This is a genomic window from Halomonas sp. 1513, from assembly GCA_001971685.1.
Taxonomy (GTDB): Bacteria; Pseudomonadota; Gammaproteobacteria; order Pseudomonadales; family Halomonadaceae; genus Franzmannia.
Genome location: CP019326.1, coordinates 627,857 through 741,393 on the forward strand (window position 1 = coordinate 627,857; position 113,537 = coordinate 741,393).

At 65.4% G+C, this 113,537-nt stretch carries 102 protein-coding genes and 7 tRNA genes (1 of these 109 cut by a window edge); 66 read left to right on the plus strand and 43 right to left on the minus strand.

Going from position 1 to position 113,537, the window contains the following annotated elements:
- Window positions 1-314: 314 nt before the first annotated feature.
- A complete protein-coding gene (locus BWR19_02870; protein APX91974.1) occupies window positions 315-866 on the plus strand; it encodes a hypothetical protein in 552 nt (183 codons plus the stop codon).
- A gap of 126 nt (window positions 867-992) precedes the next feature.
- Window positions 993-2,948 (plus strand): acetyl-CoA hydrolase, encoded by a 1,956-nt coding sequence (locus tag BWR19_02875; GenBank protein ID APX91975.1) that lies wholly within the window; start codon window positions 993-995, stop codon window positions 2,946-2,948.
- 107 nt (window positions 2,949-3,055) lie between these two features.
- Here the strand turns inward: BWR19_02875 and BWR19_02880 are convergent, their stop codons facing one another.
- The 4 genes from BWR19_02880 to BWR19_02895 all read right to left on the minus strand — a co-directional run bounded on the left by BWR19_02880 (window position 3,056) and on the right by BWR19_02895 (window position 5,342).
- On the minus strand, window positions 3,056-3,340 hold the full coding sequence (locus BWR19_02880) for a hypothetical protein (GenBank protein ID APX91976.1): 285 nt from the start codon (window positions 3,338-3,340) through the stop codon (window positions 3,056-3,058).
- Between the two features lie 195 nt (window positions 3,341-3,535).
- Window positions 3,536-3,721: a DUF1289 domain-containing protein gene (locus tag BWR19_02885; protein APX91977.1), complete on the minus strand. Its 186-nt coding sequence runs from the start codon at window positions 3,719-3,721 to the stop codon at window positions 3,536-3,538.
- Window positions 3,722-4,087: a hypothetical protein gene (locus tag BWR19_02890; GenBank protein ID APX91978.1), complete on the minus strand. Its 366-nt coding sequence runs from the start codon at window positions 4,085-4,087 to the stop codon at window positions 3,722-3,724. It abuts the gene before it with no gap.
- 256 nt (window positions 4,088-4,343) lie between these two features.
- Window positions 4,344-5,342, minus strand: a complete 999-nt coding sequence (locus tag BWR19_02895; GenBank protein ID APX91979.1) for an NADP-dependent oxidoreductase — start codon at window positions 5,340-5,342, stop codon at window positions 4,344-4,346.
- A 157-nt stretch (window positions 5,343-5,499) separates the two neighbouring features.
- On the opposite strand from BWR19_02895, the gene BWR19_02900 reads away from it, so the two are divergent.
- From BWR19_02900 to BWR19_02930, 7 genes are all read left to right on the plus strand, one after another.
- The gene (locus BWR19_02900; protein ID APX91980.1) at window positions 5,500-5,976 is read left to right on the plus strand and encodes a hypothetical protein; all 477 of its coding nucleotides are present in this window, start codon (window positions 5,500-5,502) and stop codon (window positions 5,974-5,976) included.
- A gap of 101 nt (window positions 5,977-6,077) precedes the next feature.
- Window positions 6,078-7,061 carry a hypothetical protein gene (locus BWR19_02905; GenBank protein APX91981.1) on the plus strand — a complete coding sequence of 328 codons (984 nt, stop codon included), beginning with the start codon at window positions 6,078-6,080 and terminating at the stop codon, window positions 7,059-7,061.
- Window positions 7,058-8,122: a hypothetical protein gene (locus BWR19_02910; GenBank protein ID APX91982.1), complete on the plus strand. Its 1,065-nt coding sequence runs from the start codon at window positions 7,058-7,060 to the stop codon at window positions 8,120-8,122. The genes BWR19_02905 and BWR19_02910 overlap by 4 nt, the downstream gene beginning before the upstream one ends.
- The gene (locus tag BWR19_02915) at window positions 8,119-8,655 is read left to right on the plus strand and encodes a hypothetical protein (GenBank protein ID APX91983.1); all 537 of its coding nucleotides are present in this window, start codon (window positions 8,119-8,121) and stop codon (window positions 8,653-8,655) included. Before BWR19_02910 ends, BWR19_02915 begins: the two co-directional genes overlap by 4 nt.
- Window positions 8,656-8,790: 135 nt before the next feature.
- Window positions 8,791-10,530 (plus strand): sodium:solute symporter, encoded by a 1,740-nt coding sequence (locus tag BWR19_02920; GenBank protein APX91984.1) that lies wholly within the window; start codon window positions 8,791-8,793, stop codon window positions 10,528-10,530.
- A gap of 189 nt (window positions 10,531-10,719) precedes the next feature.
- The gene (locus tag BWR19_02925; GenBank protein ID APX91985.1) at window positions 10,720-10,872 is read left to right on the plus strand and encodes a metallothionein; all 153 of its coding nucleotides are present in this window, start codon (window positions 10,720-10,722) and stop codon (window positions 10,870-10,872) included.
- Window positions 10,873-11,179: 307 nt separating this feature from the next.
- Window positions 11,180-11,566 (plus strand): hypothetical protein, encoded by a 387-nt coding sequence (locus tag BWR19_02930; protein APX91986.1) that lies wholly within the window; start codon window positions 11,180-11,182, stop codon window positions 11,564-11,566.
- A 104-nt stretch (window positions 11,567-11,670) separates the two neighbouring features.
- On the opposite strand, the gene BWR19_02935 is transcribed toward BWR19_02930, so the two are convergent.
- Window positions 11,671-11,877, minus strand: coding sequence for a cold-shock protein (locus tag BWR19_02935; GenBank protein ID APX91987.1), 207 nt, complete (start codon window positions 11,875-11,877; stop codon window positions 11,671-11,673).
- 326 nt (window positions 11,878-12,203) lie between these two features.
- Here BWR19_02935 and BWR19_02940 point away from each other — a divergent pair, with 326 nt between their 5' ends.
- Window positions 12,204-13,937 (plus strand): mechanosensitive ion channel protein MscS, encoded by a 1,734-nt coding sequence (locus BWR19_02940; protein ID APX91988.1) that lies wholly within the window; start codon window positions 12,204-12,206, stop codon window positions 13,935-13,937.
- Window positions 13,938-14,021: 84 nt separating this feature from the next.
- Here the strand turns inward: BWR19_02940 and BWR19_02945 are convergent, their stop codons facing one another.
- Window positions 14,022-14,228 (minus strand): cold-shock protein, encoded by a 207-nt coding sequence (locus BWR19_02945; GenBank protein APX91989.1) that lies wholly within the window; start codon window positions 14,226-14,228, stop codon window positions 14,022-14,024.
- A gap of 315 nt (window positions 14,229-14,543) precedes the next feature.
- On the opposite strand from BWR19_02945, the gene BWR19_02950 reads away from it, so the two are divergent.
- On the plus strand, window positions 14,544-15,419 hold the full coding sequence (locus tag BWR19_02950; GenBank protein APX91990.1) for a glutathione-dependent disulfide-bond oxidoreductase: 876 nt from the start codon (window positions 14,544-14,546) through the stop codon (window positions 15,417-15,419).
- 84 nt (window positions 15,420-15,503) lie between these two features.
- Here BWR19_02950 and BWR19_02955 read toward each other — a convergent pair whose 3' ends face one another.
- From BWR19_02955 to BWR19_02970, 4 genes are all read right to left on the minus strand, one after another.
- Window positions 15,504-15,902: a hypothetical protein gene (locus BWR19_02955; protein ID APX91991.1), complete on the minus strand. Its 399-nt coding sequence runs from the start codon at window positions 15,900-15,902 to the stop codon at window positions 15,504-15,506.
- A gap of 256 nt (window positions 15,903-16,158) precedes the next feature.
- Window positions 16,159-17,082 carry a hypothetical protein gene (locus tag BWR19_02960; protein APX91992.1) on the minus strand — a complete coding sequence of 308 codons (924 nt, stop codon included), beginning with the start codon at window positions 17,080-17,082 and terminating at the stop codon, window positions 16,159-16,161.
- 467 nt (window positions 17,083-17,549) lie between these two features.
- The gene (locus BWR19_02965; GenBank protein ID APX91993.1) at window positions 17,550-17,816 is read right to left on the minus strand and encodes a hypothetical protein; all 267 of its coding nucleotides are present in this window, start codon (window positions 17,814-17,816) and stop codon (window positions 17,550-17,552) included.
- 89 nt (window positions 17,817-17,905) lie between these two features.
- Window positions 17,906-19,696 carry a sensor domain-containing diguanylate cyclase gene (locus tag BWR19_02970; GenBank protein APX91994.1) on the minus strand — a complete coding sequence of 597 codons (1,791 nt, stop codon included), beginning with the start codon at window positions 19,694-19,696 and terminating at the stop codon, window positions 17,906-17,908.
- Window positions 19,697-19,920: 224 nt separating this feature from the next.
- Here BWR19_02970 and BWR19_02975 point away from each other — a divergent pair, with 224 nt between their 5' ends.
- Window positions 19,921-20,574 (plus strand): lysozyme-like domain containing protein, encoded by a 654-nt coding sequence (locus BWR19_02975; GenBank protein APX94870.1) that lies wholly within the window; start codon window positions 19,921-19,923, stop codon window positions 20,572-20,574.
- A gap of 75 nt (window positions 20,575-20,649) precedes the next feature.
- Here the strand turns inward: BWR19_02975 and BWR19_02980 are convergent, their stop codons facing one another.
- The gene (locus BWR19_02980; GenBank protein ID APX91995.1) at window positions 20,650-20,961 is read right to left on the minus strand and encodes a hypothetical protein; all 312 of its coding nucleotides are present in this window, start codon (window positions 20,959-20,961) and stop codon (window positions 20,650-20,652) included.
- A 419-nt stretch (window positions 20,962-21,380) separates the two neighbouring features.
- Here BWR19_02980 and BWR19_02985 point away from each other — a divergent pair, with 419 nt between their 5' ends.
- The 14 genes from BWR19_02985 (at window position 21,381) to BWR19_03050 (ending at window position 34,843) form a co-directional block, all read left to right on the plus strand.
- Window positions 21,381-21,689, plus strand: coding sequence for a hypothetical protein (locus BWR19_02985; GenBank protein ID APX91996.1), 309 nt, complete (start codon window positions 21,381-21,383; stop codon window positions 21,687-21,689).
- 14 nt (window positions 21,690-21,703) lie between these two features.
- Window positions 21,704-22,552 (plus strand): DNA-binding protein, encoded by an 849-nt coding sequence (locus tag BWR19_02990; GenBank protein APX91997.1) that lies wholly within the window; start codon window positions 21,704-21,706, stop codon window positions 22,550-22,552.
- Window positions 22,553-22,763: 211 nt separating this feature from the next.
- Window positions 22,764-23,774, plus strand: coding sequence for a C4-dicarboxylate ABC transporter (locus BWR19_02995; GenBank protein APX91998.1), 1,011 nt, complete (start codon window positions 22,764-22,766; stop codon window positions 23,772-23,774).
- A 10-nt stretch (window positions 23,775-23,784) separates the two neighbouring features.
- The gene (locus BWR19_03000; protein ID APX91999.1) at window positions 23,785-24,297 is read left to right on the plus strand and encodes a C4-dicarboxylate ABC transporter permease; all 513 of its coding nucleotides are present in this window, start codon (window positions 23,785-23,787) and stop codon (window positions 24,295-24,297) included.
- Entirely contained in the window at window positions 24,297-25,583 is a 1,287-nt protein-coding gene (locus BWR19_03005) for a C4-dicarboxylate ABC transporter (protein ID APX92000.1), read from the plus strand. Before BWR19_03000 ends, BWR19_03005 begins: the two co-directional genes overlap by 1 nt.
- Before the next feature lie 18 nt (window positions 25,584-25,601).
- A complete protein-coding gene (locus BWR19_03010; protein APX92001.1) occupies window positions 25,602-26,288 on the plus strand; it encodes a hypothetical protein in 687 nt (228 codons plus the stop codon).
- Window positions 26,289-26,388: 100 nt separating this feature from the next.
- A complete protein-coding gene (locus BWR19_03015) occupies window positions 26,389-27,780 on the plus strand; it encodes an ATP-dependent RNA helicase DbpA (protein ID APX94871.1) in 1,392 nt (463 codons plus the stop codon).
- 19 nt (window positions 27,781-27,799) lie between these two features.
- A complete protein-coding gene (locus BWR19_03020) occupies window positions 27,800-28,660 on the plus strand; it encodes a serine protein kinase RIO (protein APX92002.1) in 861 nt (286 codons plus the stop codon).
- A 349-nt stretch (window positions 28,661-29,009) separates the two neighbouring features.
- The gene (locus BWR19_03025) at window positions 29,010-30,890 is read left to right on the plus strand and encodes a chemotaxis protein (GenBank protein ID APX94872.1); all 1,881 of its coding nucleotides are present in this window, start codon (window positions 29,010-29,012) and stop codon (window positions 30,888-30,890) included.
- A 235-nt stretch (window positions 30,891-31,125) separates the two neighbouring features.
- On the plus strand, window positions 31,126-31,863 hold the full coding sequence (locus BWR19_03030; protein ID APX92003.1) for an amidase: 738 nt from the start codon (window positions 31,126-31,128) through the stop codon (window positions 31,861-31,863).
- A gap of 66 nt (window positions 31,864-31,929) precedes the next feature.
- Entirely contained in the window at window positions 31,930-32,121 is a 192-nt protein-coding gene (locus tag BWR19_03035; GenBank protein APX92004.1) for a 4-oxalocrotonate tautomerase, read from the plus strand.
- Between the two features lie 64 nt (window positions 32,122-32,185).
- Window positions 32,186-32,767: a rhomboid family intramembrane serine protease gene (locus tag BWR19_03040; protein ID APX92005.1), complete on the plus strand. Its 582-nt coding sequence runs from the start codon at window positions 32,186-32,188 to the stop codon at window positions 32,765-32,767.
- The gene (locus tag BWR19_03045) at window positions 32,767-33,606 is read left to right on the plus strand and encodes an alpha/beta hydrolase (protein APX92006.1); all 840 of its coding nucleotides are present in this window, start codon (window positions 32,767-32,769) and stop codon (window positions 33,604-33,606) included. Before BWR19_03040 ends, BWR19_03045 begins: the two co-directional genes overlap by 1 nt.
- Window positions 33,607-33,655: 49 nt before the next feature.
- Entirely contained in the window at window positions 33,656-34,843 is a 1,188-nt protein-coding gene (locus BWR19_03050) for a Xaa-Pro aminopeptidase (GenBank protein ID APX92007.1), read from the plus strand.
- Window positions 34,844-34,855: 12 nt separating this feature from the next.
- On the opposite strand, the gene BWR19_03055 is transcribed toward BWR19_03050, so the two are convergent.
- The 5 genes from BWR19_03055 to BWR19_03075 all read right to left on the minus strand — a co-directional run bounded on the left by BWR19_03055 (window position 34,856) and on the right by BWR19_03075 (window position 41,346).
- Complete coding sequence (locus tag BWR19_03055) at window positions 34,856-35,140, minus strand: hypothetical protein (GenBank protein APX94873.1); 285 nt, start codon at window positions 35,138-35,140, stop codon at window positions 34,856-34,858.
- Between the two features lie 14 nt (window positions 35,141-35,154).
- Window positions 35,155-36,873 carry a hypothetical protein gene (locus BWR19_03060; GenBank protein APX92008.1) on the minus strand — a complete coding sequence of 573 codons (1,719 nt, stop codon included), beginning with the start codon at window positions 36,871-36,873 and terminating at the stop codon, window positions 35,155-35,157.
- Between the two features lie 46 nt (window positions 36,874-36,919).
- Complete coding sequence (locus tag BWR19_03065) at window positions 36,920-39,148, minus strand: hypothetical protein (GenBank protein APX92009.1); 2,229 nt, start codon at window positions 39,146-39,148, stop codon at window positions 36,920-36,922.
- Window positions 39,149-39,399: 251 nt separating this feature from the next.
- Complete coding sequence (locus BWR19_03070) at window positions 39,400-40,344, minus strand: hypothetical protein (protein ID APX92010.1); 945 nt, start codon at window positions 40,342-40,344, stop codon at window positions 39,400-39,402.
- A 276-nt stretch (window positions 40,345-40,620) separates the two neighbouring features.
- The gene (locus BWR19_03075) at window positions 40,621-41,346 is read right to left on the minus strand and encodes a transcriptional regulator (protein APX92011.1); all 726 of its coding nucleotides are present in this window, start codon (window positions 41,344-41,346) and stop codon (window positions 40,621-40,623) included.
- Window positions 41,347-41,522: 176 nt separating this feature from the next.
- On the opposite strand from BWR19_03075, the gene BWR19_03080 reads away from it, so the two are divergent.
- Both BWR19_03080 and BWR19_03085 read left to right on the plus strand, forming a co-directional pair.
- Window positions 41,523-42,395 (plus strand): hypothetical protein, encoded by an 873-nt coding sequence (locus BWR19_03080; GenBank protein ID APX94874.1) that lies wholly within the window; start codon window positions 41,523-41,525, stop codon window positions 42,393-42,395.
- Window positions 42,396-42,508: 113 nt separating this feature from the next.
- The gene (locus BWR19_03085) at window positions 42,509-43,252 is read left to right on the plus strand and encodes a hypothetical protein (protein APX92012.1); all 744 of its coding nucleotides are present in this window, start codon (window positions 42,509-42,511) and stop codon (window positions 43,250-43,252) included.
- Between the two features lie 33 nt (window positions 43,253-43,285).
- On the opposite strand, the gene BWR19_03090 is transcribed toward BWR19_03085, so the two are convergent.
- Entirely contained in the window at window positions 43,286-44,098 is an 813-nt protein-coding gene (locus tag BWR19_03090; protein ID APX92013.1) for an acyl-CoA thioesterase II, read from the minus strand.
- A 96-nt stretch (window positions 44,099-44,194) separates the two neighbouring features.
- Here BWR19_03090 and BWR19_03095 point away from each other — a divergent pair, with 96 nt between their 5' ends.
- Window positions 44,195-44,662, plus strand: coding sequence for a tRNA-specific adenosine deaminase (locus BWR19_03095; GenBank protein APX94875.1), 468 nt, complete (start codon window positions 44,195-44,197; stop codon window positions 44,660-44,662).
- On the opposite strand, the gene BWR19_03100 is transcribed toward BWR19_03095, so the two are convergent.
- Together BWR19_03100 and BWR19_03105 are read right to left on the minus strand one after the other, a co-directional pair.
- Window positions 44,659-46,659: a hypothetical protein gene (locus BWR19_03100; protein APX92014.1), complete on the minus strand. Its 2,001-nt coding sequence runs from the start codon at window positions 46,657-46,659 to the stop codon at window positions 44,659-44,661. The two genes, BWR19_03095 and BWR19_03100, sit on opposite strands and share 4 nt — an antisense overlap.
- A 24-nt stretch (window positions 46,660-46,683) precedes the next feature.
- Window positions 46,684-48,153: a lytic transglycosylase F gene (locus tag BWR19_03105; GenBank protein ID APX94876.1), complete on the minus strand. Its 1,470-nt coding sequence runs from the start codon at window positions 48,151-48,153 to the stop codon at window positions 46,684-46,686.
- Window positions 48,154-48,310: 157 nt separating this feature from the next.
- On the opposite strand from BWR19_03105, the gene BWR19_03110 reads away from it, so the two are divergent.
- The gene (locus BWR19_03110) at window positions 48,311-52,240 is read left to right on the plus strand and encodes a phosphoribosylformylglycinamidine synthase (protein APX94877.1); all 3,930 of its coding nucleotides are present in this window, start codon (window positions 48,311-48,313) and stop codon (window positions 52,238-52,240) included.
- Between the two features lie 16 nt (window positions 52,241-52,256).
- Here the strand turns inward: BWR19_03110 and BWR19_03115 are convergent, their stop codons facing one another.
- On the minus strand, window positions 52,257-52,850 hold the full coding sequence (locus BWR19_03115) for a hypothetical protein (protein ID APX92015.1): 594 nt from the start codon (window positions 52,848-52,850) through the stop codon (window positions 52,257-52,259).
- A 193-nt stretch (window positions 52,851-53,043) separates the two neighbouring features.
- Between BWR19_03115 and BWR19_03120 the strand changes: the two genes are divergently transcribed.
- From BWR19_03120 to BWR19_03145, 6 genes are all read left to right on the plus strand, one after another.
- A complete protein-coding gene (locus tag BWR19_03120) occupies window positions 53,044-54,909 on the plus strand; it encodes an ATP-dependent helicase (GenBank protein ID APX92016.1) in 1,866 nt (621 codons plus the stop codon).
- Window positions 54,910-54,987: 78 nt separating this feature from the next.
- A complete protein-coding gene (locus BWR19_03125; protein APX92017.1) occupies window positions 54,988-55,902 on the plus strand; it encodes a segregation/condensation protein A in 915 nt (304 codons plus the stop codon).
- Window positions 55,899-56,702 (plus strand): SMC-Scp complex subunit ScpB, encoded by an 804-nt coding sequence (locus BWR19_03130; protein APX92018.1) that lies wholly within the window; start codon window positions 55,899-55,901, stop codon window positions 56,700-56,702. Before BWR19_03125 ends, BWR19_03130 begins: the two co-directional genes overlap by 4 nt.
- A complete protein-coding gene (locus BWR19_03135; protein APX92019.1) occupies window positions 56,699-57,556 on the plus strand; it encodes a 23S rRNA pseudouridylate synthase B in 858 nt (285 codons plus the stop codon). The genes BWR19_03130 and BWR19_03135 overlap by 4 nt, the downstream gene beginning before the upstream one ends.
- Before the next feature lie 121 nt (window positions 57,557-57,677).
- Window positions 57,678-57,753, plus strand: a tRNA-Lys gene (locus tag BWR19_03140).
- Window positions 57,754-57,793: 40 nt separating this feature from the next.
- A tRNA-Lys gene (locus BWR19_03145) sits at window positions 57,794-57,869 on the plus strand.
- Window positions 57,870-58,429: 560 nt separating this feature from the next.
- Here BWR19_03145 and BWR19_03150 read toward each other — a convergent pair.
- Window positions 58,430-60,208, minus strand: coding sequence for a hypothetical protein (locus tag BWR19_03150; protein APX92020.1), 1,779 nt, complete (start codon window positions 60,206-60,208; stop codon window positions 58,430-58,432).
- Window positions 60,209-60,440: 232 nt separating this feature from the next.
- On the minus strand, window positions 60,441-60,650 hold the full coding sequence (locus BWR19_03155) for a prenyltransferase (GenBank protein APX92021.1): 210 nt from the start codon (window positions 60,648-60,650) through the stop codon (window positions 60,441-60,443).
- Window positions 60,651-60,810: 160 nt separating this feature from the next.
- Here BWR19_03155 and BWR19_03160 point away from each other — a divergent pair, with 160 nt between their 5' ends.
- The 3 genes from BWR19_03160 (at window position 60,811) to BWR19_03170 (ending at window position 63,643) form a co-directional block, all read left to right on the plus strand.
- On the plus strand, window positions 60,811-61,530 hold the full coding sequence (locus BWR19_03160; protein ID APX92022.1) for a Crp/Fnr family transcriptional regulator: 720 nt from the start codon (window positions 60,811-60,813) through the stop codon (window positions 61,528-61,530).
- Window positions 61,531-61,712: 182 nt separating this feature from the next.
- Entirely contained in the window at window positions 61,713-62,438 is a 726-nt protein-coding gene (locus BWR19_03165; GenBank protein APX94878.1) for a Crp/Fnr family transcriptional regulator, read from the plus strand.
- Between the two features lie 176 nt (window positions 62,439-62,614).
- Window positions 62,615-63,643, plus strand: a complete 1,029-nt coding sequence (locus BWR19_03170) for a quinolinate synthase (protein APX92023.1) — start codon at window positions 62,615-62,617, stop codon at window positions 63,641-63,643.
- Here BWR19_03170 and BWR19_03175 read toward each other — a convergent pair.
- The gene (locus BWR19_03175; protein APX92024.1) at window positions 63,640-65,097 is read right to left on the minus strand and encodes a peptidase M48; all 1,458 of its coding nucleotides are present in this window, start codon (window positions 65,095-65,097) and stop codon (window positions 63,640-63,642) included. The two genes, BWR19_03170 and BWR19_03175, sit on opposite strands and share 4 nt — an antisense overlap.
- A 153-nt stretch (window positions 65,098-65,250) precedes the next feature.
- On the opposite strand from BWR19_03175, the gene BWR19_03180 reads away from it, so the two are divergent.
- Window positions 65,251-65,502 (plus strand): recombinase, encoded by a 252-nt coding sequence (locus BWR19_03180; GenBank protein APX92025.1) that lies wholly within the window; start codon window positions 65,251-65,253, stop codon window positions 65,500-65,502.
- Complete coding sequence (locus BWR19_03185) at window positions 65,499-66,599, plus strand: AI-2E family transporter (GenBank protein ID APX92026.1); 1,101 nt, start codon at window positions 65,499-65,501, stop codon at window positions 66,597-66,599. Before BWR19_03180 ends, BWR19_03185 begins: the two co-directional genes overlap by 4 nt.
- An 18-nt stretch (window positions 66,600-66,617) precedes the next feature.
- On the opposite strand, the gene BWR19_03190 is transcribed toward BWR19_03185, so the two are convergent.
- Window positions 66,618-67,091 carry a peroxiredoxin gene (locus BWR19_03190; GenBank protein APX92027.1) on the minus strand — a complete coding sequence of 158 codons (474 nt, stop codon included), beginning with the start codon at window positions 67,089-67,091 and terminating at the stop codon, window positions 66,618-66,620.
- 215 nt (window positions 67,092-67,306) lie between these two features.
- Here BWR19_03190 and BWR19_03195 point away from each other — a divergent pair, with 215 nt between their 5' ends.
- Genes BWR19_03195 through BWR19_03210 form a run of 4 tightly spaced genes read left to right on the plus strand, consistent with a single transcriptional unit; the run spans window position 67,307 to window position 70,768 of the window.
- Window positions 67,307-68,191: a 4-hydroxy-tetrahydrodipicolinate synthase gene (locus tag BWR19_03195; GenBank protein ID APX92028.1), complete on the plus strand. Its 885-nt coding sequence runs from the start codon at window positions 67,307-67,309 to the stop codon at window positions 68,189-68,191.
- A 46-nt stretch (window positions 68,192-68,237) separates the two neighbouring features.
- On the plus strand, window positions 68,238-69,203 hold the full coding sequence (locus BWR19_03200; protein ID APX92029.1) for a hypothetical protein: 966 nt from the start codon (window positions 68,238-68,240) through the stop codon (window positions 69,201-69,203).
- A complete protein-coding gene (locus BWR19_03205; protein APX92030.1) occupies window positions 69,203-70,009 on the plus strand; it encodes an MBL fold metallo-hydrolase in 807 nt (268 codons plus the stop codon). The genes BWR19_03200 and BWR19_03205 overlap by 1 nt, the downstream gene beginning before the upstream one ends.
- A 45-nt stretch (window positions 70,010-70,054) precedes the next feature.
- Window positions 70,055-70,768 carry a phosphoribosylaminoimidazolesuccinocarboxamide synthase gene (locus BWR19_03210; GenBank protein ID APX92031.1) on the plus strand — a complete coding sequence of 238 codons (714 nt, stop codon included), beginning with the start codon at window positions 70,055-70,057 and terminating at the stop codon, window positions 70,766-70,768.
- Here BWR19_03210 and BWR19_03215 read toward each other — a convergent pair.
- Together BWR19_03215 and BWR19_03220 are read right to left on the minus strand one after the other, a co-directional pair.
- Complete coding sequence (locus BWR19_03215) at window positions 70,765-71,469, minus strand: tRNA (N6-threonylcarbamoyladenosine(37)-N6)-methyltransferase TrmO (GenBank protein ID APX92032.1); 705 nt, start codon at window positions 71,467-71,469, stop codon at window positions 70,765-70,767. The genes BWR19_03210 and BWR19_03215 overlap by 4 nt on opposite strands.
- 1 nt (window position 71,470) lies before the next feature.
- The gene (locus BWR19_03220; protein ID APX92033.1) at window positions 71,471-72,325 is read right to left on the minus strand and encodes a nicotinate-nucleotide diphosphorylase (carboxylating); all 855 of its coding nucleotides are present in this window, start codon (window positions 72,323-72,325) and stop codon (window positions 71,471-71,473) included.
- Window positions 72,326-72,415: 90 nt separating this feature from the next.
- Here BWR19_03220 and BWR19_03225 point away from each other — a divergent pair, with 90 nt between their 5' ends.
- The 6 genes from BWR19_03225 to BWR19_03250 all read left to right on the plus strand — a co-directional run bounded on the left by BWR19_03225 (window position 72,416) and on the right by BWR19_03250 (window position 80,561).
- Window positions 72,416-72,994, plus strand: a complete 579-nt coding sequence (locus BWR19_03225) for an N-acetylmuramoyl-L-alanine amidase (GenBank protein ID APX92034.1) — start codon at window positions 72,416-72,418, stop codon at window positions 72,992-72,994.
- A 305-nt stretch (window positions 72,995-73,299) separates the two neighbouring features.
- On the plus strand, window positions 73,300-75,978 hold the full coding sequence (locus BWR19_03230; protein ID APX92035.1) for a pyruvate dehydrogenase (acetyl-transferring), homodimeric type: 2,679 nt from the start codon (window positions 73,300-73,302) through the stop codon (window positions 75,976-75,978).
- An 83-nt stretch (window positions 75,979-76,061) separates the two neighbouring features.
- Complete coding sequence (locus BWR19_03235; protein APX92036.1) at window positions 76,062-78,068, plus strand: pyruvate dehydrogenase complex dihydrolipoyllysine-residue acetyltransferase; 2,007 nt, start codon at window positions 76,062-76,064, stop codon at window positions 78,066-78,068.
- 259 nt (window positions 78,069-78,327) lie between these two features.
- Entirely contained in the window at window positions 78,328-78,984 is a 657-nt protein-coding gene (locus BWR19_03240) for an adenylate kinase (protein ID APX92037.1), read from the plus strand.
- A gap of 96 nt (window positions 78,985-79,080) precedes the next feature.
- Window positions 79,081-79,785 (plus strand): tRNA (adenosine(37)-N6)-threonylcarbamoyltransferase complex dimerization subunit type 1 TsaB, encoded by a 705-nt coding sequence (locus BWR19_03245; GenBank protein ID APX92038.1) that lies wholly within the window; start codon window positions 79,081-79,083, stop codon window positions 79,783-79,785.
- A 71-nt stretch (window positions 79,786-79,856) separates the two neighbouring features.
- Window positions 79,857-80,561 carry an rRNA methyltransferase gene (locus tag BWR19_03250; protein APX94879.1) on the plus strand — a complete coding sequence of 235 codons (705 nt, stop codon included), beginning with the start codon at window positions 79,857-79,859 and terminating at the stop codon, window positions 80,559-80,561.
- Here the strand turns inward: BWR19_03250 and BWR19_03255 are convergent.
- Entirely contained in the window at window positions 80,540-82,960 is a 2,421-nt protein-coding gene (locus BWR19_03255) for a glycerol-3-phosphate 1-O-acyltransferase (GenBank protein APX92039.1), read from the minus strand. The two genes, BWR19_03250 and BWR19_03255, sit on opposite strands and share 22 nt — an antisense overlap.
- 116 nt (window positions 82,961-83,076) lie before the next feature.
- On the opposite strand from BWR19_03255, the gene BWR19_03260 reads away from it, so the two are divergent.
- Window positions 83,077-84,198: a cardiolipin synthase B gene (locus BWR19_03260; GenBank protein ID APX92040.1), complete on the plus strand. Its 1,122-nt coding sequence runs from the start codon at window positions 83,077-83,079 to the stop codon at window positions 84,196-84,198.
- Here the strand turns inward: BWR19_03260 and BWR19_03265 are convergent.
- Window positions 84,195-84,857 (minus strand): YgfB and YecA protein, encoded by a 663-nt coding sequence (locus BWR19_03265; protein ID APX94880.1) that lies wholly within the window; start codon window positions 84,855-84,857, stop codon window positions 84,195-84,197. The genes BWR19_03260 and BWR19_03265 overlap by 4 nt on opposite strands.
- Before the next feature lie 23 nt (window positions 84,858-84,880).
- Between BWR19_03265 and BWR19_03270 the strand changes: the two genes are divergently transcribed.
- The 3 genes from BWR19_03270 to BWR19_03280 all read left to right on the plus strand — a co-directional run bounded on the left by BWR19_03270 (window position 84,881) and on the right by BWR19_03280 (window position 88,465).
- On the plus strand, window positions 84,881-85,441 hold the full coding sequence (locus BWR19_03270) for a metallopeptidase (protein APX92041.1): 561 nt from the start codon (window positions 84,881-84,883) through the stop codon (window positions 85,439-85,441).
- A gap of 158 nt (window positions 85,442-85,599) precedes the next feature.
- Complete coding sequence (locus tag BWR19_03275; GenBank protein ID APX92042.1) at window positions 85,600-87,549, plus strand: acetate--CoA ligase; 1,950 nt, start codon at window positions 85,600-85,602, stop codon at window positions 87,547-87,549.
- Between the two features lie 253 nt (window positions 87,550-87,802).
- Window positions 87,803-88,465 (plus strand): DNA-binding response regulator, encoded by a 663-nt coding sequence (locus BWR19_03280; GenBank protein APX92043.1) that lies wholly within the window; start codon window positions 87,803-87,805, stop codon window positions 88,463-88,465.
- Between the two features lie 78 nt (window positions 88,466-88,543).
- Here BWR19_03280 and BWR19_03285 read toward each other — a convergent pair whose 3' ends face one another.
- The 4 genes from BWR19_03285 to BWR19_03300 all read right to left on the minus strand — a co-directional run bounded on the left by BWR19_03285 (window position 88,544) and on the right by BWR19_03300 (window position 95,236).
- Window positions 88,544-92,488, minus strand: coding sequence for a hybrid sensor histidine kinase/response regulator (locus BWR19_03285; protein APX92044.1), 3,945 nt, complete (start codon window positions 92,486-92,488; stop codon window positions 88,544-88,546).
- A gap of 72 nt (window positions 92,489-92,560) precedes the next feature.
- Window positions 92,561-93,076, minus strand: coding sequence for a hypothetical protein (locus tag BWR19_03290; GenBank protein ID APX92045.1), 516 nt, complete (start codon window positions 93,074-93,076; stop codon window positions 92,561-92,563).
- A 96-nt stretch (window positions 93,077-93,172) separates the two neighbouring features.
- Entirely contained in the window at window positions 93,173-94,969 is a 1,797-nt protein-coding gene (locus tag BWR19_03295) for a cation acetate symporter (protein APX92046.1), read from the minus strand.
- Between the two features lie 6 nt (window positions 94,970-94,975).
- A complete protein-coding gene (locus tag BWR19_03300; GenBank protein ID APX92047.1) occupies window positions 94,976-95,236 on the minus strand; it encodes a hypothetical protein in 261 nt (86 codons plus the stop codon).
- Between the two features lie 497 nt (window positions 95,237-95,733).
- Between BWR19_03300 and BWR19_03305 the strand changes: the two genes are divergently transcribed.
- The 3 genes from BWR19_03305 to BWR19_03315 are packed head-to-tail and all read left to right on the plus strand — an operon-like array spanning window position 95,734 to window position 99,143.
- Window positions 95,734-97,545, plus strand: coding sequence for a cyclic nucleotide-binding protein (locus BWR19_03305; GenBank protein ID APX92048.1), 1,812 nt, complete (start codon window positions 95,734-95,736; stop codon window positions 97,543-97,545).
- A gap of 44 nt (window positions 97,546-97,589) precedes the next feature.
- Window positions 97,590-98,207: a DNA polymerase III subunit epsilon gene (locus BWR19_03310; GenBank protein ID APX92049.1), complete on the plus strand. Its 618-nt coding sequence runs from the start codon at window positions 97,590-97,592 to the stop codon at window positions 98,205-98,207.
- Window positions 98,208-98,264: 57 nt separating this feature from the next.
- Complete coding sequence (locus tag BWR19_03315; protein APX92050.1) at window positions 98,265-99,143, plus strand: tRNA 2-thiocytidine(32) synthetase TtcA; 879 nt, start codon at window positions 98,265-98,267, stop codon at window positions 99,141-99,143.
- A gap of 80 nt (window positions 99,144-99,223) precedes the next feature.
- Here BWR19_03315 and BWR19_03320 read toward each other — a convergent pair whose 3' ends face one another.
- Both BWR19_03320 and BWR19_03325 read right to left on the minus strand, forming a co-directional pair.
- Window positions 99,224-99,967, minus strand: a complete 744-nt coding sequence (locus tag BWR19_03320; protein ID APX92051.1) for a Crp/Fnr family transcriptional regulator — start codon at window positions 99,965-99,967, stop codon at window positions 99,224-99,226.
- A 77-nt stretch (window positions 99,968-100,044) separates the two neighbouring features.
- Entirely contained in the window at window positions 100,045-101,457 is a 1,413-nt protein-coding gene (locus tag BWR19_03325) for an oxygen-independent coproporphyrinogen III oxidase (protein ID APX92052.1), read from the minus strand.
- 310 nt (window positions 101,458-101,767) lie between these two features.
- Here BWR19_03325 and BWR19_03330 point away from each other — a divergent pair, with 310 nt between their 5' ends.
- Both BWR19_03330 and BWR19_03335 read left to right on the plus strand, forming a co-directional pair.
- Complete coding sequence (locus BWR19_03330; GenBank protein ID APX92053.1) at window positions 101,768-102,304, plus strand: transposase; 537 nt, start codon at window positions 101,768-101,770, stop codon at window positions 102,302-102,304.
- A gap of 20 nt (window positions 102,305-102,324) precedes the next feature.
- Window positions 102,325-103,131 (plus strand): transposase, encoded by an 807-nt coding sequence (locus BWR19_03335; protein APX92054.1) that lies wholly within the window; start codon window positions 102,325-102,327, stop codon window positions 103,129-103,131.
- Window positions 103,132-103,280: 149 nt separating this feature from the next.
- Here BWR19_03335 and BWR19_03340 read toward each other — a convergent pair whose 3' ends face one another.
- From BWR19_03340 to BWR19_03380, 9 genes are all read right to left on the minus strand, one after another.
- On the minus strand, window positions 103,281-103,982 hold the full coding sequence (locus BWR19_03340) for a copper resistance protein (protein ID APX92055.1): 702 nt from the start codon (window positions 103,980-103,982) through the stop codon (window positions 103,281-103,283).
- Window positions 103,982-104,212, minus strand: coding sequence for a cytochrome oxidase maturation protein, cbb3-type (locus tag BWR19_03345; protein ID APX92056.1), 231 nt, complete (start codon window positions 104,210-104,212; stop codon window positions 103,982-103,984). Before BWR19_03345 ends, BWR19_03340 begins: the two co-directional genes overlap by 1 nt.
- Window positions 104,209-106,671, minus strand: a complete 2,463-nt coding sequence (locus tag BWR19_03350; protein ID APX92057.1) for an ATPase P — start codon at window positions 106,669-106,671, stop codon at window positions 104,209-104,211. Before BWR19_03350 ends, BWR19_03345 begins: the two co-directional genes overlap by 4 nt.
- Window positions 106,672-106,678: 7 nt before the next feature.
- Complete coding sequence (locus BWR19_03355) at window positions 106,679-107,188, minus strand: hypothetical protein (protein APX92058.1); 510 nt, start codon at window positions 107,186-107,188, stop codon at window positions 106,679-106,681.
- Window positions 107,189-107,190: 2 nt separating this feature from the next.
- On the minus strand, window positions 107,191-108,543 hold the full coding sequence (locus tag BWR19_03360) for a cytochrome c oxidase accessory protein CcoG (protein APX92059.1): 1,353 nt from the start codon (window positions 108,541-108,543) through the stop codon (window positions 107,191-107,193).
- 243 nt (window positions 108,544-108,786) lie between these two features.
- Window positions 108,787-109,725 carry a cytochrome-c oxidase, cbb3-type subunit III gene (locus tag BWR19_03365; protein ID APX92060.1) on the minus strand — a complete coding sequence of 313 codons (939 nt, stop codon included), beginning with the start codon at window positions 109,723-109,725 and terminating at the stop codon, window positions 108,787-108,789.
- Window positions 109,722-109,949, minus strand: coding sequence for a cytochrome-c oxidase (locus BWR19_03370; GenBank protein ID APX92061.1), 228 nt, complete (start codon window positions 109,947-109,949; stop codon window positions 109,722-109,724). The genes BWR19_03365 and BWR19_03370 overlap by 4 nt, the downstream gene beginning before the upstream one ends.
- 2 nt (window positions 109,950-109,951) lie before the next feature.
- Window positions 109,952-110,560 carry a cytochrome-c oxidase, cbb3-type subunit II gene (locus BWR19_03375; GenBank protein ID APX92062.1) on the minus strand — a complete coding sequence of 203 codons (609 nt, stop codon included), beginning with the start codon at window positions 110,558-110,560 and terminating at the stop codon, window positions 109,952-109,954.
- Between the two features lie 22 nt (window positions 110,561-110,582).
- A complete protein-coding gene (locus BWR19_03380) occupies window positions 110,583-112,007 on the minus strand; it encodes a cytochrome-c oxidase, cbb3-type subunit I (GenBank protein ID APX92063.1) in 1,425 nt (474 codons plus the stop codon).
- Window positions 112,008-112,228: 221 nt separating this feature from the next.
- Here BWR19_03380 and BWR19_03385 point away from each other — a divergent pair, with 221 nt between their 5' ends.
- The 6 genes from BWR19_03385 to BWR19_03410 form a co-directional block, all read left to right on the plus strand.
- Window positions 112,229-112,903 (plus strand): dienelactone hydrolase, encoded by a 675-nt coding sequence (locus tag BWR19_03385; GenBank protein APX94881.1) that lies wholly within the window; start codon window positions 112,229-112,231, stop codon window positions 112,901-112,903.
- Window positions 112,904-113,013: 110 nt separating this feature from the next.
- A tRNA-Val gene (locus tag BWR19_03390) sits at window positions 113,014-113,089 on the plus strand.
- A 53-nt stretch (window positions 113,090-113,142) separates the two neighbouring features.
- Window positions 113,143-113,219: transfer RNA gene (locus BWR19_03395), tRNA-Asp, on the plus strand.
- Between the two features lie 78 nt (window positions 113,220-113,297).
- A tRNA-Asp gene (locus tag BWR19_03400) sits at window positions 113,298-113,374 on the plus strand.
- A gap of 32 nt (window positions 113,375-113,406) precedes the next feature.
- A tRNA-Val gene (locus tag BWR19_03405) sits at window positions 113,407-113,483 on the plus strand.
- Window positions 113,484-113,487: 4 nt separating this feature from the next.
- A tRNA-Asp gene (locus BWR19_03410) sits at window positions 113,488-113,537 on the plus strand; it runs 27 nt beyond the window's last position.

Genomic DNA, 113,537 nt, shown 5'->3' on the forward strand with positions numbered 1-113,537 from the left:
GATAGTTACCGAACGGTAATTTTTGTAGTCTTTAAGACTCGATTTGCAGAATAGGTTACCGAGCGGTAATTCTGCTCGGTAACGCTAGGGCTCGTGTGGCGATGCTGATGGTGTTGTCGATCAGGTCGGCGTACTTGACGGTCTGCGCCTGTTGGGACACCTAAGCCAGCCTGTCGCTGATATGGTGAGCCGTGGGGAGGTCGACTATCGTGAGTGTAGAGGAAGAGAGGCCGTCATCCAGGTCGCAGACCATGATCGCGGGGTTGCCTTGGAGGAGGGCGGCCGCCGGGTGATCAGGGGGCAGAGGCCACACCATGGAGCGTATCCGACACATCCACTCCATCACCAAGCGCCTGATCGTGATGACGACCATCGCGGTCGCCGTGCTGGGCGCCATCTTCGCGCTGACCTTTTTCTTCAATCAGCGGTTTCTGGTGACCTGGGCGGTGCCGTTGTGCGGCATCATCGGGGGCTTCGTCAGCATTCAGCAGCGGTTGAACAATGTTACCGATGAAGAGCTCGCGCTGCTGAATGCCTCGCTGTTTCAGATCCTGCTGGTACCGATCTTCGGCGGTGTCTTTGCCCTGGTGCTCTACCTGGTGTTCCTGTCCGGCATTGTTTCCGGCGATCTATTCCCCGAGTTCTCTTTCCCGGCACATGACGCGAGGACGTCGGGTGACGACTTCATGCTCAGCATCTTTCGGGAAACCTACCCAAGCTCCGGGCCGGACCTGGCCAAGCTGCTGTTCTGGTCATTCGTGGCGGGCTTCTCGGAGCGTTTCGTGCCGCAGCTGATCAACAATGTCACGTCGTCGGCCTCATCGGCACCCGAGAGAAACGACCGGGACGACGCTGCGGATCGCTGAGTGCAACACAGGCTAACCGCGCGCACGGCAATGTGGCTATGCCGCCGGAAACGGCATGGCTGCCCTTGGATGGCGACCCCATGTGCTAGCTTGAAGCGTATCGAAGCCAAGGATGGGGTTCCGTCTATGACCGAGCCGGTGAGTTATCAGGACGCTGAGGCGTGCGTGGATCAGGTCATCGTGCGGGTGGGCAAGCACATTGTGCTGGGGCTGCCACTGGGGCTGGGCAAACCCCTGCGCTTTGTGAACGCCCTCTATGCCCGCGCCCAGCGTGACCCGACGCTCAAACTGCATATCGTCACTGCCCTGTCGCTGCTGGCACCGGCGGGCGGCTCCTCGCTGGAGCGCCGCTTCCTGGGGCCATTCGTCGAGCGGCTGTACGGCGATATCCCCGAGCTGGCCTATGCCCGGGATGCCCAGGCCAACCGCCTGCCAAACAACGTCACGGTGTCCGAGTTCTTCTTCCAGGCCGGTAACCTGAAGAACAACACCGACCAGCAGCGCCACTATATCTGCACCAACTACACCCACGCGCTGCGCGACCTCATGGCCCAGCGCATCAATGTGATCGGTCAACTGGTAGCGCCCGATGAGCGCGGCGAGACGCTGAGCCTGAGCTGCAATCCGGACCTGACCCTGGATCTGTTACCCCAGCTGCGCGCGCAGTCCTATGCCACCGTTTGCGTCGCGGAAACCAATCGCCACCTGCCGTACTTGGGCAATGACGCGGCGGCGGCGCGTAGCGACTTCGACCTGCTATTGGAAAGCCCGGATAGCGACTACCTGCTGTTCAGCGCGCCCCAGACGCCCATCTCGCCGGAAGATCACCTGATCGGCTTCTACGCCAGTTGCTTGCTCAAGGATGCCGGCACGCTGCAAATCGGCATCGGTTCCCTGGGGGCGGCGCTGGTGCACAGTACCCTGCTGCGCCATCAGGACAACGCCCGCTGGCAAGCGCTTTACCAGGACCTGCAGGTCGCCGAGCGGTTTCCGCTGGCCGAGCAGTGGGGCGACACCCAGCCCTTCAGCCGGGGCCTGTATGGCTGCAGCGAGATGATGGTGGATGGCTTTATCTATCTGATGGAAGCCGGCGTGCTCAAGCGCCGGGTCTTTGCCGACGCCGACCTCCAGGAGGCGATCAATCGGGGCGAGATCGACCCCGAGAGCAGCGACCACCCCGACGCGGCCGAGGGCGTGGTGATGCACGGCGGCTTCTATGTGGGGCCGCGGCGCTTCTACGACAAGCTGCGCGAGCTGCCCGACGCCGAGCGCGCGCGCATCAACATGACCAGCGTCAACTACATCAATGATCTCTACGATCACCGCTTCGGGGATCAGCGGCTCAAGGTGGCCCAGCGTCAACACGCGCGGTTTATCAATTCGGCCATGCTGTGCACCCTCGACGGGGCGGTGGTCTCGGATGGCTTGGAGGATGGCCGGGTGATCAGCGGCGTGGGCGGGCAGTACAATTTTGTCGCCATGGCCCACGAGCTGAGCGGGGCGCGCTCGGTCATTACCCTGCGCAGCACCCGCGAGAGCGGCGGCGAAACCCAGTCCAATATTCTGTTCAGCTACGGCCACTGCACCATTCCCCGCCACCTGCGCGATATCGTGGTGACCGAATACGGTATCGCCGATCTGCGCGGTCGGTCCGACGAGCAGGTGTGCCTGGCGTTGATCGCCATTGCCGATGCGCGTTTCCAGTCCGAGCTGCTGGCCCAGGCCAAGGCCGCCGGCAAGGTGGCCGCCGACGTCGAGATTCCCGCCCGCTGGCGGGACAACACCCCGGAGCAACTGGCGCAGGATTTTCAGCAGATGGGGGGCGAGCAGGCCTTCCCCCGGTTCCCGTTTGGCACCGACTTCACCGACGACGAGCTGACCCTGGGCAAGGCCCTCAAGCAGCTCAAGGCGCGCACCGCCACCCGGCGCGGCAAGCTGAAGGCGCTGCTGGGCGCACTGAGCGTAGGCCAAGCCTCTGATGCCGAACGCTCGTTGCTGGCCCGGCTCGAGCTGGATCGGCCCAGCGGCTGGAACGAGCATCTGGAGCGGCGGCTGGTGCTGCAGGCGCTGCGCTCGGGCTAGCTTGCCTGGTCCAAGCACATAAAAACCGCCACTCTCGGATCACTCCGGGTGGCGGTTTTTGCGTTTCTGGCCCTCTGCTAGCGCTTGCCGCTGGAGGGCTGGCCCGTTCAGCCGCGCAGCTTGCGCACGTTCGATTGGGTCTTGGTGGTGTAGGGCTTCAGCGCCGCGGCGGTGATCTTCGCCGGGTCGGCGCCGCTGGCCATGGCGACTGCCGCACGCTCGCTCGCGGTGGCGTAGATCGTGCTTTTCTCCATCATCATGCCCATGGCATCGGGGACGCTCATGGTGCCGCTGGCTATCAGCATGGTGCGACGGGTGATCACCTCAGCGGAAGCAAGCATCATCTGGTTGTAGGAAGAGGCGATCTTCATCCATGCGAACATGATGTTCATCGGGTTATTCGACATTGTGTCTGGTACTCCTGGCTATTTGGGGCTTGGCCCCGGTGCTGGTTCATGGAAATCCGTGCTGTGGATAGCGTGGTACCCACGCCTGAGCCTCGCCATGAAACCATCGGGACGCAGAGTACCACCACGCTACCCTGGCCTGGGGCCTGCGTCAGTGCGCTGACCCACCCTCCTGTTCTGCTATCGGCTTGCCGGGGGCGGGAGCTTCTTCAAGCGCTCCTCGGCGCGTTTCACCGTTTTCATCTTCTCGGGCCGCTTCATGGATTGCCACTGGCGTATCTCCTCAAGCGTGCGGCCGCAGCCGGTGCACAGGCCTCCCGAAAGTTGGCACACCGAGACACACGGGCTTTCGATCTTGTTGGCCATTCAGTGCCTCGCTGGCTTGGTGCGTAGCCGTGCCTGCCAGTTGCCGCCGTGCTCCCGCTGGCACGCCTCTTCGCTGTCGAGGTCGAGGTGCTTGGCGGCGTCGTCGACATCCACGCCGGCCTCAGCCAGAGCCTCGGCGGTCAGGTCATCGATGCAGCGTCGCGCCTCGCCCTTGAGTGCATTCGCCAGGTGGGAGTGGGTATCGAACACCCAGGTGACCACCAGGCTCTCGGGAAAGCGCCGGTAATCGACCTCGTGGGTCAGCCAGCAGAAGCCGGGCAGCAGCGGCTTGGCCTGCTCGCAGGCGTGGGTCAGCGCAGCGCTCAATCGGCGCTCCATCTTGCTGCGTTCGCGCTTGGCGATCATTGCGTCTCCTGTGCGGTTAGCCTGATACGGGACATAGCCCCGCGAAGCCGTTGTGGGTACCAAGGGGGAGCATGATGGGCCGAGAATCGTCGGTAATCAATAATGTTATAACATACCGAGTTGGGCGTAGGGCTAATGGCACGGGATCGCGTTGCTGGCCGTATCAGCCGTTACTGGTGCCGCTGCGCTTGGCAAGCCAGGTCTCCAGGTCGCGGGGCGGCAGCGGCTTGGCGAGCAGATAGCCCTGGCGTCTGGCTCAGAGCTGTACCAGCATCTTGCCGGTGTTGGCGCCCTCGAACAGCGCCAGGAAGGCGTCCGGGGTGCGCTCGAGGCCCTCCTCGATAGTCTCGGCGTAGTCGATCTCGCCATTGGCGACCTGCGGGCCAACCTCCTCGAGGAAGCGCGGATAGTCGTGCCAGTGGTCGAAGATGATGAACCCCTGCATGCGCAGGCGCTTGATCAGCACCATGGCCAGGTTGCTGGGTCCGGGAGCCGGCCCTTCGGCGTTGTAGCGGGCGATCATGCCGCACACGGCGATGCGACCGCCGGTGCGCAGGGTGTTGAGCGCCGCCTCCAGGCACACGCCGCCGACGTTCTCGTAGTAGACATCGAAGCCCTCGGGGCAGGCTTGCTGGAGCGCCTCGGTCAGTTGCTGGGCGTTGCGGCCGCGATAGCTCACCGCCTCGATGCCGTGGGACGCAAGCCACTCGAGCTTCTCGGGCGCCCCGGCGATGCCCACCACGCTGCCGCCGCGGGCCTTGGCCAGCTGCACGGCCAGCGAGCCCACCGCGCCGCTGGCGGCGCTGACCAGCACATTGTCGCCTTGCTGCATCGCGGCGATCTGGTTGAGGCCGGTCCAGGCGGTCATGCCCGGCATGCCGAGCACGCCGAGGTAGGCCTGCTCGGGGACCTCGATGCCCGGCAGCGGCTCGACCTGGTCGCCCGGCAGTTGGGCGATATCGCGCCAGCCGGCCATGTGGCGTACCTTGTCGCCGACGGCCAGGCGCGGATGTCGAGACTCGATGACCTCGCCTACTGCGGCGCCTTCCAGCGGCTCGCCGAGGGTGAAGGGGTCGATGTAGGTCTTCACGCCGCTCATGCGCCCGCGCATATAAGGGTCTACCGACAGCCAGCTGTTGCGGATGCGCACCTCGCCCTCGGCGAGATCCGCCAGCTCGGTTTCGTGCAGTTCGAACAGCTCGCGATCCGGCGTGCCCTGGGGGTAGTCGTTGATGGTGAAGTAGCGTGACTGCATCGTGGTCTTCCTTGATTCAAGAATGAACCTGCCAGTCTAGGGCAGGGGGCGCGACGCGGGCCAATCCTCGGGTCATCGGGTCTGCTTTGGCTTTCCACGCATGGCTAGGCTTTAATGCAGCTGTGGTGCCCAACCGACTCCGCCACGAGGGTGAGCGATGGCTAACGACAACAAGGTAGACCCCAAACTTCCTCAGCTGTTGCACGACGAGCTTCCCAAGGAGCATGAAGACGCGCTGATTCGTAAGCTTCACCTTGTTATTCGCTATGCCATCAAGGTACTGGCCGTGTTGATGGTATTGGTGATCATCTGGGGCGTCCTGGATGTGATCTATGTGCTTTACAGCAAGTTTATCTCTCCACCTGTCCTTCTGTTTGAAGTCAGCGATATCTTCGTGATATTCGGTGCCTTTATGGTGGTGTTGATCGCCGTGGAAATATTCATCAATATTCGGCTCTACTTGGGTACCAATGTGTTACCCATTCGGCTGGTTATTGCCACGGCGCTCATGGCGATCGCCCGTAAGGTGATCATCCTGGATATATCGACCATAACCGCCCAAGAGATGCTGGCGATTGCTGCCATCGTGCTGGCCCTGGGCGTCACCCATTGGCTGGTGGGAAAACAGGAGTAGCACCTCGACATATCGCTGCGAGTACCCGCTGGCATGGTGCAGGTGAGCTTGGTCGATGGGTGGAGATACGCGTCGCAGCGATTCAGACACAGGGAAACGACATGGCTTCTACTCGCCGTGAGCTGGTGGCATTGATCGAGCAGGGGGCAGTACCCCCCGGGCAGCTGGAGCGGGTGGTTGCGCTCTCCGGGCTACATCCGTCGGGGCAGGCCTGGGGCCTGTTCGTGGACCGGCTGCTGCTGTGGCTGGGCACGCTGGCGCTGGTGTTCGCGGTGATGTTCCTGGTCGCCTACAACTGGAGCGAGATGCCCCGCTTTCTGCGCTTCGGGCTGGTGCAAGCGGCGCTGGTGGCGGCGATTGCCGTCTACTGCTGGGCCGAGGGGCGCGGTGTCGTGAAAAACACGGGCTCCCGGGCGGCGCTGACCGCGGCTACGCTGCTGCTGGGCGTGCTGCTGGCGCTGTTCGGCCAGGTCTACCAGACCGGCGCCGACCCCTGGCAGCTGTTCTTCATCTGGGCGCTATTGATGCTGCCCTGGACGCTGGTGGCGCGCTTCGATGCGCTGTGGATCCTGTGGCTCGGCCTGCTCAACCTCTGCGTGGCGCTCTATTTCCGTACCTGGAGCGGCGCCTTCGGCCCCTTCTTCATCAGTGACGCTGCCGCCCTGTGGGGGCTGTTCGTGCTCAATACCTCGGCGCTGGTGGTGTGGGAGCTGGGTGCACGGCGCTGGCGCTGGCTGTCGGCCGGGTGGGCCACCTGCCTGCTGGCGCTGGGCAGCGGCATCCCTGTGACGCTGCTGGTACTCGCCTTCCTCTTCGATGAGCGCGTGGGCTTCTCGGCCGTTGCACTGGTCTATCCCGCCTGGCTGGCGGCGCTCTACGCGGTGTATCGCTACTGGCGAGCCGACCTCTTCATGCTGGCGGGCGGCTGCCTGTCGGTGATCGTGGTGCTGACCGCCTTGATCGGGCGCTATTTCATGCGCCATGGGGACCCGGGTGGCCTGCTGGTGCTGGCGATGGCGGTGCTGGGCATGGGGGCCCTGGCGGTGATCTGGCTCAAGCGGCTGCATCGGGAGATGTCGGCATGACCGAATCGCTCAGAGAGAGGCTCGACCGGGCGGGCATTACGCTGGCCGAAGGCGAGGCTGCGCCAGCCATCGAGCCGCTCTGGTTCGTACGCGCGCTGCAGGCGTTCTCGGGGTGGCTGGCGGCGCTGTTCCTGCTCGGCTTCATTGGCATGGGGATGGTGTTCATACTCGAGAGCAGTATCGCCGCCGCCGCGCTGGGGCTGGTATTGATCGCCGGCGCCTATGCGCTGCTGCGTGGCAACGGCGGCGATTTCGTCGAGCACCTGGGGCTGGCGGGAAGCCTCTGCGGGCAGCTGCTGGTGGCCTGGGCGCTGGCCCATGCCCTGGTCAATCAGACCGCCGGCCTGTGGTGGGCGCTGCTGCTGCTCCAGGGGATACTCGCCCTGGTCATGCCGAGCCTTACCCATCGCGCCCTGTCGGCGTTGGCCGCGAGCCTGGCGCTCTATATGGCCTTGAGCGAGAGCCTCTCGGCGGCGCCCATCGCCGGCGGCCTGGTGCTGCTGGTAGCCGTGGCGCTGTGGCTCAACGAGTTTCGCTGGCCGGCTCGAATGCGCCAGTGCCAGGCGCTGGGCCATGGCCTGCTGCTGGGCCTGCTGGCTATTCAGGTGATGGAGTATTCCGGCCGGTCGCTGCTCATGGAGCTTCATCGGGATGGCTGGGTGCTGACCTGGCTGGCGCCCTGGGTGGGCGATGTGCTGGCCACGCTGGCGCTGTTGCTGCTGCTCCGCCATATCTTCCAGCGCGAGGCGCACGCCATGGCACCGCGCGTGCGGGTGGCGGCCTATGGTGCCGCCATCGTCGTCATGCTGCTCTCGCTGCAGGCCCATGGCCTGAGCCAGGCGGTAGTGGTGATCACGCTGGGGTTTGCCATCGCTCACCGGCTGATCATCGCGCTTGGCGTGCTGTTGCTGCTGCTGGCAACGGCCAACTACTACTACTGGCTGGAGGTCACGCTGCTGACCAAGTCGGCGACGCTGCTGTCGCTGGGCGTGCTGCTGCTGGCGCTGCGCTGGGGGCTGCAGCGCTGGTGGCGACGGGGCAACGGGGAGGTGGCGCGATGATCTCCTCCATCAAGGCGCGCCGGGGCCTGGTGGTGGTTGCCACCTTGGTGGTCCTGGTGCTGGTCAACTGGGCGATCTGGGCCAAGGAGCGCCATCTGGCTGACGGTGAGGTGGTGTATCTCGAGTTGGCGCCGGTGGATCCGCGCTCATTGATGCAGGGCGACTACATGGCGCTGAACTTCGAACTCGCCAACCGCATCAGCGAGGCGCGCGGTGCCCAGCGCTCGGCAGGTGGCGAGCCGCTGGCCGCCGCTGGCCATGTGGTCGTGCAACTGGATGCGCAGCGCGTCGCCGACTTCCAGCGCCTCGATGCCGGCGAACAGGCGCTGGACGACGATGAGATGCGCCTGCGCTATCGGGTGCGTAACGGCCGCGTGCGCTTTACCACCGACGCCTTCTTCTTCCAGGAGGGCCACGCCGAACGCTTTGAGCCCGCCCGCTACGGCCAGTTTCGCGTCAACCAGCGCGGCGAGCCGCTGCTGGTCTCGCTACACGACGCTGAGCTCGAGCGGCTCGGAGAGATGGCGCGCTGAGGGAGAGGAAGAGTGGGATCTCTGCTCGGCGAGCGCGCCGGTCGTGCTGATTTCGGCAGGTGTCGTAATCAAGACAATCACTTATGCCTCGGCGCTTACCATGGCGACAAATTTCAATAACAGGTGGAATTCGTCATGGTTTATACCGTTGCCATCGTGCTCAGTCTCGTCGGCTACTTCATCATCGGTAACCTCGCTGGTCGCCGGGTCAAGAATCTCGACGACTATCTGGTCGCGGGTCGCAATGCCCCCACGCTGATGATCCTCGGCACGCTTGTGGCGAGCTACCTGAGCACCAGTGCCTTTCTCGGCGAGACCGGTTTCGCCTACCAGGGCTACCCGTTTGTGATGCTGATCTTCGCCGCTATCAGCACCGCCGGTTGCCTACTCGGCGCGCTGGTGTTCGGCCGCTACCTGCGCCGCAGCGAGGCAATGACGGTGCCCGAGTTTTTCGGCAAGCGCTTCGCCTCCAGGCGGGTCCAGATGATCGCCGGTCTGACCACTGTCTTCGGGCTGGGTGCCTATCTGCTGGGGGTGATGCAGGGCGCCGGCATCATGTTCGAGGAACTCACCGGGCTCCCCTACTGGACCGGGCTGGTGCTGGTGTGGTTCACCTACACGAGCTTTATTCTCTATTCCGGCTCCCAGGGCGTGGTGCTCACCGACACTATCATGTTCGTGATCTTCTCCATCGCCGCGGTGGGGGGCTCGCTCTATATCATCAGCGACCTCGGCGGCTGGTCAGGAGTGATCGAAGGGCTACTGGCGCAGAGTGACAAGCCCGACATTGCGCTTTGGCACGGGGTAATCGAGGGCGAGGGGGCGGCTTTCTCCTCTCCGGGAGAGGCGCTCATCTGGGGGCTGACGCTGGGGCTGGTGTGGGCGACGGTGCTGGCAGCTAGCCCGTGGCAGTCGAGCCGCTACCTGATGGCGCGCAACGAGCATGTGGTAATGCGCTCGGCGATGCTCACCGCGGTGGTGCTGGCGATCTTCTATGCGCTGATGATGATGACCGGTGCGGCGATCAATCTGTATGACCCGACGCTCGACGGCGAGCGCGCCATGGTGTGGGCAGCGCTCAACGTGCTGCCAGCCTGGCTCGGGGTGGTCATCCTCACCGGGGTGTTCGCCGCCGGTCTCTCCTCTTGCTCGACCTTCTTGTCGATCATCGGCTTCAGCCTGGCCCACGACATACTGCCCGCCTCGCGCGGCGAGCGCAGTGCCATGCGGGCGAGCCGTATCGGCGTGCTGGCGGCTGGGCTGGTGGCGCTTTTGCTGGCGCTCTTCCAGCCGCCGGCGGTGATGGCGGTGGTATGGTTTGCCGCGACACTGTTCGCCTCTTCCTGGGGGCCGGTGGCGCTAATGAGCATCTGGAGTCGCCGGATTACTGCCGCCGGCGCGAGCTGGGGGCTGGGCGTTGGCTTCGTTGGCAACCTGATACTGTCGCTGATGGTGCAGGCTGAGTGGCTGGCATTGCCGGTGTACCTACACCCGGTGGTATTGAGCACCCTGGCGGCTCTGGCGGCGATCGTGATGGCATCCAGGCTGAGTCGCGTCAGCCAGGCGGAGCGCGACTACCTTGCCTTTCTGCACCGCAGCCCGGTGGAAAACGAGCGTAGCTGGGCGACGGTGACCCGTCGGGTGGCAGTCATTACCATGCTGGCCGGCGTGGGAACGGGTCTCTTCCTGTGGTGGCAGTATGCCGATTCGCTGGCGACACTGGCCGCGCGCTTCGGCGTCGCCGAAGGGGCGGTCACCGGCGCCTATTTGCTGGCAGTGGGCTGCGGCACCATGCTGGTCATTGCCGGGGCGGTGGGCTTCTGGCTGGTGAGCGCGCGGCGTACGCAGGCCGGCAGCGCCCAAGCTGTGAAGTAACCCCGCGCAGCCTACTTGACGCGACTCGTTCATCCAACACGTCAGGTGAACGAGTCGCCGAGCTGCTCGGGCTGAGTCGGCGTAACTGAGTCTTGCCACTCAACCCAGCGCATCTTGCCAGTGTAATGACATAACACCGCGGGGCCGGACTATGCTGACGGTGAGCACATACAGGCAAGGAGGTTCACTATGTCTCAGCAAGAGTGTGCATGCCCCAAGTGCAAGTGTGCAGTCGATAGCAGCTCAATTGAGAAGGATGGCAAGCTGTACTGCTCCCAGTCCTGTGCCAGCGGTCATGCCGACGGTTCGAGCGACTGCGGGCATGGCTGCAAGTGCGGGTAAATCCAGGGTTGTTGTGGGTGTTACATCTGGCCTTGCTGCGGCGAGCATGAGAGGCTAACAGCGCATCAGGCCCCGCCGAATGAACTGCACCCCGAAAGTTGGACACCCAATCCAACCTTCGGGGTGTTTCCATGCGCCATCGATACGACGTGAGGTTCAAGCTGCTGGCGGCACGGCAGCGTGTGCACGAAGGCACCCGGATCTCTTGCTGATCGCCGAGCGGCGGGTATCACACCCTTGAATCGGTCCTTATCGCAACATGAGCAGAGAAAGCGTCCATCGCATCCTAATTGCTGTCGAGTTACTGGTGCTGGCGCTGCCTGCGAGCCTGTTCTGTCTCTTCTTCAGCCTGGTCCTGCTAATGACGCTGGGGTTTCCCTGGCGCTTGGAAGAGCTGGCGATCCTGCACTTCCTGCTGCTGGGCTACCTGGGGATCTTCGGCCTGTGGCGGCTGGCGATTACCTACCTCTGGCACTGCGATGAGGGACTGATTGGGGCGCTGTGGTGGTGGCGGGCCGCCTGTTTGGGCGCTGGACTGCTGAGCGTCTCGCTGCTGCTGGTGGGCCTGATCGAGGCAGGCTTGGCGGCGCCGGAGGGTGTGATCATCGTGGCGACGGGCAGCTTTGCCAGCCCGCTGCTGGTGCCGTTTCTGCATCTGGCCTACCTGCGGCGAGCGGCGCTGAACAGGCAGTGAGGCACGGCCGAACTGACCGCTTTCCGACGCCACAACGCATCAGGGCCCGCCGAGGCGGGCCCTGATATCGAACCCGGGGGTTCGAATACTCGTTAACCGTTAGGTTATGCGAGTTGCTTGATATTCGAGGCCTGAAGACCTTTCTGGCCCTGGGTCACGTCAAAAGAGACGGAGCTGCCTTCTTCCAGGGATTTGAAGCCTTCTGCCTGAATGGCGGAGAAGTGGGCAAAGACATCATCGCCACCGTCGCTCGGTGCGATAAAGCCAAAACCTTTTGCGTCGTTAAACCACTTAACTGTGCCAGTTGCCATAATGTCGATCCTTTCGCGCTTAGCGCCTTGCAATATTACTGGTTTTACCCAGATGAACAGCGGGTAGAACGAGATAAAATTACAGACTGCCGAAGAAAATCGTACATTACTGAATTGCTTACCGTTAACTAACCTGCTGCACCCACGGTGTCACGGTTATTGGCTCGGGTCAAAGTCTTTTTGATTATTGGCGTTTAACAGCCCGCCTACGGCTGGACGAAGCGGTCCTCGGTGAGCTGTACTGCTATCAGCCTTGGGGGCGGCGAACCCCGGGCAACGCTGTCTGACGGAAGAGACAGCGGTCGGCTTCAATAAGGATGAATGTCATGACAGGAAACGGCGCACGGCGGCTGTTGGCAGTATGGGGCGCATTGGCATTGGCCCTGCTTCTTGCTGGTCCCGGGGTGGCCCAGATGCCGAAGGAGACGGACGACAATGATGCGGCGAGTGAGAGCGAAGAACGGCAGTGGTTTCTTCTCGATGCTATCAATGCCGGGCTCGATGACGTTCCTGAAGAGCTGCGGCGGGAAACGCCCCGCGAGACAGTCCGCAGCTTTCTGGAGCTTACCGAGGAGGAGGAGTACGCCGCTGCGGCGCACCTGCTCAACCTGAGTGAGCTGGACCAGGCGGAGCAGCGAGAGAGGGGGGCGGAGCTTGCCAGGCAGCTGGCCGAGGTGCTTCAGCGTGGTGAGCAGTTGAATGCCTCTGACCTTTCCGGCCGCCCGGATGCCGCGATCGAGGATCCGTCGGGGCAGCACCCGCAGGTAGGGCAGCCGCGTCGAAACCTCGAGCTGGCATCGCTCGATGCGAAGGGCGATACCTACGATATTCGTCTGGCCCGCTACCGAGTGGAGAACGAGGATCCGGTTTGGCTAATCACTCCCGATAGCGTCGCGTCAATTCCGGTGCTCTACGACGCGTTCGGACCATCGCTGCTGGAGGCGTTCATCCCGGAGCGCTTCAAGGCGACGCTCGGCATGCTGCGGATCTGGGAGTGGATCGCGATCCCGCTATTCCTGCTAGTGATCGGCCTGGTGGGGTGGGGGGTCTACGCTCTGGTTGGCCAGTTGGCGCACTGGTCGCCGAGTGGCGCGCCGAGTATCTTCGCCGGCAGGATCCGCGTCCCCATGGCGCTGCTGGTCATGGCCTTCGTGGCCCAGGCCGTGCTCGACTATGTCGTCTCCTTCACGGCCGTTGCCACCACCTTCATTCGGGTCTTGTTGATCATCCTTATCGCCTGGGGTGTGGGTACGATCGCGCTGCGCCTGGTGGACACCCTTCTGCTCAAAGTGACTAGGCGGATCGTCGGGGAAATCGACGACACCAAGCCCCGCGACGAGCGCAAGCTGCTGACCACGCTCTATGCGCTGCGCCGGGTCATCATCCTGATCACGGTCGTGGCGGTTGCCGTCTATGTGCTGAGCCAGGTCCAGCTCTTCGAGACACTGGGCATGTCGCTATTGGCGTCGGCGAGTGTCGTGACCGTGCTGGTGGGGATCGCGGGCCAGGCGGTGCTGGGTAATATCCTCTCCTCGTTCCAGGTGTCGCTGGCCAAGCCAATACGCATCGGCGATCTGGTGATGTTCGAGGGGCAGTGGTGCTACGTCGAGGGCATTTTCTATACCTTCATACGGCTCAGGGTCTGGGACGAGCGGCGCTTGATCGTGCCGGTGACGTACTTTGTCTCCAGGCCCTTCGAGAATCTATCGATAAAGGGCGCCAAGATGTGCCGCACGCTGGAGTTGGTGCTCCATTTGAGCGCAGACATCCAGGCTATCAGGGATCAGTTTCTGGCGTTCGCCAAGGAGGAGGACAACGTCATCGAACACCACAAACTTTGCTGCTATGTCACCGACCAGAGTGAAAGGACCCAGACAGTCTCCTGCTATCTCATGGCCTCGGATCCCTTCGCCGGCTGGACAGCGGAAATGAATGTCCGCGAAAAGCTGATGGCCTTCATTCGTGACAACCACCCCGAGTGGTGGCCGCGGGAAATAGTCGTGCTCAGTCAGCATGATATCGCCAAGGGCGGGCATGCAGACGCGCGTGAGCCACATTAGCTGCTAGCCACAACGCAGCAGGGCCCGCCGAAGCGGGCCCTGCTGTCGAACCCGGAGGTTCGAAGAACTCGTCAGATCGTTAGATCAGGCAAGTGCTTTGATATTCGACGCCTGAAGGCCTTTCTTGCCCTGGGTCACGTCAAACGAGACGCTTTGACCTTCCTGCAGGGACTTGAAGCCTTCGGACTGAATTTCGGAGAAATGGGCAAAGACGTCATCACCGCCGTCAGACGGAGCGATAAAGCCAAAACCTTTTGAATCGTTAAACCACTTAACTGTGCCAGTTGTCATAATAAAATCCTTTCGCGCTCAGCGCTTTGCAATAGATCCTGGTGTCACCCAGACGATAAGTAGCGGGTAAAACAAGGAATACAATTACAGGCTGCCGAAAGAATTCGAATGCTTCTGGAACTATGCTTGCTTGCTAACCAACTGGCGCCACAGTGTCATGCCTGAGGGTGCGGGTCAAAGGGTTTCGGTTTTATTTTATCGGCCGCCCGGGGCGACATGGTGGCAGCCGCAACGACGTGGAGGCTTCGCGAATGAAACCTTAACAGGCTATCGTTTGTCGCATGACACGATGAGATCATCCGTTGAGGAGTCAGCATGAGCCAGGAAAGCGAGTATGTTCCACCCAGGGTCTGGACCTGGGAAAAAGCCAGCGGCGGCACCTTCGCCAGCATCAATCGCCCGGTCGCCGGCCCCACCCACGACAAGGCGCTGCCGGTGGGCGCGCATCCCCTGCAGCTCTACTCACTTGCCACCCCTAACGGGGTCAAGGTCACGGTACTGCTTGAGGAGCTGTTGGCCCTTGGGCATACGGGCGCCGAATACGACGCCTGGCTGATCGATATTGGCGAGGGAGATCAGTTCGGCAGCGGCTTCGTGGCGATCAACCCCAATTCGAAGATCCCCGCGCTGGTAGATTACAGCACGCCCAAGCCTACCCGGGTGTTCGAGTCGGGTTCGATCCTGCTCTACCTCGCAGAGCGTTTCGGTGACTTCCTGCCCAGGGACCCCGCGACGCGGGTCGAAGCACTGAACTGGTTGTTCTGGCAGATGGGCAGCGCCCCCTACCTGGGCGGCGGCTTCGGCCACTTCTACGCTTATGCGCCGGTGAAGCTCGAGTACCCCATCGATCGCTTCGCGATGGAGGCAAAGCGCCAGCTCGATGTACTCGACCGGCGACTGGCCGAGGTGCCCTATCTTGCCGGGGATGCCTACACCATTGCCGACATGGCCAACTGGGCCTGGTACGGCCAGCTGGCGCTGGGGCGGCTGTATGACGCCGGCGAGTTCCTTCAGGTGCAGGAGTACCAGCACGTGCAGCGCTGGGCCAAGGAGATCGATGCGCGTCCGGCGGTACAGCGCGGGCGGATGGTCAATCGCACCTTCGGCGAGCCTGAGATGCAGCTCCATGAGCGTCATGACGCCAGCGACTTCGAGCGCAAGACCCAGGACAAGCTCTCCTCCGACGCTTGACCCCGCGCACTCAGTCCAACGCAACGCGCCCGCTACCTGGCCAGGTAGCGGGCGCGTTACGTTACTGCGGCGGAAAGCCGCGCGTCAGTTCGGAGTGGCGACCGGAATCACTTCGACTCTCGCCACGCCGCGGTGAAGCATGTCGAGCTTGCGGGCGGCGCGTTTGGAGAGGTCGATGATGCGGCCGTCGACGAAGGGGCCGCGGTCGTTGATCAGGACTTCGACTTCCTTGCCGGTATCCGGGCGGGTGACTACCACGGTGGTGCCCAGCGGCAGCGTGGGGTGGGCGGCGGTCAGCGCCTGTTGGTCGAACGGCTCGCCGCTGGCCGTGGTAGCACCCTGGAAGCGGTCGCTGTAATACGACGCAATGCCCAGCTCGGCATCGGCTGCCTGCTGGTTCTGGGCGTCATCGGCGTACGCGGGGCCAGCGACCAGCAGCGTCGCCAAGCCGCAGGTGAGTAGTAATCGGGATCGGCGTCCCATGATGATACCTCACGGATCTCATGTTGGCCGTGTGTCCATCGGTGCGATGAGGGGGCCAAAGTAACCGGGATAGTAACTGCCCCGGGGTGGCCTGGCAACTAATCGTGAAGATCGGCGATGATGGCTGCAAAATGGCGACAATCAACCTCGTTGGAAAAATGCTGCAGGTGCGAGATAAGCCTTTGATGGTAAGCAAAGAATTGGAGGCGGGGTCCGCGGCCCCGGGCGATGCCGGCCAGGGTCATCCATCGACGCGCTAGCCGCGCACGCGCACCAGAGATGCTGCAATACGCAGCCGCTGGTCGCCTTGCGGTTGCGGCGCGGCGGCACCTGCTCGCCTAGCAGCGGTCGCTGGCACTGCCGGTGTCTGCACGCTTTCGGTTCTGTTGCGGCCATTCTGCTTGGCTGCATAGAGGGCGGTGTCAGCAAGCTGGATCAGGTCATGGCTGTGATCTTGATGCCCCGGTGTCATGCTGGCGACGCCGATGCTGACGGTAACCGCGCAGGCGGCGTCGGCGAAGTGCGCTGCTCGAGATGCAAGACCATCGTGAACGCGTTGCGCCACCTCGAGCCCACCGCTGGGCTGGGTATTGGGCAGCAGGATGGCAAACTCTTCGCCACCGAAGCGGGCCACCACGTCGGTTGGACGGGCAATCGCCTTTTTCAGGGTGCGCGCTACGCGCTTGAGGCAAGCATCCCCCTGCAGATGTCCATAGCTGTCGTTGTAGGACTTGAAATGGTCGACGTCGATTAGTAGCAGTGTCAGTGGCTGGTTGTCTCGGTTTGCACGCTTCCACTCCAGCGCCATTAGGCGCTCGAGTTCACGTCGATTGGTAATCTCCAGCAGCCCGTCGGTGCGCACTTGGTGCTCGAGCAGGCGATTACGCCCCTCGAGCGCCTTGTTGTCGCGCTTCAGAGTGAGCAATCTCTCCTCTAGCGCTTGGTTGGCCTTGTATAGCGGTCTGACGATAGCCATCAGGACAAGCGCGATTCCGCCAAGAAAGGCAATGCTGAGGGTGGTTTCAAGACCGGGCGGGGAGGCCGAGGCCGCGTGCGAGACGTCTCGCAGGGTTAGGACCGAGGCTGCCAATGGCACCATGGCGAGCGCGAAGATAGTCCCCGCAAGCAGGATATTGAGTTGGGTCGACAGTAGGTTTCTATGCGTATGCGCTTTTTTCATGTTGAGCGTCTCGAGGCAAAGTCTGAGCTGTAGGCAGTTACAGCGTTGCTAGTTGACGGACACTGCTGACGGGTCAAGGCGCTGCTGACCTCCCACGCCGTTCATGTAGAACGTTCGCTGGAGCGCAAGAAACGTGGCGATGGGTTGCGGGTAGCGTTGTCATGCGCGAAGAATCCATGCTGCGCTCATCCATACGTCTGTCCATGACGAAATGGCCCTGATGGGCCTGGATCACTTTTCACTGGAGATTAAACGCAAAAAGCATTCCTTTAAAACTTGCGGATAGCAAAAACAAACAGATAGCAGGCAAGGTTGGCGGCGTTAAGCGTGGGTTTCTGTCTGGCGACCGAAATTGCGCTGAAGTCTGTCTCAAGGAGAAGACATATATTGCCAGCAATAGTGGTTTTGCTAATCAAAACGGCGGGTTGCAGTGTTGGTATCTGGCTACAGGAGGGAGGGTAAAAAGCTCACTTTTCAGACATCCCGTGACCGTGGTGAAGGATCAGGTCGTTCGCCAGCGCTCGTGATGCCAAGGCGAACTCGATCCGCGCCGAGGCCAGCGCCGAGTCGTCGCGGGAGTGGGTCTGTTGTTCGAGGCGGTCGAGGTTTGCCTTGGCATTCGCCAGGCGATAGCCGAGGCCGGCATCGATCATCAGCTGCGGCGTGTCCGCCGGCGGGGGATCGACACTCATTGGTTCGGCAGGCAGTTGGCAGGCGACGTCTGAGACACCCATTCTGATCACTCCTCAAGGCAAGGACCTCAAGCCGCATTATAGTGTGTGGCATTCGCTTCCAATAGGGTTGTAAGCGGGCAGATGCGACGTTATTTCTCGGGGTTTTCACACGTTTCGCCGCGTTCATCGCGCCCCTCACCGGCAGGGTGTTTGGTGCGGTACATGGCGCTGTGGGCCTGGCGCAGCAGCTCCTCAAAATCCGGTGTGCCACCGCTGTAGCGGCTGCTGCCGATGCTCACGCCGATGCTGACGCGGCTGCCGTCGGGAAGCACGATGGGCCTGGTAATGGCGTTCATTACACGCTGTCGGATCTGCGCTACGTCGTGGGCAGTCCCGCAGTTTTCGACCAGGATGATGAACTCGTCGCCGCCGAAGCGAGCGCAGTGGTCACCGGCGCGGGCCTGGTCAGCGATGCGCTGCGCCACGCGCTGCAGTACCAGGTCACCGGCGGCGTGACCAAAACGGTCATTGATCGGCTTGAAGTCGTCGAGGTCGAGCATCAGCAGTGCCAAGGGGTACTGAGTGCGGCGGCTACGCTCGAGTGCCGAAGTGGCACAGCGGGCCAGGCCATTGCGATTCAACAGGCCGGTGAGCATGTCGGTCGAGGCCATGGCCTCCAGCTCGGCGGTGCGTGCGGCGACCTTCTGCTCCAGTGCGGCCTCATGGCGCTTGAGCGATTCGAGCATTTCGGCCTGAGCCTGCTCCTTCTGACGCTTCAGCTTGTTGAAGCGTGCCGCTAAGGCGAAGGAGAGCAGCAGCATTTCCAGTGCCGAGCCGATCTGGATGCCGTGAAGGGTGATGAAGTTGGACGGCAGGATGCCGAGGTTGCGCAGCGCGAACACCGAGGCGCCGAGCAGGAAGATCGACCAGGCCAGCACGAACAGCCTCGCCCCGGGAACCTTGCGCAGGCTGCTGCTGACCGCGCAGGCCATCAGCAGCAGGGCGGCGCTGAATCCCGTCACATCCATCACCTGCAGCGCGGCTTGCATGGGCAGCGTCACTGCCATGATCACCGCCAACCAGCACCAGAGTCGGAACAGGCCGAGCACGCGATGCCAGCGCGGGCTATAGGTGGCGGTATCGAGAAAGCTCTGGGCAAACAGGGTCGCCATCGCCGAGGCCAGGGTGAAGCCCAGTGTCACCAGGCGGGCGCTGTGCTCGCCCAGCCCGCTCCAGAAAATCAGCGTACCGGTGCCGTTAAAGGTGAGGATCGCCAGGGTGAAGCTGAACACGAACAATGAGTAGTGCAGGAAGACCCGCTCCCTGAGACCAAAGAACAGCAGCAGGTTGTAGACCCCAAGCGCCAGCAGCATGCCGAAGTAGGTGGCCAGCCAGAAGTTCTGCTGATCGTTGCTGGCGTAGAAATCCTCGGGCTGCATCAGGTTGGCGCTGAGCATCTTGCTGCCGTGGGACTCGATACGCGTCAGCAAGGTAACGCTCTCTCCCGGGGCCAGGTCGAGTGGAAACACCGCCTGGCGATGGGGCAGGGCGCGCTGCGACACGGGGAGCGCGCTGCCGCTGTCTAGCACTTGCGTTGCCGCGTCGCGGACGATGTGAAGCCGCACATGGTCGAGGAAGGGATATTCGTACTGCACGATCCACCGCTGGGGGGTGGCGCTAGCGTTGCGCAGGTCGCTGCGCAGCCAAATCGATGCTTGGGTGTAGCCAAGGTGCAGATCGCTGCGCCGTTGAGCCGCGGTGAAGGCGCCCGGCTGGCTGAGCAGCGATTCGAGTGTCAGCTCGTGATGCGGATCGGCCAGCAAACCGGTGTGCGGGTCGAGAGAGTAGTGCGTCCGTTCGCTGCTGAGGTCGAGTATCGTGCGCTCTGCCTGCGCCACCTGACCGAGCCAACAAAGCGACAGCAGGATGCCGACAAGCATGCATAGTGGCACTCGGTAGCGCGCTGCGGGCTTCAATAGACGATCTCGCAAGATTGGCCATCAGTTTGGTAAGACTAACGGCGATACCAAGGATACCTTTAACACTTTTTTATGATAGGCGCTCCCTCTTGCAGTACCCGCGACATCCAGGCAGAAGGTATGCTGGTGGCATGGATAGCGTAAGTGAGGTGATGATCGCGATGATGAGCCGGGTCGGCAGTACGATGAGCGTGTGGCGCCCGAGACGCTGGAGGTTGCCCTTCGCGCTCGCGCCACTGGTGCTGCTGTTGAGCGGCTGCGCGATGATGGCCCCCTCGCCGCCCCAGGATCAGAGCAATATCTGTGAAATCTTCCGTGAGCAGCCGCGCTGGTACGACTATGCCCGTGAGTCCCAGCAGCAGTGGGGCACGCCGATAGCCACCCAGATGGCCTTTATCCAGCAGGAATCCTCGTTTCGCAGCCACGCGCGTCCCGAGCGCAATCGCATTCTCGGCTTCATTCCCGGCAGCCGTCCCTCCTCGGCGCGCGGCTATGCCCAGGCGCAGGATCCGGTATGGGGGGAGTACCGGGAGCAGGCCGGCAGTACCCTGGCGAGGCGCTCGCACATGAAGCATGCGACGGATTTCATCGGCTGGTACAACGCGCGTACCAATCGACAGGCGGGCGTCTCATTGAGCAACCCCGAGCACCTCTACTTTGCCTATCACGAGGGGGTGGGCGGTTATCAGCGTGGCACACACCGCGGCAAGCCCCAGGTGCTGCGGGCGGCGAGCCAGGTCGAACAGCGTGCCAGCCGCTACCAGGCGCAGCTGGCCAGCTGCGAGGCGGAGTTCCGCTGTCGGCGTTTCTATCAGGTGGGGCCGTTCTGCCGTGCATGACGCCCAATCAAAACACCCCACGCTGCTGAGCAGGGTGGGGTGATGTCACCGCGTTACATCGGATATTGACTGAAGTTAGTGCTGGAAGTCTTCCTCGTACAACTCGGCCTTGGCATCGCGCATGACGTCTTCGCATGCCGCCTGATGGGCGAGTTGCATCAATAGGCCCTGAGTCACTTCGAAGCCCTTGCCGAGGCAGCTATCCACGTCTTGACGGCTCACCCCGGGGGTGACGTCACAGTCAATCTTGATCGTTCTTCCGCTTCCTTCCAGCCTGTCTGCGACATCTCGCATGAACCAGGCGATGCGCTCTTTCCAGCTGGCGGATTGTTCTGCGCTCTCGTTTACGCTAAACGTGCAGTGCCACTCAGGTTTATAGACCTTCATGAGAACCTCCGGTAGGGCTTGGAAAGAATGATCGATCGTGGTGTCTACTCCGTGCTTGACGATGTTGCCCGGTCATCATAACAGGCTTTGCGCCTGTGACGCAGGCCTAAGCCGTAAGCATTATCGTGGTAGCGTCAATCAAGGTGTTCGCTCAAGGCATCGGCGGCGGCGCGCAGGTGCTGAGCCTGGTCGAGCCAGTGGGCGAAGACGTCTTGATCGGCCGGATGGCGGCTAGTCGAGGTAAGGTACATGGCGTTGACCCTCCTGAGGGTTACCATCTCACTCTAGTCGCATTTTTGCTGCATTGCAGCATGAGATTGTATGTCAGACTAAATCGACTCCGATCCGTCACGGGAGAGCGCAGCATGAAACGCAGCATATGGATGGCGTGGCTATCGCCACTCGCAGTGGCATGGCCGATGGCGGCAGTGGCGGGCGACGGCCAAACATCCGTTGGCAGTACCGGCAGCGCAGTGGTCAGCAGCTCGTCGAGCAGCTCATCGAGCAGCGCGACCGCGGCAGGTGGCTCGCGCGCCCAGAGCTCGGTCAGCGGCCAGAATGCCAGCGTCACGGTCAATGGCCACCAGCTGGACGTCAGCGAAGGTCAACTGCGCCTCGACGACGTGGCCTATGGAGAGGTGACGCCGGAACAGACCGTGACCCTGAGCGTCGAGGACGGCGCGGTGACGGTGCTGGTCGATGGTGTCGAGCGGTATCCCGAGGAATAGCCTGGAAAGCGTGCATGAATGCCAAGAAGCCCTCTTTCGTGAGCCTGGTCAAGACCGCGTTGCCGTCCCTGCACCCCTCCGAGCGCCGGCTCGCCGAATTCATTCTCACCTTCCCCGGTGAACTGGCTAGCTATACGGCAACCGAGCTGGCCGGATTGGCCGGTGTGTCCAATGCCACCGTGACCCGCTTCATCAAGAAGCTTGGCTATCGCTCCTTCGAGGAGGCGCGCCAGCATGTGCGTGACAATCGCGAGGAGGGCGCGGCGCTGCTACGGGTGGCGGGGCGCAAGCAAGCCGCGGGCGATGACCTGCTGCACCGCCATATTCATCAGGCGGTCAAGAATCTCGACCATGCCAGCCAGCATCTATCCCAGGCGATGCTCGACGAGGTGGCCAGCGCGATGCTCGCTGCCCGTCGGGTCTGGGTGATGGGCTTTCGCAGCAGCCATGCGTTTGCCGAATACCTCAACTGGCAGATTCTGCAGGTGATGGAGCATACCGCCTTGCTGCCACGCGCCGGCGAGACCCTGGCCGAGAGCCTGGTCAGCATCACGCCCGATGACTGTGTGATCCTGTTCGGTCTCAAGCGACGCACCTCGGACCTCGACGCCGTGCTGGCGCAGCTCGAGCGCGGTGCGGCCAAGGTGTTGTATATCACCGATGAGAGCGCGCCCAGCAACGAGCGGGTGCGGTGGCACGCCGTATGTCGCACCGCGGCGCCGGGGCCGCTATTCAACCATGTCGCGGTGCTGTCGCTGTGCCACTTTCTGGCGACGCGGGTGATCGAGTTGTCCGGTGCCGAGGGGCGCCGCCGCCTCACCGGCATCGAAGCGATCCACGAAGCCCTCGACGAGTTGCAGTGATCGCTTGTGGTGCAGCGTGTGTCGATATTGCTCGCTGAGTGTGCAGATTCTTCCCCGTTTTGATCGACGATGCGCGTCAATCCTGACGCGCTGCGTGCGATAGCTTGCTGAAATCGAGAAAGAAAAAATATTTTCTTGAAATGATGGCATGAAAATTGGATTTCTTTTGGTGCTTGCGTCTTACATCCGACACCACCAAGAGGTCATGCTCATGTCTACCGTTTCGTACCTCCCCCGCTTTACCCTGACGCGGTTGGTCGCCGCCACTTCCCTGGCGGCAATGGCGAGCGCCCCGGCGGCCTTCGCCGATCCCATCGAGATTCAGATCAACAACACCCTGCCCACAGGCTCCTTCGCTCACACCTTTCTGGAGGAGTTCAGCGAGCGCCTCGAAGACGAGGCGCCCGGGCGCTTCAATGTGCGGCTGTTCATGGGCGGCACCCTGGGCACCGAGGAGGACGTGCTGCAGGGGCTTGGCATGGGCACCCATCACGCGTCCCTGGCGGCCTCTGCGGTCACCCAGTTCAACGCCCGCACGTCGGTATTCGACCTGCCTTACCTGTTCGAGAACCGTGACGACGTGGCTCACTTCATCGACAGCGACGCCGGCGACATGCTGCGCGAGGGCTTCGAGGGCACCGGCATGCGGCTGCTGGCGATGTGGGACAACGGTTTCCGGGTCATCACCAACAAGCAGCGGCCGGTCGTCACTCCCGAGGACCTCGATGGGCTGCGTATCCGCACCCCCAACAGCCGCCAGCGGGTGGCAATGTTCAATGCGCTCGGCGCCAACGCTACGCCGCTGGCCTTCGGCGAAGTCTACTCGGCCCTCGACCAAGGGGTGATCGACGGGCAGGAGAACCCGGCGCATGTAGCCATGTCGTCGCGGCTCTATGAGGTGCAGGATTACCTGTCGGTGTCCAACCATGTCTATCTGCCGACCTTCCTGGTCTTCGGCGAGCCGTTCCTCAATCGCCTGGGCGACGAGGACCTCGAGGTGCTCGAGCGGGTGGCCCAGGAGATGACCACCTGGACCTTCGAGTGGGGCGACGAGGCCGATGCGACGGTGCTGGCCGAACTCGAACAGCACCTGGAGATCAACGAGATCGATTTCGAGGCCTTCCAGGAGGCGGCCCTGCCGCTCTATGACGACCCGGTATTCGTCGACGCCATTGGTCAGGACATGATCGATACCACCCTCGACGTCATGAACGCACGCTGAGGGTATCGCCATGACACCGTCCGTCTTTACGCTCGTCGACCGCTGGGTGCTGCGGCTGCTGGATGCGGTAGTGATCCTGCTCGCAGGCCTGCTGCTGGTGCTGCTCAACTACGCGGTGTTCTCGCGCTTCGTGCTCAATTCGTCGGTGTCATGGGGGGAGGAGCTGCCGGCCAACCTGCTGGCAGTCCTCACCTTCATCGGTGCCGCCTACCTGACGAAAATCAACGAACACCTTGGCTTTGACAGCGTGCTGCGGCTGATGCCGATGCTCTGGCAGCGCATCGTACTGAGCGTCAATCACGCCTTCATGCTGACCTTCGCCGTGGTCGTCTTCTATTACGGCTCGCTGGCCAGCATGGGCTTTCATGGCCGCTCGCTGATCTCCATCGACCTGCCGCTGGCGTTGTTCCGCTGGGCCATGCCGGTAGGCTTCGCGCTGATCGCAGTGATCTCCGCCTGGCGGCTGTTCGGCCTGGTAAGCGGCAGAGTCCACCCCACCGACCTCTACCCGGAGACCGACTGATGCCCATGGATCCTGGCTACATGATTTTGACGATGCTGGTGGTCTTCCTGTTCACCGGCATGCCGATCGCCTTCGTGCTGGGGGTGGCCGCGATGGTCATGATCCTGCTCGATCCTAGCGTGATGCCGCAGATCATGGGTATGGTGCCCTTCGGCGGGGCCAACAACTACCTGCTGGTTGCGGCGCTGCTGTTCATGATTGCCGGTGAGGTGATGAACCAGGGGCGGATCGCCGAGCGCCTGATCAATTTTGCCGGCTCGCTGGTAGGGCATATCCGCGGTGGCCTGGCCCACGTCAACATCCTCACCTCGCTGTTCTTCTCGGAGATATCCGGCACCGCCACCTCGGATGCGGCGGCGATCGGCTCGGTGATGATCCCGCAGATGAAGAAGCGCGGCTACGACGTGGCGTTCGCCGCGGCGGTCACCGCCACTTCGGCGACCATGGCGATCATCGTGCCGCCGAGTCTCAACCTGATTCTCTACGCCTACGTCTCGGATACCTCCATCGCCCAGCTGTTTGCGGCGGGGATCGTGCCGGGGTTCGTGGTCTGCTTCGCGCTGATCTTCACCGCCTACGTGATCTCGGTGCGCAAGGGCTATCCCATCGAGGGCAAGTTCAATTTCAAGAACGTGCTCAGCAGCGGTCGCGAGGCGATCATCCCGATCACCCTGCCGATCCTGATCCTGGGCGGCATCTTGGGGGGCATCTTCACACCCACCGAGGCGGGCGCCGTGGCCGCGCTGTGGGCCATCGTGCTGGCCACGCTCTACTACCGTTCGCTGACCTTCCGCTCGCTGCTCGACACCCTGCGGGTGGCCGGCAAGCGCAGCGCCATGCTGATGTTCATCGTCGCCACCTCGACCCTGCTCGGCTGGTACCTGACCAACCAGGGCATCCCCCAGGACATCGCCGAGGGGATCCTCGGTATCTCCGACAACTACTGGGTCGTGCTCCTGGCGATCAACGTCTTCTTCCTGCTGGCCGGGACCATCGTCCACGGCACCCCCGCGATCCTGATGCTGGTGCCGATCTTCCTGCCGCTGGCCGACCAGTTGGGCATCGACCGCGTGCACTTCGGCCTGATCGTGACCATCAATCTGGGCATCGGCCAGCAGACCCCGCCGGTGGCCTCGGTGGTACTGGTGACCTGCTCGATCGCGCGAATCAGCATCGGCGCGATCATTCCGGCGCTGATCTGGTTCCTCGGTGCGATGCTGGTGGTGCTGGCGCTGATCAACGTCTTCCCGGCGCTGTCGCTGTGGTTGCCGTCGGTCATTCTTTAAACGGACAGGGATGTAGCTATGCGACTTCTGGTCATCAACCCCAACTCATCGTCCAGCGTGACGCGGCATATTGCGTCGGCGGCGCGGCAGGTGGCCGCGCCAGGCGTCGAGATAGTGGCCATGGAGGCTACCGGTGCTCCGCCACTCATCGTCGATGCGGCCGATGCGCGGCGAGCCGAACAGGCGGTAGTCGAGAGTGTGCGCGGCCTCGCGGCGCCGGTGGACGGCGTGATCGTGGCGTCGTTCGGCGACACCGGCGCCGATGCGCTGCGCGCTTTTCTGCCGTGCCCGGTGGTGGGCATTGGCCACGCCTCGCTGCTGACCGCCGCGGCGCTGGGTGGGCCCTTTGCCATCGTCTCGTTCGCCCCGGCGGTGGTGCCCTCGATGCGCTGGATGGTCGAGGATTATCGAATGCAGCACCTGTTCAGCGGTATCCATGTGATCGACACGCCGCTACCCGATGATCCTGGTGAGATTCAGGCGGTTGCCGCCGAGGCGCTGCTGGCGCTGTGCCTGCAAGTGGCCGAGCAGGGCGAATGCCGCAGTATCATCCTCGCGGGCGGGCCGCTGGCTGGGTTGGCCCCGCAGTTGGCCCCGGCGCTACCGCTACCGCTAATCGATCCGACCCAGGCGGCCGTGATGCTGCAGCACTCCCTGCAGGCGGCACGCGGCGCGCCCCGCAGTGGCGGCTCGCCGCCTGACTAGCCTGGGGCGGAGAAATATCGCCGCCGGGCGGCACCTGTTGTGCGCTTTCTGGTATCCTCGCCGCCCGCATTCTCGCCTCAGGTACTCCGCCGTGTCCGATATCCCCGCCGACGCTGCTTTCAGCGCGCTGCCGCTGGCCCCCGAACTGCTCGCCAACCTCGAGGCGCTGGGCTATCAGCGCATGACGCCGGTACAGGCGAAGGGGCTGCCGCCGATGCTGGCCGGCCGCGACCTGATCGCCCAGGCCCAGACCGGTTCGGGCAAGACCGCGGCGTTCGGCCTGGGGCTGCTGTCGCGGCTCGAGGTGGCGAGCTTTCGCGTGCAGGCGCTGGTGCTGTGCCCGACCCGCGAGCTGGCCGATCAGGTCGCCGAGGAGCTGCGCCGCCTGGCGCGGCTGCTGGCCAAGGTCAAGGTGCTGACGCTATGCGGCGGCGCGGCGCTGGGCCCGCAGCTCAGCTCGCTGGCCCACGGCGCGCACATCGTGGTGGGCACCCCGGGGCGCGTCGAGGAGCATCTGCGCAAGGGCTCGCTGAACCTGCGCGGCCTGGAAACGCTGGTGCTCGACGAGGCCGACCGCATGCTCGACATGGGCTTTCAGGCGTCGCTCGAGGCGATCGTTGCCGAGACCCCGCCGCGCCGCCAGACCTGGCTGTTCAGCGCCACTTACAGCGAGGCGGTCAAGGCGGTGGCCGAGGCGCTGCTGCGCGAGCCGGCCCGCGTCGAGATCGCCTCGACCCATGACGCCGGCAGCATCGACCAGCGGGTCTACCGCGTCGCCGACGAGGCGGCGCGCTTCGACGCCCTGCGACGCCTGCTGCTGGCGCTGCGGCCCACCTCGAGCGTGGTGTTCTGCAACACCAAGCGTGAGACCGATGAGGTGGCCGCGGCGCTGTGCGACGCAGGGTTCAGCGCCCTGGCGCTGCACGGCGACCTCGAGCAGGCCGACCGCGACCGGCTGCTGGTGCTGTTTGCCAACCGCAGCGCCTCGATCCTGGTGGCCACCGACGTGGCGGCCCGCGGGCTGGACATCGCCGCGCTGGACGCGGTCTTCAACTACCAGATCGCCCGCGACCTGGAGGTGCATGTCCACCGGGTCGGGCGCACCGGGCGCGCGGGAGATTCCGGCGTCGCCTGCACGCTGGTCAGCGAGGCCGAAAGCTACCGCCTCGAGCGCCTCGTCGAGTTTCTCGGCGCGCCCCTCGAGGAAGCGACGCTGCCGCCGCGCAGCGTGCTCGAGCGCGAGCCGGTGGCGCCGCCGATGGCGACCCTGCAGCTCGGCAGCGGCAAGCAGCAGAAACTGCGCCCCGGCGATATACTGGGTGCACTGACCGGCGAGGGCGGTATTTCAGGTGACCAGGTCGGCAAGATCAAGGTGCTGGCGCGCAGCGCCTATGTCGCGGTCAGCCGCGAGGCGGTCGAGCAGGCCCTGGCCAAGCTGAGCGCCGACCCGCTCAAGGGGCGCCGCGTTCGCGTGCGCCGAATTCGCCACTGATATATGCCACACTAAGGCCATGAAAATACCCAAACGTCTACAGCCGCTGATCGAGGATGGGATGATCGATGAGGTCGTCACCCAGCTGATGAGCGGTAAGGAAGCCCAGGTCTACGTGGTGCGCTGCGGCGAGGCGCTGCGCTGCGCCAAGGTCTTCAAGGAAGCCAAGCAGCGCAGTTTCAAGCAGGCGGCGCAGTATCAGGAGGGGCGCCGCGATCGCAACAGCCGCCGCACGCGCGCCATGGCCAAGAAGACCCGCTACGGCCAGAAGGAGCAGGAGCAGGCCTGGCTGAACGCCGAGGTCGATGCGCTCTACCGGCTGGCGGCGGCCGAGGTGCGCGTGCCGCAGCCGTTTGGCTTCGTCGACGGCGTGCTGCTGATGGAGATGATCCAGGACGCAGACGGCTACGCCGCCCCGCGCCTCGACGACGTGAGCCTGAGCGCCGAGCAGGCCATCGACTATCACGCCCAAGTGATGCGCGACGTGGTACGCATGCTGTGTGCCGGCCTGGTGCACGGCGACCTCTCCGAGTTCAACGTGCTGGTCGACGCCCACGGTCCGGTGATCATCGACCTGCCCCAGGCGGTGGACGCCGCAGGTAATAACAGCGCCGCGAGCATGCTCGAGCGTGACGTCGACAACATGCGCCGCTACTTCGGCCGCTTCGCGCCGGCGCTGCTCGACACCGACTACGGCAAGGAGATCTGGGCGCTGTATGCCGCCGGCGAGCTGCTGCCGGACACGCCGCTGACCGGCTGTTTTACCCCCGACACCCGCGCGGTCGACGTCGACCAACTACTCGAGGTCATCGAAGACGCCCGTGAGGCCCACGCCGAGCGCATGGCGGCGCTGGCCGATGAGCAGCAAGACGAGCACTGATCGAGTAAGTCATTTAATAAGCGTCAGTTTTTATAATAGGGAAGCGTAATATAAAAAGTTATTTATGCGGCGGTCGACTATAACGGTTAAGTGTTATGGCGACTTCCGTAAAGCAGTTGTTTACCATCTTTTACACGACTCCTCCGGCGTATGCCTAAAGTCGGCGCGGCGAGTGCCGATAATCGAAGCAAGAACATCACCACTCGATAATATCGTCTCGGCAGCCTGACACGTGCAGGCCTGCCGGCGCCTCGCCGATTCGCAGAGGAGCTACGCCATGAATCAAATGCTGACGCCGTCCCCCGATGATTATCACCATGATCGGGATAATCGGCACGCTGTTAATGAAATAAAATCTAATAAAAATCGTCGTCTAGGTTTCAGCGGCCGCCTGACGCTGATGATCGTGTCACTGGTGCTGGTATCGGTAATCGTGGTCGCCAGCCTCGTGTATCTGCAATATCGCCAGTCCTATACCCAGGCGACCATCAACCAGCTGCAGGGTACCGGCGAGATGATGACCGAGTCGTTCAGCCAGTGGCTCGATGCGCGCCAGGACGACATGCGCTATATCGCCGGCCTCGATCCGGTGCGCCGGGTCGAGGTCGAGCAGATCGACCACCTGCTGGCACAGATCGCCGCCCAGGACGGCTTCTACGACACCATCTTCTTCGTCGGCCCGGACGGCCACGGGGTGTCCGGGGTGAGCTATGACGACGGCGTCGAGGTGATGTCGCCGAGCGCGGCAGCGGAGTTTGCCGTCGCCGACCGCGCCTGGTTCCAGCAGGCGATACAGGGCGAGATGGTGTTCTCGCAGCCGCTGGTGTCGCGGGCCACCGGTAACCAGATCAGTAACGTGGTGGTGCCGGTCTATGATGATCGTGGCGACGTGGTAGGGGTGGTGCGCGCCGCGGTACGCCTCGGCGTGCTCTTCGAGCGCATGGCCGAGATGTCGCTGGGCGGCAGCTCGGACACCTTCCTGCTGGCCAGCGACGGCACCCCGGTGACGCCGGTGGCGTCGCTCGGCGAGGGCGAGAGCACCCTTGCCACCCGCGCCGCCGAGGCGGTGGCCGCGGGCGAGGTGGGCGTTGGCCAGTACCATGACGCCGCCGGCGCGCCGGTGATCGGCAGCTTCAGCTATTTGCCGCGGCTCGACTGGGGGCTGGTAGTCGAGACGCCCGAGCGCGAGGCGCTGGCCGATGTTCACCGGGTGTTCTGGCTGCTGGTGGCGATGACCGCGGTGATCGCGGTCGTAGCGGTGCTGTTCAGCCTTGGCGTGGTGCGCTCGGTGGTCAAGACGCTGGGCGGCGACCCTCAGCAGGCCAGCGACGTGGTGCGCCGGGTGGTCGACGGCGACCTGACCATGCGGGTGCCGGTCAAGCCCGGCGATACCACCAGCCTGCTGGCGCATATCGACGAGATGCAGACCAACCTGCGGCGCATGATGCACGACATCAAGGGCACCGCCGAGTCGGTGAGCACCGCCAGCAGCGAGATCGCTCAGGGCAATGAGGATCTGGCCAGCCGCACCGAGGAGCAGTCCTCATCGCTGGTCGAGACCGCCACCAGCATCGAGCAGATGACCGCCACCGTGCGTCAGACCGCCGATTCCGCCGGCCAGGCCGAGCGCTTGTCGCGGGAACTCGACGACAAGGCGCGCCAGGCCAGCGGTGTGGGCACCGAGGCGGCAGCGGCCATGCAGGCGATCAAGGACGCCAACCAGCGGGTGGTGAGCATCATCGAGGCGATCGACGCGATTGCCTTCCAGACCAACCTGCTGGCACTGAATGCCTCGGTAGAGGCGGCGCGAGCCGGCGAGCACGGCCGCGGCTTCGCGGTGGTGGCCTCCGAGGTGCGCCAGCTGGCCGGACGCTGCGCCGATGAGGCCAACCAGATCCGCGGGGTGGTCAACGCCAGCGTCGAGAAGGTCGACGAGGGCGAGACGCTGGTCGCCGAGGCCAGCCAGCAGCTGCTGGCCATCGCCGACGGCGTCAACCAGGTCACCAGCTTCGTTGGCGAGATCGCCACCGCGGCCACCGAGCAGTCCACCGGGATCGAGCAGATCAATCAGGCGGTCAGTCAGCTCGAGGAGGTCACCCAGCAGAACGCCGCGCTGGTCGAGCAGGCCTCGACTTCGAGCCAGTCGCTCAAGGACCAGGCCCGCGAGCTGGCCCGGCTGATCCAGCGCTTCAAGATCGAAGAGGGGCAGGCGGCGTTGCCCAGCTACTGAGAGAGGGCAGTTTGCTGCTAAGGTGGAATATCACTAAGGGCCATGTCAGCTGCCTCTGAGCGAAGGACGCCGGGGACAGCCCGAAGAGGAGGTTTGCGCCATGGATGGCGCAAGGTAGCGCCCAGGGATGGGTTTACAGCGCCTTCTCGCAGGGCTGTCGACGGATCAGTTCCGAGCGATGCTGCCTATCTGCACTTGTCCTGATATTACTTGCCAACCTTGTCGAGGAGCCGCCATGCGACTGCAGCACGCCACCTGGCAGGAGGTCGAGGCCTACCTGAGCCGTCACACGGGTATCATCGTGCCGATCGGCTCCACCGAGCAGCATGGCCCCAACGGCCTGATCGGCACCGATGCGATCTGCCCCGAGGCGATCGCCTGGGCACTCGGCGAGCGCCACGACGTGCTGGTGGCGCCGACCCAGAATATCGGCATGGCCCAGCACCACCTGGCCTTTCCCGGCTCGCTGAGCCTGGCCCCCAGCACCCTGATCGCGGTGCTGCACGACACCATCGAGTCGCTTTCCCGCCACGGCTTCACCCACGTGTTTTTCCTCAACGGCCACGGTGGCAACATCGCCACCGTCAAGGCAGCCTTCGCTGAGGTCTATACCACGCGCAGCCTGGCCGGCGACGACCGGCCGCTGAACCTGTCGCTGTACAGCTGGTTCAGCGGGCGGCGTGGGCGCGATCTGGCGCAGTCGCTGTACGGCGATGCCGAGGGCAGCCACGCCACCGCCTCGGAGGTGGCGCTCTCGTGGTACGCCGCCGGGGTCGAGAAGTCGGTGGCGATGTCGCCGCGGCTGGCGCCGAAGGGCAGCGCCGATTGCGATGCCGATACCTTTCGCAGGCGCTTCCCCGATGGCCGCATGGGCTCCGATCCTTCGCTGGCCAGGGTCGAGCATGGCAAGGACTTCCTCGACACCGGCGTCGAGGATGCCTGGGATGCCTACCGAGCGTTCCTCGCCGAATGAGCGGAGTTTGCCAGGCGGCACCTTTTCGTCGGACCATGGCGCTTTGCCCGCCTCGAGGAGCCCCGCATGCCGATCGTCACCATCCAGCAGTTTCCCCGCGACCTGGCGCAGAAGCGCGAACTCGCGCGGCGCGTTACCCAAGCCTTCGTCGAGGTCTATGACCTCGAGCCGGAGTCGGTGCAGGTGTTCTTCAACGAGATCGACGGCGAAGGCTGGGCCAAGGCCGGGGTGATGGGCTGCGATCGTGCGCCGAGTTGATCGATTCGGCACCTAATGTGGCCGATGCGGTCACAGCGGTCATGGTTATCTTGCTAACAAACCCATGAACGTGACCCTGACGCTGGTCGCCCTGACGGTGATCGTCTCGGCGCTGGGTTGGACGCTGCCGGCACTCAAGCGGGCGCTGATCTACTGGCCGCCGGGGGTGGCGCAGGGCCAATGGTGGCGCTTGATCAGCCATGGCCTGCTGCACGCCAACGTGACGCACCTGGCCTTCAACATGGTCACTCTCTACGTGTTCGGTACGGTCATGGAGCTGGTGCTGGTGCCGCATATCGGGGTGCTGGGGTTCGTACTGTTCTATGTCGCCGGGCTGCTGGTAGCGATCTTGCCGACCCATCTGCGTCACCGGCGTGATGCCAGCTACCTGAGCCTAGGTGCCTCAGGTGCCGTCGCCGCGGTGCTGTTCGCCTATATCCTGCTGCGGCCCTGGTCGCTGCTGTTCGTGTTCGTGGTGCCGGTGCCGGCGATCGCCTTTGCCACCCTCTACGTGCTTTATTCACTGTGGGCTCAGCGGCATGCCGATGATAACGTCAATCACAGCGCCCACCTTTGGGGTGGCGCCTGGGGCTTGGTATTCATGCTCGGGCTGATGGCCTCGACCTATCCCAATGAGCTGATCTGATGATGCGCATACTGCTCTCGCTGGCGGCGATCTACGTGTTGGTCGTGGTATTGATGTGGGCCTTTCAGGAGCGCCTGCTGTATTTGCCGCATGCCGGCCGCGAGCATGTCGCCACCCCGGCCGACCGCGGCCTGGCGTGGGAAGACGTGACCCTCACCACCGAGGACGAGCTGGCCCTCGATGCCTGGTGGCTACCCGCCCCCGAGCCCCGCGGCAGCCTGCTGTTCTTCCACGGCAACGCCGGCAATATCTCCCACCGGCTGGAGAGCATTGCCCAGTTCCAGCGCCTGGGGCTGTCGGTGCTGATCATCGACTATCGCGGCTACGGGCGCAGCGAGGGGCGGCCGTCGGAAGAGGGCACGGCGCTGGATGCCCGTGCCGCCTGGCAGTGGCTGCAGGATGAGGCGGGGGTGGCGCCCGACGAGACCGTGGTATTCGGCCGCTCGCTGGGCGCGGCGGTGGCCGCGGAGCTCGCGGCGAGCCTGGAGCAGCAGACCGCCCCTGCGGCGGTGATCCTCGAGTCGCCGTTTCGCTCGGTGCCGGAGCTGGCCCAGCGACTCTATCCGTTCCTGCCGGCGCGCTGGCTGGCGCGCATCGACTACCCGGTGGAATCCTACGTGACGCGGATCTCGGCGCCGCTGCTGGTGATTCACAGCCGCGATGACGAGGTGATTCCCTACGACGAGGGCGAGGCGGTCTACCGCGCCGCCAACGCCCCCAAGCAGCTGCTGACGATCAGCGGCGGCCACAACACCGGCTTCGTGGACAGCGAGGCCGACTACCTGGAGGGCATCGACGCCTTCCTGGCCGAAGAGGCCGGCCTGTCGCGCCCCCGCTGAGCTTCTACACTCTAGGTGCGTCTGAGAAGACGGATAACCGGAGTGTGCCATGGATTACACCGCCTATCGCCACACGCTTGCCGCGACCCTGGCGCGCAGCGAACTGCCCTTCAGCGCCGACGAGTACGAGGCGCGGCTAAGCAAGGTGCGCGCCGCGATGCTGCGCCAGGGCCTCGAGGCGCTGCTGCTCACCGACCCCGCCGATATCAACTACCTCACCGGCTACCACACCTTCGAGGTCTCGGTGCACGCCTGCCTGGTGTGCACCGCCCAGCGGCTAGTGCTGCAGGTGGCCTCCATCGAGACCGGGGCGGCGGTGGTCACGGCCCGCGCCGACGAGATCATCGGCTACCGCTGGGAGAACCCCGATGAGGTCATCGACCCGCTCTGCGACCTGCTGGCGCCGTGTGCCCAGGTGGGGATCGATGGCTGGCAGGCGGGCTTGCGGCAGGGCGTGATGGCGGCGCTCACGGCGCGGCTCGGGGCCGAGCGATTCCACGAGGCAGGGGCGCTGCTCGATGGCGTGCGTATCGTCAAGAGCGATGCCGAGCTTGCCTGTCTCAGGGAGAGTGCACGGATCACCTCGGCGGGGCTCGAGGCGGCCATGGCGGTGATTCGTCCCGGCGTGACCGACAACGAGGTGGCCGCCGAGGGCGCCCAGGCGCTGCTCGCCGCGGGCAGCGAGTTCATGAGCCTGCAGCCGATCGTCACCAGCGGTGAGCGCATCAGCGTCATCCACGTCAACCACAAGCGCCGGGTGATCGCGGCGGGGGACCCGGTGTTCCTCGAGTTCGGTGCCGCCTATCAGCGCTACACCGCGCCGATGATGCGCACCGCCATCGCCGGGCAGGCGAGTCATGAGATGCAGGCCGTGGCCGACCTATGCGGTGAGCTGGGCGAGGCACTGTGTCGCCATATGCAGCCGGGAGAGACCTTCGATGCCGCGGCCCAGGCCGCCGAGGCGCTGCTGTCGGGGTGGCAGGAGACGCTCTTCCACTCCGGGGTGTTTGGCTATGCGGTGGGGGCGCAGTTCCCGCCCAGCTGGGTCGAGGGCACCGGCTACATTGCGGCAGGGCAGAGGCGCCGCTTCGAGGCCGGCATGGTCTTTCACCTGCCGCTCTGCCTGCGCCTACCCGGCCGCTGGGGGATCGGGCTCAGCGATACGGTGCTGGTCACCGAGCGCGGCGGGGTCGCCTTGACCGACAACGACTGGCGCCTGCGCGAGCTGCCTGGCTGATGGTCAGGAGCGTCAAAGCGCAGAGAGGAAGCGCGCAAGCCTGGCTTGGTCGGAAAGATCCCCATAGAGCACGCTGCGATTGCCTGCGGCGTCGATGTGCATCAGGGCAGGAGTGGCGAAGATACCAAAGCTGATAGCCTGTTCCGGGTCACGTAGCAGGTCGATCTGGTGGGCCGGTGACTTGTCGAGTCCGGCGGCTTTAAGAGCAGAGCTGAGGTTATAGCGGGCTCGTCGCGAGCGAGGCGCCTCGCCGGTCACGAACAGGATAAGAGGGCTGTGGTGCTGGTCATTTGCGATGGAGCTTAAGCTTTTCACGGTTTGCGCTCTCCCTGGCCGGGTTCGCGGCGACTTAGGATAGTATCTTGGTGACGGTCCGCACCGCGGTCGGTTTCCGTCTGGTCCTGGTGCTCGGCCTCCAGTTCCTCCTGCAGGCGTTGCAATTCGGCCTGGCCTTGCTCGATGAGGCCACGGGTCTTGTCGATCTCCAGTTGCAGTTGCCGCTGCTGGCGTAGGCGTTCCTTGATCTGGCGTTGCCGCAGGGCGGCTTCTTCGCTTTCCTTCTGGACGCGCGCGGTGCCCATCAGGACGTCACTACCGAAGGGGTAGGCATCGGCGAGATCGACGCCCTTGGAGGAAAGGATCATCTCGCGGACCTGGTTGGAGTGGGCCGTTCCCCTCGACTTGACCACCGACAGTGAGCGATTGCGTTCACCGCCGTTGACCTGGTAATGCAGCACGATCCAGGTATCGGCGAGGGTTGAGGCATGGCTGAGCGTCGATTCGTTGAAGGGGTCATCGGCCTCGGATAGTGATGTGAGCATGGTGGTGATGCCCCGGCTGCGGGTCACGGCAAGCAGGCGCTCCAGGGCCAGGAAAGCGCTTTCGGCACCGGATGACTTGAGTAGCGCTGAGGCTGGATCAATGACCAGACAGTCGGGCTGGAACTCGTCGATCAGGCCTATCAGGGCCATGTAGTGCTCCTCGACCAGGGCGCTCCAGCTGGCGCGGGCAATGACTCTCAGCAGGCCGCTGTCGATGGGCGACTGCAGGTCGATGCCAAGCGTGGCAACATTGCGCACGATCTGGCGGGCAAACTCGTCGAAGCTGATCAGCAAGGCACGCTCGCCACGCTTGGCGGCGGCTGCGACGAACGCCGCTCCCAGTGTCGTCTTGGAGGTGCCCGGTTGGCCGGATATCAGCGTGATGGAACCGCGATAGACGCCGCCATCGAGTATTTTGTCGAGGCGCTCGATGCCTGTGCCGAGACGTTCGCCGACGGCAGGCACCGCCTCGGCGTCGAAGGGCTCGGCATAGGGGAGGTGAATGCCGGTATCGTCGATCAGCATGGCAAGCTCATCGGGGTTGTGGCGAGTACCGCGATACTTGGCAATGCGGAAGCGACGATTGAGGCGCTTGTCCACCAGGCTGCTCGACAGAACCAGGATGGTGGACAGCATGAACTCGACGCCGGTGAGGTGATCCGCATGGGGTCGATCGTTGCCTGTATGCTTGCCGGTCAGCAGCAGGGAAACTCCATGCTCGATGCACCAGTCATTGAGCAGGGCGACCTGATCGATGGCCATCTGGCTGTCGGGTTGGCGCCGCAGCAGTTGGTCGATCCCGTCGAGGATGATCCAGTGGCCTTCCACGCGCCTGATGCAGTGATTCAGCACGGCGAGTAGCCCCTCGATATCGAAGGCTCCCGAGAACTCGGCCCCCTGCATTGATTGACCATCGAGGATTTCGCAGCGAGACGACTCGCGCAGTTGCCTCCCCCAGCGGAAACCATCGGCATTGCGCAGGATCTGCTCGGGGGACTCTTCGAAGCTCATGAAGACGCCGCCCCCACCGCGCGCCAGGGCGCTGGCGAGGATCTGCATGCCGAGGATTGTCTTGCCGCACCCCGGCTCGCCGATCACCAGGGTGGCGCCGCCCGCTGGCAGGCCTCCAAGGGTGACGCTATCCAGGTCGTGCATGCCGGTGGCTCGCTTGACAAGTCCCTGAGTCGCTTTCGTATCGGTGTCGTTCATCGAGTCTCCAGGCTCCGGATGGTTAAACGTCAAGGGACGTCCGTCATCACCCGTTGTCGTGTGGTACTCCCGGGGAGGTGACTGGCGTCATGGGGAGACGAGTATGCTTCTCGAGTAACCAGCGAAAGTCCTCCACCTCCAAGGGCATGCTGTAATAGTAGCCTTGGCCGATCCGGCAACCCAACTCGAGCAGCACATCCCGCACGGCAGCATTCTCTATGCCCTCTGCTACGGTATCGGCCCCCAATACCTGGCTGATACCCAGGATCATGGACACGATGTTGCGATTAAGCGGCTCATCGAGGATATTGCGAACGAAGCCCATGTCGATCTTGATTTCGTCGAAGGGGTATTGCTGCAGGTAGAGCAGCGACGAGTAGCCGGTACCGAAGTCGTCTAGCGAGAGCCGCACCCCCAGGGCGTGCAATTCATCGATCTGCTGGCGCAGCATCCCGGACTCTGCGCTGAACACGCTTTCGGTGATCTCCAGGGTGAGTGACGTTGGATCGATGGCATGGGTCTCGAGGGCCTCGCGTACCGTTTGAGTGAAATCGCCCAGGCGGAACTGGTCGACCGAGACATTCACTGAGACCCGTACCAGGTCGAGCTTTGCCTCCTGCCATTCACTGAGATGGCGGCAGGCCTCGAACAGCACCCAGTTGCCGATGGGGGCGATCAATTGGCTTTGTTCGGCCACGCCTATGAACTGGCCGGGCATCTGCATGCCGCGCTCTGGATGCATCCAGCGGATTAAGGCTTCACAGGCGATTACCTCGCCGGTGGTCAAGTCCACCTTGGGCTGGTAGTGCAGCTCGAACTGGTCTTCCGCCAGGGCTGTGCGAAGCTCGCGGGTCAGGATGACGCGTCGCTGAGCGGCAAGGCTCAGCTCCGGTTCGTAGGGATGAAAAGTACTGCCGGGCCGCAGGCGGGTCTCGTGCAGTGCAATTTCCACCTCGTGCAGCAGGGTTTCGGCGCTGCGTTCATGCTCGCCGAGCCGGGTATAGCTGCCGCGGGTCGAGACCTCGATGTCGAATTCCATGATTCTCACCGGCCGATGGAAGATATCGTCGAGCTCTTCGAGGCGGGCATGGGGCCGGGACGCATCGTCATTGGGCAGGAACAAGGTGAACTGGTCACCGCTGAGTCGGCCGATCAGCGTATTGTGACAGAGATATTTCTCGAGGCGACGCGCCAAGGTGATCAGCAGTTGATCGCCTGTTTCATAACCGTGGGCATCATTGATGTTGCGCATTTCCCTGATATCCAGCAGCGCGATGATGCCCTGGGGGCGCCAACCGTGCTGGACGATATAGCGTGAAAATGCATCGATGAAGCCCATTCGATTGGCGAGGCCGGTCAGCGGGTCACGGTAGGCCAGCTGCTTGAGTTCTTGCTCCGCAAGCTTACGTTCGGTGATATCAACATGCATCACCACTGCGCCCAGTCGCTGATCGCTCCCTGCCCCGGTCGCCAGCCGGCTGGCCATCATGCGAAACCAGCATGGCTGGTCCGGAGAGTGGCAGGGATACTCCTGAGTGAAGGACTCCCGCTCGCCTTTCAGTACGGCCTTCAATCCCTCGGCCGTGTCGAAGGCCGTTTCGGCGGATTCTCCGTCGGCCTGTTGGCAGATTGTCAGGTAGTTGCGGCCGACTCCGAAGGCGTTATCGCGGTTGCCGTTGATGGTGCCGTAATGTCGCCATTGATCGTTGACCTCTAGGATGTTGCCGTCACTGTCCAGTAGGGCGATGTGGGCGGGAAGGGAGTCGATCAGCGCACGACGCGTCGCCAGGGCGCTGGAGAGTGTCTCGACCATGCCCTCCTGGCGGCCCAGCATCCGATTGAAGGTACGCGAAAGATCGGCGAACTCATCCGATCCCGATACGGGAACGCGCACATCGTGGTCACCGCTTTCCACTTGTCGGGTCGCTCGAGACAGGGCTCGCAGTGGACCAATGACGCGTTTGTAGATCAGCCCGAAGGCGACGACGCAGAAGAGGCTGAACATGGCCGCCGCTCCGGCAAAACCGGCAGCGACCCGGTTGGCATCGCGGGCGATATTCTCCTGGCGCTGGCTCACGACCTCGGTGAGGGAGGAGTTCAAGGCGATGCCGTAGCCGGCGATCTGGTTCATGACGATCCGGCTTCGCTGATCGAGATGCGGTATTACAGTCTCTGCTGTTGCCGCTGCGTTGATGTGGTAGGCCGTTTCGAGGGCGTCCATCAGGTAGTCGATATGCCGCATGGCACGCCGGGCACCGGGTTGCTCCTCGGCCATGGCCGACAGGTCCTGTTGAATGGACTCGGCTTCGACTTGAAAGGCGTCCCACAGGGTTGGATCAGCGCGATTGTGGAGTAGAGCACCGCTGCCCGAAGTAAACGCGGTGATGCGTGCCTGTGTCGCGATCAGTTGATGAATTTCCCCCTGCTTTGCTTGCATCTGCCCAAGGCTGTGCAGGCCAACGCCAATCAGTAACATCAGGCCGAGAAGACAGCCACAGATGCTGAGCAAGGAGAGGCGCGATAGTTTCATGGCGTCTGGGGGCGGTCTATGGCGGAAGGCAAGGGGATGCCGATAGCGAGTGGCATGATGTCGTGCAGCGGACCGGGCGCGATCCATGACAGCGGATTCGGCGGCTCATCGATACTCACTTCGGTGGTCTCGTTGGCCCATTGGCTGGTTTCCATCAGCGCGGTGAGTAGCGACCAGTTCAGGCTCAAGCCGAAAAGTGGCAGGTCCCGCCCGGTGAGAGTGACTGGCGCCTCTAGTCCGGCGTGGTCGATGTAGGTGGCCATTGCCCGGTCGGGCGAGGCTTCAATCAAGGCGATGGACTCCTTGTAGGCGCTCAGCAGGCGACGCAGAGCGTCTGGACGTTGCTCAACCAGCTTACGTGTCGAGACCAGTACCCAGTTCTCGATATAGATATCACTGCCCGGCAGCAGAGTAAGCTCGCCATTGACTCGGTGCGAGAGTCTCGAGGTCCAAGGCTCCCAGAGCACCGCGGCATCGATATTGCCTGCGACCAGCGCGTCCGGCAGGGCCTCAACGGGGAGGTCGACGACGCTGACTGTGTCGGCGTCGATATGGTGGACACTGGTAAAGAGCCACCACAGGAACTCGGCGTTGGTGCCGGCCATAAGGCCGATACGCCGATTGGTCAGATCCTCCGGCCGCTGTATGCCACCATCGGCGAGAGCCACGACGTGATTGAGGCGGCTGGAATAAACAAGGCTGGCTAAGATCAGTGGATCGGTTGCCTCTCCGGTATGGGGGGCTTCCAGCAGATCCAACACTAGTGGGGTGGTAGCCATCAGGGCAAGATCTGTCTCGCCGTTACGCAGTGCTCTAAGGTTCTGCTTACCTGAAGCGCTATGGTTAACCGTAATATCTAGGCCATGTGCTTGGAAAAGCCCCTCTTTCATGGCGACCAGGGTCGGCAGGTCGCCCAAGTAGTTGACGCCGGACAGGCGCAATGGCCCGTAGTCGTTCGCCATGGTAGACCCGGTGACCCCGGCTAGGGCAAAGCATAATAGGATCGAGATGAGTCGATAACGTCTCGGGGCACATGCCGAAGGGCGAGGGGCGCGTGGTTGCATGTGAGCCAGCATCCTGGTTAGTCATTGTGCTGTACCCACCACCATAGCAGCTAAGTCACATGGCGTATGAATCCCATCGGTAGACAAGATGATCGAGTGCTAAGCAGCCCCGGGCGAGCAGAGGTGGTCAGGCTACCCGCTGAGTGGCAGCGTCTATTCTTCGTCGAGCTCGGCGTTGTGGAAGACGTTCTGCACGTCGTCGAGGTCGTTGAGCATGTCGAGGAATTTCTCGAACAGCGCCACGTCGTCGCCCTCGACGGGGGTGGTGGTCTGGGGCACGAACTGGATCTCGTCGACCTCGAAGTCGAGCTCGCCGAAGGCGTCGAGCAGCGCCTGCTTGGCCTTGGCGTACTCGGTGTGCGGGGCGAACACGGTGATCTGGCCGTCCTCGTTCTCGATGTCGGAGACATCGACATCGGCCTCCATCAGCGCCTCGAGCGCCGCCTCTTCATCGTCGCCGTGATAGGCGAGGATGGCGCAGTGGTCGAACATGTGGCTGACGCTGCCGGGGGTGCCGATCTTGCACTTGGTCTTGGTGAAGCAGGCGCGCACGTCGCCGAAGGTGCGGTTGGGATTGTCGGTCAGGCAGTCGACGATCACCATGCAGTTGCCAGGCCCAAAGCCTTCATAGCGAGCCGGTGAGAAATCCTCGCCGCCGGCGCCGCTGGCCTTGTCGAGGGCCTTTTCAATCACGTGGCTGGGCACCTGGTCCTTCTTGGCGCGCTCGATCAGGCCGCGCAGGCTCAGGTTGCCGGCGGGGTCGGTGCCGCCCTGCTTGGCGACCACGTAGATCTCGCGACCGTACTTGCTGTAGACCTTGGTCTTGGCGGCGGCCGTCTTGGCCATGGATTCCTTGCGGTTCTGAAAGGCCCTGCCCATATCGTTGTCCTGTCTGCTCATCAATACGGCCAGAATGTTACTCAACAAGCCGCAGCGGGAACAGGGTTATTTGCCGCATGGCGGGTCCCGCCGATGAGTGCCATTCTGAACCCGAACACACCTTATGTGGCCTAAGCGGTGATCGAAAAGGCCACCAAGGAGATAGCATGCTGAGGTTGTTACCACGACGCCTGCTGGCGTCGCTGCTGATGGGCGTGATGTTGAGTGCCGCCGCCGGCCTGGCGGTGGCCCGTGAGCTGGCCGCCGACCCCGATGAGATGATCGAGGTGGAGATCGCCACCGTGGGGGTGGCGGGGGCCATGGGGCCGCCGGTAGTGCTGCTGCGCGAGCCGGGCGGCGAGGATGTGATTCCGATCTTCATCGGCCCCAATGAGGCCGAGGCGATCCTGCGCGCGCTGCGCGGTGATCGGCCGCGGCGGCCGCTGACCCATGAGCTGCTCAATGACGTCATCGATGGCCTGCAAGCGAATCTGACGCGGGTCTACGTCGATGCGCTGCAGGACAACACCTTCCTCGGCATGCTCGAACTCGAGGTCGAAGGGCGCGATGCGCCGGTGCGTATCGACAGCCGGCCCAGCGATGCCCTGGCGCTGGCGCTGCAGGCCGGGGCGACCATCCACGTGGCGCCCGAGGTGCGTGAGGCGGCGCGGCAGATCGAGTACGAAGGGCTGGAGGACACGGTGGTGGCGGCACTCGGCATCACCGTGACCCGCGTCAGCGACGACCTGCGCGATGCCCTCGGCCTGCCCGACGATGAAGGCCTGCTGGTCAGCGACGTCAGCGGCGCCGCCGACGAGGCGGGCATGGCGCCGGGGGCGCTGCTGCTGGCGGTCAACGACGAGGTGCCGTCGTCGCCGATGCACTTCCTCGAGCTGGTGCGCGACACGCCCGCCGATGAAGAAGCCCAGCTGCGCTACTGGCAGGAGGGCGAGGTGCACGAGCTGGCGCTCTCCACCGACGTGCCGACACCGCGGCCGCGTGGGCGCGGTGCGCCGCAAGCCGACGAGGAGCCGGGTATTCGCCTCTAGCGCTGTTATGTCCAAGCGTCGGCGTCGCGAAACATAGCGCGCTAATATAAACTGTTGACGCTCAGCGGCCGGCGCATGTCTACGCCGGCCGCTTGTCGTTAACAGGAGTCGCCGTGTCGATGCTGGTCGGAGCGGCCTTCGTGGCCGTGGTGTTTCTTACCTCGATGCTGTCGGGCGTGTTCGGTATGGCCGGCGGCCTGGTGCTGCTGTGGTTTCTGCTGCTGCTGTTCCCGGCCACCACGGCGATCGCCGTGCACGGGGTGATCCAGATGACCGCCAACGGCTCGCGGGCCTGGCTGTCGCGGCAGTTCATCGTCTGGCGGATCGTGGTGCTGATGACCTTGGGCGTGCTGGTCGCGGCGGGTCTGCTGCTGTGGATCGGCTACTCGCCGGATGCGGCGACGGTCTCGATCCTTATTGGCCTGATGCCGATCCTGGTGTGGATGCCCCGCTACTGGTTCCAGTTCGATGCAGCGCGGCCCAGCCACGCCCTGACCTGCGGGGTCGTCTCGGGTGGCTTGACCATCGCCGCCGGGGTCTCCGGGCCGCTGATCGATATCTTCTTCGTGCGCTCGCGCATGGACCGCCGCCAGATCGTCGCCACCAAGGCGATGATCCAGGTGGTCTCGCATGCCATCAAGATCCTCTTCTACCTCGGCTCGGCGCTGGCGCTGAGCGCCGGCGAGTGGGGCATCATCCTGCTCGCCGCGCCCTTTGCGATGCTCGGCACCCATACCGGCAACCGTATCCTGGCGCGGCTTACCGATGCCAACTTCCGCGCCTGGACGCGCTGGATCGTCACCGCCATCGGCGTCTTCTACTTCATCCAGGGGCTGGTGCTGATCATCCGCGGTTGAGAAAGCGCAGACATTTATGCCGTGCTTCCCTAGTCAGTCGCGGATACGAGTCAGCCCCTCTTGGGCGCTGGAGGCGACCAGCTGACCATGCCGGTTGTAGATGCTGCCGCGGGCAAAGCCCCGCGCTCCGCCGGCCCAGGGGCTGTCCATGTCGTAGAATAGCCAGTCGTTGACCCTGACGTCCTGGTGGAACCACAGCGCATGGTCGAGGCTGGCGATCTGCAGCCGCGGGTCGCCGAACTTGACGCCCTGCGGCACCAGGCTGGTGGTCAGCAGGTTGAAGTCCGAGCTGTAGGCGAGCAGGTAGCGATGGAGCGCGGCGTCGTCGGGCAGCTCGCCGGCCAGCCGGAACCACAGCTGCTTGCGCGCCGCCTGGCCGGGCTGATACTGGTCGTCGAGATGCAGGAATTCGATGGGGTGGCCGGCGAAGCTCAACACCTTGGCGCCGTTGGCGATCAGGGTGTCGGGGTCGTCGAGGGCGGGCATGTCGAGCTGGTGAGCGTGGCCCTGCTCCTCGCCGTGGAAGGAGGCGCTGCAGAAGAATATCGGCTTGCCGCGCTGAATGGCGGTGACGCGGCGAGTGGTGAAGCTGCCGCCGTCGCGCACCGCGTCGACCTGGTAGACCACCGGGCGCTTGGGGTCACCGGGGCGCAGGAAGTAGCCGTGCTGGGAGTGCACCCGGCGCGTCGGGTCGAGGGTCTGGCTGGCCGCCGACAGCGCCTGGCCGAGCACCTGGCCGCCGAACAGCTGGGGAAAACCGAGATCCTGGCTGTGGCCTCGGAACAGGTTTTCCTCGATCATTTCCAGGCCTAGCAGGGCAACCAGGTCATCCAGGGCGCGGGACATGTCAGACTCCTCAGGGTGGATCGGGTCGAGTCGAGCGGCCGACGGCGGCGCTCATACAGGTGTTTCATTTTATCAGGATTCGAGTGGTCGATGGCGATGCGCAGCGACGATTTCTATATGCACCGTGCCCTGGACCAGGCGCGCCTGGCGCTGGCGGCGGGGGAGGTGCCGGTGGGGGCGGTGGTGGTGGACCCCGCCGGCGAGATCATCGGCGCCGGCTGCAATGCGCCGATCGCCGAGCATGACCCCAGTGCGCATGCCGAGGTGCAGGCGCTGCGGGCGGCCTGCACCCGGCTCGGCAACTATCGCCTCGACGGCTGCACCCTCTTCGTGACCCTCGAGCCGTGCATGATGTGCAGCGGTGCGCTGATTCACGCGCGCCTGGCGCGGGTGGTGTATGGCGCCGCCGAACCCAAGACCGGCATGGTCGAGTCGCGCGCCAACCTGTTCGCCCAGCCCTGGCACAATCACCGCGTTGCGGTCGAGGGTGGCTTGTTGGCGGTCCAGGCCAGGCGACTGCTGCGCGACTTCTTCGCCGCACGTCGCGACGCCGCGGATGACTAGCGCGGCGACAGCTGGCTCGGAGGCGCATCGGTCACGGTCAGCGGACGCCCGCTGACCACCCGGTTGCGTCCGCTCGCCTTGGCATCATAGAGCGCTTCGTCGGCGACCTGCATCAGTTGGCCGATATCCAGCGCGCCCTGGGTCTGGGTGGCAATGCCGATGCTGACGCTCAGCCGCTGGCCGTCGTGGTGCAGGAGTTCGACCTGATGAACGGCCTGGCGCAGCCGCTCGGCGAGCTGCTCGGCCTGCGCGGCGTCGCTATCCGGCAGGCAGGCGACGAACTCTTCACCGCCGTAGCGGGCGAACAGGCCGTGCTGCTCGGTGATCACTTCGCTGCCGATCTCGGCGATGCGGCGCAGGTAGCGGTCGCCCGCCAGGTGCCCGAGATGATCGTTGATACGCTTGAAGTGATCGACATCGCAGATCAGCACGCTCAGCGGTCGGCGTTCGGCGTTGGCGTCCAGGGTTTCCATGAACAGCCGGCGATTGGGCAGGTCGGTGAGCTCGTCATGGCGTGCCAGCCACTCCACTTCGCGCTGCAGGATACTGCGCGCCTTCACTTCGCGGCGCAGTTCCTGATTGGTGTGATGGGCGGCCCGGTGCTGGCCGGCGAGCCGCTGGTAGGCGAACAGCACCAGATACAGCAGGTAGGCAAAGGTGAGCCCCACCAGCAGCCCGACCTCGGGCAGCCGAGCGCGCTGCATCAGTAGCGCGGTGCGCCCCGGCAGGGCATCGAGCAGCAGCGGCTGGCCGCCAACGTCGATGCTGAAACGGTGCCGCCAGTTGACGCGGTCGTCGAGGGTGCCGACGCTGGCCAGCAGCCGGTCGCCGGCATACAGGCGCAGCGCCAGGGCGTGGGTGTCGATGCTATTGAACAGGGTGTCGAGCAGGGCCGGCAGGCTGACCACCATGCCCGTGGCGCCCAGGATCTCGTTACCGTTGCTGCTGCGAACCGGCAGGTAGTGAATGATGCCCGGCACCCCCTGCAGCAGGTCGATGGCGCCGGTGCTGCCCTCGCGGCCGTGGATCAGCGCCTCGCTCAGGGCTGTGCGGCCGGCCGGCTGGTCGTCGAACAGGCGTGCGCCGAGGGCGTTCTCGTTGCCGGCCAAGGGATGGACGCGAGTGATCTCGCTGGTGGGCATGATGAAGGCGATATTCAGGAAGTAGCGATAGTCCTGGTGGTAGCGTCCGGCCTGGCGCGCCCAGGCCGCCTCGCTGGGCGGCGCATCATAGAGTTCCCAGAAACTGACGAAACGGCGCATGGCGGCGAGATGCTCGGCGTTCTCGCGCTCGAACGCCTCGGCCAGCGCCTGGCTGTTCACGGCGCTGGCATGATACTGCCGGCGGTCCTCGAGGGTGGTCTGCTGGTGCCAGAACAGCAGCGCGGCGACGCTCACCGTCAGGCTTGCCAGCAGCGGACGCCGCAGCCTGGGTAGCTGCTCGCGCCGACGCTTGAGCAGCAGGCTGGCTTGCGCCAACAGCAAGCCGGCGGCGGCACTCAGCAGCAGCGGCGGTGCGGCGTGGTCGAGTATCCAGATGCTGGTCGCCCACTGCTGGTCGAGGGCCTGGGTGAGCAGCGTCAGGCCGGCCAGGGCCAGCAACAGCGGGGCGCCGAGGGCCAGCCGCAGGTTCAGCAGCAGGCTGGCGCCGAGCAGCGCCAGGCATAGCGTCATCAGCGCCGGCGGGCGCCAGCGGTAGGCGCTGGCGGCATTGTCGAGCGCCTCGGGCAGTGGGCTCAGCCAGGCGTTCCAGTGGGCGATGCTCAGCCAGTACTCGGGCAGCAGATAGCTGACCATTATCAGCGTCAGGATCAGTTGCAGAGGCACCAGCAGCCAGGCACGCAGACGTTGACCGTCGTCGCAGCGCCAGTGGGCCGCGGCCAGCACGATGAGTAGCACGGCGGTGCTGTAGTCGGCGGGCTCGGCGTCCTGGCGCAGCAGCGTCAGTAACGACAGCGTCAGCGCCGCCAGCGCCAGCAGGGGGGCGGTTCGCGTCATGCAGCGCCTCGTGACGTGGCGGTATCAGAGCACCGGCGGGATGACGTCGAACAGATGGTTGTCGTCATCGTCGTCCGGCAGGCGCTCGTTGAGCTGATAGAACTGCTGCTGGCTGCGGTCAACGTAGTCGAGAATCTCGTAGTAGCGGCGGATATTGCGCACGTAGATCACCGGCTCGCCGCCGCGGGCATAGCCGTGGCGGGTCTGGCTGTACCACTCGCTGTTCTGCAACAGCGGCAGTGCCTCGCGGACATCGGCCCAGCGGTTGGGGTCACCGCCGCGCTGCTCGGCGATATTACGCGCATCATATAAATGACCTAAGCCGACATTATAGGCCGCCATGGCCATCCAGAGGCGATCGTCACCGTTAATTGAGTCGGGTAGGCGCTCTTTCATTTGACGCAGGTAGCGGGCACCGCCGTCGATGCTCTGCTGGGGGTCGAGGCGGTCGCTGACGCCGAGCTCCTCGGCGGTGGGGTTGGTCAGCATCATCAGGCCGCGCACCCCGGTGGGCGAGGTGGCCTCGGGGTCCCAGTGCGACTCCTGGTAGCCCAGGGCGGCGAGCAGACGCCAGTCGAAGCCGCTGTCGCGGGCCGCCTGGCGGAACAGGTCGGCGTATTCGGGCAGCTTGTTGCGCACGTGGCTGATGAAGATGCGCGCGCCGACGTACTCCAGGTAGTCGTCGTGGCCGAAATAACGGCTGATCAATTCATCGAGAGTGCCGTCGCGCTGCAGGTCGTGAAGAAACGCCTGGGCGCGCTGCTGCAGCGCCGCGCCCTGGCCGGCGGGAAACGCCCAGGCCATCGACAGCGGCTCGCCGAGGGGGAAGCCCAGCTCGACCTCGGGAAAGAACAGCCGGTTGGTCTTGAACTGGTGCTGGTAGACCACCGCCGCGTCGAGGCTGCCGGCCTCGATGCGCTGCAGCAGGTCGGCTACCTCCAGCCCATCGGACTCCTTCCAGCTCAACTCGGGGAGCTCCTGCTGCAGTTCGCGCAGCACCTGCCCGGTGCCCGAACCGCGGATGCTGGCGATGGTCAGGCCGCGCAGGTCGTCGATGTCGCGCACCGAGGGCAGCCCGCGGCGGTAGACCACCAGCGGTTGCAGGGTGAGGATCGGCCGGCTGTAGATCAGTCCAGGCTGGCGCAGATCCAGCGGCAGCGATGCGGCGCCGATGTCGGCGTGGCCCTGGCGCACTGACTCGAGTACCTGCTCGACGTTGGGCTCGGCATCCATCGACAGGCTGAGCCCGAGGTGCTCGGCGAAGCGCCGCGCCAGGGCATACTCGAACCCGGTGGGGCCGTGGCGCCCTTCGTAGTAGGTGGTGGGGGTGTTGCGGGTGTGAACGGCGAGGAAGGCGCGTGCCTGAATGGCCTCCCACTGGGGGCCGTGGGGCGCCGACTGAGGGGGCACGAGCCACATCAGTGCGATACCGACGCACGTCAGCAGATAGCCGCGTGGGTGGCGGCGCAGATGTGGCAGTAAGGCCTTGAGCATGAACGAGACGGTCGGCAACGTGACCTTCCACGATAGCGGGCGCGGCGGCCGCTGTCACCTGCGCGGATTTCGCGCCCCGCGTGCTTTCCAGTATCATGTGCGCTCGTTGCCGCCGGCCGCGGCCCTCATTTCGCTTTCACCAGAGGCTCGATCGACCATGCTTGAACTGCGAGGTGCGCCTGCCCTTTCTGCTTTCCGACATGCCAAGCTGCTGGCCACCCTGCGCGACCGGGTTCCCGAGGTCGACACGCTGCACGCCGAGTACGTCCACTTCGTCGACCACCACGGTGAGCTGGATGACGACCAGCGCCAGCTGCTCGAACGCCTCCTCGATTACGGCAGCCAGGCCGGGGCGGCACAGGAGGGCCATCTGTTCCTGGTGGTGCCGCGTATCGGCACCCAGTCGCCGTGGTCGTCGAAGGCCACCGACATTGCCCACAACTGCGGCCTGGCCAAGGTGCGTCGGGTGGAGCGCGGCGTGGCCTATCGGGTGCGGCTGAACGGCACCCTCTCGGAGGACGCCTTCGAGGCCATCGTCGCCACCCTCCACGACCGCATGACCGAGACGGTGCTGGCCAACTCAAGCGACGCGGCACGGCTATTCGCCCACCACGAGCCGGCGCCGCTGGGCCAGGTCGACATCCTCGACGGCGGCCGCGCGGCGCTGGCCGAGGCCAACGTCCAGCTCGGCCTGGCGCTGGCCGAGGATGAGATCGACTACCTGCTCGAGGCGTTCCAGGGCCTGGGCCGCAATCCCGCCGACGTCGAGCTGATGATGTTCGCCCAGGCCAACTCCGAGCACTGCCGGCACAAGATCTTCAACGCCGACTGGGTGGTCGACGGCGAGGCGCAGCCGCATTCGCTGTTCAAGATGATCAAGAACACCCACGCCTGCTCGCCGGATGACGTGCTCTCCGCCTACAGCGACAACGCCGCGGTGATCGAGGGCAGCCGTGCGCCGCGCTTCTTCGCCACGCCGCTGACCGGCAAGGCCGGCGAGCGCGCCCGCTATGCCGCCGTCGAGGAGCCGATCCAGATCCTGATGAAGGTGGAGACCCACAACCACCCCACGGCGATCGCCCCGCACCCGGGCGCGGCCACCGGTGCCGGCGGCGAGATCCGCGACGAGGGCGCCACCGGCATCGGCGGCAAGCCCAAGGCGGGCCTGACCGGTTTCAGCGTCTCCAACCTGCGTATCCCTGAATTCGTGCAGCCCTGGGAAGCCTTCGACTACGGCAAGCCAGAGCGCATCGTCAGCGCCCTGGAGATCATGCTCGACGGGCCGATCGGCGGCGCCGCCTTCAACAACGAGTTCGGCCGCCCCAACCTGGCCGGCTACTTCCGCACCTACGAGCAGGATGCGCTGGGCAACGACGGCGTCGAGCGGCGCGGCTACCACAAGCCGATCATGCTCGCCGGCGGCTACGGCAATATTCGCGCGGGTCATGTGCAGAAGGGCGAGATCCCCGTCGGCGGCAAGCTGATCGTGATGGGTGGCCCGGCGATGCTGATCGGCCTGGGCGGCGGGGCGGCCTCGTCGATGGCCTCGGGCAGCTCCAGCGCCGACCTCGACTTCGCCTCGGTGCAGCGCGACAACCCCGAGATCGAGCGCCGCGTCCAGGAGGTGATCGACCGCTGCTGGGCGCTGGGTGACGCCAATCCGATCCGCTTCATTCACGACGTGGGCGCCGGCGGGCTGTCCAACGCCCTACCCGAGCTGGTCAAGGACGGCGAGCGCGGCGGCCGCTTCGAACTGCGCGCGATCCCCAACGCCGAGCCGGGCATGAGCCCGCTGGAGATCTGGTGCAACGAGGCGCAGGAGCGCTACGTGCTGGCGGTGGCGCCCGACGACCTCGAGACCTTCGAGGCGCTGTGTGCTCGCGAGCGCTGCCCCTATGCGGTGGTCGGCGAGGCCAGCGAGGCGCATCATCTGACGGTGGCGGATGGCCACTTCGAGACCACGCCGGTCGACCTGCCGATGAGCGTGCTGTTCGGCAAGCCGCCCAAGATGACCCGCGAGTTCCAGCGCCAGTCGCGGGTGCTGTCCGGGGTGATGCTCGACAACCTCGACCTGCGCGAGGCAGTGGACCGGGTGCTGCGGCTGCCGGCAGTGGCTTCCAAGAGCTTTTTGATCACCATCGGCGACCGCTCGATCACCGGCCAGGTGGCCCGCGACCAGATGGTCGGCCCCTGGCAGGTGCCGGTGGCCGACGTGGCGGTGACCACGGCGAGCTTCGACACCCATGCCGGCGAAGCCATGGCGATGGGCGAGCGGCCCCCGGTGGCGCTGATCGACCCCGCCGCCAGCGCGCGGCTGGCGGTGGCCGAGGCGATCACCAACCTGGCCGCCGCGCCGATCGCCAAGCTCGGCGATATCAAGCTCTCCGCCAACTGGATGAGCGCCGCCGACCATCCCGGTGAGAACCAGGCCCTGTACGACGCCGTCCATGCGGTGGGCATGGAACTCTGCCCGGCGCTGGGGATCGCCATCCCGGTGGGCAAGGACTCGATGTCGATGCGCACCGCCTGGCAGGAGGAGAACGCCAGGGGCGAGCTCGAGGAGAAGAGCGTCACCGCGCCGCTGTCGCTGGCGGTCACCGGCTTCGCCCCGGTCAGCGATGCGCTGAAGACGCTCACCCCGCAGATCAACCTCGACCAGGACGAGTCCGACCTGATCCTGATCGATCTGGGCGGCGGCCAGAACCGCCTCGGCGGCTCGGCGCTGGCCCAGGTCTACGGCCAGGTCGGTGACGAGTGCCCCGACGTCGACGACCCGGAGGACCTCAAGGCGTTCTTCGAGGTGATCCAGGGACTCAACCGCGACGGCAAGCTGCTCGCCTACCACGACCGTAGCGACGGCGGCCTGCTGGTGACGCTGCTGGAGATGGCCTTCGCCGCCCATGCCGGCCTCGAGATCAAGCTCGACTGGCTGATCGACGAGCCGGTGGACGCCTTCAACGCGCTGTTCGCCGAGGAGCTCGGCGCGGTGATCCAGGTCAACCGCCAGTACACCGAGGAGGTGCTGGCGCAGTTCGCCGTCGCCGGTATCGAGACCTGCGGGGTGATCGCCCGGCCGCGCTACGACGACCAGGTGCGAGTGACGCTGTTCGAGGAGCCGCTGCTCGAGACCACCCGCCTGCTGACCCAGCGCACCTGGGCCGAGACCAGCTATCGCCTGCAGGCGCTGCGCGACAACCCCGACTGCGCCAAGAGCGAGTTCGACGGCCTGCTCGACGACCGCGACCCGGGCCTCTCGGCGCAGCCCAGCTTCGACGTCGACGAGGATATCGCCGCGCCCTTCGTCAACGTCGCGCGTCCGGCCATGGCGGTGCTGCGCGAGCAGGGCGTCAACGGCCAGGTGGAGATGGCCTGGGCCTTCGACCGTGCCGGCTTCGAGGCGGTCGACGTGCATATGAGCGATATCCTCGCCGGACGCGTGTCGCTGGACGACTTCAAGGGCCTGGTGGCCTGCGGCGGCTTCTCCTACGGCGACGTGCTCGGCGCCGGCGGCGGCTGGGCCAAGTCGGTGCTGTTCAATGAACGCGCCCGCGAGCAGTTCGCCGCCTTCTTCGGCCGCGACGACAGCTTCGCCCTCGGCGTCTGCAACGGCTGCCAGATGCTCTCCCAGCTCAAGGAGCTGATCCCCGGCGCCGACAACTGGCCGCGCTTCGTGCGCAACGAGTCGGAGCAGTTCGAGGCGCGGGTATCGATGGTGCAGGTCGAGGAGAGCCCGTCGATCCTGCTGGCCGGGATGCAGGGCTCACGGCTGCCGATCGCCGTGGCCCACGGCGAAGGGCGCGCCGAGTTCCGCGACAGCGGCCACCTGCGCGCCATGCAGGGCAGCAGCCAGATCGCGCTGCGCTACGTCGACCACTACGGCCAGGTCACCAGCCGCTATCCGGCCAACCCCAACGGCTCGCCGTCGGGCATCACCGGCCTGACCACCCCGGACGGCCGGGTCACCATCATGATGCCGCACCCCGAGCGGGTGGCGCGGGCGGTGACCAACTCCTGGCGCCCGGCAGAGTGGACTCAGGACGGCGCCTGGCTGCGGCTGTTCCGCAACGCCCGGGTGTGGCTCGGCTGACGCGGCAGCCGCCGCTTCAGGGCGGGCAGGCGTCGCTGCGGATCCGGTGTTCCTCCAGGACCTGCAGCTCCGCCTGTTTCTGACGGACGATGGCCTTGAGCATGGGGTAAAGGGCTGCCACGGTGCAGTTGTCACTCAGCGTCGCGTAGAAGTGGCATGAGGCCTTGGCATCGGCGGCGGCCTGGATCAGAGCCTCGCGTGCCGGGGCAAGAGTGTCGATGGTAGCCCGACGTGGCGCGTCTCTTCTGCTGGCCATGTGCTTGTGCAAGCGGTATGGCGACCGATGATTAGGCTCCGCCGAGCGTTCGTCGAGTGTCTCGAGACGGAGTTCGCATTCGATGCCGAGGGCGGCCATCAGGCGGCTGGTAGCAGTGTCGAAGGTGAGAAAGGCGAAGGCGAGCTGGCGATAGCGGTGCAGTTCCTCGAGTTCGTGAGCACTGGCGAGCGCCTGGAGCTCCAGCGGAATCTGCGGGTCGTTGGAGGCGAATGGCGGCTGGCGTGCCGCCCGATACGGCATTGGCATTATTGTCGAGTTCATGGGCACGTGAGGGTCCTCTTGCGGCCGGGGGCGATGCTCCCAGTCGGAATGGTGCGGAAACCTGGGCGCCATTATCGTGACTCATGTCAGTTTTTCTATGGTTTTTCTTTTCTACATCAGTTATTTAAGGATGCCTGTATGAGAGGTTTCAGCCTCTTTGCTGTGCTAAGGGCAGGCGCTTCGCCACCCTTTTGATTGGCTGTCGTCAGCCTTCAGCCATTCACCCCTGCTAGCCAGGCCCCGCCGTTTGAGGGCGACCATCGCGATGACCACGATTTCCTCCCCGCCGCCAGGCTTGCCCAAGCTTCGCCCCTACCAGCAGCAGGCGGTAGGCCGGGTGGTCGAGCATTTCCGTGCCAGCGATGAGCCGGCGGTGGTGGTGCTGCCTACCGGCAGCGGCAAGTCGCTGGTGATCGCCGAGCTGGCGCGCCTGGCCCGCGGCCGGGTGCTGGTACTGGCCCACGTGCGTGAGCTGGTCGAGCAGAACCACGCCAAGTACCTCGCCTACGGCTTGCAAGCGGATATCTTCAGCGCCGGGCTGGGGCGCAAGGAGAGCGCGCGCCAGGTGGTGTTCGGCTCGGTGCAGTCGGTGGTCAGGAACCTCGACGCCTTCGGCGCCCAGACGCCGGGGCAGGGCGCCTTCACGCTGCTGGTGATCGACGAGTGCCACCGGGTCTCGCTGGACGACGACTCGAGCTACCGCCGGGTGATCGATCATCTGCAGCGCCTCAATCCCCGCCTCAAGGTGCTGGGCCTCACCGCCACGCCATTTCGGCTGGGCCAGGGCTTCATCTACCACCGCCACTACCACGGCATGGTGCGAGGCGACGAGACCTGCTTCTTTCGCGACTGCGTGTTCGAGCAGCCGCTGCGGCTGATGGTCAAGCAGGGCTACCTGGCGCCGCCGAGGCGCATCGATGCGGCGGTCGAGCGCTACGACTTCTCGGCGCTGGCGCCGGCGGCCAGCGGCCTCTACCGCGAGGAGGAGCTCAACCGGGTGGTGGCGGGCCATCGCGCCACCCCGGGCATCATCGCCGAGATCGTCGAGCGCGGCGCCGAGCGCCAGGGAGTGATGATCTTCGCCGCCAGTGTGGCCCACGCCGAGGAGATCCTCGGCTACCTGCCCGCCGGCGAGGCGGCGCTGATCACCGGTGCCACCCCGGGGGGCGAGCGCGAGGCGATCATTGCCGCCTTCAAGGCCCGCGAGATCAAGACCCTGGTCAACGTGGCGGTGCTGACCACCGGCTTCGATGCGCCCCACGTCGATCTGATCGCCATCCTGCGCCCCACCGAGTCGGTGGGCCTCTACCAGCAGATCGTCGGCCGCGGCCTGCGCCCGGCGCCGGGCAAGCAGGACTGCCTTATCCTCGACTACGCCGGTAACCCCTGGGATCTCTATGCGCCGGAGGTAGGCGCACCCAAGCCCGCCTCCGACGCCGAGCCGGTGCAGGTCGAGTGCCCCGAGTGCGGCCACGCCAACCTGTTCTGGGGCAAGCGCGACGGCGAGCTGGTGATCGAGCACTACGGCCGCCGCTGCCAGGGGCTCATCACGGACCCCGCTCCCGCTTCTGGCGCAAGCAGAGGCTCGCGAGGCGCGGGCGATAAGGAACGAGGCGCGGCGTCGGGCGCCCGTAGGCAGTGCGATTTCCGCTTTCGCTTCAAGCTGTGCGGCGAGTGCGGCGCCGAGAACGATATCGCCGCGCGGCGCTGCCACGGCTGCCAGACGCTGCTGGTCGACGCCGACGACAAGCTCAAGGCGGCGCTCAGGCTCAAGGATGCCCGGGTGCTGCGGGTGGCCGGCATGCAGCTCGAGGCCACCGTCAACGGCCGCGGCATGCCGCGCCTCAAGGTCACCTACCACGATGAGGACGGCGCCACCCTGGCCGAGTGGTTCGCTCTCGAGACCGCGGCCCAGCGCGGCGCCTTCCATGCCGTGTTCCTGCGCGACCACCTGCGTGCGCCGGGGGGCGCCTGGCGTCCCACCAGTCCGCAAGCGGTGATCGACGAGCAGCGCCGTCTGCGCGCCCCGGACTTCGTGGTGGGTCGCAAGGTCGGCCGCCACTGGCAGGTGCGCGAGAAGCTGTTCGACTACACCGGCCGCTATCGGCGCGCCGACAGTGCGGCGCTGTGAGCGGCGCACGTCTCTTGCTAGACTGCACGATTGATCGATACTCCATGCCGAGAGACGCCTCAGGAGGCCAGGCCGCGCGTGAGCGAGACGCCCACCACCGTCGTCGAAGGGAGCCAAGCGCCGCAGCAGGGCGAGCTGTTCGCGCGGGTGCTCGACGAGCCGGTCTATGCGCCGCCGGAGGACCTGTATATTCCGCCGGAGGCGCTGCGGGTGTTCCTCGAGACCTTCGAGGGGCCGCTCGACCTGCTGCTCTATCTGATCCGGCGCCAGAACCTGGATATCCTGAGCATCGACGTCGCCGCCATCACCCACCAGTACATCGAGTACGTCGAGCTGATGAAGGCGATGGAGATCGAGCTGGCCGGCGAGTACCTGCTGATGGCGGCGATGCTGGCCGAGATCAAGTCGCGCACGCTGCTGCCGCGGCCGCCCAAGGGCGATGAGGATGACGACGAGGGCGATCCGCGAGCCGAGCTGATTCGCCGCCTGCAGGAGTACGAGCGGCTCAAGCACGCCGCCGAGACCCTGGGCGAACTGCCGCGCCTGGGCCGCGACTGGTTTCCCGCCCAGGCCGGCCTGCCGCCGCTGGAATCGCGGGTCATCCACCCCGACGTCGAACTCGACGAGCTATTGGCGGCGCTGTCGGGTATCCTGCGCCGCGCCGAGCTGACGCAGTCGCACCAGATCAGCCGCGAAGTGCTCTCGACCCGCGAGCGCATGCTGGCGATCATGGCGCGGCTCGAGCATCAGCACTACACCCCCTTCGAGGCGCTGTTTACCCTCGAGGAGGGGCGCGCCGGGGTGATCGTGACCTTCATGGCGATCCTCGAGCTGGCCAAGGAGGCGATGATCGAGATCGTGCAGAATGCGCCGCTGTCGCCGATTCATGTGCGCGCGCGCTTGGCCGGCGATGCCGCCGAGACGCCCGAGGACATCGACGACGAGCTGGGCGAGAGCCCGTTCGACCACGAGGAAGCGTTACCGCCATCATGAACACGCGCATCAGCGACCCGGTAAGCCCCCTGGACGAGATTCTCGAGGCGGCGCTGCTGGCCGCCGGCGAGCCGCTCTCGCCGGAGCGGCTCGAGGCGCTGTTCGATGACCATGAGCGGCCGTCGCGGCGCGAGCTGCGCGCGGCACTGGCGCGGCTCGGTGAACGCATGGAGCACGGCGCCCTGGAGCTGATCGAGACCGCCTCCGGCTTTCAGCTGCGGATTCGCTCGCGGCTCTCGCCGTGGGTGTCGCGGCTGTGGGACGAGCGCCCGCAGCGCTACTCGCGGGCGCTGCTCGAGACCCTGGCGCTGATCGCCTATCGTCAGCCGGTGACCCGCGGCGATATCGAGGAGGTGCGCGGGGTGGCGGTGAGCAGTTCGATCATGCGCACCCTGGCCGAGCGCGGCTGGATCCGTGTGGTCGGCCAGCGCGACGTGCCGGGACGGCCGTCGGTGTATGCCACCACGCGCCAGTTCCTCGACGACTTCGGCCTCAAGACGCTCGACGCGCTGCCGCCGATGCACGAACTACAGGATTTCGAAGCGCGCCTGGTCGACTACGAGCAGGGCGAGGCGCGAGACGCCGAAGCGCGCGACAGCAACGCGCGGGACGACAGTCAGCAGCAGGCCACGACCGGGACGGTCGAGGCCGAAACACACGCCGGGACGGCGTCCACGCGGCCCGGGTTGAGCTTCGCCGATCTCGAAGCCCGCCTGGCCGAACGCGCCCCCGAGAGCGTCGATGAAGACGGACGCGGGGGCGTGGAACCCTCTACAGACGAGATGTCAGAAGATCCATGACGACTACCACGGAAAAATTGCAGAAGGTGCTGGCACGCGCCGGCCTGGGCTCGCGCCGCGAGATGGAAACCGCGATCAGCGCCGGGCGCGTCAAGGTCAACGGCAAGCTGGCCACCCTCGGTGACCGTATCGAGATACGCGACAAGGTCACCTTCGACGACCGCCCGGTGACCCTGCGCGGCGCCGAGGAGACCCCGCGACGGGTGATCATGTACAACAAGCCCGAGGGCGAGCTGTGCACGCGCAAGGACCCGGAAGGGCGGCGCACCGTGTTCGAACGCCTGCCGCGCCTCAAGGGCGAGCGCTGGATCGCCATCGGCCGCCTGGATATCAACACCAGCGGCCTGCTGCTGTTCACCACCGACGGTGAGCTGGCCAACAAGCTGATGCACCCCTCCACCGAGGTGGAGCGGGAGTACGCGGTGCGGGTGATGGGCGAGGTGCGCCGCGAGCACGTGGTGGCGATGGTCGAGGGCGTGATGCTCGACGACGGCCCGGCGCGCTTCAGCGACGTCCAGGAGTTCGGCGGCGAAGGCATCAACACCTGGTTCCACGTGGTGATCCTGGAGGGCCGCAACCGCGAGGTGCGCCGGCTGTGGGAATCCCAGGGGCTGACCGTCAGCCGCCTCAAGCGGGTGCGCTACGGCAACATCTTCCTCGACAAGCGTGCCAAGGCCGGCGAATGGACCGAGCTGACCCAGGACGAGGTCGATGACCTCGCCAGTCTGGCGGGGCTGGCCAGCCGCAAGGTGCCGGAGTTGACCCCGGACGAGAAGAACCGCTGGAGCCGCGACAAGAACAAGCGTCGCCCGGTGCAGGCGATGCGCAAGCCCAAGGGCACGCGTAAGTCCTGAGGCGCGAACGAAACGCTCGGGACTTGGCACGAAAAGGCTTGTCATCGCCGGGCGCTGTGGGTAATATGTGCGCCCTGTCGGGAGGGGAAACGTCACGTGCTCCCTGCCGGCAGACGGCGGCGGGTCGTTAGCTCAGTTGGTAGAGCAGTTGGCTTTTAACCAATTGGTCGTAGGTTCGAATCCTACACGACCCACCATTATCCGCCGCCGCTACGTAGGCGAATCGCTTACGGTTGCGGGTCGTTAGCTCAGTTGGTAGAGCAGTTGGCTTTTAACCAATTGGTCGTAGGTTCGAATCCTACACGACCCACCAATGCGAAAAATGCCCCGGTCTTTTCAGGCCGGGGCTTTTTTTCGTTTAGCGGTTGCCGAGTCGTAGACGCGCGGCGGTAAGGCGAGCGCTTAGCGCAGGCCCAGGACCGACAGCACTATCACCACGATCACCACTGCACCAACGATCCATACGATATTGTTCATAGTATTTCCAATGCTTATCAATGGCTGTCATCCGGATTGATGTCGGTAGCCTTGATGTTGATTACATATTAGTTTGAGCAGTGGCCTAGAGTCGGTGCGCTAAGCAACGTAGCGGAACAACTTTATTGAAGTCTGTTCAACGATTTGAGAGCAGCATGATGACAATGAATAGCGTGATGATACCGGCCGATATAGCGGGGTTTTTGAGTTTTATCATGACGGCTATTACGGCCGGATTGACGCTGCTGCGTTTTCGGATAGCGTCGCGCTCCCTGCGACGCGTCGTGCGACATCCTGTCTAGGCACTTCCTTTGCCACACTGCCATCAACGTAGCAGCGGCAGGGTGCGTCGACTGTGCGCTGACGTACGATGGCACCCTGGTTAGCCAGTGGCGCTTACGGCTCAGGGCCGGCATTGCACACTGTCGAAAAACGCTGCGGATGGTCGGGCAACATGTCACCCGAAAAGAATTGGTAACTGTTACGACCTTGGCGCTTGATATGGTACATGGCGGTATCTGCGCGCTGCATCAATTCGTCTGGGGTAGCGCCGCTATTGGGATAGAGGCTTATACCGAGGCTCGCCGTGATGCTGACCGCCTGGTGACTAACCCGGTGTGGCAGCAGCAAGGCATTGACGATAGCCTCGGCTCCCTTGCGGGCAGCATCGATACTCTTCACTTCGGTCAATAGAATCACGAATTCATCGCCGCCGAGTCGGCACACGGTATCGGTATCGCGCACGGAGCTTTTTAGCCGACTGGCAATCGACTTGAGCAGCGTATCGCCTGCCGCATGACCCAGGCGGTCATTGATGGCCTTGAAGTCGTCCAGGTCGATGAAGATCAGGGCCACGAGTTGACTATGCCGCTGGGCCAGGCCAATGGCGCGGGTAAGACGCTCGTGCAGCAGCACGCGATTGGGCAGGTCGGTCAGGGCATCGTGCTGAGCCAGATGCGACATGCGGTTGGCGATGGTCAGGGACTGGCTGACATGATGGAAGACGATCACCGCGCCGGTAACCTGGCCATCGCGGTCGCGAATCGGGGCGGCGGAGTCCTCGATGGCCAGCTCACTGCCATCGCGCCCAATCAAGATCGTGCCCATGGCGAGGCCAACGATGCGGTTCTCTTCAATGGCCCTGCGTGCCGGGTCATTGGCCAGTTGGCGCGACGTCTCGTCGACGATGCGGAAGACCTCGCTGATGGGTCGGCCCATGGCGTCTTCCTGCGACCAGCCGGTCATTTCCTGGGCGACCCGGTTGAGGTATGTCACCCGGCATGCGGTGTCGGTAGAGATGACCGCATCGCCGATCGAGTTAAGTGTGACTTGCGCGCGCTCTTTCTCGATATGCAGGGCTAGCTGGGTGGCACGCAGCTTGTTTTCATTATCCTTGCGCGCCGTGATGTCCTCCATGGTATGCACATGGCCGTGGCCGCCGGGCAACTGGGCCACATTGATACAGACCCAGATGACGCTGTCATCGGGACGCAGGATGCGTGCCTCGAGATGACATTGGCCGTGCGGCCCGGGAGCCTCTTGGCAGGTGGCGACGACTCGCTGGCGGTCATCCGGGTGCAGCGCTGCCGCCCAGTGCCTGCCGTCCTGCCCGCCCGCGGTCAAGCCACAAATACGCTGGTAAGCCGCGTTGCTGTGCAGGCAGTGACCGTATCTGTCGGTAATCAGCGTGCCGATCGGCATGGCGTCGCTCATCGTCTGCAGAGCGCTGTAAGACGCTTGATCATCGCTGCGCGGCTGGATCAGGTAGAGGTCCGTTTCCAGGCGCTGCAGGAGCGACCGAGGCTCGAGCTGCGCCAGTGAGAAGACGTCGTGCGCGCCATGCCGCCGGGCCTGGCAAGGCGTCGGCTCGCTGTCGTCGGTGAGGCCAATGCACAGGGTGCCGGGTGCGGCGGCGCTGAGTTGCTCGAGCGCGGCGCGCCACGGGCACTGGGCCAGGGTGAGGTCGAGTAGCAGCATGGCGACCGGCTGCTCTCGTAGCACCGCGAGTGCTTGCTGCAGGGTCGCGACACGCCTGATGCGATAGTCGCTGCCGCCCGCTTGCAGGATCTCTTGCAGGCCGAGCATGTCGGGTGAGTCGGGGCCGATCAGCAGCACATCCAGCGGCGATTGCCGAGCGGTGTCCGGTGTCCGCTCCGCGTACCCTTGGTCGAGCATTGGCAATTGCGTCAATCCTTGGCGCATAACTCTCCCCCTGAAGCGCGTCAGCAGTTGGCTACATGCAGGTAGATCGTATGGATGGGTAACAACCTAGTTACGTTCTCGGATTTGCTCTGTGCGTTAGCGTACAGAGCAGGCTGACAATTACCCTATACTGATATTGGAAAAGTCGAGATCGGATCCCGGTACCGGCGGTGCCCGGTGCACCGCCGACGAGGCTGGCGGACGTTCACGGCTTGCTGGCCTCCCGGCCGATGATGCCGCCCACCGCGGCGCCACCCACGGTGCCAATGGCGGAGCCGCCGGTGAGGACTGAGCCGCCCACCGCCCCGACACCGGCGCCTACGGCAGTGCTCTTGTCCTGCGTCGACATGCTGGAGCAGCCGCCAAGGGATAGCAGTATCAGCGGGAGGGCAGTAACCATCAGGGAGTATTTCATCAGGGTATCACTCGGGTTGAGTAAGGCGCAGCGGGGGAGCTAGGGCGGTATGGCTGCGCGGAACCGTACCCAGGATAAGGCAGGGTCGCCGGTGTTTCCGTTGGTTGACACACATAGCGCGATACATGCGATGCGGACGCTGTCGCCCCAAGGAGCTTAGATGCTGGCAACAAGAGTCGACCCAAGAAATCAGCTGCTGTCGCTGCTGCCGGAGGAAGAGCTGGCGCGACTGGAGCCTCACCTCGAGCGGGTAACGCTGCCGCTGGGGAAGTCGCTGAGCGAATCGGGCGGGGTGATGCATCACGTCTACTTTCCGCTGGATGCCATCGTGTCGCTGCTCTGCGTGATGGAGAACGGTGCCTCGACGGAGATCGCCGTGGTGGGCTACGAAGGGATTGTCGGCGTATCGCTGTTCATGGGCGGGGAGACCACGCCGAGCCGGGCGATCGTGCAAAGTGCCGGCGAGGCCTACCGCCTCAAGGGGCATCGTCTCAAGGAAGAGTTCTATCGTGCCGGTGTCATGCAGCGCCTGCTGCTGCGCTACACCCAAGCGCTGTTGACGCAAATGGCACAGACAGCGGTTTGCAATCGCCACCACACGGTGGATCAGCAGCTCTGCCGTTGGCTGCTGCTCAGCCTCGACCGACTGCCGGGTAACCAATTGGTGATGACCCAGGAGTTGATCGCCAACATGCTGGGCGTTCGCCGCGAAGGGGTGACGGAATCGGCGGGCAAGCTCCAGCGTGCGGGGCTGATAACCTACCACCGCGGGCATATCAGCGTGATCGATCGACAGGGTCTCGAAGAGCGTGTCTGCGAGTGCTATGCGGTGGTCAAGAGCGAATATGATCGGTTGCTGGCCCACAATGCGGTGATATAAACCGCGCGGCTCGCTCGGCGTATGCGCTGTGTACGCTAGCGTGCCGACGCATGATTTACTGCATGCTAATCTGCAGATATATCGCCTGGGGGCACGCCCCAGGATTTCGATCTGCAGTCGTCATTGACGTTTCAAACAGTATGTTTATGTCGCTTGCCAGGTACTTAGACGCCGGAGCGGCCATGACATCACGCCACCTTCTTCCCGCTGCCAATCAGCTGCTTTTCGATCTGCCGCCGAGGGAGCATGCGGCCTTCATGGCCGCGTGCGAGCCTATCACCCTGGTGTTTGGCAAGGTGTTGATAGAGCCCGGCGAGGAGATCGAGCATGTCTACTTTCCTGTCGATAGTTTCATTTCGCTGATCGTCGGACTCGCGGATGGCGCAAGGCTGGAAGTGGCCATGACCGGGCGCGAGGGCATGACGGGGGGCGCGCTGCTGCTCGGCGTCAAGGAGTCTCCGCTGTGTGCGCTGGTACAGGGTGGTGGCACCGCGCTGCGCATGGATGCCGCCAGGCTTCGCCAACTGCTGCTATCCTGCCCGACCCTGAATCAAAGGCTGTTACGCTACCTCTATGTGACCATGAGTCAGCTTGCCCAGACGGCTGCTTGTACGCATTTCCATCGGGTGGAGGCGCGACTGGCACGCTGGCTGCTGATGACCCAGGATCGTGCCGAGTCCGACCAGCTGCAGCTGACCCATGAATTCCTGGCCATGATGCTGGGGGTAAGGCGTGCCGGCGTCACCGAGGCGGCATCTGCGCTGCAGGCGCGCGGGCTGATCAGCTATCAGCGGGGCACTATCAACGTGCTCGATCGTGGCGGGTTGATAGAGGCGTCTTGCGGCTGCTACCTCGTCGACCGCCGGCTATACACCAGGGTGCTGGGTGAGTCGCATACGAGAAGCTGAACTGGCGTGTGGGGCAGGGGGAGCAATTCCGGTGCATTGTGGTCTAGAATAGTGCAAGGCAGAGGCGGCGGGAGCCGCCGCCTCTGCCTTCTGGCGTGCAGCGTCGGGCAAAGAGCCTGATACGGTGCACCTGGTACATGCAGGGGGAGCCCCTGCCAGTCACAGTGGTAGACACGATGACGATCATGACTTCCCGCGCCGAGGTGCAAGAGCACCTGGCCCGCGCCTACTGCCCAACGCGGATCCCCGCCGAGGATGAAGCGCGCGTCGATGAGATCAAGCGACTGCTCAAGGCGCACAACGCCGTACTGGTCGCCCACTATTACACCGATGATGTGATCCAGCAGCTCGCCGAGGAGACCGGTGGCTGTGTCGCCGACTCGCTGGAGATGGCCCGCTTCGGCGCCCGCCACGAGGCCGAGACCCTGGTGGTGGCCGGAGTGCGCTTCATGGGTGAGACCGCCAAGATACTATCCCCCGAAAAGCGCGTGCTGATGCCGACCCTCGAGGCGACCTGCTCGCTGGATATCGGCTGCCCGGCCGACGAGTTCGCGGCCTTCTGCGACCAGCACCCGGAGCGCACCGTGGTGGTCTATGCCAACACCTCGGCGGCGGTCAAGGCGCGCGCCGACTGGGTGGTGACCTCGTCCATCGCGGTGGACGTGATCGAGCACCTCCAGGCCCGCGGCGAGAAGATCCTGTGGGCGCCGGACAAGCACCTGGGCGGCTATATCCAGAAGCAGACCGGTGCCGACATGCTGCTGTGGGACGGCGCCTGTATCGTCCACGAGGAGTTCAAGGCCAAGGGCATCGAGGACCTCAAGGCGCTGTATCCCGACGCCGCGGTGCTGGTGCACCCGGAGTCACCGGCGGCGGTGGTCGGCCTGGCCGACGTGGCCGGCTCCACCTCGCAGCTGATCAAGGCCGCCAAGGCGCTGCCCCAGGACAAGCTGATCGTCGCCACCGACCGCGGCATCTTCTTCAAGATGCAGCAGGCGGTGCCCGGCAAGACGCTGTTCGAGGCGCCCACCGCCGGCAACGGTGCAACCTGCAAGAGCTGCGCCCACTGCCCGTGGATGGCGATGAACGCCCTCGACAACCTGGCCGGCGCCCTGCGCCACGGCAGCGGCGAAATCGTCGTCGACGACGCGCTGCGCTCAGCGGCCCTCAAGCCGCTGGAGCGAATGCTGAATTTCCAGGCCTAAAACCTCTCCAGCGCCTCGCGGTACCCCATGAACGCCTCGCGGCGCTGCTCGATGCGACTCTCCAGGCTGCTGTCACCGGCCTGGCGAGCGCTGTCGCGGGCCACTTGCAGCTGCCGAATGGCGCTGTCCATGCGCCCGGTCAGCTGCAGGTGCTCGGCGCGGGCCAGATGGCCCCAGCCGTCGCGTCCGCTGCGGCCGGCGGCTTCGGCCAGTAGCGCAAACACCTGCGGGTCCTCCTGGCGGCGTTCGCTCAAGTCGCGCAGCACGCGATAGGCTTCGTCCGGGTCGCGCTGCAGCAGCGCTTCGCCGAGCACGCGGCTGGCCGGCGCATAGTCGGGCATCAGGCGCAGCACGCGACGGCTGCGCTCGATGGCGCCGTCGTAGTCGCCGGCGTCATAGGCCACCTCGGCGGCCGTGACCGGCAGCATCGGCAGGTCGGGAAGCTGGTTGGCGAGGGCGTCGAGGGTCTCCAGGGCGCTGGCGTGGTTGCCGCGCTCGGCGGCAATCAGCGCCTCCAGGTAGCGGCTGACCTGCGGCTCGGGGTTGCCCTGGGCGAGACGCGCCGAGGCCTGGTCGAGGTTGTCGCGGTTGACCGAGACCAGCGCCCTGGCGCGCACCAGGTCATAGCGTGGCCCCACCTCGCGCCGCTCGCGGGCACTCAGCTGGCTGGCGCGGGCCTCGGTATCGGTGATCCGCGACTCGGTGACCGGGTGGGTGAGCAGAAACTCCGGCGGATTGCCGCCCTGCAGCGACGCCATGCGCTGCATCGCGCGGAACATCCTGACCATCGCCTCGGGGTCGTAGCCGGCCCGGGCCATGGCCTGCAGGCCGACGCGGTCGGCCTCCTGCTCGAAGCGCCGCGAATAGGCCAGCTGGTCCTGGATGAAGGCGGCCTGGGAGCCCATCGCCACGCCGATGCCGGCATCGCCACCGCCGCCGGCGGCGATCAACATGCCGGCCAGCATCGCCGCCATGGCCGGCACCTGGGTCTGCTCGGCGCGGGACACCTGGCGCGCATAGTGGCGCTGGGAGAGGTGGCCGAGCTCGTGGGCGATCACCGAAGCGAAGGCGTCTTCCTCTTCGGCGAAGGCGAACAGGCCGGAGTTGACGCCGATCACCCCGCCGGGCACGGCGAAGGCGTTGAGCAGGCGACTGTCGACCAGCGTCACGCTGGTGCGGTTGTCGCCCAGATCGCTGTGCGGCAGCAGTCGCGAGATCACCGATTCGACGTAGTCCTGGGTAATCGGGTCCTGCCAGGCCGGCGCGCGGGCGCGGAACTGACGCAGCCAGGCGCGTCCCAGGCGGTACTCCTCGGCGCCGGCCGCCCCCGCGCCGCTGCTGCCGAGCTGCGGCAGGCCGAAATCGTCGACGGCGCTGGCGGAGGCCGGCAGCAGGCTGGCCAGGACCAGGCTGGCGGCGGCGAGACAGGGCTTGAGCATCTGCAACATGGCCATCCTCGGGGTAGTCGGGCATCCTGGGTCATGCATGAGTGCGGTCTATCGTCACCGTCGTTTCGCGCATGCCCTCTGCGATGTACATCGGACATTGATTCACTCGGCAAAGTGCCTTTAAATCTCAGTGGCTTCAGACATTTTTCGGGAGATCGCATGGCCCTGCAACCAGATAATCAGCTCGACGCGCGTGGCTTGCCGTGCCCCCTGCCGCTACTCAAGGCCAAGCAGGCGCTGTCGCGCCTGGCGCCGGGCCAGCTGCTCGAGGTTCAGGCCACCGATGCCGGCTCCTGGCAGGACTTCGAGACCTTCGCCAGCCACAGCGATCATGAACTGGTTTCCCGCGAGACCCGTGGCGAGGTGTTTTTTTACTGGATTCGCAAAGGCCCAGGGGTCACCTCGGCATGACCATGCGTGCGCTGTTCAAGAGCTGGATCGAGCGCTACTTCTCCGACGAGGAGGCGGTGATCCTGCTGATCGTGCTGGTGCTCGGCTTCGCCGCGGTGATCCTGCTGGGCAGGATGCTGGCGCCCTTCTTCACCGCCTTGGTGATCGCCTTTCTACTGCAGGGCGCGGTCAATTCGCTGACTCGGCGCGGGGTACCACACCTGCTGGCGGTTTCGCTGGTGTTCCTGGGGTTCATCGGCCTGCTGCTGGCGATCGCCTTCATCCTGATGCCGCTGATCTGGAACCAGCTGGTGGGGCTGGTGCAGGAGACGCCGCGCATGTTCGCCGCCGGCCAGCAGCTGCTCGACAACCTTCAGGAGCGCTATCCGCAGCTGGTGACACCCGACCAGATTCAGAACTGGATCGGCGTGGCGGGGCGCGAGATGACCCAGGTGGGGCAGCGTGCGCTGACCCTGTCGCTGGCCTCGCTGGGCAACGTGCTGTCGCTGATCATCTACCTGGTGCTGGTGCCGATCCTGGTGTTTTTCATGCTCAAGGACAAGGACCGCCTGGTCGGCTTCATGCTGTCGCTGCTGCCCCAGAAGCGGCTGCTGATGACCCGTATCTGGAACGAGATGGACGACCAGATCGCCAACTACGTACGCGGCAAGTTCATCGAGATCATCATCGTCGGCACCGTGGCCTTCCTGACCTTCGCCTTCTTCGGGCTGCCCTATTCGGCGCTGCTGGCGGTGCTGGTGGGGCTCTCGGTGCTGGTGCCCTATATCGGCGCGGCGGTGGCCACGCTGCCGGTGGCGGCGGTGGCCGGGTTTCACTTCGGGATCAGCGACCAGTTCGTCTACGTGCTGATCGCCTACGGCATCATCCAGGCGCTGGATGGCAACGTGCTGGTGCCGATCCTGTTCTCCGAGGCGGTCAACCTGCACCCGGTGTCGATCATCGTCGCGGTGCTGTTCTTCGGCGGGGTGTGGGGCTTCTGGGGGATCTTCTTCGCGATCCCGCTGGCCACCCTGCTCAAGGCGCTGGTGGTGGCCTGGCCGCGGGGCATCGACAGTCGCGAACGCCAGGCAACGCTGAACGCGCTCTCCGAGGAGTGAGCCCCGCGGCCACGCGGCTCAGCCGGCGTGCAGCGCCTGGGCGGCTTCGAGTACCTCCTCGACGTGGTCCTTGACCTTGACCCCGCGCCACTCCCGGGCCAGCTTGCCGTCGGCATCGATCAGGAAGGTGCTGCGTTCGACGCCGAGATGCTCCTTGCCGTACATCTTCTTGAGCTTGATGACGTCGAACAGCTGGCACACCGCCTCGTCCTTGTCGGAGATCAGCGCGAAGTTGAAGTCCTGCTTGGCCTTGAAGTTCTCCTGGGCGCGCAGGCCGTCGCGGGACACGCCGAGAATCACGGTGTTGGCGGCGTCGAAGGCCGCCTTGCGATCGCGGAAGTCGCCGCCCTCGGTGGTGCAGCCGGGAGTGCTGGCCTTGGGATAGAAGTAGATGACCACCTGCTGACCCTGGAACTGGGACAGGGTGACGGGGGTGTCGCCGGTGGCGGTGGCGGTGAAGTCGGGCACGGGTTGGCCGATACTGACGCTCATGTAGCTCTCCTCGAAGGTGGGTAAGACAACGCGCTACGATTACACGCAACCCGCCCTGCGCTGTAAAGCGCTTGACCGTCAAAGGGCGTCGAGGCGCATCGGGTTCTGTACAGACTTTCGCCGCCTGAGTACCATCTAGCCCCTGAATGCCTGCCCCCGAGGCGTGCCGATCGGGCGAAGCGCTGGCAGGCCACGGTTTTCGAGAGGAACACAGCATGATCACAGGCAGTATGGTCGCCTTGGCGACGCCGATGAAGGTCTCCGGCGAGATCGACTGGCCGGCGCTGCGACGACTGGTCAACTTTCACCTGGAGAACGGTACCGACGCCATCGTCGCCGCCGGCACCACCGGCGAGCCGACCACCATGTCCTTCGCCGAACACTTCGACGTGATCCGCACGGTGGTGGAAGAGGTGGCGGGCCGGATTCCGGTGATCGCCGGCACCGGCGCCAATGCTACCTCGGAGGCGGTGGAGCTGGCGCGCTACGCCAAGGAAGTCGGCGCCGACTACTGCCTGTCGGTGTGCCCCTACTACAACAAGCCGACCCAGGAAGGCTTGTACCAGCACTTCAAGGCGGTGGCCGAGGGCGCCAACCTGCCGGTGATTCTCTACAATGTGCCGGGACGCACCTGTTCGGATCTCTACAACGAGACCGTGCTGCGCCTGGCCGAGATCGACAATATCATTGGCCTCAAGGATGCCACCGGCAACCTCGAGCGCGCCGAGGATCTGATCGCCCGCCTCGAGGGCAGCGATTTCAAGCTCTACTCCGGCGACGACGCCACCGCCTGCGACTTCATGCTGATGGGCGGCCATGGCGACATCTCGGTGACCGCCAACGTGGCGCCCAAGGCGATGCACGAGCTGTGCGCCGCCGCGGTGGCCGGCGACACCGAGACCGCGCACTCGATCAACACGCGTCTGATGCCGCTGCACACCAACCTGGGCATCGAATCCAACCCGATCCCGGTCAAGTGGGCGCTGCACCGTATGGGCTACGCCGAGGCGGGCATTCGCCTGCCGATGACCTGGCTGTCCGAGAAATACCATTCCACGGTCAGCGAGGCGCTGCAGTTGGCGGGCGTCATCGACGACTGATCGACAACCGCTGACTGCAACCGTGGACTCTCAACAAGGTGGATGCATGAACCCTGCGCTTAAATGGATGCCGCTCGTCGTATCGATCGCTCTGGTGACTGCCGGCTGCGCCCGCGATGGTTATTTTCACGACCGCAACATCGACTACGCCGAGGCGGAGCTGGGGCAGCCGCTGGTGCTGCCCGAGACCCGCGACCAGAGCCGCTATCGCGACATCATGCCGGTACCCGAGGCGCGCGGGGAGTTCGTCGCCAGCGACGGGCGCTTCCGGGCGCCGCGCCCCGATGCGGTGGCGCGGGGCGGCCAGCGCGACTTCGTCGAGCGTCGCGAGTCGGGCAGTGACCGCTGGCTGCTGGTCAATGCCGACGCCGGCGACGTCTGGCCGCGGCTCGAGGATTTCAGTCGCCGCCAGGGTCTCAGCGTGACCGACAACAGCCCCCAGCGCGGCGTGCTGGCCACCAGCGAGGCGACCTTCACCCTGCAGCCCGGGGTGCGCGGCGGCGCCACCGAGGTGCGCTGCGAGCAGGGCGGTGCCGTGCATGCCCAGTGTCTCGACGCCCTCAACGACTTCCTGACCGCCGAGAGCCGCACCGCCAGTGCCTCGGCGCTGGCCACCCAGCGTGCCCAGCAGCAGGAGGAGAGCGTGCGCCTGGAGCGTAGCGACGACAGCTGGCAGCTGCTGCTGGCCGCCGACATGGAGCGCACCTGGGCCGAGATGGACTACCAGCTGTCGCGCAATTTCACCAGTGAGAACCGCGAGCTGCTGCTCGAGAGCGACGAGTCGAATCGCGACTTCCTGCTCGAGTACATGACCGCCAGTGAACGTAACCGCGGGCCGCTCTCCATCGTGTTCAGTCCCGATGTGCGTCAGACCGCCCAGTGGCTGCGCCTGAGCCTCGACCAGGCCCCCGGCGGCGAGACCCGCGTACGGGTCATCAACGAGAGTGACAAGCAGCTCACCGCCGACGACACCCGCGAGCTGCTCGACCGCGTTGCCGCCCTGCTGCGCTAATGTGCGACGCGCAGCAAGGTGCTATGCGCAACGCCGTCGCGGGGCTACGCTTCGCCTCGCTGGGCAGCGGCAGCAAGGGCAATGCGACCCTGGTCTGCGACGGTGAAACGCGGCTGTTGATCGATTGCGGCTTCGCCATGCGCGAGGCCGAAAAGCGCCTGGCGCGCCTCGGCCTGCACCCGCGCCAACTCGACGCGATTCTGGTCAGCCATGAACACGGCGACCATATTCGCGGTGTCGGGGCGCTGGCGCGTCGGCACGGCGTGCCGGTCTACCTGACCCCGGGCACTTGGCGCAGCGGCCGCCTCGGCACGCTGCCTGAGCATCACTGGGTCACGCCGCAGCAGCGCTTCGCCATCAATGGCCTGCAGATCGATCCGGTGACGGTGCCCCACGATGCCCGCGAGCCGGTGCAGTTTCGCTTCCATGCCCATGGCCGCAGCTTCGGTGTGCTCACCGACCTGGGTCACCCCACCGCGCATGTGGCCGAGGCGTTTCACGGCTGCGACGCGCTGGTGCTGGAGTGTAACCACGACGTTCAGATGCTCGCCGAGGGGCCCTACCCGCTGCGCCTCAAGCGCCGCGTCGGCGGCGACTGGGGGCATCTTGCCAACGCTCAGGCCGCGGCACTGCTACCGCGCCTGGGACTCGACCGGCTGCAGCGCATCGTCTGCTCGCACCTGTCGGAACACAACAACTGCCCCGAGCGCGTCATGGAAGCCCTGACCCCGCTGCTCGACGGCGACGATTCGCGGCTCTCGGTGGCCGCCCAGGACCACGGCCTGGCCTGGCAGCATATCGCCTGACACCGGCCGACCGACTCAACAGTGATTTTTGCGGAGACCGCTCCCATGGAAAAGCGTCAACAGCTCTACGCCGGCAAGGCCAAGTCGGTCTACCACACCGACGATCCGCAGCGCATGATTCTGCACTTCCGCGACGACACCAGCGCCTTCGACGGCGAGCGCATGGAGTCTCTGGCGCGCAAGGGCATGGTCAACAACAAGTTCAACGCCTTCATCATGCAGACCCTCGAGGCGGCGGGCATTCCCACCCACTTCGACGGCCTGTTCTCGGACACCGAGTGCGTGGTCAAGAAGCTCGAGATGATCCCGGTGGAGTGCGTGGTGCGCAATATCGCCGCCGGCAGCCTGGTGCGGCGCCTGGGGGTCGAGGAGGGCATTGCGCTGAACCCGCCGACCTTCGAGCTGTTCCTCAAGAACGATGCCCAGCACGACCCGATGATCAACGAGTCGCTGGCCGAGAGCTTCGGCTGGGCGACGCCCGAGCAGCTCGCCGAGATGAAGGCGCTGACCTTCAAGGTCAACGACGTGCTCAAGGCGCTGTTCGCCGACGGCGGCCTGCTGCTGGTCGACTACAAGCTGGAATTCGGGCTGTTCAACGGCCAGATCGTGCTGGGTGACGAGTTCTCCCCGGACGGCTGCCGGCTGTGGGACGCCGAAACCCGCGAGAAGCTCGACAAGGACCGCTTCCGCCAGGGCCTGGGCGGCGTGATCGAAGCCTACGAAGAAGTCGGCCGGCGGATTGGCGTCGATTTCGGCTAGGGGGTTGCGATCGCCACTACCCGAAAGCCCTCGCCCTCGGCGCAGAAGCGCACGTCCACGTCCCTGAGCCGCACGCCGTAGACGCGCTCGGCGTCACCCTTGTCGCGGTGGTAGGCGGGGCGTGGGTCCTGGGCCAGCACCTGCTCGATCAGGGCGCGCAGCGAGGCGCTGTCGCTGCGCTGCTCGAGGGCGTCCTCCGCGTCCTGGGAGAAGCGCACCGCATGGCGCGGTGGAGCGTCCGCCGCCATGCCGGCCCGGGCGTCGGGCAGCGCCTCTGCCCAGGGTAGGTAGGGCTTGATATCCAACACCGGGGTACCGTCGACTAGGTCGCAGCCGTGCAGCTCGAGGGCCACGCCGTGGCGGGTGTCGATGGCACCGAGAGCGGCCAGCGACAGCCCCAGGCGATTGGGGCGGTGGGTGCTGCGTGTGGCGAAGACGCCGAGCTTGGCGTTGCCGCCCAGCCGCGGCGGGCGCACCAGCGGCGTCCAGCGCTCGGGGCTGTGGTGGAAGATGAAGGTCAGCCATACATGGCTGTAGGCGTCGAGGCCGCGCACCGCCAGCGGGTCGGCGTAGTCGCCGTGCAGCACCAGCCGGGCGCGGGCGGCGGGGGCCAGCCCCGGCTGGCGGGGCACGCCGAACTTGTCGCGGAAGTCGCTTTCGATATGGCCGATGGCCTCGACGGCGAAGCTTGCCGGCTTCACCTCAGGCGGTCCGGGTCTCGAGGATGCGCATCGACAGGTCGATGGCCTTGATGTCCTTGGTCAAGGCGCCGCTGGAGATGCAGTCGACGCCGGTCTCGGCGATGGTGCGCAGGGTGGTCTCGTCGACGTTGCCGGAGGCTTCCAGGGTCGCACGGCCGGCGGTGCGGGCGACTGCCTCGCGCATTGCCTCCAGAGTGAAGTTGTCGAGCATGATCACGTCGGCACCGGCGGCCAGCGCCTGGTCGAGCTCCTCGAAGGTCTCGACTTCGACCTCCACCGGCAGGTCGCGGGCGATATCGCGGGCCTCCCTTACCGCTGCCGCAATCCCGCCGCAGGCGGCGATATGGTTCTCCTTGATCAGGAAGGCGTCGTACAGGCCGATGCGGTGGTTATGGCCGCCGCCGCAGGTCACCGCATACTTCTGCGCCAGGCGCAGGTTGGGCAGGGTCTTGCGGGTGTCGAGCAGCCGCACGCCGGTACCCTCGAGCAGGTCGACATAGTGGCGCGTGCGGGTGGCCGTGGCCGACAGCGTTTGCAGCAGGTTGAGCGCGGCACGCTCGCCGGACAGCAGGCTGCGCGCCGGTCCTTCCAGCTCGAGGAAGGGTTGGCCGGCAGCGAGACGATCACCGTCGGCGGCCAGCCAGTGCAGGCTGACCTTGGCGTCGAGGCGGCGAAACACCTCGTCGACCCAGGCCACGCCGCAGAGTACGGCATCCTCGCGACTGATCACGTTGGCCTTGGCCCACTGGGTCGCCGGGATCAGTTGGGCGGTGATGTCGCCAGGACCGACGTCTTCGGCGAGCAGCCGGGCGGCGGCTTGGCGGATCTCTTCGGCGAGGGCTTGCTGATAGTGCATGACGGGCCTTGCTGGAGGGTGAACGTGGGCGGTCGGGCTGTGCGACAATGCCTGCCAGTATAGGCAATTCAGCCACAGGAATCAGCCGTGATGCGTGCTGCTACCACGATCAGCGAAGGATGGCTCGACGCCGCCCGACGGGTGTCGTCACCCAACTGCAATGCGCGACCCGAAGGCGAGGTCTCGGCGCTGGTGCTGCACTCGATCAGCCTGCCGCCGGGTGAGTTCGGCGGCGGCGACATCGAGCGGCTGTTCACCAATCGCCTCGATCCCGCGGCGCACCCCTATTTCGCCGGCATTGCCGCCCTGCGAGTCTCGGCGCATCTGCTGATTCGCCGCGACGGCGAGTGCGTGCAGTTCGTGCCCTTCGACAAGCGCGCCTGGCACGCCGGCCGCTCGCGCTGGTTCGATCCCCATAGCCGCCGTGAACGCGTCGAACTCAACGACTTCAGCGTCGGCATCGAGCTCGAGGGCGACGAGGTGACGCCCTACCGCGAGGCGCAGTACCGCACCTTGGCGGGGGCTGTCGCGGCGCTCTGCGAGCACTACCCGCGGCTGACCACGGGGCGCATCACCGGTCATGCCCGCATTGCGCCGCTGCGTAAGACCGATCCCGGGCCGGCCTTCGATTGGGCCTATCTGCGCCGCTGCCTGCTCGATTTCATGTAGTTACACTACAGGTCGCCACTTTTCGTCTAGGCTGAGACGAGGGCACGCAAGGTCTTGTGCTGCGGCGCAATATCTTATGTGAAAACAATTTCCATGTCCGTTACAATTGGCAGGCGGCAGGCTTTGCGGTATCTTCATCGGCCTACGACGGGCTTTCTGCATGCCCCGCTGTAATCAAATTACAGCACGATTTTCCGGAGATATGGCCCATAGAAGGTCATGCCCGCACTGAAGAGCGCCACATGCCCCTCCAGCGACTATGGTGAGGGCAGACCGACACAATATCTTCATTCGGAGAGACGTCTATGAGTCTGGAGGCAAGAGAAGATCTCGATCCGGTCGAAACCACGGAATGGATGGAATCCCTGGAATCGGTCCTGGATCGCGAGGGCGAAAATCGCGCTCAATACCTGTTGAGCCGTCTGGCTGACCGCCTGCGCCGTGACGGCATGCAGGTACCCTTCTCGGTGACGACCCCCCATCGCAACAGCATCCCGGTGCATCGCGAAGCGCACATGCCCGGCGACCTGTTCATGGAGCGCAAGATCCGCTCGCTGATTCGCTACAACGCGATTGCCCAGGTGATTCGCAACAATAGCGCCAACCCGGGGCTAGGCGGCCATATCGCCAGTTTCATGTCGGCGGCGACGCTGTACGACGTGGGCTTCAACCACTTCTTCCGTGCCCCTAACGGTGACTTCGAGGGCGACCTGGTCTACATCCAGGGCCACGTGGCGCCGGGCATCTATGCGCGGGCCTTCCTCGAAGGGCGCCTCACCCATGACCAGATGGACAAGTTCCGTCAGGAAGTCGACGGTGACGGCCTCTCCTCCTACCCGCACCCGTGGCTGATGCCGGATTTCTGGCAGTTCCCCACGGTGTCTATGGGGCTGGGGCCGATCCAGGCCATCTACCAGGCCCACGTCATGAAGTACCTGCATTCCCGCGAGATGAAGGACATGCACGATCGCAAGATCTGGTGCTTCATGGGCGACGGCGAGTGCGACGAGCCGGAATCGCTGGGCGCCATCCACCTGGCCAGCCGCGAGCGGCTCGACAACCTGATCTTCGTGATCAACTGCAACCTGCAGCGTCTCGACGGCCCGGTGCGCGGCAACTCGCGGATCATGGACGAACTCGAGGGCGTGTTCCGCGGCGCCGGCTGGAACGTGCAGAAGGTGGTCTGGGGCCGCTTCTGGGATCCGCTGTTCGAGCAGGACAAGAAGGGCGTGCTGCAGAAGCGCATGGATGAGGCGGTCGACGGCGATTACCAGAACTACAAGGCCAACGGCGGCGCCTACACCCGCGAGCACTTCTTCGGCAAGTATCCGGAGACCGCCGACCTGGTCAAGGATATGTCCGACGAGGACATCTGGAAGCTCAACCGCGGCGGCCACGACCCCTACAAGGTCTATGCGGCCTATCACGAGGCGGTCAACAACACCAACGGCCGCCCCACCGTGATCCTGGCGCATACCGTCAAGGGCTACGGCATGGGCGGTGGCGACGGCGAAGCGGCCAACGAGTCCCACCAGCTCAAGAGCATGGAGTACGAGGCGCTCAAGCGCTTCCGCGACCGCTTCGGCATTCCGCTCACCGACGAGCAGCTCAAGGAGGTGCCGTACTACAAGCCCGACGACGAGTCGCCGGAAATGAAGTACATGCACCTGCAGCGCGAGCGCCTGGGTGGCTACCTGCCGCAGCGCCGCAGCGACTTCGAGGCGCTCGAGATCCCGGCGCTGGAGGACAAGACCTTCGCTTCCCAGATGGGCGGCTCCAAGGGGCGCGAAGTCTCCACCACCATGGCCTTCGTGCGCGTCCTCAACGGCCTGGTCAAGGACAAGAAGATCGGCAAGCAGGTGGTGCCGATCATTCCCGACGAGGCGCGTACCTTCGGCATGGAGGGCATGTTCCGCCAGCTGGGTATCTACACCTCCGAGGGCCAGAAGTACGAGCCGGTGGATAAAGGCCAGATCATGTTCTACCGCGAGGACAAGAAGGGCCAGATCCTCGAGGAGGGCATTACCGAGGCGGGTGCCATGTCGGCGTGGATCGCCGCGGCCACCTCCTACAGCAACAACAACCTGCCGCTGCTGCCGTTCTACGTCTACTACTCGATGTTCGGCTTCCAGCGCATCGGAGACCTGGCCTGGGCCGCCGGTGACATGCAGGCGCGCGGCTTCCTGGTTGGCGGTACCGCCGGGCGTACCACCCTCAACGGCGAGGGCCTGCAGCACCAGGACGGCCACGGCCATATCCTGGCCTCGACCATCCCCAACTGCCGCAGCTACGACCCCACCTATGCCCACGAAGTGGCGGTGATCGTCCAGGACGGCCTGCGGCGGATGTTCGTCGACAAGGAGAGCTGCTTCTACTACCTGTCGGTGATGAACGAGAACTACGAGCAGCCCGAGCTCGAGACGGTGCCGGCCGATGACATCATCAAGGGCATGTACCTGCTGCGCGAGACCAAGGGCAAGAAGGGCAAGGGCCACGTCCAACTGCTGGGCTCGGGTACCATCCTGCGTGAGGTCGAGGCGGCCGCCGAGATGCTCGCCGAGGAGTGGGGCGTGGGCTCCGACATCTGGAGCGTGACCAGCTTCAACGAGCTGCGCCGCGAAGCGCTCGAGGTCGATCGCCAGGCCTTCCTCAACCCCGAGGACGAGCCCGGCAAGCCCCACGTCACCACCTGCCTGGAAGGGCGCAAGGGCCCGGCCATCGCCTCCACCGACTACATGAAGCTGTTCGCCGACCAGGTCCGCGCCTGGGTGCCGACCGACTACCATGTATTGGGTACCGATGGCTTCGGGCGTTCCGACACCCGTGAGAAGCTGCGTCACTTCTTCGAGGTCGACCGCAAGTTCGTCACCGTGGCGGCGCTCAAGGCGCTGGCAGATCGCGGCGAGCTGGACCGCAAGGTGGTCAGCGAGGCGATCAAGAAGTACGGCATCGATCCCAAGAAGCCTAACCCGCTGATGGTGTGAGCCGTTGACCCGCTGATCTGGAACCGGCGGCGTGCCGCCCGACGGCCCGCCGGTTTCGAGCACGATTTGGAAGGAGCGCGACCTTGAGTAGCGAAATCATCAAAGTCCCCGACATCGGCGGTAGCACCGATGTCGAAATCATCGAGATCGCGGTGTCCGAAGGCGACGTCATCGAGGCCGAAGACACCCTGATCACCCTCGAGTCCGACAAGGCCAGCATGGATGTACCCTCGCCCAAGGGCGGCAAGGTGCTGAAAGTGCTGGTCAAGGAGGGCGACACCGTCTCCGAGGGCGACGATATCGTCGAACTGGAAGCCGAAGGCGGCGGCGACAGCGATGCCGGCAGCGCCGATGACAGCGCAAGCCAGGCGTCCGGCGGCGAGCAGGCCGCGGCCGAGCCGGCCCCCGCCGAGGACAAGCCGGCGGCCAAGTCCGGCGCTGGCGGCAAGCAGACCGTCGAGATCAAGGTGCCCGACCTGGGCGGCTCCAGCGATGTGGAAATCATCGAGGTGGCCGTCGCGGAAGGCGACGAGGTCGCCGAAGAGGACACCCTGATCACCCTGGAGTCCGACAAGGCCTCCATGGACGTGCCCAGCCCGCACAGCGGCAAGCTGGTCAAGCTCAGCGTCAAGGAGGGCGATACGGTCTCCGAAGGCGACGTGATCGGCAGCATGGAAATTGTCGGCGAAGGGAGCGATGAGGCCCCCGCCGAGCAGGCTGCCGCCGAGCAGGCGCCGGCCGCCGAGCCCGAGCCGCAGCAGGAAGAGGCCGCATCCGGCGAGCCGGAGCGCAAGGAGATCCGGGTGCCGGATCTATCCGGCTCCTCCGATGTGCCGATCATCGAGATCGCCGTCAGCGCCGGCGACGAGCTCGACGAGGAAGACCCGCTGATCACCCTGGAGTCCGACAAGGCCTCCATGGACGTGCCGAGCCCCTACAAGGGCAAGCTGCTGGAGCTCACCGTCAAGGAGGGCGACACGGTCTCCGAAGGTGACCTGATCGGCTATATCGAGGTAGCGGGCAGCAAGCCGGCACCCAAGCCCGAGTCGAGTGCGCCGAAGGCCGAATCTCCCAAGGCCGACGCGCCCAAGGCCAGCAAGCCGGCGCCGGCCGCGGCCGGCACGCCCAGCCCCGAGGCCCAGATGGCGGCCCACAAGCCGCGCGATGGCAAGCTGGTCCACGCCGGCCCCGCGGTGCGCATGCTGGCCCGTGAGCTGGGCGTCGACCTGGGGCTGGTCAAGCCCAGCGGCCCCAAGGAGCGGGTGCTCAAGGAGGATGTCCAGGCCTACGTCAAGCAGGTCATGGCCGGCCAGACCCAGGCGCCGGCGGCGGCGTCACCTGCCGCAGGCGGCAGCGGCATTCCGCCGATCCCCGATCAGGACTACAGCCAGTTCGGCGAGATCGAAGAGAAGCCGATGGGCCGCCTGATGAAGATGGGCGCCACCAACCTGCACCGCAGCTGGGTCAACCTGCCCCACGTGACCCAGTTCGACGAGGCTGACATCAGCGAGCTGGAGGCCTTCCGCAAGTCGATGAAGGCCGAGGCCGAGGCCCAGGGCGCCAAGCTCACGCCGCTGCCGTTCCTGATCAAGGCGTGTGCCTTCGCCCTGCGTCAGTACCCGCAGTTCAACGTCAGCCTCAGGCCCGACGGCGAGACCGTGGTGTGGAAGAAGTACGTCCATATCGGCCTCGCGGTGGATACCCCGGACGGCCTGATGGTGCCGGTGATCCGCAACGCCGACCAGAAGTCGCTGATCGAGCTGGCCAAGGAGAGCGTCGAGCTGGCCAAGAAGGCGCAGACCAAGAAGCTCAAGCGCGAGGAGATGACCGGTGGCTGCTTCACCATCTCAAGCCTGGGCTCGATCGGTGGCACTGCTTTCACGCCCATCGTCAACGCCCCGGAGGTCGCCATTCTGGGCATCTCCAAGGCGCAGATGAAGCCGGTGTGGGACGGCGCGGCCTTCCAGCCGCGGCTGATGATGCCGCTGTGCCTGTCCTACGACCACCGTGCGGTCAACGGTGCCGATGCGGCGCGCTTCACGGCGCTGCTGGGACAGTTGCTGACCGATATCCGCCGCCTGCTGTTGTAAGCCGGCTCAGCGGTAGTAGAGACGGCGCCTGCGGGCGCCGTCTTGCATTGTGGCTCGCGACAGGCGCCAGACCAAAGTGCAATTTTCAATACAAGCCTATGAATTGAAAGTCTTTTTATAAATCTCGGAAGGTTTGCTCAGCGGATGGTCGGCTTGTCTGGGCGTGCCGCGCGGGGTATTGTCGCGCTAATTGTGCTTACCTATCGATTATTACCCACATTTATAAAAACGTTTTCAACTCGTTCAAGGAGCAGTACCCATGCGTTTGATCCTGTTGGGCGCCCCGGGTGCCGGCAAAGGCACCCAGGCCCAGTTCATCTGCGAGCGTTTCAAGATTCCGCAGATCTCCACCGGGGACATGCTGCGTGCGGCGGTCAAGGAAGGCAGTGAGCTGGGGCTCAAGGTCAAGGAGATCATGACCAGCGGCGGCCTGGTGTCCGACGACATCATCATCGCGCTGGTCAAGGAGCGCATCGCCCAGAAGGACTGCGAGAACGGCTTCCTGTTCGACGGCTTCCCGCGCACCATTCCCCAGGCCGATGCCATGAAGGAGGCCGGGGTCAAGCTCGACCACGTGCTGGAGATCGCCGTGGCCGACGAGGAGATCGTCAAGCGCCTCGCCGGGCGCCGCGTCCACCCGGGCTCCGGTCGCGTCTACCACGTCGAGTACAATCCGCCCAAGCAAGACGCCAAGGACGACGTCACCGGCGAAGCGCTGATCCAGCGCGACGACGACCGCGAGTCGACGGTGCGCAACCGCCTGGCGGTCTATCACGAGCAGACCGCGCCACTGGTCGACTACTACCAGTCGTGGGCCGAGCAGGATCCCGACACCGCACCCGCCTACCATCGGGTGGAGGGCGTGGGCAGCGTCGACGATATCACTCGCCAGGTGATCGACGCCCTGGAAGCCTGATCGCTGCCAGATGACGTAGCGTTGCAACGGCCCGCATTTTTGCGGGCCGTTGGCGTATAATCCCGCCGTTCGATTTGCCGACCGTGAGCGATTCCCATGCCGACCCTGCTGGCCCTTGACGCCTCCTCCACCGCCTGCTCTGTGGCCCTGTGGCACCAGCCCGCCGGGCGTGAGCCCGAGGTCGTGGCCCGCGCCGTCGAGGCGCCCCGTGAACATACCCGGCGGCTGATGCCGATGATCGACGCGGTGCTGGCCGAGGCGGGGGTGGCGCTTGGCGACCTCGATGCGCTGGCCTATGGCCACGGCCCCGGCTCCTTCACCGGGCTGCGCATCGCCGCCGGCACCGCCCAGGGCCTGGCCTACGGGCTCGACAAGCCGCTGCTGGGCGTCTCGACCCTGGCCGCCCTGGCGCTGGCCGCCCACCGGCGCCTGCACCTGCGCTACGTACTGCCGGCCCTCGATGCGCGCATGGGCGAAATCTATGTCGGGGCCTATCGCTGCCAGGACGGTGAGCTCACGCCGCTCGCCGGCGAGGCGGTCATGCCGCCCGAACTTCTAACGCTGCCCTCCGGCCATGAGGAGGCCGACTGGGTCGGCGTCGGCTCGGGCTGGACGCTGTGGCCGTCGATGAGTGCCAGCCTGCAGGCCGGCATCAGCCAACATCTCGACGACTGGCAGCCCGCCGCCGAGGATCTGGTGCGACTGGCCGCCCAGCGCTACGCCGCCGGCGAGCGCACGACACCTGCCCAGGCCCAGCCGGTCTATCTGCGCGACCAGGTGGCGTGGCAGAAGGGGCGTTGAGCGCGGTGCCCGGCAGCAGCGGCGTGACGGTCTGCGGCGAGGGCCTCGAATCGCTCGCGGCGCGCTACGGCCTGCCCTGGCAGGAGCATGACGCGGCAGCTGGACTGAGGCTGCTGCACGCCGGCGATGCGCTGGTACTGGCCGGCGACGAGGACCGATACGGCAAGCCGCTCAAGGTCGATTTCGTGGGCGGCAAGGCCGGCCATCGGCGTCGTTTCGGCGGCGGGCGGGGTCAACTGGTGGCCAAGGCCTGCGGGCTGGGCAAGGCCGCGGCGCCGACGATCGTCGATGCCACCGCGGGCCTGGGGCGCGACGCCTGCGTGCTCGCCAGCCTCGGCGCGCGGGTGCTGATGGTCGAGCGCGTCGCGGCAATTGCTGCCCTGCTCGAGGATGGCCTCAACCGCGCCGCCAGCGAGCCCGAGCTCGCCGACATGGCCGGGCGTCTGCTGCTGTCTCACGGCGATGCCGCCCGCGACCTGGCAGCGCTGGTCGCCGCCGCGCATTTCCCCCCCCAGGTGATCCACCTCGATCCGATGTTTCCCCACCGCGACAAGTCGGCGCTGGTCAAGAAGGAGATGCGGGTGTTCCGCGAGCTGGCCGGCGACGATGCCGATGCACCGCGCTTGCTCGAGGCGGCGCTGGACGTGGCCACCCACCGCGTAGCGGTCAAGCGTCCGCGCAAGGCGCCACCCATTGCCGGCCCCGCGCCGGGGCACACCATCGATGGCAAGACCAGCCGCTACGACCTCTACGTTCACCGCTCGCTATCGGCCTGAGCCTCGTGCCCGCCCCCTAGCTGCATCAGGCGCTGGCGCAGCGCCGGGTCGAACAGCTCGCGGGCCTGCTGGGCGGCCTCGACCAGCCGTGCGTCATAGCATAGGCGCTCTCCCTGCAGCCACAGCCAGCGCTCCTCGATCAGGCTGTCGACCAGGCCGGCGAACAGCCGTGGATCGAAGAATTCCGGCGCATCGAGCCCCGACAGCAGCGCCAGGCGCTCGGCGAGCTGGCGGCCGCGCTCGGCGAGATCGTCGCGGCTCAGCTGTGCGCTGGGCGCGCCGAGCAGCAGGTTGAGCAGCAGATAGCCGCGCTCCAGGGTCGGCTGGATCAACTGACTGAGCAGACGCAGCTGCTCGAAGGCCTCGAGGTGCGGGGCCGGGCGCTGCCAGCGCTCGCCGTCGTGATGCAGCAGCCCCAGGTGAGCCAGCGTTGCCAGGTGCTCGCCGAGGGCAGCGTCGAGGTCGCCGGGGACCTCCAGAAACAGCTCCCGAGCGATGATCGGCCAGCCCGGTGCCAGGCGCTCGTGCAGCTCCGCCTGGCCCAGCGCGGCGTGGTTGCGAAAGGCGAAGGCCACCAGCGCCGGACCGGCGAGAAGGTGCAGGACGTTGTTGCGGTACCAGCTGAGCCGCTCGGCCTGGTCGCTGCTGGCCAGCACCAGCTCGCCGAGGGCCTGGTCGCGGCGCTGGACCATGCCCAGCTCGGCGACCCGCGCGATCCAGCAGGCCGGGTCGCCGGCGGGGCGCTGCGCCTCTGGGCAGCACGCCGCCAGCAGCGCCAACTGGCACTTCAGCAGGCGGGTCTCGATGGCGCGGTGCGGGGTCGCCAGCAGTACCAGCGCCACCAGGTTGACGGCGTTGAGGGTGGCGGCGGCGTTGATGCGCCGCGCCAGTTCGTCGCCCAGCGCGGGTACCGCCTGGGTCAACCAGTAAGGGCGCGCGCTGCGCGCCTGGCGCCAGCCAGGAGCGTGATGGTCGAGGAAGTCATCGGCGATCAGCGGCTCGCCGACGCTGACCGATACCCGGCCGAACGGCTCGCGCAGTTGGCGGACCACGCGTAGCAGTCCAAGAGGGGACTCCTTGCGCTTCTTGCCGCCGTGCAGTTCACGCTGATAGCTGCCGCCCTCGAGGATGCGCTCATAGCCGATATACACCGGGACGAAGGCCAGCGGTCGGCTGGCGTCGCGGCTGTGCGAGCGCAGCGTCATGGCCAGCATGCCGGGCCGCGGTGGCAGCATGCGGCCGCTGCGCGAGCGCCCGCCCTCGATGAAGTACTCCAGCGGGTGACCGCGGGCGATCAGGCGGTGCAGGTACTCGTTGAACACGGCCCCGTAGAGGCGGTTGTCCTTGAAGCTGCGGCGCAGGAAGAAGGCGCCGCCGCGGCGCAGCAGGCCGCCGATCAGCGGCATGTCGAGGTTGCGGCCGGCGGCCACGTGGGGCGGCATCAGGCCGTCGCGGTACAGCACGTAGGAGAGCAGCAGATAGTCGATGTGGCTGCGGTGGCAGGGCACGTAGACCAGGGTGTGGTCACCGGCCAGCGACTTGACGCGATCGAGGCCCTGAACGTCGACGCCGTCGTAGAGGCGGTTCCATAGCCGGGTCAGCAGCTGGTCCATGAAACGCAGCACCGGGTAGGACATGTTGGAGGCGATTTCTCGTCCGTAGCGCTGCGCGCGCCGCTCGATGCGGCGGGTCGAGCGGCGCTGGGCGCTGGCCACCTCCTGGATCGCCTGGCGCACCGCGGGGCTGGCCACCACGCCATCGATCAGGGTGCGGCGGTGGGACAGGTCGGGCCCCAGCACGCGGCTGCGCATACGCCGGAAATGCACCCGCAGCAGGCGCGCCGCCTTGCGGCTGGTGAGGGCGTCATCGCGGCCGTCGCGCAGCTCCGAAAGGCGCAGCGGGGCACCGAAATGCACCTCGACGTTGCGTCCATTGACGATCACCGACCACAGCCGTCGCAGCCGCCCCACCAGCTGCCAGTCGTCGTCGGCGAACAGCTTGGCCAGACCGAAGCGCTTGCCCGGCGCACGACTCCAGAAGATGCTGACCGGCAGCAGTTGGACGTCGCCCCCCTCTGCATGATCGAGGTGCTGCAGGGCCTCGACGAAAGGCGCCGGGTAGCGTGTGCGGCGCAGGCGTCGGCGGCGCGGACCGAGGCTCACTCGCCCAGGGTGCGGGCGGCCGGCCAGGGTCAGGGTGGCGTCGGCGTCGGGCAGGCCGTGCTGGCGGCATAGCTCGCCGAGCAGCGCCGCATCGGAGCGGGCAGGGTGGGGCAGTACGTAGAGGGTGGGCAGTGCCGGGTCCAGCGCCAGGCTCGCCGGCTCGGGTTCGATCAGGCGCACCTCGACCCAGCGCGATAGCAGCCAGCGCAGGGGATGTCGCAGGGCATTTACGGCCATTCCTTTGCCTTTTCACGGGATGTCGCGCTCAGTATAGCGAGCCGTGCCGGCGTCGAGCAGCTTTCGTTGGGGCGGCAAACGTGCGTCAATGCCCCATGATGACAGGGAGGAGCACCATGCGCGGGGTATGGCGAGACGGCAACCGCTTCACGCTGCTGGCGGAAGCCAAGCGCTTCATTCCAGCCATGTTCGACGCCATCGAGTCGGCCCAGGAATCGATACTGGTCGAGCTCTACCTGATGGAGTCGGGACGGCTGGCCAGCGACCTGATCGATGCGCTGGGCCGGGCCGCGGAACGCGGGATCAACGTCATGCTGATGCTCGACGGCTACGGCGGTATGGGCCTGGCCGAAGACGATCGCCGCACGCTCCGCGAGCGCGGCGTGGCGCTGCGTTTTTTCAACCCGCTGGGCTTTCACTCGCTGGCCCGCAACCTCAGCCGCGACCACCGCAAGCTGCTGGTGATCGACGGACGGGTGGCCTTTACCGGCGGCTTCGGCGCGGTGGACGAATTCCTCGACGCCTGGTACGAGGTGGCGGTGCGTATCGAGGGGCCGGTGGTGGCCGACTGGGTGCGGCTGTTCTCGCGACTCTGGGACTCGCCGCTGACGCGTGGCGACGGGTCCACTCAGCGGGTACGCCAGCTGACCGTCGCCCCCCACGACAGCGACGACTACCAGGGCATGCGCGGCCGCGTGGTGTGGGGGCAGGGCTACCGCTACCAGGCCATCCGCCACTCGCTGCAGCAGCAGGTCTCGTCGGCGCGCCAGCGGATCTGGATCTGCACTCCCTATTTCGTGCCGACCCTGTCGCTGCGCATGCGCCTGGCACGGGCCGCGCGGCGCGGCGTCGACGTGCGGCTGCTACTGCCCGGCGACGCCCACGACCATCCCGGCGTGCGCTACGCCGGGCAGCGCTTCTACGGCCGCCTGCTGCGCGCCGGGGTGCGCATCTTCGAGTTCCAGCCGACCTTCATCCACGCCAAGTTCTCGCTGGCCGACGACTGGTGCACCCTCGGCTCATGCAACTTCGACCACTGGAGCCTGCACTGGAACCTGGAGGCCAACCAGGAGGTGGACGACCAGCGTTTCGCCAAGGACGTGGCGGCGCTGTTCGAGCGCAACTTCACCACCAGCCACGAGATCGACCCCGTGCAGTGGGCTCAGCGCCCCCGCTGGCAGCGCCTCAAGGAGTGGCTGTTCGGCAGCCTCGACGGCATGCTGACGCGGCTGCGCTAGCGCTTTCCGCGTCCGCCGCGGGCCTTCTTGCGCGGGGTGGGCTTGGGCTTTTCCGGCGGCACCCGGTAGTTGAGGTAGAGGTCGAGCACCAGCTCCGGCAGCTGCTGGACCAACCCCTCGAGGCGCGTCGGATCGACCATCTCGGCCATGTCGGGCTCGTCATCGAACAGCCCCGAGAGCGCCATGAACGGCAGCAGCAGGGCTGCTGCGCCCTCTTCGTCGCCGTCGAACCAGGCCGGTTCGTCGAGGAACACCGCCTCCATGAAGCCGGCGCACCAGTCGCCGATCGGCGTCTCCTCGGGTGGCAGGCCGGCCAGGGTCAGCTCGAAGGGCAGCTCGGGCAGCAGGCCCTGTTCGAGGGCCGCGACGGCGTTGGCCTTGAGGGCCTCGAGGAGCCCCAGGATCTCGTCGCGCTCGGCGTCATCGGCGAAGGCCGGCTCGCCTTGGAACAGCTCGCCGATCCAGGCCGCCGGATCGAGCTCGCGCGGCGCCACCGCCAGTGCCACCAGATAGCCGTGGCTGCTGATCAGGTCGAGGGCGTCTTCGCCGACGCGCTCCGAAGCGAGGAAGTCATCGAGACGGTCGAGGGCGTCATCGTCGAGGAGCGGCTGGGGAGACGGCGTATCGGACATGGGACTCTCGGACTGGACGGTGGCGATTTGGCCGGTCATTCTAGCACCCCATGACCTTTTCAGCGCTCCCCGTTCCCCCCCGGGATCACCTCGAACGCCTCGATGCCGCACAGCTCGAGGCCTGCCTGCTGGCCCAGGTCGAGGCGGCCTGGCAGCGTTGCCGCGAGGTGCATCCCGACCTGCCGCGGCCGCGGGTGTGGTGCGACCTGCGCGGCAAGAGTGCCGGCCAGGCCCACTTCGGGCGCGGCGGGCTGCGCTTCAATGCGCGGCTATACGCCGAGAACCGCCACGTCTTCCTGACTGAGGTGGTGCCCCACGAGATGGCTCACTGGCTGGTTCGACACCTCGATGAAGGGCCGCGCACCAGGCCCCATGGCCACGAGTGGCAGACGGTGATGCGCCGACTGTTTGCCCGCGAGCCACACGTCACGCATCGCTTCGATGTCAGTAACGCCAGTCCCGCGCCGCACCGCTATCGCTGCGCCTGTCGCGACCACTTCTTCACCTCGCGCCGCCACGGACTGGCTCGCCGCGGTAGCCGCTATCGTTGTCGACATTGTGCTCAGACCTTGGTCTATGCTCCATCGAATGATGACGAAAAGTCGGCATAAGTTATTGTTGTTAAATGGTTTTTTGCTAATACCAATGTCTAAAAGGCGGACGCCCCGCAGGGGTATATGCTGGATGGGTTTTTAGGGTCGACGCGCTGCAGCATTTTTCGCCGTCGGCAATCGTCATTCCATAACCACTCATGGACAGGGGTTAATCGATGACCGAACAGCAGCATGTCTATCCGGTGAGCGAGTCGTTCGCTGCCAATGCCTGGGCCGACAACGAAAAATATCTGGCAATGTACCAGCAGTCGGTCGATGCGCCCGAGGCGTTCTGGGCCGAGCAGGCCAAGCGTCTCGACTGGATCAAGGCGCCGACCAAGATCAAGAACACCTCCTACGCCTCCGATAACGTCGACATCCGCTGGTACGAAGATGGCACTCTCAACGCCTCGGCCAACTGTCTCGACCGGCACCTGGCGACGCGCGGCGACCAGCCGGCGATCATCTGGGAGGGCGACGACCCCAACCTGTCCAAGACCATCACCTATCGTGAACTCCACGCGCGCACCTGCCAGCTGGCCAATGCGCTCAAGTCGCTGGGCGTCAAGAAGGGCGACGTGGTCACCCTGTACATGCCGATGATCCCCGAAGCGGCCATGGCGATGCTGGCCTGTGCGCGGATCGGCGCGATCCACTCGGTGGTGTTCGGCGGCTTCTCGCCGGATGCCCTGGCCCAGCGCGTCATCGACTCGCAGTCCAAGCTGGTGATCACCTCGGACGAGTCGGTGCGTGGCGGCAAGCAGGTACCGCTCAAGGACAACGTCGACGCGGCCCTGACCCGCGACGGCACCGACGTCGCCGAAAACGTGCTGGTGGTCAAGCGCACCGGCGGCGACATCGACTGGCACGACGGCCGCGACGTGTGGTTCGACGAGCTGGTCGACCAGCAGTCCAGCGACTGCCCGATCGAGGAGATGAACGCCGAGGATCCGCTGTTCATTCTGTATACCTCGGGCTCTACCGGTGCGCCCAAGGGCCTCAAGCACACCACCGGCGGCTACCTCACCTTTGCCAGCCTGACCCACCAGTACGTCTTCGACTATCAGGAGGGTGAGGTCTACTGGTGCAGCGCCGACGTCGGCTGGGTCACCGGCCACAGCTATATCGTCTATGGCCCGCTGGCCAACGGCGCTACCACCCTGATGTTCGAGGGGGTACCGAGCTACCCCACCAATGGCCGCCTCGGCGAGGTGATCGACAAGCACAAGGTCAGCATTCTCTACACGTCGCCCACCGCGATCCGCGCGCTGATGGCCCACGGTGACAAGGTCATGGACTCCAGCCAGCGTACCAGCCTGCGGCTGCTGGGCTCGGTGGGCGAGCCGATCAACCCCGAGGCGTGGGAGTGGTTCCACCGCGTGATCGGCAACGGCAAGTGCCCGATCGTCGATACCTGGTGGCAGACCGAGACCGGCGGCATCATGATCACGCCGCTGCCCGGTGCCACCGACCTCAAGCCAGGCTCGGCGACGCGGCCGTTCTTCGGCGTGCAGCCGGCGCTGGTCGATAACGAGGGCAAGATCCTCGAGGGCGCCACCGAAGGCAACCTGGTGATCCTCGACGCCTGGCCGGGCCAGGCGCGGACCATCTGGAACAATCACGAGCGCTTCGTCCAGACCTACTTCTCGACCTACGAAGGCATGTACTTCACCGGCGACGGCTGCCGTCGCGACGAGGATGGCTACTACTGGATCACCGGCCGCGTCGACGACGTGCTCAACGTCTCCGGGCACCGCATGGGCACTGCCGAGATCGAGTCCTCGCTGGTCGCGCACTCGTCGGTGGCCGAGGCCGCGGTGGTGGGCTTCCCCCACGACATCAAGGGCCAGGGGATCTATATCTACGTGACCCTGACCGATGGCACCGAACCCAGCGACGCCCTCAAGAAGGAGCTCACCCAGTGGGTGCGCAAGGATATCGGTCCCATCGCCTCGCCGGATATCATCCAGTGGGCACCGGGCTTGCCCAAGACCCGCTCGGGCAAGATCATGCGCCGCATCCTGCGCAAGATTGCCGCCAACGAGTGCGACGGCCTGGGTGATACCAGCACCCTGGCGGATCCCACCGTGGTCGATGATCTGATCGAGAACCGCGCCAACCGCTGAGCGGCAGCGCGAATGGCGGCCGCCGTGCAGGCGTGCCGCCCTGCCAGGAAATGCCGGCTGCGCGCCGGCATTTTCGCGTTTGGTGGCACAATCCGTCGAGCGCGCCTAGGGTTGAACATGCGGCTTGGGATTCTTCATCGCCATGGGGTAACATGCCGGGTAACTATGGCGAACCCGCCCCTTGGCGCCGAGGGGGTGGCCGCGCGTTGGCAATGGCCGCGCGTTCGCGACAAGAGGAACCGGAGGAGACTCAATGGCCTTTGCCCAGAAATTCATCGTCGCCGATGACCATCCGCTGTTTCGTGCTGCGCTGACCCAGGCGCTACGACAGCTGGCACCCCAGGCCGAAATTGTCGAATCCGACACCATGGAGGCCACCACCGAGGTGGTCACACGGCATCCCGATGCCGACCTGATCCTGCTCGATCTGCACATGCCCGGTGCCCATGGCTTCTCCGGGCTGATTCAGCTGCGCGGGCAGATGCCGGATATTCCGGTGGCGGTGGTCTCGGGCAGCGACGAGCCCTATGTGGTGCGGCGTGCCATCGACTACGGCGCCTCGGGCTTCATACCCAAGTCGTCGTCGCTGTCGCTGATCGCCGAGGCGGTGGGCGAGATCCTCGACGGTGAGGTGTGGCTGCCGGCGGAGCTGGCCGAGGCGTTGGGCGAGTCCAACGAGGAGGAGACCAAGTTCGCTGAGGCCATCGCCTCGTTGACGCCGCAGCAGTTCCGCGTGCTCAACATGCTCACCGAAGGGCTGCTCAACAAGCAGATCGCCTACGAGCTCAACGTTTCGGAAGCCACCATCAAGGCCCACGTGACGGCGATTCTGCGCAAGCTGGGCGTGCACTCGCGGACCCAGGCGGTGATCGCCGCACAGAAGCTCGAGGTCGAACCGCCCAAGGTAGAATCCTAGCGCTAAGCGCCAAGTAAACGCAGAAAACCCACCTGATGGTGGGTTTTCTGCGTTATGGACCTGGCTTGGCGCTTGGCTTTACCGCCCCGCGCGGCTGGCCTGCAGGGTGCGGGTCAGCAGGGCGCGCAGCGCCGCCGGGCGCACCGGCTTGAGCAGCAGCTGGTAGCCAGCGCGGCGCACTTCCTCGGCGACCTCGTCGGTGCGGTCGGCGGTGATCACGATGCCCGGTACGGCGCCGTCGAGGCGTTCGGCGAGGGCCTCCAGCGCCATCATCCCGGTCACCTCGTTGTCGAGGTGGTAGTCGGCGAGGATTGCGTCCGGGTCGCCCTCCAGGTGGCGCAGGATCGACTTGGCGCCGCCGATCGAGGTGGCAGTGAACACCTCGCAGCCCCAGCCGCTGAGCATCGCCTTCATGCCCTCGAGAATCAGCGTCTCGTTGTCGATGCAGATGATCTTGGCGCCGGCCAGCTTGTTGCCGCCGCGCCGCGTCGGGCGCTCCTCGCCGGCGTCGCGGGGCGCCTGGGCGGCGACCAGCGGCACGCTGACCGAAAACACTGTGCCGAAGCCCTCCCAGGAGCGCACCTGGATCGGGTGGTCGAGGACCCGGCTCATGCGGTCGGCGATGGAAAGTCCCAGTCCCAGGCCCTTCTCGCTCTCCTTGTGGCGCGAGGCCTGATCGAGGCGGCGGAACTCCTGGAAGATCTCCGAGAGCTTGGACTCGGGGATCCCGGGGCCGGAGTCCCAGACCTCGATGGCGAGCCGCTCTCCCCGCCGCCGGCAGCCGAGAAGCACGCGACCCTGCTGGGTATAGCGAATGGCGTTGGAGAGGAAGTTCTGCACGATGCGGCGCAGCATCTGGGCGTCGCTGTCGACCCAGCAGCCGGTGGTGACCACCATCAGGTCGAGGCCGCGCTCCTCGGCCATCACCTCGAACTCGGCGCGCAGCGGGCGGATGATATCGGCCAGGGCAAAGTGGCTGCGCCGCGGGGTCAGGGCCCCGGCGTCGAGCTTGGAAATATCGAGCAGGGTGCCGAGCAGCTCTTCGGCGGCCTGCAGCGAGTTGTCGATATGCCCGATGGTGCGCTTCATGTCCTCGGCGTCGACCTCCTGGGCCAGCGCCGAGGTGAACAGCCGCGCGGCGTTGAGCGGCTGCAGCAGGTCGTGGCTGGCGGCGGCCAGGAAGCGGGTCTTGGAGGCGTTGGCGTCCTCGGCGACCTGCTTGGCCTGGCGCAGCGCTTGCTCGGCCTCGGCGCGCACGCGGTTCTCCTGACGCAGCGCGGCGTTGGCTTCCGACAGCGCCTGGGTGCGTTCGCGAACCCGCTCCTCGAGGTTCTCGTTGGTCTCTTTCAGGGCGATCTCGGCCAGGCGCCGTTCGGTGATGTCCTGATACAGCGAGAAGAAGCCGAGGATGGTGCCGCTGTCGCCGAAGTGCGGCGTATAGGTGACCAGCATGTAGCGGGTGCCGCCATCGCCGTCGTCCAGCGAGATCTCGAAGCTGACCCGCTCGCCGGCCAGGGCGCGCTGCATCCAGGGGGCGCGATCACGGGCGATGTGGGCCGGCATCACCGCGTCGACGCGCTCGCCGATCACCGCGTTGCGGTCGATGTTGAAGGCCTGCTCGTAGGCGCGGTTGGTGAAGAGGTAGCGGCACTCCTTGTCGAAGTAGGCGATCAGCGCCGGCACGTTGTCGGTGTAGATGCGGATATTGTTCTCGGAGCGGATCAGCGCTTCCTCGATGCGCTTCTGCTGGGTGATGTCCTGGTAGGTGTAGACGAAGCCGCCGCCGGGCATCGGGTTGCCCTGCACCTCGAGCACGGTGCCGTCCTGGCGGTAGCGCACGTAGCGGTGCGGGTGGCCCTGGCGGATGTTGTCGATCAGCAGCTCGACGTGCTCCTCGGGGTCGCCGGGGCCGTACTCGCCGTTGTGGGCGTTGTAGCGGAAGATCTTGTCGATCGGCGCGCCGACCCGGATCAGGTGGTCGGGGAAGCGGAACAGCTCCAGGTAGCGCTGGTTCCACACCACCAGGCGCAGGTTCTGGTCGACCACGCTGATGCCCTGGTTGATGTTCTCGATGGTGGCCTGCAGCAGGGCGCGGTTGAACTCCAGCACCTGGGAGGCCTCGTCGACGATCGAGATCACGTCCGAGATGCCGATGCCGCGGCCCTGCAGCGCCGAGTTGACCACGATGCGCGCTGACGACGCCCCCAGTACCGAGGCCAGGAAGCGCTCGGTGAACTGGATCACGTCGATGGAGGCGCGGGCGGTGTCCTCCAGCGGCTTGCCGGTGCGTCGCGCGTAGTCGTCGAAGGCCCGCGACACCTGGCCGGCGCCCAGAAAGCGCTCGCACAGCACCTTGAGGTCGCCGACCGTGGTGGCGCCGGTCCAGGGCCGGTTGACCGAAGTCTGGCGGGTCTCGACGCTGTCGACGAACAGCGAGGCCTGGATGCGCTCGACCACCCGCTGCGGGGTCATCTGCGAGACGAAGATATAGAAGAACAGGTTGAGGCCCAGCGACAGCATCACGCCGTGGGTGAAACTGTCGCCGATATTGAGGCCGAACAGCTGGGTCGGTGCCAGCCAGCCGATGCCCAGCGGGCCGCCGGTTAGCCACGCCTGGGGCAGCACGCCGGCGGTGATCAGGGTCGGCATCAGCAGGGTGTAGGCCCAGATGCCGAAGCCGATGTTCATGCCGACGATCACGCCCAGGCGGTTGCCGCGCTTCCAGTACAGCCCGCCGAGCAGCGCCGGGGCGAACTGGGCGGCGGCGGCGAACGACAGCATGCCGGTAGAGGCCAGGGTGCCGTATTCGGCGATCAGCTGATGAAAGCCGTAGGCCAGCGCGAGGATGGCGACGATGGTGATGCGCCGTGCGCGCAGCACCAGGCGTCCATAGTCGCGGGGCTTGGTGTCGAACCAGCGCAGCCGGAACAGCGCCGGGATCACGATCTCGTTGGAGATCATGATCGACACCGCCACCGCGGCGACGATCACCATGCCGGTGGCCGCCGAGAAGCCGCCGATGAAGGTCAGCAGGGTCAGCAGCTCGTTGCCGGCGGCCATGGGGATGGCCAGCACGAAGGTGTCCGGTTCGACGTCGCCGCCGGGGAACATGATCAGGCCGGCGGCGGCCAGCGGCAGCACGAAGAAGCCGATCGCCACCAGGTAGAGCGGGAACAGCCAGCGCGCCTTGGTGGCATCGTCGCGGTGGGTGTTCTCGACCACCGCGACGTGGAACTGCCGCGGCAGGCAGAAGATCGCCAGCATGGCGAGCAGGGTCTGGGCCCAGAAGCTGCGGCCGAAGTCCTGGGCGGCCAGCTGCTGCTGCAGCTGCATCTGCTGGTCGGCCTGTCCCAGCAGGTCGCCGAGCCCGCCGAACAGCCCCCAGGTGACGTAGGCGCCGAGGATCAGGAAGGCCAGCAGCTTGACCAGCGACTCGAAGGCGATGGCGTGGACCAGCCCCTCATGGTGCTCGGTGGCGTCGGTATGGCGGGTGCCGAACAGGATCGCGAACACCGCCATCACCGCCGCCACGTAGAAGCCGGTGTCGGCGAATAGCGGCGTGCGGGTCATGTCCGAGGTGTCGGTCAGCACCATGAACGAGGTCGACACCGCCTTCAGCTGCAGGGCGATGTAGGGCAGGGTGCCGATCAGTGCCACCAGGCTGGCGAAGGCGGCCAGCGACTGGGTCTTGCCGTAGCGCGAGGCGATGAAGTCGGCGATCGAGGTGACGTTCTGGTGCTTGGCGACGCGAATCATCTTGGCCAGTACCGGCCAGAACAGCAGGAAGGTGAGGATCGGCCCGACGAAGATGCTGGCGAACGACCAGCCCGAGGTGGCGGCTTCGCCCACCGCGCCGTAGAAGGTCCAGGAGGTGCAGTAGATGGCCAGGGCCAGGCTGTAGATCACCGGGCGGCGGCGGCTGGCGCCGTGCAGCCGGGCGTGGCGGTCGCCGCGCCAGGCGATGGCGAACAGCACGGCGATATAGGTCAGTGAAATGGCGATCAGCAGCCAGCCGGCAAACATGCAGTCTCCCCTAGGTGTGCGGCCATGTTATGCCAATCCGTGGGCGGGTGGCAGGGCCGCTTGCGGCGGTGATCAGTCGGCGTCGCACACCGCCCGGTAGAGCGGGTCGTCAGCGTCGAGGCTGCGCAGTGCCGAGAGCCGTGGACGACGCGGCTCGCCGGCCAGCGGCACCAGTTCCTGGGTAGCGCAGTTCATCAGATAGGCCTGATGGGTGACCAGATCCATGTAGTGGCGCTCGAAGCGGTAGCGAATGAATTCCACCAGGCGCTCACCGTTGCTGTCGGTGACCGACATGTTGGCCTGGTCGACGACCTCGAAGGCGTTGGCGATGGGGAAAAAGTAGGTCCAGGGTCGCCAGAAGGCACCGCCGTGCTCCACCGAGACCACCTCGGCGGAGGCGGGCAGCTGCTGCTGCTTGTGGCCGTACCAGGAGTACTCGTGGTGGATCTGGTAGGCCAGCACCCCGAGGCCGGCGCAGGCCGGGATGATCCAGCGCGGCAAACGCTTGCCGCTGAGAAAGCGCAGCAGCAGCCCGACGCCGGCGGCGCCGAGGCCGGCAAAGGCGGCTGCAATCAAGTGCCATATCATAGAGAACCTTTCTGAAAGCAGTCGGGCTTCCCTGGGGGAAGCCCGACATATTGCGGTGAACGAGCCCCGGCGCCTGGCGCCGGGGGCCATTATGGCTTAGTGGTCGATGGCACCACCAGCACCTTTGGGATAGCGCACGCTTTCCACCAGCTCCTGGATCTCCTTGGGCGGCGGCGCGGTGACGCTGGAGACCGCGAAGGCCACGGCGAAGTTGATCATCGCGCCGACGGCACCGAACGACAGCGGCGAGATGCCCAGAATCCAGTTGTCCGGAGTGTTTGGCAGCATGTTGGTGCCGGACATGAAGAACCAGCCGAGGTAGGTGAAGATATACAGCAGGGTGGCGCTGAGGCCGGCCAGCATGCCGCAGATCGCACCGGTGCTGTTCATGCGGGTGGAGAAGATCCCCATCATCAGCGCCGGGAAGATCGAGGCGCCGGCCAGGCCGAAGGCCAGGGCTACCACCTGCGCGGCGAAGCCTGGCGGGTTGAGGCCCAGATAGGTCGCCAGCAGGATGGCCCCCGCCATCGAGATGCGCGCCGCCAGCATCTCGCCCTTCTCGGTGATGTTGGGGTTGATGGTCTTCTTGATCAGGTCGTGACTGATCGCCGAGGAGATCGCCAGCAGCAGGCCGGCTGCAGTGGACAGGGCGGCCGCGATACCGCCGGCGGCGATCAGGCCGATGACCCAGGGGGGCAGGTTGGCGATCTCGGGGTTGGCGAGTACCAGGATGTCGTTGTTTACCTCCAGCTCGTTGCCTTCCCAGCCACGCTCGGCGGCGGTCTCGGCAAAGTCCGGGTTGGCGTCGTTGTAGATCTGGATGCGGCCGTCTTCGTTGTGATCGGTGAAGGTGATCAGGCCGGTGTTTTCCCAGGTCTCGACCCACTCGGGACGCTCTTCGTAGATCAGCGCGTTGTCCATCGCCTCTTCGTAGTTCTCGACCTGTCCGGCGGCGTCCGGGTACATCGTGGTCAAGAGATTGAGGCGCGCCATGGAGGCCACTGCCGGTGCGGTCAGGTAGAGGATGGCGATGAACACCAGCGCCCAGCCCGCGGACCAGCGCGCATCGGCGACCTTGGGCACGGTGAAGAAGCGGATGATGACGTGGGGCAGGCCTGCGGTACCGACCATCAGCGACAGGGTGAACAGCACCATGTTGAGCTTGTTGTCGACGTCGGCGGTGTAGTCCTGGAAGCCCAGTTCGTTGAGCACCTCATTGAGCTTTTCGAGCAGCGGCAGGCCAGACTCGGTGTGGGTGCTGAACATGCCGAACATCGGGATCGGGTTGCCGGTGAGCTGCAGGGCGATGAACACCGCGGGGATGGTGTAGGCCACGATCAGCACGATGTACTGGGCGACCTGGGTATAGGTGATGCCCTTCATACCGCCGAATACCGCGTACAGGAACACGATGAAGGCGGCGATCCAGATGCCCCAGGTGTTACTGACTTCGAGGAAGCGCGAGAAGGCAACGCCGGCGCCGGTCATCTGACCGATGACGTAGGTCACCGAGGCAACGATCAGACACACCACCGCGACGGTGCGCGCGGTGTTGCTGTAGAAGCGGTCGCCGATGAAGTCGGGCACCGTGAACTTGCCGAACTTGCGCAAGTAGGGGGCCAGCAGCAGCGCCAGGATCACGAAGCCGCCGGTCCAGCCCATCAGGAAGGTCGAGTTGGCGTAACCGCCGGAGGCCAGCAGGCCGGCCATGGAGATGAACGAGGCCGCCGACATCCAGTCGGCGGCGGTGGCCATGCCGTTGGTGATCGGGTGCACGCCGCCGCCGGCGACGTAGAAGTCCTTGGTGGAGCCCGCGCGGGCCCAGATCGCGATGCCGATATACAGGGCAAACGAGGCCCCGACGAACAGCAGGTTGATGGCAAACTGACTCATGTCTGGTTACTCCCCCAGGCCAAACTGGGCATCGAGCTTATTCATGCGCCAGGCATAGAAGAAGATGATGCCGATGAAGGTCAGGATGGAGCCCTGCTGGGCGAACCAGAAGCCCAGGTCGGTGCCACCAACGGGAATGCCGGACAGCAAGGGGCGCAGCAGAATGGCGAAGCCGTATGACACCAGCGCCCAGACAATCAGGCAGCCGGTTATCAAGCGCACGTTGGCCTTCCAGTAAGCAGCGGCATTGGATTTATCATCTGCCATGGTGATGCTCTCCACGTGTGTTGGAAGTGTTGGTGTGATGGTGAGAGTTGGCGTTATCCGGCAAGGCAATCGCACCTATGGGATAGTGATGATGTCGTCATCGATAAACATATGACTAACGTCTACCCTATCCGCCACGTGCGATTACCCTGCGCGATTCATGAGTGATAGTGGTCAATAGATGGCTAAAAATAAATCCCAGACTTTGGTATCACGTCTTTCGTTTATATGTATTCGTTTTTTATTTTTTCATAAATATCATAATCTTGAGACATTCTTCGAAGAAAGCTTGGTGAGCTGAGGGGTGTATTATAGGACGATGGTATAGCTAGTGAATCGTCGTGGTTTGCCGTGTGAGGTGGGCGGTGTTGAACGATAGTCTAGCTATTGGGAGAGGCGGCGACTTTGCTAGTCTGAGAGGATAAAAGGGTATGAGCGCGGAAAGTTAACCGAAAGTATACGAGCGGAAAGTCTTACGCGTCTTCGAGGCTGCTACCATGGTCGATGTCGATCTTTCCCAACCGCCGTTCACGCTGCTTGATGATGCTGGGCGTGATCGGGTGCGAGGCGGTGTCGACCTGGCCTACTTCGACAACCAGGAAATCATCCTCGATGCCGGCCAGCCCGGCGAATTCGTGTTCATGATCCACAAGGGCGAGGTAGCCGAGTTGGATCCGACCATGCCGGCCGCGGCATCACGAATCGGCCACTACACTGCCGGTGACTTGTTCGGTGCGATCAGCATCCTCAATGGCAAGAGCCGCTACCGTTTTCAGGCCGAGCAGGAGAGTCTCTGCTATCTGCTGCCCAAGGCGCTGTTCCAGCGGCTGTGCGATGACTACCCGGCGTTCGCCGAGTTCTTCCGCCAGAGCCTGACCCACAAGGCGCGCCTGCTGACCGAGCGGCGCGCCGAGGGCGGGGTGACCATGGCCGGCTTCATGCTGGCGCGCATCGGCGAGTGCATGCGCGAGCCGCTGGTGGTCGACCAGGCGACCAGCATCTTCGATGCGGTGAGCACCCTCAATGCCAGCCACGCCGACAGCCTGCTGGTGTGCGACGGCGAACGTTTCGGCATGGTCACCAAGACCGACCTGCTCAACGCGCTGGTGATCGAGGGCCTGACGCAGGAGCGGCCGGCCATCGAGGTGGCGCATTTCGAGCTGGTCACCGCTAGCGCAGAGCAGTATCTGTTCGAGGCGCTGGTGCGCATGACGCGCCATGAGGTGGCGCGGGTAGTGGTCGTCGAGGAGGGCAAGCCGGTGGGGGTGGTCGAGCTCACCGACGTGCTGAGCTTCTTCTCCAGCCGCAGCTATGTGGTCAGCCTGCAGGTCGAGCAGGCCGATAGTCTCGACGAGCTGGCCCGCGCCAGCGCGCGCACGCCGGAGCTGGTGCGTGCGCTGATGGCCCAGGGCGTCAAGCTGCGCTTCGCCATGGGCCTGCTGGCTGCCCTCAACGGCCGCATCATGGCCAAGGCGTGGGGCTTCGCCGTTGACGAGGCGCATCGCGATGCCAGCTGTCTGGTCGTGATGGGCAGCGAGGGGCGCGGCGAGCAGATCCTCAAGACCGACCAGGACAATGCGCTGATCCTGGCCGACGATCACCATTGGCCGGAGTGCGAGGCGCAGATGCACGAGGTCACCGAGACCCTGATTCGCCTCGGCTACCCGCCGTGCCCGGGCAATATCATGGTCTCCAACCCCGACTGGGTGGGCAGCGTCAGCGAGTGGCGCGAACGCATCGCGCGCTGGGCGGCACGCCGCGACGGCGACAGCCTGATGAAGCTCGCCATCATGCTCGATGCCCACGCCGTGGCGGGCCAGACCGCGCTGCTCGACCAGGTGCGCGACGAATTGTTCGAGCGCTGCCGGCGCGACGAGATCCTGCTCTCCTACTTCGCGCGCACCGCGCTGCGTTTCTCCACCCCGCTGACGCTGTTCGGCTCGCTGAAAAAGCCCCAGCACGGCATCGACATCAAGAAGGGCGGTATCTTCCCCATCGTCCACGGGGTTCGCACCCTGGCCCTGGAGCGCGGGATTCGTGCCACCTCGACCCTCGACCGCCTCGACGCCCTGGCCGAGGATGGGCGCCTCGAGTCCAGCTTTGCGGAGGATCTCGGCGAGGCGCTGGCGCTGTTCACCGAGCTGCGGCTGCGCCAGCAGCTCGAGCGTGACGGCGACGGCGAGGATGCCAACCGGGTGGTGGTGCAGCAGCTGTCATCGCTGGAGCGCGACCTGCTGCGCGAGGCGCTGCATATGGTCAAGGATTTCAAGCAGCGCCTGTCACAGCGCTTTCACCTGGAATACAGCTGAGGCCCAAGGCCTCTGCCCGAGCAACGGTCCATAAGGAGGTGCCCATGCTGCGCGCCCTGCGCCGAGCCAACGACCGACGCCGTCACGCCGAGGGCGAGTATGGCTGGTTGTTTCACCCCTACACGGGTAACGAGATGGTGGCCATCGACTGCGAGACCACCGGCCTCGACACCCGCAGTGCCGAGCTGGTGTCGATCGCCGCGGTCAAGGTGCGCAACGGCCGGGTGCTGACCAGCGAATCGCTGGACCTGCGGCTGCAGCGGCCGGCCAGCCTCACCGGCGACTCGATTCGCATCCACGGGCTGCGCGGCATCGACCTGGCTGGCGGTGACGGCGTCGAGGAGGCGCTGGACAAGCTGCTCGACTTCATCGGCAACCGCCCGCTAATGGGCTGGTGCCTGGACTTCGACATGGCGATTCTCAACCGTCATCTGCGCCCGCGCTTCGGTTTCGACCTGCCCAATGCGATGATCGAGGTGTCGCAGCGCTACGTGCGCGACCTGCGGCGCACCCATCCCGAAATCGAACCCAACCTACGTTTCGAGGCGGTGGCCAAGGCCCTCGACGTGCCGGTGATCGGTCGCCATACCGCGCTGGGCGACGCCGTGACCGCGGCGCTGATGTACCTGCGCCTGGAGAAGGGCGCGATGCGCGGTGACTGACGCCACCGCGCGGCGATGGTAAGATGGCCGACCATTTCCGGCCCCGATGCTGTGATCATGTCCGAGATACTCCCCCCCCAGGCGGCGGGCGCAAGCGATGCCCGCGACAAGCGTGAGTTCAACAAGCTGCAGAAGCGCCTGCGTCGTCAGGTGGGCAATGCGATCATCGACTACGGCATGATCCGCGATGGCGACAAGGTGATGGTGTGCCTGTCCGGCGGCAAGGACTCCTACACCATGCTCGAGATCCTGCGCAGCCTGCAGCGCAGTGCGCCGGTGGATTTCTCGCTGGTGGCGGTCAATCTCGACCAGAAGCAGCCCGGCTTTCCCGAGCACGTGCTGCCCGAGTACCTCGACGCCGCGGGCGTCGACTACCACATCCTCGAGCGCGACACCTACTCGGTGGTCAAGGAGAAGACCCCCGAGGGCAAGACCACCTGTGCGCTCTGCTCGCGGCTGCGGCGCGGTTCGCTGTACGGCTTCGCCGAAGAGATCGGTGCCACCAAGGTGGCGCTGGGCCACCACCGCGAGGACATCCTCGAGACGCTGTTCCTCAACATGTTCTTCGGCGGCAGCCTCAAGGCGATGCCGCCCAAGCTGCTCGCCGACGACGGCAAGAACATCGTGATCCGCCCGCTGGCCTACTGCCGCGAGGCGGATATCGCCGAGTTCGCCCGGCGCATGGCGTTCCCGATCATTCCCTGCAACCTGTGCGGCTCCCAGCCCAACCTGCAGCGCCAGGTGGTCAAGGAGATGCTCGCCGAGTGGGAGGCCAAGCACCCCGGCCGCCTCGAGACCATGTTCAAGGCGGTGACCAACGTGGCGCCGTCGCAGCTCGCCGACCGCGAGCTGTTCGATTTCGCCGGGCTCGAGGACAAGCAGGCGCGGATGCAGGCCAACCATATCGAGGCCATCGATCTCGCCCACCAGGCCTAACGGCTTCACTGCGCAACGCATGCAAAGCGCCCCCGCCGAGCGATCGGCGGGGGCGCTTTGGGTGTCGCGGTAGGAGATGGCTAGAGGCAGCCGTCGCCCTCGGCCAGTTCCTCGAGTGCCGCCAGGTCGAGGATATGGACCTCGCGGCCGGCCACCGACACCAGCTGCTGCTGCTGGAAGCGGCCGAGTATACGGCTGACGGTTTCCACCGCCAGGCCCAGGTAGTTGCCGATATCGGCGCGCGACATTGACAGCCGGAAGCTGTAGGCGGAGTAGCCGCGGCGGCGGAAGCGATTCGATAGCCCGATCAGGAAGCTGGCCAGGCGCTCGTCGGCGGTCTTGCGCGACAGCAGGCGCATCATGCGGCGGTCGTCGCGCATCTCCTTGCTCATGCTGCGAAACAGCTGGGCACGAAGCTCCGGCAGCTGCTCGGAGAGGTGATCCAGCCGGTCGAAGGGGATCTCGCATATGGTGGTGGTCTCGAGGGCCGTGACCGTGCCGGGGTAGCGTTCGTCGTCGATGGCGTCGAGACCGACCAGTTCGCTGGGCAGGTAGAAGTTGGTCAACTGGTCCTCGCCGTTGCCTTCGCTGGCGAGCTGCTTGAGGCTGCCCGAGCGCACCGCGAACACGCTGGTGAACGTCTCGCCCTGGCGAAACAGCGCCTCGCCCTTCTTGAGCGGCGCGCGGCGGCGGATAATCGCGTCGAACTGGTCGACGTCGGAGAACTCCAGGGCCAGCGGCAGGCACAGCGAACTCAGGCTGCAGGTCTGGCAGCGCGTCTCATGCAGGCGCGCGCTTCGCGGGGCGGTGGCGGGGTGTGGCATGACCTCCTCCTGAGTAGTGACACACCCCTCAGTATGGCGGATCGTAGTGTCTCGGCAAAGGATACTTTCCGACATGCTCAGACAATCCTCGAGTAGCGCGGCCCCTGGCCCGGCGTGAGATGGGCGTCGAAGGCCATTGCCAGGTGCCGAATCAGCAGCTTGCCCACCGGGGTGGCGATCAGTGTCGGGCCGCGGCGGGTCAGCAGGCCGTCACGTTCGGCCCCCTCCAGCTGTCGCAGGCTGTCGGCGAAGTAGTGCTCGGCGTCGATGCCGAAGCGGGTGCCGAGCTCGGCCAGGTCGAGGCGCATGTCGCACATCAGGCGCTCGATGGCGTAGCGGCGGTATCGGTCGTCCTGGCTGAGGCGCACGCCGCGCTGGGTCGCCAGGCGTGCGTCGTCGAGCGCCGCCTCGTAGCTGGCCAGGTCGCTGGGATTCTGGGCGTAGAGGTCGTCGACCCGCGAGATCGCCGAGACCCCGAGGCCCACCAGGTCGCTGTCGGCGTGGCTCGAGTAGCCCTGGAAATTGCGCTGCAGGGTGCCCTGGCGCTGGGCCACGGCGAGGCTGTCATCGGGACGCGCGAAGTGGTCCATGCCGATATGCACATAGCCGGCGGCCTCGAGCATGTCGATGCTGGTGCGCAGGATGGCCAGCTTCTCCTCGGCGCTGGGCAGGTCGGCCTCGTTGATGCGCCGCTGCGGCGCGAAGCGCTGCGGCATGTGCGCGTAGTTGAACACCGAGAGCCGTGCCGGGGCCATGTCGATGACCTGCTCGAGCGTCGCGGCGAAGCTGTCGCGAGTCTGGTGGGGCAGGCCGTAGATCAGGTCCATGTTCAGCGAGCGAAAGCCCAGCCGCCTTGCCTCGTCGACCAGAGTCTCGGTCAGCACGCGGGGCTGCACGCGGTTGATGGCCTTCTGGACCCGCAGGTCGAGGTCCTGGACGCCGAGGCTGATGCGGTTGAAGCCCAGCGCTTGCAGGTGACGCAGGGTCAGCATATTGGCTTCGCGGGGGTCGATCTCGATGGCGTAGTCGCGCTGGGGGTCGCTGCTGAGCCCGAAGCGGCTATGTAAGCGGTCGACCAGGTCGCCCATCTGGTCGAGGGTCAGGAAGGTCGGCGTGCCACCGCCCCAGTGCAGCTGATTGACCGGCCTCGAGGTGTCCAGGTGTCGCGCGGCGAGCACCATCTCGCGGTCGAGCCTGGCCAGGTAGGGCTCGGCCAGGCGGGTATTCTTGGTGGCGATCTTGTTGCAGGCGCAGTAGAAGCAGATCTTGCGGCAGAACGGCACGTGCACGTAGAGCGACAGCGGCCGGCCGCCGGCATTGCTGCGCGTCAGCGCTTCACTAAACGCCTCTGCGCCGACGCCGTCGTGAAACGACAGCGCGGTAGGGTATGAGGTGTAGCGCGGCCCGCTGACGTCGTAGCGGCGAATCAGCGCCTCGTCCCAGGCGGAGGACGCCGCTTGGGGCGGCGCGATAGGCGTGGCGTAAGACATGGTGGGCACTCCTGACGAGGATCTTGCGCCCATGCTAGCGCCGGCGCGGCGCGGCGATCTTGCGTTGGGTCAAGTCGTGGTGCATTCGTGCCCAGGCCATCGCAGGTAGCGGCGCCGCTCGGGGCTGAACCGTCGCAAGACCTACGAAGAGGCGTCGTCAAACCGTCCTTGGACGCTGCCAACGCGATCCATGGAGTGAATCAGCACCGCTCGGGACTGATCCGTCGGCAGGCCTACGAGGGGGCGCTGTAAACCCGTCTGAACTGCACCCCGAAAGTTGGACATCCAACCCAACCTTCGGGGTGTTTCTATGAGGAATCGATATAGCGAGCAGTTCAAGTGGCAGGTGGTGCAGCAATGTCTGCGCGTGGGGGGCAGCATAAAGGAGGTAGCCCGCCAGCTTGAGCTGGATTATTCCATGGTCCGGCGATGGCTGGAGCATTACCGGCAGCATGGTCCTTCAGGGTTACGCCAGACGCGCCACCACTACGGCTCATCGTTCAAGCGTGAGGTGCTGGAAAGGATGTGGCGCGACGGCTTGTCGATCCGTCAGGCCGAGGCCCTGTTTGATATCCGTGCCGCTGGCGCTATTGGCAGATGGGAACGCCAATATCATAGTGGGGGTCTGACCGCGTTAGCCCCAAAGCGTAAGGGACGCCGCCCCATGCCCCAGAAGCCCCCATCACCGCCCAAGCCTTGCGCCGATGAGGAGCGCTCCCATGAGGAACTGCTCGAGGAACTGGCCTATCTACGGGCAGAGAATGCCTACTTAAAAAAGCTCGATGCCTTGATCCAGGAAAAGCGGGCGACGACGCGGGGCAAAAAGCCCAAGCCGTCCAAGGATTAAGGCATGAGCACTCACTGGCGCTGCTGCTGCGTGCGGCCGAGCTGCCGCGCAGCACGTTCTACTACCAGATCAAGGCCTTGGACGCTGACGATCGGTACGCGGCTCTGAAGGCGCGTATCCGGGCGATCTACGACCGCCACAAAGGGCGCTATGGCTACCGTCGCATCACCTCCGTTCTGCGGCAGGCAGGTGAGGCGATCAACCACAAGACCGTCCAGCGGTTGATGCAACAGCTAGGCTTGAAGTCCCTGGTTCGCCCTAAGCGGTATCGTGCCTACCGAGGCGCGGAAGGCTACGCCGCCCCGAATACGTTGCAGCGTCGGTTTCAGGCTCAGCGTCCCCATCAACGGTGGGTGACAGACATCACCGAATTCAAGGTCAATGGCCAGAAGCTCTACCTGTCACCGGTCATGGATCTATATAACGGAGAGATCATTGCCTTCCAGACAGGGCCACGCCCGGTGTTCGACCTGGTGAAGGGTATGCTCAAGAAAGCCTTTAGCAGGCTGATCGCGGGGGACCGGCCGCTGCTCCACTCGGATCAGGGCTGGCATTATCGCCACCCCAGATATCGCCGCCTAGTGGTGGAGAAGCGGATACTCCGTAGCATGTCACGGAAAGGGAACTGTCTGGACAATGCTGCGATGGAGAGCTTCTTCGGCACCCTGAAGGCTGAATACTTCCATTTGAACCGGTTCGACACCATAGAGCAGCTGCAGCAAGGCCTCGACCGTTACATCCATTACTACAACCACGAGCGTATCAAGATGAAATTAAAAGGCCTGAGCCCTGTGCAGTACAGGACTCAGGCCTTGAGCGCCGACTGAATGAGCCGTCCAACTATTGGGGGTCAGTTCAGTCCCTGGGCGCTACCTTGCGCCATCCATGGCGCAAACCCCCTCTTCGGCCTGCCCCCGGCGTCCCTCGCTATGGCTGTGGATCCGATTTGGCGGCAGGTTCCGGACATTTCCATCATTCAGTGCCCCGCGCTGCCAGGCAGCAGCCGCCATAGCTGCCAGAGCGCGAAGGCGATGATGCTCAGCGCGGCCAGCGCGCGGGTGGCGGGGTGGCGGATCAGCCGCGCCAGGCTGTGGGCGGCCATGCCGGTGGCCAGCACCGCGGGCAGGGTGCCGAGCCCGAAGGCAGCCATCAGCGCCGCGCCCTGCAGGGGGCTGGTCAGGGTCAGGCTCCAGGCCAGCATCGAGTAGACCAGCCCGCAGGGCAGCCAGCCCCACACTGCGCCCAGGGCCACCGCCTGGGGGATCTTGACCACCGGCATCAAGCGTCGGCCATAGGGCTCGATATGGCGCCACAGGCGCCGGCCAAGCCGCTCGACCACGAGCAGGCCTTTCCACCAGTTGGCGATGTACAGCGCCATCAGGATCAGCATGATCGCCGCCAGCCCCTGGAACACCAGGCGTACCCCGCCGGCCAGGCCGCCGATCAGGGTGCCGAGGCCGGCGACCAGCGCGCCGGCGACCATGTAGCTGGCGATGCGGCCCAGGTTGTAGCCCAGCAGCAGGCCACCGAGGCGCGCCGGGTGGCGCATGCTGGGCGGTACGGCGAAGGTCAGCGCGCTCATGATGCCGCCGCACATGCCGATGCAGTGGGCGCCGCCGAGCAGGCCGAACACGAAGGCGGCGGCCAGCGGGGGAAGGTCGAGGCCGGTGGGATCCATCAGTGCGGCGGGTCGTCCTGCTGTCGCGAGGCGTCTCGGGCGGCGGCCTGCTCGCGGCGCCGCTGGCGCTCCTCGGGGGTGAGGTCGTTCTCGTCCTCGTCGAACAGGATGCGGTGCGCGGGGCCCTCGAGATCCTCGAACTGATCGTTGCGCACCGCCCAGAAGAACGCCCAGACGGCCAGGGCCAGCAGGATCAGCGTCAGCGGAATCAGCAGATAGAGAATCGTCATGCGGGCTCCGGAGAGAGAGTGGGCGATGCGGGGCTAGCGGACTGCATGCGGGTCAGGCGTAGGGCGTTGCCCACTACCACCAGTGAACTCGCCGACATGCCCAGCGCTGCGACCCAGGGCGGCACGATGCCCAGCGCGGCAATCGGTAGCGCCGAGGCGTTGTAGCACACCGACCAGATCAGGTTCTGGCGGATGATCCGGCGCGTGGCGCGGGTCAGCTCGATGGCCTCGACGATACGCCCCAGGCGGGGGCTGAGCAACACGGCATCGGCGCTGGTGCGGGCCAGGTCGGTGGCGCCGTTCATGGCGATCGAGACGTCGGCACCGGCCAGCACCGGCACGTCGTTGATGCCGTCGCCGACCATGATGACCTGCTCGCCGTCGGCCTGGTAGGCCTCGATCCGCGCCAGCTTGTCCTCGGGGCTGGCAGCGGCCTGCCAGTCGTCGATGCCGAGTTGGGCGGCAAGCGCCGACACCGAGGCCGGAGTGTCCCCCGACAGCAGGCTGACCGCCAGGCCCTGGGCCTTGAGCCCCGCCACGGTGGCCGCCGCGTCTTCGCGCAGGTGGTCGCGCAGGCCGAACCAGGCCAGCGGCTCGCCGGCGGCGGCGAGCAGCAGCCACTGGCCGTCGCTGGGTGGCTCGAGGTCGTGCTCGGGGGCGGCGAAGGCCGGCTTGCCGAGGCGATAGCGCAGGCCGTCGATGTCGCCCTCGAGGCCCAGCCCCGGGCGGCTGACCACCTCGCTGGTGCGCAGGGTGGAGAGTCGATGGGGGCGGAACGCCCGGGCGATGGGATGCTCGGAGTGGGCCTCCAGGGCGGCGGCCAGCTGGCGCAGCCGCTCGGGATCGTGCCGCTCGCTCAGCGGCCGGGTATCGACCAGCTGCATCTCGCCGCGGGTCAGGGTGCCGGTCTTGTCGAAGATCACCCGGGTCGCCTGGGACAGCCCCTCGATGGCATGGGCGCGGGTCACCAGCACGCCGCGCCGGCGCAGCTGGCCGTGGCCGGCGGTGAGCGCGGTGGGGGTGGCCAGCGCCAGCGCGCAGGGGCAGGTCACCACCAGCACCGAGAGGGTCACCCACAGCACCCTTGAGGGATCGATGAACCACCACACCGCGGCCACGCCAACCACCACGATCAGCAGCCGCAGCACGAACAGGTGGGCCATGCGCGCCGCGGCCTCGGCGATCTTGGGGCGGCTGGTGAAGGCGCGGTCGGTGAGGTCGACGATACTGGCCACCCGCGCCTCGCGGCCGGCGTGGGTGACGCGCACGGTGAGCGGGCTCTCGACGTTCTGGCTGCCGCCGGTGACGCTATCGCCCACGCCGCGGGTCACCGGCAGGTACTCGCCGCTGAGCATCGACTCGTCGAGGCTCGACTCGCCGGCCTCGATCACGCCGTCGGCGGGCACGCTATGGCCGGGCTTGACCAAGACCCGGTCGCCGGCGCTCAGCTGGCTGGCGGGCAGGATGCGCTCCTCGCCGTCCGCGGTGAGGCGGATGGCCGACAGCGGCAGGGCGCCGGACATGGCGTTGCCGCTATGGCCGCTGCGACGCCGCGCGCGGGCCTCGACGTAGCGGCCGAACAGCAGGAAGCAGGTGAACATCGCCACCGAGTCGAAGTAGACCTCGCCGACGTTGAAGATCACCGCGTAGCCGCTGGCCAGGTAGGCGCCGCCGATGGCAATCGATACCGGCACGTCCATGCCCAGGGTACGGGTGCGCAGGTCGCGCAGCGCGTTGCGGAAGAACGGCTGGGCCGAGAACAGCACCACCGGCGTGGTCAGGGCGAACGACAGCCAGTGGAACAGGGCATAGAAGTCGGCGCTGATCTGGCCCGGGTCGGCGACGTAGATCGGCACCGAGAACATCATCACCTGCATCATGCCCACCGCGGCAACGATCAGCCGCCGCACGTTCATGCGCTCCTCGTGCTGGAGGCGCGCCTGGGCGGCATCGGGCTCGTAGGGCTGGGCGCTGTAGCCGATGGCGGCCATCTCGGCGAGGATCCGCGACAGCGACACCCGCGCCGGGTCCCAGCCGACCCGCACGCGGTGATGGCTGAGGTTGACGGCGCTGGAGGTGATCCCGTCGAGGGCGTTGAGGCGGTGCTCGATCAGCCAGGCGCAGGCGGCACAGGTGATGCCGTCCACCGCCAGGGTGGCCGCCACGCCGTCGCCGTCGGGATGCACGAACTGCTGCTGCAGGCCGGGATCGTCGAACACCGCCCAGGTCTCGGCCTTGACCGCCTGGCGGTCGTCGGGCCGCTCCGGCAGTTCGGTACGGAAGCGGTAGTAGCTGGCCAGGCCGCCGTCGACGATGGCGTGGGCCACCGCCTCGCAGCCGGGGCAGCACAGCGCATGGCGCTGCTGGTCCAGCTCGATGGACCAGGGCGCATCGGCTGGCACCTCGCTGCCGCAGTGGTAGCAGCTGCTGGGTGCCGCCACGGCGAGAGTCTCGCTCATGGTGGGCTTAACCAGGGCCGCCCGGGGCCAGTGAGATGGCGCCGTCGTCCGGGAAGGTCGCTTCGCCGCTCAGGCGCCACTCTGGCGTCTCGTGATCCGGCTGCAGCTGCAGGTACCAGCGGTAGTTGAGGCGCTCCTCGGCTTGGCCGATGTAGCGGCCGTCGCGCACATGCTCGAGGATAAAGGTCTGGTCGCGGTCGTCGCGGGTCGGGAACAGCAGATGCAGGACCAGGCGCTCGGGACGGTCGTCTCCGTCCAGGTCGAGGGTGATATCACCGGTCTGGTCGTCGATGCGCAGGTCGCCGGCCAGCTCGAGCTCGGCGGCACGCTGCTGCTTGGCCAGCACCATGTTGATCGCTCGGCCGTACTCGTAGTAGTCCTCCTGGACCATGCCGTCGGCGGAGCGGATCGCCATCACCGCCAGGGTCGAGCTGGCGGTGATCGACGTGAATAGCAGGCCGAGCAACAGCCACGGCCAAAACTGCTTGTACCAGGGGGTGACGGGGGCGGTGCTCAAGACTATCTCCTGATCTGTCCAATAAAGCGCGATTCGCGCGTCTGGCTGATGCTGGCGTCGCTCTCCGACACCAGGCGAATTTCGATGGGCTTGCTCGGCATGTCGATCTGCGCGGGATCGAGGGTCAGTTCGATCGCCGCCAGTCGCGAGCTGTTGGCGCCGATGCGCAGGGTGTCGTTACCCATCAGCGTCAGTCCCTCCGGGCCGTCGACGTGAATACGATAGGTATGCTCGCGGTCGTCGAGGTTGCGCACGTTGAGGGTGTAGACGTTGCTGATGCGCCCGTCGCGGGTCTGCTGATAGAGGCTGTTGCGGTCGCGCTCGAGGTCGAACTCCAGCGGCACGCGCTCGCCCAGCGCCCAGGCGAACAGGCCCATCATGACCACCAGCGCGGCCAGGTAGCCGGCCAGACGCGGGCGCAGGATATGCGTCTTGCCCCCCTCGAGGGCGCGTTCCGTAGTGTAGCGCACCAGCCCGCGCGGATAGCCCATGCGGTCCATTACGCTGTCGCAGGCGTCGATGCAAGCGGCACAGCTGATGCACTCGTACTGCAGGCCGTCGCGGATATCGATGCCGGTGGGACAGACCTGTACGCACAGCTCGCAGTCGATGCAGTCGCCGAGGCCCTGGGCCTTGGGGTCGGCGTCGCGCTTGCGCGAACCGCGCGGTTCGCCGCGGGCGGCATCGTAGGAGACGATCAGGGTATCGCGGTCGAACATCACCGACTGAAAACGCGCGTAGGGACACATGTAGATGCATACCTGCTCGCGCAGCCAGCCGGCGTTGAGGTAGGTGAAGACCACGAAGAAGCCGACCCAGAAGTAGGACCAGCCGTGGGCCTCGAGGGTAGGCAGTGCCACCACCAGCTCGCGGATCGGCGTGAAGTAGCCGACGAAGGTCACGCCGGTGGCCAGGGCGATCAGCAGCCATGCGCCGTGCTTGGCCACCTTGCGCCACGCCTTGTCGAGGCTCAGCGATTGGCGATCGAGCTTGATGCGGCGGTTGCGGGTGCCCTCCACGCGGTGCTCGACCCAGATGTAGAGAAAGGTCCAGACGCTCTGCGGGCAGGTGTAGCCGCACCACACCCGTCCGGCGAACACCGTGATCAGGAACAGCCCGAAGGCGCAGATGATCAGCAGCCACGACAGCAGCATGAACTCCTGGGGATAGAAGGTACCGCCGAGGATATGAAATTCCCGCGACGGCAGGTCGAACCATACCGCCGGCCGGCCGCCCCAGGTGATCCAGGGGGTGGCGAAGAACAGCAGCATCAGTCCCCAGTTGGCACTGCGCCGCAGGCGCTGGAACAGCCCTTTGATCTCACGCACGTAGATATGCCGCCGGCTGGCGTACATGTTCTGCTGCACGCTGGCAGGCGGATGCTGGCCGACTGCCGGATCGGGCGTTACGTCTCGGCTGGGAATCCGCTCGGACATGGCGATGTCACCGCGCGCACGGGGGCGCTGAAACAGAGAAGAGGAGAGAAGGATTGTACCGTTGCGATGGGGGCGATGATGGCGGTGCGACCGCGGGCCGCACCCGCCTGCCGCAGCGGCCAGCGTGTTCGCGTACAGGCGCCCGGCGGCGCCTGCCACGGATCACTCCTCGTCGTCGTCCAGGTTGAGGCTGTAGACATAGGCCGCTACCAGGTGCACGCGGTCCTCGCCGATGTAGGCGGCCTGAGCCGGCATATGGCCGTTGCGACCGTTGCGCAGCGTCTGGCGCACCGAGTCGGCGACGCTCTGCCCCGGGGCCTGATAGAGCCAGATGTCGTTGGTCAGGTTGGGCGCGCCGAGCGCTTGATTGCCCAGGCCCTCTGCGCCGTGACAAGCGGCACAGGAGGCGGCGTAGATCGGCTGCCCCTGGCTGGCGCGCTCTTCGTCGTGGTCGAGCTCCGAGAGTGCCAGCACGTACTGGGTGACGTTCTCGATGTTGTTGGCGCCGAGCTGCTGCCAGGAGGGCATCAGGCCGTTGCGGCCGCGCACCAGGCTGGTGACGATATCGTCCGGCTCGCCGCCGTAGAGCCAGTCGCCGTCGGTCAGGTTGGGGAAGCCGTAGCCGCCCTGGGCGTTGGCGCCGTGACACACCGCGCAGTTGTTCTGGTAGATCCGCTCGGCGACGCGCATGGCATCGGCATCGCGGGCCAGTTCGGGGATCTCGATCTCGTTGTACTGGGCGAAAATCGGCGAATAGCGCTCCTCGGCGCGGGCCACTTCGTCTTCCCACTGGCCGACCTGGGTCCATCCGAGGATGCCGCGGAAGTTGCCAAGGCCGGGGTAGAGCGCCAGGTAGCCCAGCGAGAAGATGATGGTGCCGATGAACAGCATGAACCACCAGCGCGGCAGCGGGTTGTCATACTCCTCGATGCCGTCGGCGGCGTGGCCGGTGGTTTCGACGTTGCCCTCGGCGTCGGGGATCTTGTCGGTGCGCCGGTTGGCGAACAGGATCCAGGCGCTGAAGGCGATGGTGCCCAGCGTGATGACAATGATCCAGGCGCTCCAGAAGCCGGAGAGAGAGTCATCCCAAAGATTGCTCATGTGTTCTTGTCTCCCTGGTCGGTGCGGGATTCGGCGTCGCGAGTGTCAGGCTCGCGGTCCGGAGCGTTGGCGTCTTGCGCCGGCTCATCGTCATCGGCGAACGGCAGGTTGGCGGCCTCCTCGAAGTCCGGCTTGCGGCGCTTCGAGTAGGCCCACCAGGTGATGCCGAGAAAGGAAACCAGCACCAGAAAGGTGATGATGCCGCGAAAGGTTCCAGTATCCATGATCAACGGGTGCCCTCGAGCACGGTGCCAAGCTGCTGCAGGTAGGCGACCAGTGCGGTGATCTCCTGCTGGCCACGCACCTCGGCGGTGGCGTTCTCGATATCCTCGTCGGTGTAGGGCACCCCCATGCTGCGAAGCACCTCCATCTTGCGCGGCGTGTGGCGGCCGTCGAGGGTGCGTTCGAACAGCCACGGGTAGGCCGGCATGATCGACTCGGGCACCACGTCGCGCGGGTTGTACATGTGCGCACGGTGCCAGTCGTCGCTGTAGCGGCCGCCGACGCGGGCCAGGTCCGGGCCGGTGCGCTTGGAGCCCCACAGGAAGTTGTGCTCATAGACGAATTCTCCGGCCACGCTGTAGTGGCCGTAGCGCTCGGTCTCGGCGCGGAACGGGCGGATCATCTGCGAGTGGCAGCCGACGCAGCCTTCGCGGATGTAGATATCACGCCCCTCGAGCTCCAGCGCCGAGAGTGGCTCGAGGCCCTCGACCGGCTCGGTGGTCTCCTCCTGGAAGAACAGCGGCACGACCTCGGCCAGGCCGCCGAAGCTGATCACCACGAGGATCAGCACGGAGAGCAGGCCGACATTCTTTTCGACAATCTCGTGTTTCATGCGAACGACTTCCCCGGGTTGCTCAGGCGGTCTGCGGCAGCGGCTGCTGGGCAGCGGTGCTACGCTTGATGGTCATGTAGGTGTTCAGCGCCATCAGCAGCATGCCGACGATCCAGAACAGGCCGCCGATCCAGCGCACGATGTAGCCGGGGCCGCTGGCCTCCATCGATTCGATGAAGGTGTACATCAGCGTGCCGTCCGGGTTCACCGCACGCCACATCAGGCCCTGCAGGATGCCGTTGACCCACATCGCGGCGATGTACAGCACGGTGCCGATGGTCGACAGCCAGAAGTGCACGGCGATCAGCTTGACCGAGTACATCTCGGTCTGGCCGTAGAGACGCGGCAGCAGGTGGTAGATCGAGCCGATGGTGATCATCGCCACCCAGCCGAGTGCCCCGGAGTGGACGTGGCCGATGGTCCAGTCGGTGTAGTGCGACAGCGCGTTGACGGTCTTGATCGCCATCATCGGCCCTTCGAAGGTCGACATGCCGTAGAACGACAGGGCCACCACCAGGAAGCGCAGGGTCGGGTCGGTGCGCAGTTTGTGCCAGGCGCCGGAGAGGGTCATCATACCGTTGATCATGCCGCCCCAGGAGGGTGCCAGCAGGATGATCGACATGATCATGCCCAGCGACTGGGCCCAGTCGGGCAGGGCGGTGTAGTGCAGGTGGTGGGGGCCGGCCCACATGTAGATGATGATCAGCGCCCAGAAGTGCACGATCGACAGCCGGTAGGAGTAGACCGGACGCTCGGCCTGCTTGGGCACGAAGTAGTACATCATGCCCAGGAAGCCGGCAGTGAGGAAGAACCCGACCGCGTTGTGGCCGTACCACCACTGCACCATGGCATCGATGGCCCCGGCGTAGATCGAGTACGACTTCATCATGCTCACCGGAATGGCCGCATTGTTGACGATATGCAGCACCGCGACGGTGAGGATGAAGGCGGCAAAGAACCAGTTGGCGACGTAGATATGCGGCGTCTTGCGAATCTTGATCGTGCCCAGGAAGACGACGGCGTAGGTCACCCAGACGATGGCCAGCAGGATGTTGATCGGCCACTCCAGCTCGGCGTACTCCTTGGAGGTGGTGAAGCCCATGGGCAGGGTGATCACCGCGGCGACGATCACCGCCTGCCAGCCCCAGAATGTGAAGGCGGCGAGCTTGTCGGAGATCAGGCGCGTTTGACAGGTGCGCTGAACCACGTAGTAGGACGTGGCGAACAGCGCCGAGCCGCCGAAGGCGAAGATGACGGCGTTGGTGTGCAGCGGGCGCAGGCGGCCGAAGCTCGTCCACGGCAGCCCAAGGTTCAGTTGCGGCCAGACCAGCTGAGCAGCCAGGAGGACACCGATGGCCATGCCAACGATGCCCCAGACTACCGTCATGATCGCGAACTGCCGAACTACTTTGTAGTTGTAGGTCGGGTGTTCAAATGCTGTGCTCATGTCAGGTTCCCATCGAACGCGAGTGGGGGAGACGTCCCGCGGGCTAGTGTGCCCGGACGCGAGTGCCCCCATGATGATGCAGATCAAGATTCAGGGCGCCGATTCTAGCGCAGCCGTCGCCCAAGCTGAACATCCAATCCACGCATAAGCGTAGACGCTTTCAGGAGATAAACGTGATCCACAGGCAGGGACGAAACGAGGTTGGCGTAGTGCCCCAGCAGGTGGCGGAGTGGCTCGTCGAGGGGCGTCAGGGCACCCTCGAGGTGGTGGGCCACGGCCGTCTGGCGATCACCGGCGAAGCGCATCTGGGGCGACTGCTACTGGCCCACGGGGCAGGCGCCGGGCAGGATTCCACGTTCATGCAACGCTTGCGAGAGGCGCTCGCTGCATGCGGTGTTCAGGCGCTCGGCGTGGAGTTCGATTACATGCGTCGCATGCGGCTGGAAGGGCGCCGGCGGCCGCCGCCGCGGATCGATAAACTGGTCGATGAACTGGCCGCCTGGTGCGACATCGTGTCACATAATTCGCTGCCCGCGCCGTGGCTGGGTGGCAAGTCGATGGGCGGGCGTGCAGCCAGCCTACTCGCGGCGCGTGACGAGGCCCCCGGGCTAGTCCTGTGCGGTTACCCGTTTCATCCCCCGGGCAAGCCCGACACCACCCGGCTCGCCCACTGGCCGCTGCTGGGCTGCCCGGTCCTGGTGCTGCAGGGCACCCGCGACCCCTTCGGTACTCGCGAGGAGGTGGACGGCTATCGACTGCCGCGGCAAACGCAGCTGCACTTCCTCGAGGATGGCGAGCACGACTGGAAGCCGCGCAAGAGTTCCGGCCGCACCCAGGACTCGCTGATCGCCGAGGCGGCCCAGGTGGTCGCCGCGGCAATGCGGGCAAGTCGATGAAAGTCAACCAAAACCCCGGCAGCATGACGGAGGCTTGGATGAGCCTCTGGTGATGCAAAAAGCGTTGACATCGTAACGCCGCTCTGTAGAATGCGTCGCCACGTACCGAGGGGTGGTTAGCTCAGTTGGGAGAGCACCAGCCTTACAAGCTGGGGGTCACTGGTTCGAACCCAGTACCACCCACCATCGCCTGGCGATGGGGCCTGAGACAGCAGGCTCGGAGACGTAGGAAACACAGCGGACCGGTAGTTCAGTTGGTTAGAATGCCGGCCTGTCACGCCGGAGGTCGCGGGTTCGAGTCCCGTCCGGTCCGCCAGTTTTCCACTCGGCAGTTCGCTGCCAAGCAGCACCAGGCAAGATGCGCGCTCTGGCCGACAGGCCTTATCGCCAATGCGGACCGGTAGTTCAGTTGGTTAGAATGCCGGCCTGTCACGCCGGAGGTCGCGGGTTCGAGTCCCGTCCGGTCCGCCATGTCTGTGCCTGTCTTAATTTGTCGTACGCGTGGGTGATTAGCTCAGTTGGTTAGAGCACCAGCCTCACATGCTGGGGGTCACTGGTTCGAATCCGGTATCACCCACCATCGCGGACCGGTAGTTCAGTTGGTTAGAATGCCGGCCTGTCACGCCGGAGGTCG

Bases quoted from the DNA above. Each gene is read 5' to 3' on its own strand.
- BWR19_03180 (APX92025.1), top strand. From the start codon at position 65,251: ATGGCCCTGCAACCAGATAATCAGCTCGACGCGCGTGGCTTGCCGTGC.
- BWR19_02950 (APX91990.1), top strand. From the start codon at position 14,544: ATGAGCCAGGAAAGCGAGTATGTTCCACCCAGGGTCTGGACCTGGGAA.
- BWR19_03290 (APX92045.1), bottom strand. From the start codon at position 93,076: ATGATATGGCACTTGATTGCAGCCGCCTTTGCCGGCCTCGGCGCCGCC.
- BWR19_03285 (APX92044.1), bottom strand. From the start codon at position 92,488: ATGTTTGCCGGCTGGCTGCTGATCGCCATTTCACTGACCTATATCGCC.
- BWR19_03160 (APX92022.1), top strand. From the start codon at position 60,811: ATGCTGGCAACAAGAGTCGACCCAAGAAATCAGCTGCTGTCGCTGCTG.
- BWR19_02880 (APX91976.1), bottom strand. From the start codon at position 3,340: ATGAACATCATGTTCGCATGGATGAAGATCGCCTCTTCCTACAACCAG.
- BWR19_02965 (APX91993.1), bottom strand. From the start codon at position 17,816: ATGGGTGTCTCAGACGTCGCCTGCCAACTGCCTGCCGAACCAATGAGT.
- BWR19_02935 (APX91987.1), bottom strand. From the start codon at position 11,877: ATGGCAACTGGCACAGTTAAGTGGTTTAACGACGCAAAAGGTTTTGGC.
- BWR19_03360 (APX92059.1), bottom strand. From the start codon at position 108,543: ATGTACGCCAGCCGGCGGCATATCTACGTGCGTGAGATCAAAGGGCTG.
- BWR19_03370 (APX92061.1), bottom strand. From the start codon at position 109,949: ATGGATACTGGAACCTTTCGCGGCATCATCACCTTTCTGGTGCTGGTT.
- BWR19_03340 (APX92055.1), bottom strand. From the start codon at position 103,982: ATGGATCCCACCGGCCTCGACCTTCCCCCGCTGGCCGCCGCCTTCGTG.
- BWR19_02960 (APX91992.1), bottom strand. From the start codon at position 17,082: ATGAAAAAAGCGCATACGCATAGAAACCTACTGTCGACCCAACTCAAT.
- BWR19_03295 (APX92046.1), bottom strand. From the start codon at position 94,969: ATGAGTCAGTTTGCCATCAACCTGCTGTTCGTCGGGGCCTCGTTTGCC.
- BWR19_03350 (APX92057.1), bottom strand. From the start codon at position 106,671: ATGAGCGAGACTCTCGCCGTGGCGGCACCCAGCAGCTGCTACCACTGC.
- BWR19_03035 (APX92004.1), top strand. From the start codon at position 31,930: ATGCCGATCGTCACCATCCAGCAGTTTCCCCGCGACCTGGCGCAGAAG.
- BWR19_03375 (APX92062.1), bottom strand. From the start codon at position 110,560: ATGAAACACGAGATTGTCGAAAAGAATGTCGGCCTGCTCTCCGTGCTG.
- BWR19_02895 (APX91979.1), bottom strand. From the start codon at position 5,342: ATGCAGTCACGCTACTTCACCATCAACGACTACCCCCAGGGCACGCCG.
- BWR19_02920 (APX91984.1), top strand. From the start codon at position 8,791: ATGGTTTATACCGTTGCCATCGTGCTCAGTCTCGTCGGCTACTTCATC.
- BWR19_02980 (APX91995.1), bottom strand. From the start codon at position 20,961: ATGAAGGTCTATAAACCTGAGTGGCACTGCACGTTTAGCGTAAACGAG.
- BWR19_03020 (APX92002.1), top strand. From the start codon at position 27,800: ATGAAAATACCCAAACGTCTACAGCCGCTGATCGAGGATGGGATGATC.
- BWR19_03155 (APX92021.1), bottom strand. From the start codon at position 60,650: ATGAAATACTCCCTGATGGTTACTGCCCTCCCGCTGATACTGCTATCC.
- BWR19_03185 (APX92026.1), top strand. From the start codon at position 65,499: ATGACCATGCGTGCGCTGTTCAAGAGCTGGATCGAGCGCTACTTCTCC.
- BWR19_03245 (APX92038.1), top strand. From the start codon at position 79,081: ATGCCGACCCTGCTGGCCCTTGACGCCTCCTCCACCGCCTGCTCTGTG.
- BWR19_03005 (APX92000.1), top strand. From the start codon at position 24,297: ATGCCCATGGATCCTGGCTACATGATTTTGACGATGCTGGTGGTCTTC.
- BWR19_03270 (APX92041.1), top strand. From the start codon at position 84,881: ATGACCTTTTCAGCGCTCCCCGTTCCCCCCCGGGATCACCTCGAACGC.
- BWR19_02915 (APX91983.1), top strand. From the start codon at position 8,119: ATGATCTCCTCCATCAAGGCGCGCCGGGGCCTGGTGGTGGTTGCCACC.
- BWR19_03050 (APX92007.1), top strand. From the start codon at position 33,656: ATGGATTACACCGCCTATCGCCACACGCTTGCCGCGACCCTGGCGCGC.
- BWR19_03115 (APX92015.1), bottom strand. From the start codon at position 52,850: ATGGCGCCCAGGTTTCCGCACCATTCCGACTGGGAGCATCGCCCCCGG.
- BWR19_02875 (APX91975.1), top strand. From the start codon at position 993: ATGACCGAGCCGGTGAGTTATCAGGACGCTGAGGCGTGCGTGGATCAG.
- BWR19_02990 (APX91997.1), top strand. From the start codon at position 21,704: ATGAATGCCAAGAAGCCCTCTTTCGTGAGCCTGGTCAAGACCGCGTTG.
- BWR19_03060 (APX92008.1), bottom strand. From the start codon at position 36,873: ATGAACGACACCGATACGAAAGCGACTCAGGGACTTGTCAAGCGAGCC.
- BWR19_03280 (APX92043.1), top strand. From the start codon at position 87,803: ATGGCCTTTGCCCAGAAATTCATCGTCGCCGATGACCATCCGCTGTTT.
- BWR19_03150 (APX92020.1), bottom strand. From the start codon at position 60,208: ATGCTCGACCAAGGGTACGCGGAGCGGACACCGGACACCGCTCGGCAA.
- BWR19_03195 (APX92028.1), top strand. From the start codon at position 67,307: ATGATCACAGGCAGTATGGTCGCCTTGGCGACGCCGATGAAGGTCTCC.
- BWR19_03165 (APX94878.1), top strand. From the start codon at position 61,713: ATGACATCACGCCACCTTCTTCCCGCTGCCAATCAGCTGCTTTTCGAT.
- BWR19_03320 (APX92051.1), bottom strand. From the start codon at position 99,967: ATGCCACACCCCGCCACCGCCCCGCGAAGCGCGCGCCTGCATGAGACG.
- BWR19_03000 (APX91999.1), top strand. From the start codon at position 23,785: ATGACACCGTCCGTCTTTACGCTCGTCGACCGCTGGGTGCTGCGGCTG.
- BWR19_03205 (APX92030.1), top strand. From the start codon at position 69,203: ATGTGCGACGCGCAGCAAGGTGCTATGCGCAACGCCGTCGCGGGGCTA.
- BWR19_03225 (APX92034.1), top strand. From the start codon at position 72,416: ATGCGTGCTGCTACCACGATCAGCGAAGGATGGCTCGACGCCGCCCGA.
- BWR19_03210 (APX92031.1), top strand. From the start codon at position 70,055: ATGGAAAAGCGTCAACAGCTCTACGCCGGCAAGGCCAAGTCGGTCTAC.
- BWR19_03220 (APX92033.1), bottom strand. From the start codon at position 72,325: ATGCACTATCAGCAAGCCCTCGCCGAAGAGATCCGCCAAGCCGCCGCC.
- BWR19_02975 (APX94870.1), top strand. From the start codon at position 19,921: ATGAGCGTGTGGCGCCCGAGACGCTGGAGGTTGCCCTTCGCGCTCGCG.
- BWR19_03045 (APX92006.1), top strand. From the start codon at position 32,767: ATGATGCGCATACTGCTCTCGCTGGCGGCGATCTACGTGTTGGTCGTG.
- BWR19_03300 (APX92047.1), bottom strand. From the start codon at position 95,236: ATGGCAGATGATAAATCCAATGCCGCTGCTTACTGGAAGGCCAACGTG.
- BWR19_02925 (APX91985.1), top strand. From the start codon at position 10,720: ATGTCTCAGCAAGAGTGTGCATGCCCCAAGTGCAAGTGTGCAGTCGAT.
- BWR19_02945 (APX91989.1), bottom strand. From the start codon at position 14,228: ATGACAACTGGCACAGTTAAGTGGTTTAACGATTCAAAAGGTTTTGGC.
- BWR19_03110 (APX94877.1), top strand. From the start codon at position 48,311: ATGCTTGAACTGCGAGGTGCGCCTGCCCTTTCTGCTTTCCGACATGCC.
- BWR19_03095 (APX94875.1), top strand. From the start codon at position 44,195: ATGCGCAGCGACGATTTCTATATGCACCGTGCCCTGGACCAGGCGCGC.
- BWR19_03255 (APX92039.1), bottom strand. From the start codon at position 82,960: ATGGCCGTAAATGCCCTGCGACATCCCCTGCGCTGGCTGCTATCGCGC.
- BWR19_03030 (APX92003.1), top strand. From the start codon at position 31,126: ATGCGACTGCAGCACGCCACCTGGCAGGAGGTCGAGGCCTACCTGAGC.
- BWR19_02940 (APX91988.1), top strand. From the start codon at position 12,204: ATGACAGGAAACGGCGCACGGCGGCTGTTGGCAGTATGGGGCGCATTG.
- BWR19_03100 (APX92014.1), bottom strand. From the start codon at position 46,659: ATGACGCGAACCGCCCCCCTGCTGGCGCTGGCGGCGCTGACGCTGTCG.
- BWR19_03010 (APX92001.1), top strand. From the start codon at position 25,602: ATGCGACTTCTGGTCATCAACCCCAACTCATCGTCCAGCGTGACGCGG.
- BWR19_02900 (APX91980.1), top strand. From the start codon at position 5,500: ATGGCTAACGACAACAAGGTAGACCCCAAACTTCCTCAGCTGTTGCAC.
- BWR19_03345 (APX92056.1), bottom strand. From the start codon at position 104,212: ATGACGATTCTCTATCTGCTGATTCCGCTGACGCTGATCCTGCTGGCC.
- BWR19_02870 (APX91974.1), top strand. From the start codon at position 315: ATGGAGCGTATCCGACACATCCACTCCATCACCAAGCGCCTGATCGTG.
- BWR19_03275 (APX92042.1), top strand. From the start codon at position 85,600: ATGACCGAACAGCAGCATGTCTATCCGGTGAGCGAGTCGTTCGCTGCC.
- BWR19_03120 (APX92016.1), top strand. From the start codon at position 53,044: ATGACCACGATTTCCTCCCCGCCGCCAGGCTTGCCCAAGCTTCGCCCC.
- BWR19_02910 (APX91982.1), top strand. From the start codon at position 7,058: ATGACCGAATCGCTCAGAGAGAGGCTCGACCGGGCGGGCATTACGCTG.
- BWR19_03315 (APX92050.1), top strand. From the start codon at position 98,265: ATGTCCGAGATACTCCCCCCCCAGGCGGCGGGCGCAAGCGATGCCCGC.
- BWR19_03240 (APX92037.1), top strand. From the start codon at position 78,328: ATGCGTTTGATCCTGTTGGGCGCCCCGGGTGCCGGCAAAGGCACCCAG.
- BWR19_02905 (APX91981.1), top strand. From the start codon at position 6,078: ATGGCTTCTACTCGCCGTGAGCTGGTGGCATTGATCGAGCAGGGGGCA.
- BWR19_03380 (APX92063.1), bottom strand. From the start codon at position 112,007: ATGAGCACAGCATTTGAACACCCGACCTACAACTACAAAGTAGTTCGG.
- BWR19_03065 (APX92009.1), bottom strand. From the start codon at position 39,148: ATGGCCGAGGAGCAACCCGGTGCCCGGCGTGCCATGCGGCATATCGAC.
- BWR19_03090 (APX92013.1), bottom strand. From the start codon at position 44,098: ATGTCCCGCGCCCTGGATGACCTGGTTGCCCTGCTAGGCCTGGAAATG.
- BWR19_03170 (APX92023.1), top strand. From the start codon at position 62,615: ATGACGATCATGACTTCCCGCGCCGAGGTGCAAGAGCACCTGGCCCGC.
- BWR19_03365 (APX92060.1), bottom strand. From the start codon at position 109,725: ATGAGCAATCTTTGGGATGACTCTCTCTCCGGCTTCTGGAGCGCCTGG.
- BWR19_02985 (APX91996.1), top strand. From the start codon at position 21,381: ATGGCGGCAGTGGCGGGCGACGGCCAAACATCCGTTGGCAGTACCGGC.
- BWR19_03305 (APX92048.1), top strand. From the start codon at position 95,734: ATGGTCGATGTCGATCTTTCCCAACCGCCGTTCACGCTGCTTGATGAT.
- BWR19_03040 (APX92005.1), top strand. From the start codon at position 32,186: ATGAACGTGACCCTGACGCTGGTCGCCCTGACGGTGATCGTCTCGGCG.
- BWR19_02890 (APX91978.1), bottom strand. From the start codon at position 4,087: ATGATCGCCAAGCGCGAACGCAGCAAGATGGAGCGCCGATTGAGCGCT.
- BWR19_02955 (APX91991.1), bottom strand. From the start codon at position 15,902: ATGGGACGCCGATCCCGATTACTACTCACCTGCGGCTTGGCGACGCTG.
- BWR19_03230 (APX92035.1), top strand. From the start codon at position 73,300: ATGAGTCTGGAGGCAAGAGAAGATCTCGATCCGGTCGAAACCACGGAA.
- BWR19_03075 (APX92011.1), bottom strand. From the start codon at position 41,346: ATGGGCAGGGCCTTTCAGAACCGCAAGGAATCCATGGCCAAGACGGCC.
- BWR19_03310 (APX92049.1), top strand. From the start codon at position 97,590: ATGCTGCGCGCCCTGCGCCGAGCCAACGACCGACGCCGTCACGCCGAG.
- BWR19_02885 (APX91977.1), bottom strand. From the start codon at position 3,721: ATGGCCAACAAGATCGAAAGCCCGTGTGTCTCGGTGTGCCAACTTTCG.
- BWR19_03130 (APX92018.1), top strand. From the start codon at position 55,899: ATGAACACGCGCATCAGCGACCCGGTAAGCCCCCTGGACGAGATTCTC.
- BWR19_03175 (APX92024.1), bottom strand. From the start codon at position 65,097: ATGGCCATGTTGCAGATGCTCAAGCCCTGTCTCGCCGCCGCCAGCCTG.
- BWR19_03200 (APX92029.1), top strand. From the start codon at position 68,238: ATGAACCCTGCGCTTAAATGGATGCCGCTCGTCGTATCGATCGCTCTG.
- BWR19_02970 (APX91994.1), bottom strand. From the start codon at position 19,696: ATGCTTGTCGGCATCCTGCTGTCGCTTTGTTGGCTCGGTCAGGTGGCG.
- BWR19_03135 (APX92019.1), top strand. From the start codon at position 56,699: ATGACGACTACCACGGAAAAATTGCAGAAGGTGCTGGCACGCGCCGGC.
- BWR19_03330 (APX92053.1), top strand. From the start codon at position 101,768: ATGAGGAATCGATATAGCGAGCAGTTCAAGTGGCAGGTGGTGCAGCAA.
- BWR19_03260 (APX92040.1), top strand. From the start codon at position 83,077: ATGCGCGGGGTATGGCGAGACGGCAACCGCTTCACGCTGCTGGCGGAA.
- BWR19_03190 (APX92027.1), bottom strand. From the start codon at position 67,091: ATGAGCGTCAGTATCGGCCAACCCGTGCCCGACTTCACCGCCACCGCC.
- BWR19_02995 (APX91998.1), top strand. From the start codon at position 22,764: ATGTCTACCGTTTCGTACCTCCCCCGCTTTACCCTGACGCGGTTGGTC.
- BWR19_03325 (APX92052.1), bottom strand. From the start codon at position 101,457: ATGTCTTACGCCACGCCTATCGCGCCGCCCCAAGCGGCGTCCTCCGCC.
- BWR19_03105 (APX94876.1), bottom strand. From the start codon at position 48,153: ATGCTCAAGGCCTTACTGCCACATCTGCGCCGCCACCCACGCGGCTAT.